Source organism: uncultured Bacteroides sp. (assembly GCF_910578895.1).
Taxonomy (GTDB): Bacteria; Bacteroidota; Bacteroidia; order Bacteroidales; family Bacteroidaceae; genus Bacteroides.
In genome coordinates, this window is record NZ_CAJTSC010000002.1 from 57,932 (window position 1) to 173,274 (window position 115,343).

Below are 115,343 nucleotides of genomic sequence, written 5' to 3' on the forward strand. Positions count from 1 at the left end.
TACGGAAGAAGCATCACGCCACGTTTCATTTTCTATACTCATTGTTTTATTCGAATAAAATTAAACCTACTGGCCTCCCGGCCATTCTTCTTTATCTCTTAGCTTAAAAACAAATTCCAAATTAAAAAGTTGAATTCTCCCGGACTCTCCTGTCTTTGCTTAAACTCCCGTATATGTATGGGGAGTAATTACACGCAATTCTTTCTTTATATCCTCGCTTACGTTCAACCCTTCTATGAATTCCTTGATAGAAGCCTCTGTAATAGCCTGATTCGTACGGGTCAACGCTTTCAGCGCTTCATACGGATGTGGATATGCCTCGCGACGCAGAATTGTCTGGATGGCTTCGGCCACCACACTCCAGCAATCATCCAAATCACGGCAGATAGCCGGCTCGTTCAGCAACAACTTACGCAATCCTTTCAATGAACTCTGGATAGCAATAACAATATGCCCGAACGGAACACCCACGTTACGCAACACGGTAGAATCCGTCAAGTCGCGTTGCAGACGCGATACCGGCAACTTTACAGCCAAATGCTCCAAGATAGCGTTCGCTATGCCCAAATTGCCTTCGGCATTCTCAAAATCAATCGGGTTGACCTTATGCGGCATTGCGCTGGAGCCTACCTCACCCGCTTTAATCTTCTGTTTAAAATACTCCATAGAGATATATTGCCAGAAATCGCGGTTCATATCAATCATCACCGTATTAATGCGCTTCATCGCATCGAAGATGGCAGACAAGTTATCGTAATTGGAAATCTGCGTAGTGTACTCCTCACGCTCCAATCCCAACTTCTCCGCAACAAATTTATTACCGAAATCCTTCCAATCATATTCAGGATACGCCACATGATGCGCATTGTAATTTCCCGTAGCCCCACCGAACTTGGCAGTTATCGGGCAAACTTTCAATGCCGCCAGCTGACGTTCCAAGCGATATACAAACACCATCACTTCTTTCCCCAAACGAGTGGGAGAAGCCGGTTGTCCGTGCGTCTTGGCAAGCATAGGAATATCCGCCCACTCTTCTGCGTATGTACGGAGTTGCGCTATTAATTCTTCTATTTGGGGATAATATACCTGTTCCAAAGCCTCCTTTACCGATAAAGGAATAGAAGTATTATTTATATCTTGCGAAGTCAATCCGAAATGAATAAACTCTTTATAGTCATCCATTCCACCCAATTTATCAAATTCTTCCTTCAGGAAATATTCAACAGCCTTTACATCATGGTTAGTCACGCTCTCAATATCCTTGATGCGCACGGCATCGGCTTCGGAAAAATTACGGTAAATATTTCTCAAGGTTTCGAACACGCCCTTATCCGCCCCTTTCAACTGGGGCAAAGGCAATTCACACAAGGTTATGAAGTATTCCACTTCAACCTGTACACGGTATTTTATCAGTGCAAATTCTGAAAAATAGGCAGCTAAAGCATTTGTCTTGCCCCTATAGCGCCCATCAATCGGAGAGATTGCGGTAAGTAAATCAAGTTCCATACGTCGTATTTATGATAATTATCGGGCGGCAAAATTACTGCTTTTTTCCGAGTAATCAGGTATAAAGAAGAAATAAATTAAAGAAATGAAGCCTACAAAACGAAAATAGCTTCACATGTAGAATGTGAAGCTACCTAAACCATCGTGGGCGTTGACGGATTCGAACCGCCGACCCTCTGCTTGTAAGGCAGATGCTCTGAACCAGCTGAGCTAAACGCCCGTACACTTCCGTTTCAAAAGCGATGCAAAGGTACAGCTTATTTTGAGATTACCAAAACTTTTACCATTTATTTTTGAGTATTTTTTTCAACAAGCACAAACAACCACTGAATTTCAACCATTTAGCATCAAAACTTTTTTACGCCATTTTTTGGGAACAACAACGAAGTTCATCCGCAAACCCGCTCCAAGCTGTTGCATGTATCCAGCAATACAGTCAATTTTTCCATCCAGTCTTCACCAGAAGTCACATGTAGTCCATGTATGCCGAGTGTTTCCGCCGCTTTAACGTTTTTCAGGCTGTCGTCCACAAATACCGTCTCTTCCGCTTTCATTCCATCAGCGGCAAGTGCCTTGAGATAGATATCCGGATTAGGTTTATAGGCTTGCATCTCATAACTGCAAAACAACGTATCAAAATAATCGTCAATCGGTCTGCACTCGCCACTAAACGCGCTACTGCGGGTAAAAGCCATAATAAACGGATTGGTATTGCTAAGCAAGCATACATGATACTTTTTCCTTAGTTCCAACAGATCATGAAGCCGGTCTACCGGAACATCACGTATAAAGCCCAACCAGCAATATTGCGCCTCTTCCCAACTGACAGCCTCGCGTCCGACAGCCTCAGCCATTTTCCGGCAAAATCCGTTGGCATCAATTTTTCCCGTTTCCACATCCAAGAAGAAACCTCTCTGACCGTATTCGCCCATGTATTCGTCCGTATTCACCCCCATCGCTCGAAAACGGCGAAAAGCCTCTTCCGAATTTTGACGGAATATCACACCACCCATATCAAATAATATATTCTTTATCATACTGCAATGTTACGGTTTTTCGTTCTTATGCATAAAAAAAGTGTACCAAAACTTTTCCCACCACAGATTACACAGATTACCGGTATTGATAACCGATTATTCCAAATCCAACCTGTGTCAATTTGTATAATCTACGGTGAGTTTTGGTACACCTTAATTTATTATATATAAATACAGCCAATCAGCTTATTTATATTCCTGCCAACTCTTAATCTGTATATCCTCCATTTTCATCTCGCAGAACGCCTCTATGAAAGCACTTGCCAGACGGGCATTCGTAATCAACGGAATGTTATGGTCGATAGCACCACGACGGATTTTATAACCATTGGTCAGTTCGCGCTTAGAGTGGTTCTTCGGAATGTTCACAATCAGGTCGAACTTATGTTCGGCAATCATTGTCATCACATTGTTCTCCGCATCGGCACGCTCATCGGGCCAGAACACAGCTTCGGTGCTCACACCGTGCGCATTAAGGAATGCAGCAGTACCCGCCGTTGCATAGATTTTGTATCCTTTGGCAAAAAGCATGCGGCTCGCATCCAACAAATCCACTTTCGACTTCATGGCACCGGAAGAGAACATCACACCCTTCTCAGGAGACGGTATCTTGAAGCCGGTAGCAATCATGGAGTTCAGCAACGCTTCGGAGAAGTCATCACCAATACAGCCCACCTCACCGGTAGAAGACATATCCACACCCAACACCGGGTCTGCATTGTGCAGACGGGAGAATGAGAACTGAGAAGCTTTTACACCAATCCAGTCAATATCAAACGCCGACTTGTCCGGACGGGAGTAAGGAGCATCCAGCATAATCTTCGTGGCAGTTTCGATGAAGTTACGCTTCAACACCTTAGACACAAACGGGAAGCTGCGTGAAGCGCGCAGGTTACATTCGATAACCTTCACTTCGTTGTTGCGTGCCAGGAACTGGATGTTGAAAGGACCGGAGATATTGAGTTCCTTCGCAATCTGACGGCTGATTTTCTTGATACGGCGTGCCGTAGCGAAATAGATTTTCTGCGCCGGGAACACCAGCGTAGCGTCACCGGAGTGTACACCGGCAAACTCAACGTGCTCGGAGATGGCATATTCCACCACCTCACCGTTCTGTGCCACCGCATCGAATTCAATTTCTTTCGTATTCTGCAAGAACTGGGAAACCACAACCGGATACTCCTTAGAAACCTCAGCAGCCATTTTCAGGAAGTTCTCCAGTTCTTCTTCATCGTAGCATACGTTCATCGCGGCACCGGAGAGCACATACGATGGACGAACCAATACGGGATAACCCACCTTCTCAACAAATCCCTTTACGTCCTCCAGGCTGGTAAGCTCCTGCCAAGCCGGCTGGTCGATACCAAGCTGGTCAAGCATGGCGGAAAACTTATTACGGTTCTCTGCGCGGTCGATAGAGATAGGAGAAGTACCCAGCACCGGAACAGACTGGCGATGCAGCTTCATAGCCAGATTGTTAGGTATTTGTCCGCCTACGGATACGATTACACCGCGCGGCTGTTCGAGGTCGATAACATCGAGCACGCGCTCAAAGGAGAGCTCGTCGAAGTACAGGCGGTCGCACATATCGTAGTCGGTAGACACCGTTTCGGGGTTGTAGTTAATCATGATAGACTTGTAACCCAGCTTGCGTGCAGTCTGGATGGCATTCACCGAGCACCAGTCAAATTCTACCGAAGAACCGATACGGTAAGCGCCCGAGCCCAGCACCACCACCGATTTCTCGTTCTTATAATAGTTCACATCATACCCTTGCACGGCATACGTCATATAGAGGTAGTTTGTCAACTCCGGATGTTCGGAAGCAATGGTATTGATGCGTTTCACAGCCGGAAGAATGCCCAGTTCCTTACGGCGGGCACGCACCATAAGGTTCTCTTTCTCCATATTGCCTTCCGGAGTCAGCACGAAACGTGCAATTTGGAAGTCGGAGAAGCCGAGCACCTTTGCTTCGCGCAACACGTCAGCCGGAATGTCTTCCACCTTATTATATTGTGAAAGTTTATTTTTATAATCCACAATGTTCTTCAGCTTGCCGAGGAACCAGGGATCGATTTTTGTCAATTCAAAGATACGATCAATAGTGTATCCCTGCTCCAAAGCCTGAGCAATAGCAAACACACGCAAATCTGTAGGATGCGACAGTTCATGGTCCAGATTATCAAATTCCACACCATCGTTACCCACAAAGCCGTGCATACCTTGCCCTATCATACGCAATCCTTTCTGAATAATCTCCTCGAAAGAACGACCGATAGACATGATTTCGCCCACCGACTTCATGCTCGAACCGATTTCGCGAGACACACCCGCAAACTTCGTCAAGTCCCAACGCGGGATTTTGCAGATAAGATAATCCAACTGCGGAGCTTCGTAAGCGGAATTGGGAGTACCCATTTCGCCAATCTGATCAAGCGTATAACCCAGCGCAATCTTGGCCGCAACGAAAGCAAGCGGATAACCGGTGGCCTTGGATGCCAACGCAGAAGAACGCGACAGACGGGCATTCACCTCGATAACGCGGTAGTCGTTGGTTTCGGCATTGAACGCATATTGGATGTTACATTCACCCACGATGCCGAGGTGGCGGATACATTTGGTAGAAAGCTCCTGCAACATCTTCACCTGTTCGTCGGTAAGCGAGCAGGTCGGTGCAACCACGATAGATTCACCGGTATGGATGCCCAGCGGGTCGAAGTTCTCCATGCTTGCCACAGTGAAGCAGTGGTCGTTGGCATCGCGGATTACCTCGAATTCAATCTCCTTCCAGCCTTTCAGCGACTCCTCCACCAAAATTTGTTTGGAAAAAGCGAAAGAACTTTCGGCAAGCGTCAGGAATTCCTCTTCGTTGGTACAGATACCACTACCCAATCCGCCCAGCGCATACGCCGAACGTACCATTACCGGATAACCAATCTTGCGGGCAGCAGCAAGGGCATCTTCCATGCTCTCCACAGCTTGACTGACGGGAGTCTTCATCGCTATCTCGTCCAGCTTCTTCACAAAAAGATCGCGGTCTTCGGTGTACATGATAGCCTCTACCGAGGTACCCAGCACGCGTACGCCATACTTTTCCAGAATGCCGTTGGTATAGAGTTCCGCACCGCAGTTCAGTGCAGTCTGTCCGCCAAAAGCCAGCAAAATGCCGTCCGGTTGTTCTTTCTTGATAATCTCTTCCACAAAATAAGGAGTCACCGGCAAGAAATACACCTGATCGGCGATACCTTCCGATGTCTGGATTGTAGCAATGTTGGGGTTTACCAATACCGAACTTATTCCTTCTTCACGCAAAGCCTTCAACGCCTGCGAACCGGAATAATCAAACTCTCCGGCCTGACCGATCTTGAGCGCACCTGAGCCCAAAACAAGCACTTTCTTCAAATTCTTTTCCATATTCTATTATAAGTTACGAATTACAAGTTACGAACCACTCAGCTCTTTCACAAAAAAAATGCGTTACCCCGATTAAGGATTAACGCATTAACAAAGAACTAAAAATATCGTTTTCGGAAAAAAAGAAACCGACTACCAGCGAATGAAATTCATTCGAACGTAGGTTGTATGTACTTCTTTCCTGCGATTGCATAGTTATCTCTAAAATTTGTGCAAAGTAACGACTTATTTACGATTTGAGCAAATTAATCAAAGAAATAAATTTCTTATTCGAAAAGAGAGGGTCATTCATTTACAGGAGCCAAAGGAGTTGTCGCCCTTCTTCCTCTGACTCCTGATAAATCCCGTAAATAAAAGCCCCGTAGCTGACAGTTTCTTTTTCTCCCGGTGTTCCCACTTAATTGGGAACGTGTTCCCTGCATGGTGGGAACATATTCCCAATGAGGTGGGAACACATTCCCGGCAAGCTGGGAATAAAGTTCCACCCCGCAGGAAATGGCTGGCACTCGTATATCACTGACAATAAAACCCTTGCGGGGACATTTCGCCGACTCGTTCTTATCCGTTTGTTCTTCACCGGTCCGTTTCCGTTTCTCCGCTTCCGCCTGTCTGTTTGCGCTTGTCTGTTTGCGCGGTCTCCCCGGTCGTGATCCCCGGTATAGCTGCCGGCTTATAACTTTGAACGCCCTATATCAAAGGTGAAGCGTTCTATCATCTCCATACACATGCGTCCGTTATGATAGGGGCATTTCCAAAATCCGGCTTTGTCATCGATGGTATTTATCGTTCCGTCGGAACGAACGCTCCAATACCACTCTCCGTTTTCATAATCTATCAAGTGTTTCTTGATATACTCCCAACAACAGAAAGCTTTCCGCAAAGCTACCTCATCACCAAAATACTGATAGAGATTGATGTGTCCCACCACGTTTTCGGCCTGTACCCACCAATGGCAATCTCTGTCCGTCATGCCTTTGTCAGAAAAAGTCTCGTAAACCATGCTGCCTTCGGCTGTCGCCCCTTCATCTGCCGCAGCTGCGATATACTCAACCCAAGGCTCCACTTTTTCCAACAGCGCTTTGTCTCCCAAAACCAAAGCCGCCTCATGAAGCAACCAAGAAGTCTCAATATCATGTCCGTAAGATATGGTACGGCATTTACTCACCCAGTCGTCATCAAAAAAGAGTTCCAAATGCCCGGTGCGATGATTCAGTATTCTATCCATGAAAAGTTCAATCAAGTTACGTAGTTGCCCCTCAAGGCAAGCATCTTTCCATACCCGATAAAGATTTGTGTAAGATTCCAGAATATGCAAATGGGTATTCATGGTCTTGCGTTCATTCTCATCCTTGTCGCTAAGACGCATATCGGAGATTTCATCCCAATCGCGGGTGAAGGCTTCGCGATAGCCGTTCTTTACGGAATCGAAGCTATATTGTTCAATGCTTTTGAAGAGACGGATAGCATAATTCAACGCTTCCTCATTTCCGGTAGCACGGTAATACTCACTCAGACCGTAAATGGCAAAACCTAAAGCATAAATTTGCTTTTTGGTATCCAAGGGACGACCTGTATAATCAAGTGACCAATATATCCCATCCTGTTCTTTATCGTAAAACCGGTCTATAATGAAACGTTTGGCACGGGTAGCCATTTCCAAGTATTCGGGTTTCTTCAACAGACGGTAAGCCGACGAGAAAGTCCACAATATGCGGGCATTGAGTACGCCCCCTTTCACAGCCTGCGGCTCCAGTTTATCTGTTCCGGTGATACGGCCATAAAAACCTCCATATACTGAATCTGGCATCTTATTCGCCCAAAACGGAAGGATATTATCTTCCAGCACAGTACGCATTTCCTGCTGCATTCTGTTTAGTATATTCATACACATCATTGCCTTATAATTGTCTTTTACGTTCCAGCTCTGCTATTATATCTTTCATCTTCTTCTCGGTAAGCGGATACATACTAACGAAGATCACACTCAGTATTGTACCTATGGCCGGCAGGAAACTCAAAAACATCTTGATACCGCTAATCGCTTCTTCGCTTTGCACAGCATTTGCCTGGAAACCAAAGAACCCGAGCAACCAGCCGGTTACCGCCGTACCGATAGCCCAACCGAATTTCTGACTCATGGAAGAAGAGGAGAATATCAACCCTGTGGCTCGATTGCCGGTTTTCAGTTCCGAATAGTCGGCACAATCGGCATACATTGACCAAAGCAATGGAAAGATACTACCTGCACAGATACTGATTAATGCTTGAAACACAAATATCCATATCAAGTCTTCCTTGTCAAACCAATAGAAGATAACGCTAAGCACTGTAGCGATAACCATTGCCCACATATAAGTATTGCGTTTGCCGATGCGGTTACTGACGGGAGCGGCAGCTATCACGCCTATAATATTCGCAGCCTGCCCCAAAGCAAGGTATAGTCCGCTCAACACGAATGACATCCCGAAGAAAGAGACAGTTGCATAATCTTCCTCTACGACAAAATACTTAAAGTAATAGACAGTAGCACCATCACGAATAGAATTGAATACCAAAGCAGCCACACCCGCACCTAATAAAATCCACCAGGGCTTGTTTTTTAACAAATCTTCCAGGTCTTCTTTCAACGGATTTTGCACTTTTTTGATTGGCTTTACCCATTCTTTAGTCCAAGCAAAACAACCGAGGAATAGAACGACACATACTATGGCTATAACAACGACCGCCATGGTCCAACCGGTTTGTTGGTCGCCCAACTCTTTACTGTTACCACTAAAAAAGTTCACTAACGGCATAAACAGCAGCAAGGCTATGAAACTGCCAATGTAAGCAAAAACCATCCTATAGGCAGAAAGCGTATTGCGTTCTTTGGGGTTAGGGCTCATTACACCCAATAGGGAGGCGTAAGGCACGTTAATGGCAGAATATACCATCATCATCAAGGAGTAAGTGACGTAAGCATAGACCAGTTTACCCACCGGGTTCCAGTCCGGAGTGATAAAAGTCAGAATGCCGATAATGCCGAACGGAACAGCCAGCCATAGGAGATAAGGTCGGAACTTTCCCCAACGGGAACGGGTGCGGTCGGCTATTACTCCGACTATAGGGTCAAAAGCCGAATCCCAGATTCTTGTTATCAGGAACATGGTTCCCACCGCCGCTGCCGACAAGCCGAAGACGTCCGTGTAGAATATCATCAGATAGGTCCCAAACAGTTTCCAAAACATGGATGATGCCATATCTCCCAACCCGTAGCCTATTTTCTCCGTAAGTTTTGCCATACTATGTTTATTTAGAAACAGATTGTTGTTTCAATAGTTTTAGATTTCTGTCTATCAATCTCCTTAAAACACCTGCCGAAGCGGAAGAACTCAAGCCGTCGGCAGGAGTATTTATGCAGTAATCCACCAACTTATCGATGGTAGATGTTGCCACATGCATCCGTGTATCGGAAGAAGCATAATAGATAAATACCGTCCCGTCATCATCGACAATCCAACCGTTGGAGAAAAGTACATTGCTTACATCGCCTATGCGCTCCTCGCCTTCGGGTGCCATGAAGTAACCACCGGGAGCAGCTATCACCTTCGTGGGGTCTTCCAGTGCTGTCATATACATATAAAGCACATAACGCAATCCGGCGGCACAAGCCCGTACACCGTGTGCCAGGTGCAACCAACCTTTGGCGGTTTTGACAGGATGCGGTCCTTCGCCGTTCTTCACTTCCTTGATAGTATGATAATAGCGCCGGTCGATAATCTTTTCTTCTTTTATTTCTGCATGTGTCATATCATCTACCAATGCCCAGCCGATACCACCACCGCTTCCAGTATCAATAAAACCGTCTTGCGGACGGGTGTAAAGGGCGTATTTGCCATCAACAAATTCCGGATGAAGCACCACATTGCGTTGTTGGCTTCCGGTTTTCAAATCCGGCAAGCGCTCCCAACTTTTTAAATCTTTGGTACGGGCAATCGCTGCCGTAGCCGTAGCAGCGGACAAATCCCCCTCGGGAGCCGTATTATCATGGCGTTCGGCGCAGAAAATGCCGTATATCCATCCGTCCTCATGGGCAGTGACACGCATGTCGTAAATATTGGTTGCTGGAATAATGTCTTCGGGCATCGTTACCGGATAATCCCAAAAACGGAAATTATCAATACCGTTCGGACTCTCGGCTATGGCAAAGAATGATTTACGGTCAGCTCCCTCCACCCGGACCACTAATAAGTATTTATCGTTCCATTTTATGGCACCGGAATTCATTGTGGCGTTAATCCCGATACGTTCCATCAGATAGAGATTGCTTTTTTCATCCAAATCGTACCGCCAGAAAACAGGTGTATGTGCGGCTGTGAGCACAGGATGCTTATAGCGGGTGAAGATGCCGTTACCGTTCTCTACCGGCTCATTCTTTCTTGTAATCAGCTCTTCGTGTTCCTGAAAGAGTCTCTTTACCTTATCACTAAAAGTTTCCATATTGATAGTTTTTCTTATTTATATAAAGAGTTTACATCTGCCGCAAACAAGGTTTTAGGATGCTTATAGAATTCTACAAAATCATCAGCAGAAATCTGTCCCGGATAAGGGGCATAGAAATGAGTAACACGCTCACGGGCATTGCGCCATACCAATACATAAGCTATCGGATATTTCTCAATGGCAGGCAGCAAAGTTCCGGTCCACCATTTCGAATCGGAAATACCCTCATATCCGGTTTCAGTGATAGCAATTACTTTATTGTGTGCTTTACCGATACTATCTATAATGGCAAGCGATTTTTCAAGATTAGCAATATAACTATCACGATCGAATTGATAAGTATCGAAGCCGATTACATCAACCAGGTCATCTCCCGGATAACGATTCAGGTATTGTACAGTATCTTGTGGCTCGGAACCGGGGGAGTAAGCATAAAGAGCATTATTCACACCATCTTCACGAAGAATATCCACCGTCATTTGCCAAAGTGCTTTATATTCTTCGGGAGTACAAAGCTTCTCACCCCACCAGAACCAGCTACCTGTATGCTCGTGCCACGGTCGGAAAAGTACGGGGACTTTTACTCCATCCTCTGTCTGCAGAGAATTAATAAAGGCAGATACTTTACTTACCCAGCCGGTGAATTTCTCATGATTGCTTCCTCCAGGAAGAACAGACTTCACCACTGTTGTATCTGATACATCCCATGAATCCCCACCTGTCAGAGGATTACGCAAGTGCCAGCTCAAAGAAGACATTCCTCCTCTTTTATATTGGTTCAGTATTTCTTGACGAATCTTACTGAACGGAACATTATCCAGACTCACTGTATCACCCAGTTCTATATGTCCCAGATCGAAACTGATAACAGCGGGATAATCTCCGCACACGCTTTTTACGTCGGAGCGTCCCTCTTCGCCATCCCAACCTATACCATAGTTAGTATCATCATGATGTCCGAACATAATCCCTTTAGATGATACTTTTTTAAGGTTAGCAAGTAAATTCTCCGTTTCTGTTGTACGCATAGAAGACGAACTAAAATTTGACTGTTTCTGACCCGGTCCACATGCTACAAGAGCAGTAGTGACCAATGTTAACGCAATCCCTTTAAGTTTATTCATTTTTATACTATTTAGGTTCCCATTATTTTACACGACAAAGATAGCTGACCGTAAACGGATAAACTGATACAATTTTATCTCTTTTTTGTCTTTATCTGCCACACTCATTATTATATCTCTCCACTGCCTGATAAAAAGCTTCAATATTGGCAAATGGAACTTCCGGAGGGGTATCACAACCACTTGAAATTACAAAATTCGGATATGAAGATGTGCGATTCAGAAGTTCCTCTGTCTGACGGGTAACTACTCCCTGCGAGGCCATCTTGAAAATACCAACCGGATCCAGATTACCCATAACCAGTACATCTGCTGGACAAACTTTCAGCGCTTCTACCATATCAGCCTTATTTCCAAAATGATATCCTTTAGCAGCGGTTTTCAACATGGCAGGAGTACAATGTCCTGTATTACCACAGTTATGAAGAATCACTGCAAACGAATCATCTTGTACCTCTTCAAATGAGATCAACAAACGGCCTGTAACCGTAGGAACCTCATGTTCACTCATACAGAGTTAGCTCCCGAAAACTTCAGCTTCTACAGTCAGGTCCATAATGGCAGTACATGCCATAGCCTGGGGAAAGCGCTCATTCAAAGCATGAATAGCTTGGAAATAAACTTCACCATCGGTCACTGCATCCAGTACTTTCTTACCTAATAATTCAATACCCGGATGGATCATGATATTTACATTTTAAAAGTATATCTTTTGGTTATCTCAATTTCTTTTTGCTGATAAATTTGTTCAGAAGAACCACCAAGCATCAATGTAAAACGACCGGGTTCTACAGCCCACTCTTCATTTTGCATATAGAGTGCCAGTGATTTCTTATCTAACCGGAATGTTATTTCCTTTGTCTCACCAACTTTCAAATGTATCCGTTGAAATCCACATAACTGCTTAAAAGGAGTAGTAAAGCTGGCCACTTCATCACGAAGATAAAGTTGAACGACCTCATCTCCATCCCGTGAACCTTCATTCCGTACCTTCACTGAAATATTTACCAGGCAGCTATCTTCTGCTTCTACAACCTCCGCCCTCAAATCCGAATAATTGAAAGATGTATAGCTGAGTCCATAACCAAAAGGATAGCGAGGTATACCCTCTTCTTCTATGTATTTACTACGATTTCCTTTCCGTTTTGTATTATAATATACCGGAAGCTGTCCCACAGAGCGTGGTACTGAAATAGTCAAGCGTCCGGCTGGATTATAATCACCGAACAATACATCGGCAACTGCATTTCCTCCTTGCATCCCCGGATACCAGGCGTCAACGATAGCATCGACTTCTGCTTCAATACCTTCCAGTAATAAGGGGCGCCCTTTAATCAATACCAATACAATAGGTTTATTTAATTTTCCCACTTCTCGTATCAGTTCCCGTTGTCTTCCCAGCAACTCAAGAGTAGAACGGTCATAGCCCTCTCCACTCTCCATATCACTGATATGACTATCAGAGACTTTTGCTGCACCCGTTTCTTCATACTTTGAAGAAAAATCACGGGCACTGGAACCACCCATCACCATTACAACCACATCCGACTGCCGGACTGCTTCTATTGCTTCCTGAAAACCCGATTTAGAAGAATCACGCACAGCACACCCTTTAGCATATATAATATGTGTATCATTGGAAACTTTCTGACGGATACCATCCAATACCGTAACTACCGAAGACTCACTTTGAGGTGCCGTATAATCTCCCAGCATATTGTATATATTATCAGCATTCGGACCAATAACCGCAATAGTCTTCATCTTTTTATTCAAAGGGAGCAACTCATTCTTATTCTTTAATAAAATGATGGATTGACGAGCTACTTCACGAGCCAATTCCAGATGTTCTGTTGATGCCACGACTTGTTCCGGTTCCCGCTCATCAACAAAAGGATGATCAAATAAACCCATATGGAACTTTAGAGCAAGTATCCGGCTGACAGCTTTATTAATCACAACCTCCTGCACATCTCCCCTTTTTACGGCATTTACCAATTGTCCGGCATAAACATTTGTTCCTAAATCACTATCCACACCCGCATTTACAGCTTTCACTGCAGCCTCATAATCCGTATCTGCAACTCCATGTTCCCGAAGCCCTCCGATTGCATAAAGATCAGAAACGACAAAACCTTTAAACTGCCAACGTTCTTTCAATAATCCGGTTAATAAATTAGAATTAGCAGTACAAGGAATACCATCGATTTCATTATAGGAACTCATCACAGACAATGCTCCGGCAGCAACAGCTTCCCGGAAAGGGGGATAAATAGCTTCTTCCATTTCCCGATTACCAACATGGGCACTTCCTCCATTATGTCCGCCTTCTGTCCAGCCATAAGCAGCAAAATGTTTTAAAGTAGCGATTACTTTACCTTTAGTCCTTGGAAACTCACCTTGGAAACCTTTTACTAAAGCAGCCCCCATCACGCCATTGAGATAAGCATCCTCACCATACGTTTCTTCTACCCTGGACCAGCGGGGATCACGGGCCAAATCAAGTACCGGACCATAACCGATATGCGCTCCCTGTGCACTTGCCTCAGTAGCAATAGCACGCCCCATTCTTCTGATTAACTCAGGATTCCAGGTACTGGCCTGCCCAATAGACGTCGGAAATACAGTTGTTCCGATAGCCATGTGTCCATGCGGACACTCTTCTGCCAAAAACAGGGGAATTCCTAAACGCCCATGTTCAATTGCATATTTTTGAAGCATATTTGAAGCCTTGGCTGCCAATGCAGGAGTTAACCCGGTAGTCAACGTACGTTGTGTCCACGGATCAGCACGCATAAATCCCCAAAGCGAACCAGTGTGATACTCTTCAATCTCCCGAACCAATTGCTCAGTCAGACGAATTGTATTCCCTTGGCGCTCATACATCGGCCATCCTAAAGAAGTAAGCATCTGGCCGACTTTCTCTTCTATAGTCATCTGAGAGAGTAAAGCACGGACACGTTCTTCTACTACAAGAGTAGGATTCTCATAGATATCAAGATAACCGTTCTTATTCAAATCATAGTAGGATATTCCTGTTTTTTTATCTTTCTTCGGCTTAATATCATCTGCTCCTATTAACTGTCCAGATACCATCAAGCCTAACAAAACTAAGCATATGACTTTCTTTTTCATTTCATCTGAGTGATTTGGTTTATTTCATTCACAATATCCGCAACAAGCTTCACTGTAGTGTCGGTATCATATACAGAATTCAACCCCTGCTCTTCTTGTCCCGGGTCCCCCATATAGTCATCTCCCTTTTGCCAGAAAAGATGTTGTGGTTGTGCAAATCCTCCCCAAGCCCAGAAGTTGCATCCTTGAAATACACTTTTTTGCATAGCATGCTCTTTTACTATTTCAAAAATTTCTTCATAGTACCGGTCTCTCAGAACTGTAGAACTCTTCCTATCAAACATCACGCTATCTCTCGGCAGTCCAAATTCTTCAAGTACTAACGGTTTATTCATTTTTTGTGCTTCCGCAACATGCACATCGATATATTCACGAGTATTTGCAATGGCTTTATCTAAGGTTCCCGGAATATCAGTCTTATCTATCCACCCCCAATTATTCGGCCAGATGTGGATCGTTGAATAATCTATATTGATATCCTGATGGAGTTTCACCCACAAACCCAAATCTCCTTCACAACCTGCCATACCTTCCGAACCAACGGAGATCAAGTGATTAGGGTCAATAGACTTAATAAGTGCAGCACATTCAGCTATCCATTTAGCAAAACTCTCCTTATTTCCCTCACCAAACGGACGGGGCTCATTACCTATCTGCCATGCCATGATAGCCGGATCATCACTGTATTTCAGCTTAGTATAGCGGTTGACACGACTCACCACCTGACGTACATGATTCTCAAATAATTTATGGGCTTTCTCTGATTTTGCATACTGGGCAACATAGTTTGAAAAAGTATTCCATCCTGCCACTTTAGGCATAGGTACTTCACCATGACCACTCCAATAGAGGTATTGTGAATATCCTCCGGACCACTCCCAACTGTTATTTAAGAACAGTACGGCGTGCATACCTCTTTTGCCCAACTCCGACAGGAAGAAATCTAAGCCATCAAAAATAGTATCATTATACACACCGGGAGCCGTTTGAAGCGCCGGTTCTGCTTTTGTCATAATTCCATCTATCCCATCTGCGCCAACTAATACACGCAAATTAGTAATACCATTGGCTTTCATGAAATCAAGTTCTTTAAGCAGGCGTTCCCGATTACCGCCTTGCCCCTGTGATCCTAATATAGCGGCATACCAGAAATTAGTGCCGATATAATAATACGGTTTATCATTGATAGAGAAACGTCCATCAACAATCTTCACAAAATTATCTGTTTGCGTAGGTGCTTTCACACATGCTCCCAACAACAGAAGAGTGAAAAAGAGAATACTTATCTGTTTCATGGCTATTTGTTTTTTCTATAATATTATTTCATTTTGTCAGAACATAAAAATCCGGTGCTTCATCAGCAAATAAAATCAAAGAGACTTCTTTAAACTGATAAAAATCCGATGCAGCAGGATGTCCTTTATAAGGAGCAAAACCTGACCAGGTACACAAATAATTCAACTCTACTCCTTCAAAATATAAAATATTCAGTAGTTGTGAATACCATAAAGAGTCTCTAGTCTGCGTTCCAGTCTCAGTAATAGCAGACAGCTTATTATGTTCCTTGGCATATTTAGTCAGAATGCGAGATTTTAATACGACTAAACTTGTATCTCCACCATCCGGTCTAAAATCCCAATAATTATCCATACCTACTACATCCACATACTCATCTCCCGGATAGCACTCCAAAAACTCCTTTTCAGTCGTAAATCCACAATCAGGAGAAAATGCATATAAAAAGTTATGTACTTGCAGAGAATCCCTTAAATAGGTGACAGTAAAACGGTAGAGTTCTTTGAACTCTTCTACTGTACAATGGTTCCTTCCCCACCAAAACCAATTTCCATCAAACTCATGCCAAGGCCGAAAAATAATAGGAATCAGTTCACCGGCATGATTCTTAGCATTATGGGCAAAGTCTGCAATAATCTTCAAATCGCTTTTAAATGTTTCATGACGTGATCCGCCAGGAAGAATATGTTTCACCACCTGCGTAGTATCATAGAAATTATTCCCCGTAACCGGATTATAGTAATGCCAGCAAAAAGTGAGCACATTTCCACGCTCATAAGCAGCATAAAATTTACTCTTGATATAATCCAGATTTTTCGTCTCCCAACTGACCGGATTCGTGAAATGCAGAAAATCAAAACTGGCCATGGCCGGATAAGCCCCTGTCACATCATAAGCATCACAACGATTCTGTTCATCACGCCAACGGCTGGTATCTGAATCAAATCCATCCATTTCATAATTGTGTTGTCCATATACTACATACTTTCCGGTCATTTGCTTCAGATTATGAAACAGAATAGCAGTTAAGTCGGTAGCGTGTTTATCCACTAAGCCTAATCTGGTATCTTCCAAAATACGCTGACGAGAAGAGGTACATGCAGAAACTCCACATAGAGCAATCACTATATAAAAATATACTCTTTTCATTTATAATCTATTTTAATGATTTCAGAAGCATTACTTTCCATATCATCACTGCTAACGGCCGTCACACGATAAAAGTAAGTTCCTTTCAAAGAAGTGCCGTCCAAATCTATCCCATTATCATAAAAAGAAGTTGTCTGTCCTCCTACAAATGTTATAAAGGAAGAAGCATCCGTTGCAAAATCAGAAGATTTACTACGATAAATCCGATACATATCCACATCAGGATTTTTTTCCCACTTTAACCGATTACCGGCAGTGAGTCTTACAACCGGAGAAGGTGATTTATTACTTCCACTGCCCGTCACAATAATTGTATGGAGTCGTGCAGGTGCGTCTGCCGGATACATAGCCACATTACGGGAATCAGAGGCAGTAATATAATATTCCATTCCTTGAATAGAAAACTCTTCAGCAGGAACAGTTACCGCAAAAGCAGCTCTTATTCTATGTTTAAACGGTATCTGCTTCCACTCTTTACAACCTATAGTACGATAATGAAGCACAGCAGAAAGATCTTCAACAGAACGATTATCAACCATAGACAGTTTTATGTTAACATCATGTCCCTGAGCAACCGAAGTCACTGGAGAAGGATTTACAATCACAGGAGCCTCATTATCGGCATCACCAGCTAAGCAATAATACGGAATACTAGCAAGACTTCTATTTCCATCCGTATCAATCACATATACTGTATAAGAGGCTTTTCCATTAAATGCATCGACATATTGATTAGCACTGACAGGTAGTGATGCAATTTCCTTACCATCCCGGCACACAACAAAAATGTCTGCCCCCGGTTCTTCATTACGCCATGTCACCAACGCTCCATTTTGCGTTCCTTTAGCAGTAACATGGGAAGGAGCTTTCACTCTTTGGTATTTACGTAATTTATTTATCTTCTCTACGTAATTCTGCTGTACAAAACGGTTCTGTGTACTCATAATATTTCCAAAAGATGAAATGTCATCAATACGGTACAAGAAACTACGAGCCCAACTATCCATTTGACCCGGCAAATCAGTCCATTGGTATTTCTCAAACTCAGAATTTAGTGCAATATGGTGTTTAGCACCTGCAATACGTGCACGTAAATAAGACAAACGTTTCTTCTGCCCTAAATTAGTAACCACAGCCATGCAACTATCAATCGTATTCAATTGCCTTTCAGCCAATTTATTAGCCTGTATTATATCGTTGAAAGGATGAAAACTAACATATAGAGAATAAATTCCTTTATCTATTTTAACTGGAACAGTCAAGCTTTTCCATGCCTGCCACCCTTCTGTGTTTTTCACATCAATCGAAGCAATAATAGGTCCATCAAGCTTCCCTATCGAAATAGTAATAGTACCTCCATTTGAGGCAGAAGCAACTCTGAGGGATATGAAAGAAACATCATCTTTAAAATGAACTTGATCATATTTCAACCAATCACCAGCCATTATATAACCTACACATTCCCCTCCCTCATCGCTTGGCGCATTTTTTGTTCCTTTCTTTTCCTGAAAGTTTACTGCATCTATCTTCATAAGTTCACCATGTTTTCCGGCAAAGGATAACGACTGAATATTCATTAAAGGATAAGTATTTACAACTTCATTAAAACCCGGTGTCGCCTGACACTCTGCAAAATCTGTAGCAAATGGTTCATTTTGATTTATAATGGCAGTAATCGGTTTGGCAACAGACTCTCCATAATTTGTTTTAGCATAGTCTCCATAAACTTTTTCCGAAGAGTTCAATTCTTCAGCTTCATACCAAGGTGCTTTACTTATATACCACATTTTAGGAGAAACCGCATCCGTTAAACGCCAAGTTAAAGCATAAAATCCTTTCATATTCTCCGAAGCTTTCTCATAAGCATGAATTGTTTCTGATAAATCCACATTGTAAGGATAATAATATTGTGAACTACTCCAATCTCTCTCTAACCATGGACATCCCCAATATTCACGCTCTCCATATATATTCCCCGATTCAAACGCTGCGGAATAATAAGATATCGGAGCACAAATAACATCTTTCGGTAGGCGAGCAACAGATTCCGCCGTTATTCCCCAACCTGATACAACAATGTGAGTTGACGGTGAAAGCCGCTTCATATCTTCATAAAAACCATCAAAAACCCTCTGCCATTTAGCATAGAAAACGGAATCTTTGCTCCCCTCTGATTGAAAACAGAACAAATAGTCCAAATATGGATATTGCTTGGCCAACTGTGCCGTTTGCGCGGCAATTACACCGCGTTCATCGGCAGATACTTGATATTCAGGAAGAATCACATCAATGTCAAGTCCTAATCCAATCTTTACTCCGCGCTGATGTGCATAATCTATCACCTTACGAAAAACGGTTTCACCTTTTTCTTTTATCTGACTATTAGTCAATGTCTCATTATGAAGTCCATAATCTGCTCCAAAATCATAATCATCATAAATGTCAGAAGCCCCAAAACGGTATTCATCAATATCCCATCCCGGACACAACCAACCATGTCCTGTTTTTATAGTCGGCATCCACCCTCTGGATAAATAACCATTATATTCAAAATTATGAAAAGTTTCATTATGCCCGCAAAAACCATTATAATTATGAATCATAATAAAATTCATACGCATTTTTGCCGCTTGATCAATAACATACCTCCAATCATTCCAGGAATAAATAGTAGCTGATTGCGGGAAATTGGTCCATGGAAGAAATCCTCTAATACGCATTTGAGGAGTACGTACATCGTTTATCACAGGAAGGTGACCTCTCATTCTTTTTTCAGGCAAGATATCACCACTCATATAAAAACGCACTCCCAAATGATCCTCGAGTAAGCCATATACTCCATAAAGTAACCCACAAGGATCTGTTCCGGCAATCAATAAAATACGACGACCTGCATTCTTTACTGTTTGAAGTATATACCCTTGTTCTCCTGGCTTCTCTTTTAACTTAAGTATACCTTTCTTTTGCCAATCATCCACTAATGGATTATCTAATGTGGTTAATATAAAATCTGATTTTAGATTTGCCAAGGCTGTCCTCTCGATATTCAAAAGTTTACCGGATAGCTGATAATAGTATCTCTGCAGTTCCGATGCTGCATAGTTTTCTAATGAGGCTCCACTACCTATTTGTAAAATTTGTGCTTGAACAGGTAGCACTAAAACAGCTATCAGACAATATCCTAATAAATATTTCTTCCAATCTTTCATCATCTCTTCAATTTTGTTTCAAGATAAGACTTCAAATCATTGTATTCTCTCCATAAACGCTGGTTTAAAGAGCTTAACACACCTAATTCTCCACGAGAATGAACTCTTTGCATATAAGTCTCAAACATATCTTTCACCGGAGCCGCCATAAGGCTACGATAAGCCTCTTCATATTCTTCGAACGAACTGGCCGCAACGCCCTGTCTGTCATTCTTCTTAAGAATAAATGCAGGCATCATAGCTTTATCAACCTCTCCCAATAGCAATTCAAAACGGAACATTACCATGAAACGTTGCAAATTATCTCGCTGGCTGCCCTCTGTTTTTTTCAGTACCTGTTCAGCAGTCCGAATCAAACTTTCCCGCAGTTTCACATTTTGATCATCCAATAATCCCCATTCAGGAGTGAAGGCATAAAATTCTGGCGAGGGAACATTCCATTGTATTTGTTTAATATCCATTTGTGCCAACAGAGGAGCCAATAGTTTTGCAGCCTTATTACCCATATCCTCAGTCAGATATTCTTCATATAACTGTTCTACAGTCTTGTTGTCTGTCTTATTTGAGGCAAAATGAGCAAATGTTCTAAAATTAAAACGAGGCTCTTCCGTACGCCAGTGAATAGCAATCACCCCATCCAGATTCTGCTTTGCAGCAAGTTTCACATGGTCACGCATCATTTCTACACGTGGTTGAAAATGCCAAAGCTGATGATCTCCCTCCAACCAAGGTACTGCCCACACAGTTCTGTTCTTAGCTATATCAGACAAGAATTCAGGTTGTGGACTTTTTCCTAAATCAGGATTTAAACAACTGAATATAATATCCTTTGGCAGAGCTCTGTCCAGTCCTTTCAATAAGGAAGGTAATTGATGACCACCTCCCCATCCTCCAAGAATTACTTTTGCATTCGAACCCTTAGATTTCAAATAGTCCGATGTCAATTTCATATATTCAAGTGCCCAAACTCCGACAAAACGGGCTGCACTATCAGCTGCCTCTTTAAAATAACCTTGTCCGGCGTTATATGCTTCAGCAAAAGAAGCATTCTCTAAAGCTTTCTCTATATTCACTCCCATAAATGAGTGTTCATTCAACCATAACCAGACATAATCAATATCAGGATAAGTTTCCAAAACATTATCAAGTGCTGCATAATGTATCTCTATCGTTATCCGGCTTTTTGGATTCGGAATCATGTTAGACTCCCCAGGCCAGTAAAAACAGTCGCCCGCTACATTCAAAGAAAAATATTCAGGAGGAATTACTCCAAATTCAAATCCCATTGCCATACGTATACCACGTTCATGAGCCATGCTCAAAACATCACGCATCAACGTCTGCGACTTCTCATAATGCTCTCGTGGAGTAGAAGAAGTTACAGAAGCATCACTACCAAAAGCCTCCGCACCTTCCGGCAAAGAAAATACACGGTCAGTACCGAAAGCATAATCTTTCACTTTCATGGGTAAATACCCCCAACGTGCAGTAAGAGAATTATCAAAACAAGCTTGAGGAAGAATATCCTTATATTCTATCTTGATCATCGGTTCCACATAAGTGGCATAACGTTCACCCCCACCGGTATAATTATGAAATCCAATAAAATTAATACCATATTGCTGACATTCGTCCAGATAATCCCGATAGTCTTCCAAATTCCAGCCCGTAGGACCTGAAAGAAAGTTATGCCAAGGAAGCACTCCTCTAATATTAAATTTCTCTTGTGGCAACAAACTGACAGGTAAACATAATAGGATAAATATATATTGGATTTTTCGTATCATCATTCAAGCTTTTTTAAAGGATAAAAGAGAGGTAGCTCGTTTTTCATAACTGCCTCTCTTTTGAAATTATACTCTCATCTGAAAAACTGTTCTTTTAACCTTATAAAAGGATATAGCCAGTACTTAGTCTTTAGGCACAATACGGAAATTGTCAAAACAAATATCGGTATCTTCCGCAAGGCTGTTACCCATTATCTGTAACATACCATCAGCAGGAACATCCCCTTTCCAAACTTCACTCAAATCAATACTAATTGTCTGCCATTCACCATTTGTTTTAAAAGCAAGTCCTGAAGCAAAAGGTTCCCAATCATAGTTTATTTGTGAAAAATAGAAACGAATCTTCCGTTTACTTAATGCAGTCAAAGTATTTACTTCAAACTTTAATTGATAATTGTCTTGGTTTGCCTTCACATCATCCCAATAATTAACTCCTACTTGAGCTATCGCAACGGTCCCACTCCACTCTAAATCCCCAGCATCTTCTTTGGATATCTTAAAATGAGAATAATTTTTTGTAATTGGCGCAGGGATTGGTCCATCACTCACATAGGCATTACCTCCCCAACCTGTAAATGGGTCATAATCACATAACATATTTCCTCTCTCATAATATCTACCAGGAACCACTCTTTCACCAGCTATCGGACTAACAATTTTAATTTTCATACCAGCTATAGCATCCCCCGGCAAGTTAAAATAAAGAGTATCTTGTACAGCTCGTATAATCTCCATTTCTTCATCACCAAAAAAAAGCTGTCCTCTTTCCGTTGTTATCTCATACAAATCAAAAAAGTCACCCACAATTTTCATGACTCCCCCAGCAGGAGCAAATTCATTGTACATACCATCGACTTTCAAATCTGGGATAAAAACAGAAAGAGGTGTAGTTACCGTTTCACTATCTGTTGATAATGTTATCACATTATTCACCTTTTGAGGTATTACCCTAGGAATCGAAAACGTAATTTCATTAGATGTTATATAGGCTTCTAACATATTTACTGGAACATCATTCACCGAAATAGATGTAACAGCATTCAACCCAGTACCTTGCACAATAATATATTGTGCAAGATTAGCTTTATCAATAGCTTCCTTACGGTCAGTCACCGTAGACACCTTTGCTACACTTAAGGGAGCAATCGCTTCATCATCATCAGAGCAGGATGAGAATGCACCACACCCTAATATCGCCAAAACTAATAAAGTATATTTTAATGTTTTCATTGTTTCTTCATTTAAGTTTATACAGAATACTCATTACCAACCCGGATTATTAGAGTCAATCTTATCATTGGCATTGACTTCACTAATAGGCAGCGGATAAAGCAAATTACGTTCCAAACGACGTTTAGTAACATTATGCTCATCCATATCAATAGCATTCATTACTCCCAAATAAATACCCCAGCGGAATAAATCGTACCGACGATCTGCTTCATACGCCAACTCGCGGGCACGTTCTTCAAGTACAGCAGAACGGAACTCATTCTGATTCATGCCAGAGAACGGAGTCGCATTTGCACGTGTACGGATTCTATTAACCTGATTATAAGCCTCAGCATCCGGTCCACCATTCAATTCATTCACAGCTTCCGCATAAATCAGCATAATATCCGGCAAACGAAGCAGTGGAAAATGGAAATCACTGTTCTTTTGTTTACGATCTGTCACAAATGTAAATTTAGTCAACTTTGCTAATGTCCAACCTTCGCCTTCCTGATATACTTCCGTACCATCAAATGCATTGCCTTCACTATCATAAACCTCTTTATTGGCTACTTTATCAGCATACCAACGTGGATAATAATTATAAACCACCTTTCCATTAGAAATATCACCAGAAGCATACCGGTGTATAACTCCGTCTACAACACGCTTATCTTTCTCTTCAAAAAGTAAATACCAGTGGTCACGCATTCCATACCAGTTACCTTCCATCGTACCGTCTTCCTTAAAGATACCTACATAGTCCTGGCAAATCGTATTACCAAAATCTGCATCAGCACTTTTAGCCTGAGCCATCCAGATATGTTCCCCCTTATTACGGTTAGCAATGGACCACACATCCATATATTTATCAAACAAGGTATACTCCTGTATTACTTCCCATGCCTTATCACGTGCCAGCTCATAATACTTTTTCGAATCAAAACTTTCATATCCGGCCACAGTTTGTGCAGTATGCGTAATTGCTTGTGGTTCCGGATTAGAAGGTTTTCCACCTTTAACTACAATGGGTACTCCGGACATTGCTCCTGATGCCATTGTTGCATAAACTTTTGCTAATAGTGCTTTTGCCGCACCACTTGAAGCATGTCCTTCGATGAAACCTGCATCATTTTTAGAATACATATTCTCTGCCTGATCCAATAGTTCAATAATATGTGCATAAACATCAGCTACGGAAGAACGAGCCTGATGCATATCTTCACCTTCTGATATAGATTTTCTGAAAATAGGTACCGGACCGTAATTTCTGACCAGATTAAAATAAGCCCATGCTTTCAGGAAACATAATTGTCCTAAAGCATCTTCCTTACTTTCAAGGGTTAGATTGTTCATTGCAGTAATCTTAGAAGTGGCCAAATTAGCACGATGAATCAAAGTATAACACCCTTGCCACATGTGGTCTATTCCCCAAAATCCCTGCGGATTACCAGCTCCCACATTACCAAATGCCCATGAAGCACCAGAAGCATAGTCACAATCCAGGTTCGTGAGATACAGATAAGAACCCGGAGCAATAAAATTGGTAATAATGGCATTGTAAGCTCCTGTTACAAGTTGTGAAGCAGCACTTTCACTGTCTCCCAACTGCTCAGGAGAAACAAAATCGTATGCTTTCTCTTCCAACAGGTTGTCGCAAGAGCATGCAGCCACAGCCGTCCACAACAATATGACTGATTTTAATATAATCTTTTTCATAAACCTTCTTTAAATTGAATTAAACGTTAGAATGTACATTGCAAACCGAATGAGAAAGTACGGCTACTTGGATAGGAGAACATATCCACTCCACGACGTGAAGCATCGCTACCGAAAGAGTTTACATCCGGATCAAACCAACTATAACCGGAGATTGTAAATACATTGCTTACAGAAACATATAGATTCACTGATTCTATCCCTTTAAATGAAGGTATCCATTTATAACCCAAATTAATATTTTTCATTCTGAGGTAAGATCCGTCTTCTACATAACGATCAGACAATTTCATAGTTCTACCATAACCGGCATAAGCTTTCGGCCATTTCGCAATCGCTCTGTTTTCCGGAGTCCACCGGGTATTATACATTTCTTGTGGAATATTACCGATACCGCTCATTGTTACTTCCATTAAGTTAGCATTGAAAATATCACCTCCCACACATCCTTGCAGGAAGAAACTCAAAGAGAAGTTCTTATAAGAGAAATTATGCGTCATACCAAATGTAAAATCAGGATTGGCATCTCCAATAATCTGGCGATCAGCGTTTGTAATACCGGCTACACCATCAAGGTCCTTATATTTCACTTCACCAATCATAGCTTTACATACAGCATCCGATTCATTGGCATAGAAAGGATCTGATCTCACCTCTGCAATGTTATCATAGAATCCGTCTTCTACAAAACCATAAATTGTACCGATTGGCAGACCATTACGTTGCAAGAAAACATTATCAGCCTTGCTCCATCCTTGTGCAAACTGATCACCGGGAAGTCCGTTAATCTTGTTACGGTTGAAAGAGATATTTGCATCGAAATCCCAATTAAAATCCTTTGTTGCCACTGCATAGAACTTACCGGAGATTTCAAGCCCCTTATTGGTTACATTACCAAAGTTCGTAGTCATGTTAGAAAAGCCTGTACTTTGAGGGATCTGTATATTCTGCAATAAGTCTGATGTCTTTTTATAATAAAGATCAACTGTTAAGTTTACTCTATTCTTAAAGAATCCCATATCCACACCCACATTATATTGACTGGTTGTTTCCCATTTTAAATCCGGATTTGCCGGACCTCTCCAAGTTAGGTTGGCAAAACCACTGGCAAGCGCACCATTAATAGGATAATTGGCCACAGTCAAATAGTCGCGTGTAGCATAAGCACCAATAGCCTGATTACCTGTCTGACCATAACTTGCACGTACTTTCAGGTTACTGAAGATATTCAGTCTCTTAATAAATTCTTCTTCCGAGGCACGCCATGCAATAGCACCTGATGCAAAGTTCGACCATTTATTACCAGGAGCAAACTTACTGGAACCATCGCGACGGAAAGAAGCTGTGAACAGATATTTGTTCATTAAACTATAATTGGCACGTCCCAGAAAAGAAACCAAAGAAGTCATGCCGCGTCCACTGGTCGGCTTACCCGGATTAACGGCTGCACTCATATCATAATCTTCTGTTATATCTTGCGGAAAACCGGTAGCAGTCATGGCTTTATTACCATAATCCCCTTTTTCATAAGAAAAAGCAACCACTGCATTCAAAGAGTGATTCTTATTAAACTCTTTATTATAAGTAGCCATTGTTTCGAGTACCAGATTCTTTGCCCAGTTATCAGCTTTAGAAGCATAACCGTTCACCGGATCCTTACCCTCCACTGTCTCACGGTTATAATACACATTACGTTCGTTTCCATTATAAGAGAAACCTACATTCTGACGGAGTTTTAAATCTTTTATCGGAGTTATCTCCAGATAAGAAGAAGAGAAGAATGTATTAGTAGTCAATTCATCTTTTGCTGCACGCGTATAAACATATGGATTGGAAGAGAACCAGTTCAACTGAGCATTATTCGTTTCATCATCCAAAGGAGCAGTAGCAGGATAAAACAAAGTTCCACGAATAATACCATCACTTACAGAGTTTGTCTTTGCCAACTTATTCAATGAATTGGTAAAACTCATATTAGTTCCGATTTCAATCCACTCATATACTTTACGAGCTACATTTGCACGGAATGTATAACGCTTATAACCAGAGTTATTTATAATGCCCTCCTGATCCAATATGTTACCGGAAATTGCGTAATACCCTTTATCATTGGAGCCACTGACACTCAAATTATATTCTTGAGAAAGAGCTGTTTCAAACACTTCATCCTGCCAATTCACACTTGGATACTTACCGGTTCTGTAATCGTCCGGTCCCGGAGAGTATATCGCTTCTCCTGTGGCCGGATCAACTGTGGATGTTCCCGGATAAGGTATTTTTTCATTTGCCCCGTCATACCTATTAAACATCTCCGTAGCCTCATTACGATATTTAGCATACGTATAGCCATCCAGCATATCCATCTTCTTCACCACTTTTGAAATTCCGAAATTAGCACTGAAGCTAATATTATCTTTGCCTTTGGCACCACGTTTTGTCGTAATCAGTACAACACCGTTGGCACCACGTGAACCATAGATAGCAGTAGCAGAAGCATCTTTCAGGATTTCAATAGATTCAATATCTGCCGGATTGATGGCAGAAAGCGGATTGGTCGTTTGAAGCATACCATCTTTACCTGTTCCCGGAGTACCACTGGTTGTGAAAGGAATACCATCCACAATATAAAGCGGTTCCGTAGATGTAGAGAATGAGTTTGCACCACGGATCTGAATACTTACACCTGCTCCCGGAGCACCATCATTCTGATTAACCTGTACACCAGCAATACGCCCTTGCAAGCTTTGATTGATACTAATCGGATTGGTTTTCATCAACTCATCACTCTTAATACTGGTGACCGATCCCGTTAAATCACTCTTCTTCATCGTACCGTAACCAACTACCACGACTTCATCAAGCAATTCCGTATCCTCTGCCATTCTTATATTCAGAGTTCTCTGTCCAGGTTTCAAGGTTATCATTTGTTCCTTATAACCTATACATGAGAAGACCAGCACATTTTTCCCTTTAGGAACATTCACGCTATATCGACCTTCCGTATCAGCAATGGAACCTATCCCGGCATCCTTAACCAACACATTGGCTCCAATCAATGGAGAACCATCGTTAGCATCGGTAATAGTACCGGTAACGATAGACTCCTGAGCCATCACATGACCACTCATTAAGAGCGCCATCAGAAACAACATAATGTTTTTCATATATAACACTGATTTAAAATAATAAATTCTTCAACACTACAAATATAGCTGCCGCCTCTATGATAAACAAGTACAATTTTATCATTAACTAATACTATTCCAACGCCATGTGATAAGTATCCAATTAGAAGACATCCCCCATTCAAACACGTTATATAAAACGAGTTGAAGAGTTTTTTCACCTAATATCGTTAAAAGTTAAATTAATACATTTCAAGAAAAGTATTCCTATATTATATTATCCTAACATAAGAATAAAAAAGCATCATGCCGCAGACTATAAATTACCCATTAAAACAATCTTTTTCTCCTAAAAAAGCACCTATATCCTGACTCAACCAACCTTATTCTACCCTTATTTCAAAATTCCTATTTATTCCTTTAGAAAGTCCTTCCTGACCACTTCCCACAAACAAGGAATATTTCCCCGGAAGCATCTTCCATATTCCTTCCTGCCATATAGAAAGCTGGCGGGGAGCAATCGTAAAAGTAACCGTTTTACTTTCACCCGGTTTCAGGTCCACTCTCGCAAAAGCCACCAATTTCTTTAACGGGAAAGTATATACCGGAGTATTTTCACGGGAAATATATACCTGAATAACTTCTTCTCCTGCTACATCACTTATATTTTTAATTTCAACAGAACATTGCAAAGTACCATCCGGACGAACCACATCATCACTTTGCAAATGTGTATACTCAAAGCTCGAATAACTTAAACCGTGCCCGAATCCGTAAAGAGGTTTACTTGACAAATATTGATAAGTACGCCCTTTCCAAATATCATAATCCAAAATATCCGGCAACTGCTCTTCCGATTCATAAATAGTCATCGGTAACTTACCCGACGGATTTTCTGAACCAAACAAAATGCCAGCCAAAGCCTTACCTCCCTCTTGTCCCGGATACCAAGCTTGAAGAATAGCAGGGACATTTTCTGCAGCCCATTTTGAAGTTAACGGATTTCCCGTGTGGAGTATCAAGGCTGTATGAGGATTCACTTTATAGATTTCTTTTAGCAGCAATTCCTGTGTCATAGGTAAATAAATGGAAGGCAGGTCACGATTTTCACGAGCCAACTTTTCATCATTCCCCAAAGCAACCAATACTAAATCTGCCCCGGATACAAATTCTTTCACCTTATCTATTTGATCTGAATTTCCAAAATCAGAAACCAACATACAAGCAGCCGCACCCGCCTTATTTATATATTCTATTTTAACCGGCATTTTTCTGTCTGTCTCAAACGGAACCTCTACAGAATAAAACTGCAAACCACGAGCATTCCATTTATCCAAAACCAAACGTTCATTCAACCAAATACGCACTCCACCATCCGCATACATACCAATAGTATGTTTACCACTTACCGGAGCTTTCAGATATCCACTCCATCTGACAGAATAATTGTTTTTAGTTAAGCGTTCATCCGGCGTACCATCTCCCCAGTCAAAGCCCACAGACTTATCAATTCTTGAAAACAAAGGGATATCACTCAGATTGTGCCCACTTATATACTCAGCAGTAAGTCCCCGGCTCACCCCATCAGAAGCTACCAAATACTCCGAGCCAACCGGAGAAATCACGGAAATGCCTTCCATGTATGAAACCTTCACTTTTTTACCTACTAAATCTTTAACACCCTGAAGCAAAGAAACGTTATGAACAGGTTTCCCACTATATCCGCCCAGATAATTATTATCAGCAAATGGACCGACGATAGCTACAGAACGTATCTTCTTCTTATCTACAGGCAAGAAATCATTGTCATTCTTTAAAAGTACGATGGATTTAACCGCAGCTTCATAAGCCAGTTTCCCAAATTTTTCTCCTGCAAGTAATTTTTTATCATAATGATTATAGGGAACAAGTTCAATAGGGTCGAATTCACCTAATTTAAAACGTGCTGTTAATACGCGAGTCAAAGCCTTATCAATAGCTTGTTCTGAAACCAATCCCATCTTTACCGCTGCTACCAGTTTCTCGCGATAGGTTCCCCCACATTCCAAATCACAACCACTATTGATGCCCAAAGCAGCAGCTTCCTCCAATGAGTTTACAACCCGGTGCTGCCAGTTCATGACTCCAATAGCTCCACAATCAGAAACAACAAATCCGTCAAATCCCCACTCTTTTCTCAGAACCTCTCCTAAAAGCCAGGTTGAGCCACTCGGAGCCACTCCGTTAAAGGCATTATAAGCAGTCATTACAGATTGCGCATCCGCTTCCTTTACACATGCCTCATAAGCCGGAAAGTAATATTCATATAACTGCTTGGTGGGTATCTGTGAAGAACTGGAGAAACGGTCATTTTCTTGGTTATTGGCAACAAAATGTTTTATTGTAGCGACCGTCTTCAGATAATCGGGATGATCTCCCTGTAATCCCTTCACAAAAGCCACTCCCAAGCGGGAAGTTAAATAAGGGTCCTCACCATAAGTTTCCTCATTTCGTCCCCAGCGGGGATCACGAGCCATATTAATGGTGGGAGACCAATAAGTAAGCCCCTTTCCTATTTCCAAATATTTCAGGCGAGCCTCTGTAGAGATGGCAGAAGCTACTTTATTAATTAATAATGTATCCCAGGTAGAAGCCAGATTAATGGCTTGTGGAAACACAGTCACTTCACCCGCACGAGCCACTCCATGCAGGCATTCATTCCAATAATTATATGAGGGGAGATTCAGGCGCGGTATGCTGTCTGTTTCATTAGAAAGCTGAGCCACCTTTTCTTCAAGTGTCATCTTGCTGATGAGATTCTCTACACGTGCAGATATGGTTTGAGATAAATCGCCAATGATTCGCTCCTTCACTCCACGCACTTCCACTTTTCCACTTGCATTGAAAGCCGGACAGTCATCACATCCACCATTGTCCTGGGCCTTCAATGAAATACTTGCTAATATAAACGCTCCAACTAATAAAGACTTTCTCGCTTGCATATTTTCCAATAGATTAGAATATGTTTTTCCATTTGCAAATGTAACGATATCCTAATACTACAACTGATATTATTTTATCCTTTCATTGTACAATTCTTCGTAGGATGAGAAAAAACTTTTTATTTAAGGATAAAACAGATTATATGCTAAACAGCAAGAATATAAAATCAAATCACAATCTTCTTCTTTTTATAATTCTCCCGAAACTCTTTCGGAGAACAATCTTTCTTACGCTTAAATATTCGGTTGAAATTGGATAAATTATTAAACCCGCAATCATAACAAATCTCAGCTATTGTCTGGCTCGAGTCGACTAACAGCCGCGTAGCAAATCCTAAACGGATATCAATAATATAATCGGAAAGCGTCTTACCCGTACGTAAATGAAAAAAACGGCTGAACGACACAGGTGTCATTCCTACCATAGCAGCCATAGCTGCCAAACGAATGTCCTCTTGATAATGGTCGGCAATATACTTCTGGACTTTTTGCACACGACGACTGTCCGAGAAATTTTCTATTTTAGCAAATGAAGAGCTGGAAAGCACTTTTGCGTCGTCATACAGAGACAGTTCATAAAGTATTCGAAGAAAATTCATCACCGCATAGAAACCTTGTTCCTCAGAAGCTAATTTATCCAACCAGTTATAGACCTTCATTATAGCCTGCATTGGAAAACTAATGCCACATTGTGCCTTTTCCAGCATCCGGCGGATACTACTGAACTGGTTTTTATTAATAAAATCTTTAAAGAAAAAATCGGAAGAAAACTGGATTGTGATTTCCCGGATATCTTTCGAAGTACATTCATTTTGTTCCCAAACATGTTCAAGTTCCTTACCGGTAATCAATACCAAATCATAATCTCCGATGATTTCCGAAGAGTCACCGACAATTCGCCGCACACCGGAAGCATGCTCCGTGAAGTTCAACTCATATTCGGCATGACAATGAATAGGATAAGTAAATTCCGTCTTATGACGATCTGCGATATAAAAGCAATCACGTTCGGATAAAGGGGTTATCTCCCTCATTATATAGTTTGAGTTTTCCATTTTTGATTAGACAAAAAAGTATCATACGCCACAAATATAACTATTATTTTTATTCCTGTATCATCCAGAGCATTTTTAACGACTAAAAAGCTACGGCTTTTTCATTTACAGGAATTAAAGGGAGTTGGAAGGAGTTATCTCCTTTCGGAACAGGAGTTGAAAGCCGACAGCCACACCGAAGGACACGACCGGGGAAACCGCGCAAACAGACAGGCGGGAGCGGACAAACGGGAACGGACCGATGAAGAACAAACGGATAAGAACAGGCCGGCGAAAAATCCCCATTAGGCACTTATTGTCAGCAACATACGAGTGCCACTCGTTTTCTGCGTGGTGGAACTTTATTCCCAGCACGTTGGGAATGTGTTCCCAGCGTACAGGGAATATGTTCCCAACTTGCAGGGAACACGTTCCCAATTAAGTGGGAACATCGGAAGAAAAAGAAGCTGTCAGTCACGGAGCTTTCATTTACGGAAATTATCAGGAGCCAGAGGAAGAAGGGCGACACCCCTTCCGACTCCTGTAAATGAAAGGGCCGTACTAAAAAGCCAACATATTATTTCAAAAGAGCCTGAACTATCTCGAATAATTTATCTATTTTTGCTTCCACTGTTTTTATTACCTTTAAGAACCTGTTTAAATTTTGTTCAGCATTATATTGAGCGTTCTTTTCGAGGATGTTTTTCTACTTTTATGAGGAGCATAGCGGGCTATGTGACGAGTAAAAAGAGGAAAACAGACCGGGAAGAAAATCAAAAGAAGCTGAAGAAAAACTTTTTGAAGAAAATTTAAACAGGCTCTAAATATATAAATTCCAATTAAAGACCGACAGACATGACAAACACTATTTATTCTGCATCTTCAGACAGATACAACAGCGGCATGAAGTATCGCCGTTGCGGTAAGAGCGGCATCCTATTGCCTGAAATATCCTTAGGGCTATGGCACAATTTCGGCGATGCCAATACATTCGCCAACTCCCAAGCAATGGCTCATTACGCGTTTAACCAAGGCATTACCCACTTCGACCTTGCCAACAACTACGGTCCCCCGTGCGGCTCCGCGGAAGAAACTTTCGGCATGATCATGAAGAAATCGTTCATGCCTTACAGAGACGAACTATTCATTTCCACCAAAGCCGGACATGAAATGTGGGCAGGGCCCTATGGTGATTGGGGGTCCCGGAAGTCTCTGATAAGCAGCCTCAACCAAAGCCTGAAACGGATGCACCTAGATTATGTGGACATCTTCTATACTCATCGCTACGACCCTAACACTCCTCTTGAAGAAACACTTCAAACATTGGTCGACATCGTGCGGCAAGGGAAAGCACTCTACATCGGTATCTCCAAATATCCTAAAGACAAAGCGGAATTTGCTTATAAATATTTAGAAGAGAGAGACGTACACTGTCTCCTCTATCAAGGCAGGTACAACCTGTTCAGTCGCGAACCGGAAAACGAAGGCATCTTGCAGCAGGCCAAGGAGAACGGTACAGGTTTCATCGCCTTCTCTCCGCTGGCACAAGGGCTGCTTACCAACCGCTACCTGAACGGCATTCCCGAAGGCTCTCGCATCGCCCAAGGCGGTTTCCTGAAAAAAGAGGCATTGACAGATGAAACACTGGGGAAGATAAAAGCACTGAATGAAATTGCCTTGCAACGCGGGCAGACACTTGCCGAAATGGCTTTGGCATGGTTGCTGAAAGATGACATGATTACTTCGGTCATTATCGGGGCAAGTTCCGTTGCGCAGTTGAATAACAATCTGCAAAGTCTCGGAAACACGGTTTTCACTGTAGAAGAGTTGGAAAAAATCAACCGGATTTGCAATCCGGAATAGGCAAGTTTAGTCCCACGGCTTTTGCATTTAAACGCAAAAGCCGTGACTTAATCCTTTTCACTGAATGAGCACGGGTCGAAACAACTTCAATTCCCAAACGAACAGCCCTCTTTTCCTACTTTTTCTCCCCTAATACGTTTTTAACATCCTCTTTTCCGAACTTTTTATTTTCTATCTTGTTTTTTCTCCAAAAGCCTAAGGTACCAAACAGGGCAGGAATTTATATTTAACCTAAACAACGATAGAAGTATGAAGAAATTTATTCCTTTATTATTAGCGGCCTTCGCAATAACATTCGCGTCTTGCGAGAAGGATCCCGATATGGATAAACTGGACAACAAGTATCTGGTTTATACCAATTATGACACGAAGGCCGACTTCAAAGCTTTCGAAACCTACTACTTGCCGGACAGCATCCTTGTTATCGGCAACAGTAAAGACGCCGAATATTGGAAAGACGAAAGTGCGCAAGAAATCCTCGGTACTTACGTCACCAACATGAACAACCGCGGTTATCTCCGCGTGGAAAATCGTGAAGATGCCGATCTTGGCTTGCAAGTAAGCTATGTGAAGAGTACCTACTACTTTACAGATTACGGACGCCCCGAATGGTGGTGGAACTACCCGGGCTATTGGGATGCACCTTACTGGGGCGACTGGGGCGGATGGTACTATCCGTATGCCGTGAACTATGCTTATAGTACCGGCTCCTTCATCACCGAACTATTAAATCTCAATGCCCCCCAAGGGGAAAAAGAGAAACTGCCTATTTTGTGGACCAGCTACATGAGCGGATTATTAAGCGGCTCGGCATCTTTCAACACTAAAAAGGCTGTAGAAGGCGTGAACCAATCCTTTACGCAATCCGCCTATCTTAACAGAATGAGTGTCCAACCCAACTAAAAACAAGAACAAGTATGAAAACATTGAAACAGATAACTTTGAGGGCATTCGCCATTGCCGCCCTCACCCTCGTCTTCGTCTTACCGACAAAGGCACAGATGACCGATAACGGTTATGCCAACATTGATTGGCAGTACAACTTCCCCTTAAACAACCACTTTGCCGACAAAGGCAGCGGATGGGGGATGAACTTTGAAGGCGGTTACTTCCTGACATCCAATTTTGCACTGGGAGGCTTCCTGGCTTATCACAGCAATCATGAATATTTCGGCCGCCAGACTCTTCCGATTGGCGAAAGCGGCAGTTTGAATACCGATCAACAGCATACTGTGTTCCAGTTGCCTTTCGGTCTTGCAACACGTTACGCATGGAACCGCGGCGGAGCGTTCCAACCCTATATAGGTGTAAAACTCGGCGCGCAATATGCACAGTTGAAGTCCACTTTCAACGCATTCAAAGCCGATACGGATACATGGGGTTTCTATGTATCTCCGGAAGTCGGGTTCAACGTTTATCCGTGGGCTTACGGTCCGGGAGTGCACTTTGCAGCCTACTATAGTTACGGAACAAACAAAGGTAATATCTTCACCTATAGCGTGGACGGAATGGACAACTTAGGTTTACGTGTCGGCATTGCATTCTAATATACACACCTAAAACTTAACAGAATACATTAAGAGCCTGTTTAAACTTTCCTCAGAAAGATGCTGAGTAAAATTTAAACAGGCTCCATTTGTTTCAGAAAAACAGAAACCGGTCAACTTCAATCGGTCGGTCACCGAGTTTCATTATCCATTTATAGTTAAAGAGACATGCCGATACTTTCTTTTCGACACATGCTCTCAATTCCCGATGCCGGACATCAGGGCGCTCATGCAGGACATGGGATTGCCAAAGTTGACCTTTACGTTCCTAAAGTTAACCTTTACATTTCTAACGTTGACCTTCACGCCGCCAAACTTGACCTTCACGCTCCAAAAACTTACGCTATTTCAATATTGCCCGATGCATTGCTTCTTGTATCCTTCCCCGGATATCCAGTTTCGACAGTTTCGCATTCCATGCGTCCGGATAGATGCGGTTACTAAGGAATATGTAAACCAGCCCATTGTCAGGGTCCACCCACGCGCAAGTACCGGTAAAGCCGATATGACCGTATACCGATGCCGGAGCAGAAGGTGCACAAGGGCTTTTCTCCGGATTCTGCATATCCGGCTTGTCAAATCCCAAACCACGGCGACAACTCTTGGCAACCGTAGTGGTAAAAAGCCTGCAAGTCTCTTTACTCAAATAGCGTTTTCCGTTCAACTCCCCGTCATTCAGCAACATTTGATAAATCCAAGCTACTTCCTCTGCCGTTGAGAACAATCCCGCATTACCGGAAACGCCTCCCTGAAAAGCGGCAGACTCATCGTGCACAAATCCCTGCAACGTTGTTTTCCGCAAGAAAGGGTCGACGGACGAAGGCACGATTTCCTCTTTCGACAAGAATCCCAACGGAAGATATCCGGTGCGCTTCAACCCCATCGGGGCATAAAACTCCCGGGCAAGGAATTCATTCATAGGCATTCCCGCACGCGACTCAACCAATTGCTGCAACAAAATAAAACCCACACAACTATAACGGTATCTCTTGTCCCTCAAAGGGGTATCAACTATCTTTTGAAGATACTCCTTTTTGAAAGACTCATGCAGCCAAAGACTATCACAGACCTGCAAAGTGCATTCGGAAGTACGCACCTTCGAGGTCAGTCCGGAACGGAAACGAAACTTCGGATTCGCCCATGTCTGCCGCCCGATACGTATGGGATGCTGCTGGTCTTGCCGTGCCTTGAACAACGTACCGTCATAACTGTCTTTGTCGATAGCATCCTGATAGAACAACAAGGTAGAGGGCAACCCCGACTGGTGGAACAACAATTCCCTGACCGTGATGGCACGTTTATCCGTATCTTGCAGATATGGAAGATAATCGGACACACGGTCCGTCAGGCTCAGGCGCCCCTTGTCGTAAAGTTTCATAACAGCCAGCAAGGTAGCCGTAGTTTTCGTCAAAGATGCGATATCATATACGGACGAGGATGTCACCGGAACAGCCTTCTCGCTTCCGGAACTATTCCATGTATAAGTACCGAAAGCTTTATTATACATCTGTTTCCCATCCTTCAAAATCACCACCTGACATCCCGGATAAGCGCCTTCCCGTATACCTTCCCGGGCAATTGTATCAATCTGCGCCAATATACGGGAATCCAATCCATGCTCTTCGGGGACTAAACGGGAGGCTGTCCGCGGACTTAACGTCACTCCTTCTCCGGCAGCGAATAAACTGCCGATACTTGCCGAAAGCCTGCCGTCTGCCACCGCATCCGCATAAAGCGTTCTTGCCACATGACGTTGTATTTCATCATCCGCAGCATGCGCCAACACTACCGCTTGGGCGGCAGCTATATTCCGATGTATCTGTAACAGTTGCTTACCGGGAACAAAGCACACATATACCACCGGAATTTCCGGAGCAAACTCCGCAAAAAAAGACTGATAAGCAGCCAAGCGATTCTCAGTGACACACACCAAAACACGTTTATAGTCAGCCAACTTCTCCCTCAAAGCCTTACGTGCCGCTACCGGCAAATCTTTTCCCAATTGAAACTCTACCGGATGCGCATATCCGGAAAGTTGTTTGATAAAAGGCTGTATCCTTGTAGCGGCACCGACATTCAATACGGCAACCTCCTTAATTGCCGGATCCAACGGTAACACTTCCGTAGCATTGCCAAGCACGGTAACCGCTGCTGTTTTCAAACGGCAAATCAAATCTTGCGCATAAGGCGTATTTATCCGCGTATCCAAACCGGAGAGGCGGATTGTCGGTTTCTTATTCAACCCCAAGGCATATTTATAAGTCAATACTTTCCGGCACTTCTCCTCTATCGCCTGTTCCGCCAACTCACCACGTTTTACAGCAGCCAATACGGCATCCACCTCCTCTTTGATACGTCGGGGCACAAGCAGCAAATCATGACCGGCTTTCAATGCTTTCAAACAAAGCGACTCATTGTTCGACACCCCCTTCATTGCCAAGGCATCCGTAAAAACGAGTCCCCGGAAGTTCAATTCGCATGTCAACAAGTCATAAACAACACTGCGGGAAAGTGAAGAAGGCACTCCGCTTTTCTTTTCAAGGGCAGGCACTTCCAAATGCCCCACCATAACACCGCCCAAACCAGACCGGATAACCTTCTTAAAAGGATACAACTCCACACTGTCCAAACGCTCACGCGTGAAAGGCAATACGGGAAGCGACTTATGCGAATCCACATCCGTATCTCCATGACCGGGAAAATGTTTGGATACAGAAAGCACTCCGCCATCCTCCAACCCTTTGGCATAAGCAACAACCTTATCGGCAACATTCGCCGGACTTTCACCGAAAGATCGGGTGTTAATAACCGGATTCTTAGGATTGATGTTGACATCCGCCACGGGAGCGAAATTCACCTGTACACCAAGTTCCCGGCACTGTCTTGCCATTTCCCTGCCATACTCATATAGCAGACTGTCGTTCCGTATACAACCCAGCACCATATTTTTCGGAAAAACGGGCGTTCCCCGCAGACGCATGGAAAGCCCCCATTCTCCGTCAAACGTAATCATCAGGGGAATATCCGCCATGCGTTGCGCCTCGTTTGTCAACACGGCTTGGTTCTGCATTAACCCACCCGAAAACAGCAGCCCGCCGACTTTATACTCCTTAACCACCCTGCTCAACAACTCTTTGTTCGCTTTATCCTGCTGAGGAGCAATTGTATAAATAAAAAGTTGCCCGATACGTTCTTTCAGGGTCAGTTTACCCAATATGGAATCTACCCATTGCCTGCATCGCATATCATCCAGTACGGGTCTCACCAATAACGGTTCTGCGGAATCTACAACAGCAGGTGCCGCCGGACACCGTTTCGCATCCGAAGCAAAACGTCCGCAGCATCCCATCATAATCAGTACAAACAATAACAGCCTTTTCATCTACTACTCCTTAATCAACGTCAAATTCAATTCTCCCACTAAAATACCACTCTTACCGGAATGCAATATCGGAACGCTCTTACCTTCGGCATTTAAGTAAACAGCCGGTTTCTCCATAAAGGTATGGGTATGACCACCCAAAATCACATCAATACCTTTAGTTGCAGCCACCAATTTCTCATCACAAACCGCATTCTTAAGACGAAGTCCGAGATGGGAAAGGCAGATAACCACATCACACTCCTCTTTGGCGCGCAAATGGTCAGTCACTTCCTGTGCCGCGGCAATCGGATCGTTATAGACGATACCCTCACACTTATCCGCCTGCACCAGCCCTTCCATTTGAGGACTCAGTCCGAATACACCGATTTTCACTCCACCGCGATTTATCACGACATAAGGTTTCACCAATCCCTCAAGGACAGTGCCGGCTACGTCATAATTGGCACATACCACCGGGAAATCCGCCATACGAAACAGACGGGCCATATTATCCAACCCGAAGTCGAACTCATGATTACCGATAGCCATGGCGTCGTAGCCCATAAGATTCATCATCTTCACTTCCACCTCGCCCCGGAAAAGATTGTAATATGGAGTGCCTTGTGAAATGTCACCGCAATCAAAGAGCAAGACCTCCGGATTCTTGCTACGAAAATCTTTCAGAAAAGTGGCACGGCGCACCACACCACCCATACCGGCATATCGGTCGGCAGCATGCGCGTCGATAGATTCGATACGGCTATGGGTATCACTTGTATGAAGGATAACCAATTGTTTGGTCTCCTGTGCCGATGCTGCCAACAATACACAGCATATCAACAGGCAATATATAGATATACGTTTCATCAAATACTCTTTTTTAGTTTTCCATTCTCAATTTTCTACAGTAATTCGTCCTTCCATACGTGCGGCAACCTTCTTTCCTGCCGCAGTCTGTCGCTCTACATACTCCATAAACAAACTACGTAGAGTCGCACCTGGAGGACACTCTCTCTTTTCCGCCTGAATCAGGGCAGTCATGCCGTCATTGCCGTCCGCCAGATAGTCAATCGTGGCAACCGTGTACAGTTTATCATCAACAACCGGTTTACCCGCCACCGTAGCCCGGAGCAATTTCCCGTCTCCTGTTATCCGTAACTGCACACCGCTGACCCCTTCGCCACCACACGCCGCTATATTTTCAAACAGACGGTTCAAATCAGCACCTTTCAAAGTCACCACACAAAGCGAGTTCTCGAACGGTAATATTTCATAGATGTTACCACAGGTAATGGGACCTTCCGTCAATACATTGCGCAATCCTCCCATATTCACAAGCCCCATATCGGCAGGTTTTCCAAGCACCTGCGTAGCCGCCCCGCGCAGCACATCCGCCACCAGATTGGAAAGAAGACTTTCGGGAGCCCCCTTATCCATGGACATTTCGGCAGTGCCCACCACCCGGCACATCATACTGTCTATTTTTGCCTTGTAAGGAGCAAGCAACGCCACGGCTTCCGCATCAGGATTCACATCATACGTAGAATCTATCAATTGCATACGTCCTTCAACTTTCGTCACTTCGCAGACGGAACGGCAGGATGCAAACAAAAACATCGCCGCCGACACTAAGCCAAAGACGAACTTCAAATAATTTCTCTTCATAGTTGTCCGTTTTTAAATCGCTACAAATATAAAAAGAAAAACGCACATCCCTTTGTCAATCAAAAGAAAAACTCTACCTTTGCACCGCTTTCGCGCAATCGCTGTCAGGACACCGAGTGAGAAGCCTGGTATGTTGCGTTGTAACGATCAAACAATTTAATAATAAAAACAATGGATTTAATTAAAATTGCAGAAGAAGCATTTGCTACCGGCAAACAACACCCGAGCTTCAAGGCAGGTGACACAATCACAGTAGCATATCGTATCATCGAAGGTAACAAAGAACGTGTACAGTTGTATCGCGGTGTTGTTATCAAGATTGCCGGACATGGCGACAAGAAGCGTTTTACCGTACGTAAAATGTCTGGTACTGTAGGTGTAGAACGTATTTTCCCGATTGAATCACCGGCTATCGACAGCATCGAAGTGAACAAAGTGGGTAAAGTTCGTCGCGCTAAATTGTACTATCTGCGTGCTCTTACCGGTAAGAAAGCAAGAATTAAAGAAAAAAGAGTTAACGGTTAATACCGGACTTTTATTTCGAAATAAAAAAGGGAAGCCGAATCAATCGGCTTCCCTTTTTTACGTTTATCCTCAATATCTTATTCCAAGCTTCTCAATTCCCATCCCAATGCACTGGCACCCAATACGGCAGCATCCGCATCTTTCAGTTCGGACATCATCAATTTCGCCTTACCTTTATAAATAGTCAGGACATTGGCATCAATTGCTTTTTGGATAGGTTGGAAAATATAATCTCCGGACTTGGCCAATCCGCCGAACAAGACAATTGCTTCGGGGCTGGAGAAAGCAATAAAGTCTGCAATAGCTTCACCCAGGATAGTACCGGTGAATTCGAAAATATCCAAAGCCAATTTGTCACCTTGCACGGCAGCGTCATATACATCCTTAGACGTGATATTCTCCGCCGGAATAGAACGTAACAAACTCGGCTCGGTACGTGCGGCAAGGAACTCACGTGCCGTACGCGCTACCCCTGTAGCAGAGCAGTAAGTCTCCAGACAGCCATGGCGCCCGCATCCGCAAAGACGACCATTCTCGCGACGTATAATGGTATGCCCCAATTCTCCGGCAAAACCATCGTGACCATATACCATCTGTCCGTTGATAACGATACCGCTACCTACGCCCGTACCCAAAGTTATCATGATAAAATTCTTCATACCGCGCGCCGCACCATAAGTCATTTCACCGATAGCAGCGGCATTAGCATCATTGGTAAGCGCAGTAGGAATGCCCAGGCGCTCTTCAAACATGGCAGCCAAAGGAACTACACCTTTCCACGGAAGATTCGGAGCAAATTCGATTGTACCGTTATAATAGTTACCGTTAGGAGCACCGATACCGATACCTTTTATTTTATCAACACCGCCATTTTCAATAATCAACGGAAGAAGATTCTTACATACTTCATTTACATAATCGTCTGCCTGTTCATAAGTTCCCGTTTTAATGGAACTGCTCGCAATAATAGTACCACGTGCGTCAACGATACCAAAGACAGTATTCGTACCGCCTATGTCAATCCCCACTACATAGGGTTTTTCCATGTTTGAATTCATGATATTTACTTTTTGTTTAAAGGGTTAGTTATAATATTGATGGTTACAAATTACACAAAGAAAAACGACACTGCAAAATCTTTCTGAAAAAAACTTTACTTCGTTTGCAACTTTTCGTGACATTGATGCGTCCAATAGTAAAAATCAACAAAACAATAAACAAAGGAAACCGTGATACAACTAAAAAACATCAACAAAACCTACAATAACGGTGCGCCGCTACACGTTCTCAAAGGAATTAATCTTGATATCCGACAGGGAGAATTCGTATCTATTATGGGAGCGTCAGGCTCCGGAAAATCTACCTTACTTAATATATTAGGGATTTTAGACAACTACGACACCGGAGAATATTACTTAAACGGCACGCTCATCAAAAACCTGAGCGAATCCAAAGCCGCCGAATACCGTAACCGCATGATTGGCTTTATCTTCCAGTCGTTCAATCTGATATCTTTCAAGAATGCAATGGAGAACGTGGCGCTCCCGCTTTTCTATCAGGGGATAGGGCGCCGGAAACGAAATGCACTGGCACTGGAATATTTGGATCGCCTGGGACTGAAAGAATGGGCGCACCACATGCCCAACGAAATGTCCGGCGGACAGAAGCAACGTGTAGCCATTGCCCGCGCACTGATTACCCGGCCTCAAATAATCCTTGCCGACGAGCCGACCGGCGCCCTTGACAGCAAGACTTCCGTAGAAGTCATGCAGATTTTGAAAGACTTGCACGAAACGGGAATGACTATCGTAGTCGTAACTCACGAAAGCGGTGTCGCCAATCAGACGGATAAGATTATCCACATCAAAGACGGCATAATTGGCAGCATCGAAGAGAACTTAAATCACGATGCATCGCCATTCGGCAAAAACGGTTTCATGAAATAAGGAAAAACCCATAAAATCATTTACTTACAAAATCACGAGCTCACATGATTGACCTTTGGCAAGAAATATACGGTACAATCAAGCGCAACAAGTTACGCACGTTCCTCACCGGCTTTGCAGTGGCATGGGGCATCTTTATGCTTATCGTACTATTGGGAGCAGGCAACGGTATCATCCATGCTTTCGAACAAAACACATCGGAACGTGCACTGAACTCTATCCGCTTGGGCGGTGGCTGGACCACCAAGTCGTATGAAGGACTAAAAGAAGGACGACGTATCCGATTGGACAACAAAGACCTCATCGCAACCGGGAAATACTTCCCCGACAATATTGTCACTGCCGGTGCCACCCTATCGCAAGGCAGTATGAATATCAACTTCGGACAGGAATATATCAATATCTCAGTAATGGGCGTACACCCGAACTATGTACAATCCGAAGCGATAAAAACCGCAAGCGGGCGCTTCATCAACCAGAACGACATCAGAGAACAGCGGAAAGTAATCATCCTTCATAAGAAATCGGCTGAAATCCTTTTCGGAAAATCACACACGGAACCAATCGGCAAATTCGTCAACGCAAGCGGTGTAGCCTATCGGGTGGTAGGACTGTATGAAGACCAGGGCGACCAAAGCAGCATGGCTTTTATCCCTTTTTCTACCCTGCAAACCATCTACAACAAAGGTGATAAGCTCAACAACATCATCTTCACCACCCAAAACCTGACGAACGAAGAAGCCAATACAGCCTTCGAAAAAGAGTACCGTAAGGTCATTGCATCCAATCACCGCTTTGATCCGGAAGACGAAAGTGCAATCTGGATATGGAACCGCTTCACACAATACCTGCAGACGCAAAACGTGGCAAGCCTGCTCCGTACCGCCATTTGGGTAATCGGCATCTTTACGTTGTTGAGCGGCATTGTAGGCGTATCGAATATCATGCTGATTACGGTCAAGGAACGCACGCGAGAGTTCGGCATACGTAAGGCATTAGGTGCAAAACCGTTCTCTATCCTTTGGCTTATCATCGTGGAGAGTGTCACGATTACTACTTTCTTCGGCTACATCGGCATGGTGGCGGGCATTGGAGCAACGGAATGGATGAATGCCGCTTTCGGCACCCAAACGGCAGATGCCGGTATGTTCCAAGCCAGGATGTTCTCCGACCCCACAGTAGACATCGGCATTGCCATACAAGCTACGCTGACGTTGATTGTCGCAGGTACGCTTGCCGGTTTCTTTCCAGCGAAAAAGGCAGTAAGCATCAGTCCTATCGAAGCACTTAGAGCAGACTAAACGATTATGAAAATAGACATAGATACATGCGAGGAAATCCTCGTCACGATTACAAGAAACAAGACACGCAGCCTGCTGACGGCATTCGGCGTTTTTTGGGGCATCTTTATGCTGGTGGCGCTCATCGGAGGCGGACAAGGGATGCAGGAGAAAATGGAAGCGCAATTTGAAGGTTTTGCCACAAACTCCGGATTTATCGCGGCACAAAAGACAAGCGAAGCCTACAAGGGATTTCGCAAAGGACGCCGGTGGGACCTGGAAATGGAAGACGTGGAACGGGTACGCAGCATCAACGGAATAAAGACAGCCACTCCGTCATTCGCTCTTTGGGGACAAACAGCCGTTTACGGCGAAAGTAAATACGAATGCAGCGTCAAAGGCTTATACCCCGAGTACGAACAGGTAGAACATCAGGAAATGACCTACGGCCGCTTCATTAATGATGTGGATATACGCGAAGCGCGAAAAGTATGCGTCATAGGCAAGCGCGTGTACGAAAGTCTCTTCAGACAGGGTGAAAACCCCTGCGGGAAACATATTAGGGTAAATGGAATTTATTACCGTGTCATTGGCATGTGCTCTTCCGAAGGTAATGTCAACATACAGGGACAGGCTTCGGAAGCCGTCACCCTGCCTTTCACAACAATGCAGCAAACGTACAACCTGGGACAAAGAATAGATGTCGTATGCTTTATCATGAAATCGGGAGTGAAGGTCACGGATGTAGAACCGGAAATAGAGCATAGAATCAAAGCCGCCCATTCCATCGCACCCGATGACAAACAGGCTATCATGTTCCTGAATGCAGAAGCAATGTTCTCCATGATGGACACCCTGATGACAGGTACAAATATCCTTATCTGGATGGTAGGACTGGGCACGCTGTTTGCCGGCGCTATCGGTGTATCCAACATCATGATGGTTACAGTAAGGGAGCGCACTACGGAAATAGGCATACGACGTGCTATCGGTGCCCGTCCCCAAGATATCCTGCAACAAATCCTTTCGGAGAGTATGGTACTGACCACCGTAGCAGGCATGGCGGGTATCTCTTTTGCCGTACTTATATTACACATCTTAGAAAGTGCGGCAAACGATCCGGGAGTCATCAAGACTCATTTTCAAGTCTCATTCGGACTTGCCATCGGCACGTGTGCCCTTCTCATTGCCTTAGGAGTGTTGGCAGGACTGGCACCCGCCTATCGTGCAATGGCAATCAAGCCGATTGAAGCGATAAGGGACGAATGAGAGAAACGGCAAGAAGACAAAGCAATTGATAAACAACAGTATAATAAATGAAAAACAAAACAATAATACAATAAACAAGATGAAAACAAAGAAGTATCTGAAAATCGCATCGCTGGTAGTAATAGCCGGCATATTTATCTGGACATTCGTGTTTCTATATCAGAAATCCCAGCCTACGGCAAAGGTGTACGAAACCATCGTTCCGGAAATAGCTGATTTGGAAAAGACCACCGTAGCTACCGGAAGAGTGGAACCGAGAGATGAGGTACTCATCAAGCCACAAATTTCCGGTATCATTTCCGAAGTATATAAAGAAGCCGGGCAGAGCATCAAGCAAGGCGAAGTGATTGCCAAAGTAAAGGTTATACCCGAACTGGGAACACTGAACTCAGCCGAAAGCCGTGTCCGTCTGGCAGAAATCAATGCCCGGCAAGCCGAAACGGACTTTGCACGCATAAAAAAGTTGTTTAACGACAAGCTCATCAGCAACGAAGAATACGAGAAAGGGGAAGTTAGTGTAAAACAGGCACGCGAAGAACTGCAAACGGCAAAAGACAACCTGGAAATCGTAAAGGAGGGTATTACCAAGAGCAATGCTTCATTCAGCAGTACACTAATCCGCTCTACCATTACCGGGCTGATTTTGGATGTACCTATCAAAGTCGGCAATTCCGTTATCATGAGCAACACCTTCAACGACGGAACAACGATAGCCACCGTTGCCAATATGAACGACCTCATCTTCCGGGGTAACCTGGACGAAACCGAAGTAGGACGCGTACACGAAGGCATGCCGGTAAAACTGACTATCGGCGCACTGCGAAACCTCTCTTTCAATGCCGTGCTGGAATACATTTCTCCGAAAGGAGTGGAAGAAAACGGAGCCAACCAATTTGAAATCAAAGCCGCCATTCAGGCGCCGGACAGCGTACAAATACGCTCCGGATATTCCGCCAATGCGGAGATTGTGCTGGAACGCGCCCAAAAGACACTTACCTTGCCGGAAAGCACCGTTGAGTTCAGCGGAGACAGTACCTTTGTGTACGTACTGACTGACAGTGTGCCTCAACAGACCTTCAAACGCCAGCCAATAGAGGTAGGCATGAGCGATGGTATCAAGATTGCCGTCAAGAGCGGCTTGACCGCCAAAGACAAAGTACGTGGTGCTGAGAAAAAAGAGAAATAATTATCATTGTCAGAAATAACAGGAACACCATGAAGAAGAATATACTTATCAGCCTGGCTATGCTGGCATGCCTGCAACTCCAGGCACAAGAGCGCTGGTCGTTGCGCCAATGTATAGACTATGCCATCGAACATAACATTGATATCCGCCGTACAGCCAATGCAGCCGAACAAAGCAACATCGAAGTGAATACCGCCAAATGGGCACGGTTGCCGAACCTCAATGCCAATGCCGGACAAAGCTGGAACTGGGGACGTACGCAGACCGCAATCAAGGACGAAAATACCGGCGACTACTCCACCGTGTATGTCAATACAGGCAGCCACGGGACAAATATGTCCGTTTCTACCAACATTCCGTTATTTACCGGACTTGAAATCCCCAACCGATACGCCCTTGCCAAACTCAACTTAAAAGCCGCACTTGCCGATCTGGAGAAAGCGAAAGAAGATATCTCTATCAACATTGCTTCAGCCTACTTGCAGGTATTGTTCAATGAAGAACTGCATCGGGTGTCTTTAGGGCAAGTAGAATTGAGCAAAGCACAGTACAACCGCATAGAACGCCTGGCAGAAGTGGGAAAAGCTTCTCCGGCAGAAGTTGCCGAAGCCAAAGCACGTGTGGCACAGGATGAGATGAATGCAGTGCAAACGAAGAACAACCACCGGTTAGCGCTACTCGCCCTCAGCCAGCTTATCGAATTGGAAACGCCGGAAGGGTTCCTCTTGGAAACCCCTGCCACAATGACAGAACTCATCCCGCTCACTCCGCCGGATGAAATCTTCCAGACAGCATTAGCCGGCAAAGCAGCCATACAAGCCGCACAGTACCGCCTGGAGGGGAGCAAACACAGCATCCGAATTGCTCAAAGCGGCTACTATCCGCAACTCAGCCTCAACGGAAGTCTCGGTACTAACTACTATTCAACAATCAACCGCACTTTCAGCCAACAGATGAATGATAACTTCAATAAATACATAGGTTTCAACTTAAGCGTACCCATCTTCAACAGATTAGCAACACGCAACCGGGTACGTACAGCCCGCCTGCAACGCGACAACTACTCCTTGCAACTGGACAATGCCAAAAAGAATCTCTACAAAGAGATACAACAGGCATGGTACAATGCCGTAGCATCCGAAAGCAAGTACACAAGCAGCCACACGGCGACAACGGCAAGCGAAGCATCCTTTAAACTGATGAACGAAAAGTACGAAAACGGGAAAGCAAATGCCGTAGAATACAACGAAGCAAAACAGAATTTAATGAAAGCACAATCCGATGAACTCCAGGCGAAATACGAATATCTGTTCCGTACCAAGATACTGGACTTTTACAAAGGAGAACCTATCGAATAAATATAATTTTAGTTGTGTGTGTAAAGAAAGGGGTGTCGAAATGCTACATCAATCGTAGTTTCGACACCCCTTCATTGATTATTAAACAAGCATAGGCAAGAACTTAATTGCGTCTTGATACTCCATTTCCCTTTTCGGACGAACGGGAAGAAGCACGAGTCTCACGCGTAGAAGACGAGGAACCGCTACGCCTTACACTTTCCTTTTGGGTACTTTGCCCGCGTTTTGGCACATTGACTTCTTTCTTGGCATCGGAACGATGTGCCGGAGTGCCGGTAGCCGGACGACGTTTGGGTTGCTCCTTGTCAGGGCGTATACCGGGATTATTGGGACGTTGGTTGGTGTTAGGGCGTTCACCGGCATTAGGGCGCGTACCGGAGTTAGGACGAATCTTGACCGAACCAAAATCAGACCGTCGGCTCGTATGGTATGATTTATTATCACGAATACGGAAAGAGCCGTTATAAACAGGATGATTATGCCTTCCCCGATAGTAGCTTGCATTATGATAATGGGTACGATAATGCCCACCGGAATAGGTACGGTAGTGATAAGGACGCGGATAGTAGAAATGATTCGGATTGGTATAAGTAATATAAATCCGGAAGGCCCAGCGCCCGCCACTCACATAAATCGGACGGAAGAAATAAGCAGCCTGCATAAAACGGGAATACTGCCTGTTGCTCAACACCCAACGCAAATCGTCATTACGTACATCCAGATAATCATAATAACGGTTCAACGCCCATTCTTCCCCCCTCAGCACATCGTCCATCAAATAGCGCACACCCGCAATGAAATCATAATTGATTTCATACACATCATTATACTGCTCCGTATTCAGTTGCAGTTCGTAGGCCATTTTGTCCGTAAGAAAACGTGTTTCTTTACGTACTTTGCTGTTACTCATAGCCGCATGGCAGACAGCGGAACTCATCATTGCGGCAAATAATATAAACAATATTCGTTTCATAATAGTTTTTTTTAGAAGTTTATACTCTGTCAACTTTCTTCGAGCTTGTTTAATTTCTTTTCCAAAAGAAGGCTGAACAAAATTTAAACAGGCTCTTAGTAATAACAAAAATAGGGGAATATTTCCCCCTATCCTTTTGTTTCTCTCTAATATATTATAGGGAAAACCCTATTATGATTAGGGGTTAACGGCATTTGCCAATCCGATACCGTTCTCCTGCAACAATACCAGATGTCTTTTATATAAGTCACCAACTGCCTTTTTAAAGGTTTTCTTGCTGACACCGAATGTATCGTAAATCTCCTCGGCAGGGCTCTTGTCGTGCAGTGCGATTTGCCCGCCCTGTTCACGAATATAGTTCAACAGGACAGTAGAGAAATCTTCCACTTTACCTTGTCCCGGTTTCTGAAGCATCAGGTCAATCTTGCCATCTTCACGCACCTGTTTCACGTAGGCTTTCAACACCATACCCGTATGCAAAGGCTGGAATATCTCACTTTCGTATAACAAACCGCTATACCTGTTCTCAATAATAGCCTTGAAACCTAAATCCGTTTTCTGCCAAATAAGTATACTGACTTCCTGTCCGGTCCCATAAGGCGCTTTCTCTTTCGAAAGATAGCGGTCTACCTTTGCCGATGCTACAATCCGGTAGCTTTCATCATCCAAATGCGCATGGATTACATATCGTTTTCCCACCTGCATCTTCATCTTCTGTTCGCGAAAAGGAACAAACAAGTCTTTCATCAACCCCCAATTCAGGAAAGCGCCATATTGATTTATCCATGCCACTTCCAGGCAAGCAAACTGCCCGACCTGCACCAATGGAGTCAACGTAGTAGCTACCAACCGTTCCTCGTTATCCAAGTAGATAAATACAGTCAATTCTTCTCCCGGTTTGCACCCTTCGGGCACATAACGTGAGGGGAGCAGTATTTCTCCTTCTTCACCACCATCCAAGTACATACCGAAATCAACCTCTTTCACCACCTTCAAGGTATTGAACTTTCCTAACTCTATACTCATATAAATTATATTTCGTGACGTTTATCGTTCATGATTAAAGACAATCATACACAGAAGTGCGGAATTTATCTTGTCCTCCTGCGCAAAGATAAAGATAAGGAATAACTTTTCACTCTAAAAGATAACTTTTTTATATGAACAATTCCACCGGAAAGCGGTTATCTTTGTAGCGAAGCAATCAACAAAAACGCTCGTTATTCACCATTAAATAATATAATTATGGAATTTCTTACAAACGAAAAACTGACCATTGTAGGTGCCGCCGGTATGATTGGCTCCAACATGGCACAAACTTCAATCATGATGCGCCTCACTCCGAACATTTGTTTATACGACCCTTATGCTCCCGGCCTGGAAGGTGTGGCAGAGGAAATGTTCCACTGCGGTTTCGAAGGCTTGAACCTGACGTTCACATCCGATATCAAAGAAGCCCTGACCGATGCAAAATATGTAGTATCATCGGGTGGTGCCGCCCGTAAGGCAGGCATGACCCGCGAAGATTTATTAAAAGGAAATGCCGCCATTGCCGAAGAATTCGGAAAAAACATAAAAGCCTATTGTCCGGACGTGAAGCACGTGGTTGTAGTCTTTAATCCTGCGGATATCACGGGGCTGATTACATTGTTGTATTCAGGGCTAAAACCGTCCCAAGTTACGACACTGGCAGCACTCGACAGTACCCGCCTGCGTAGCGAACTTTCCAAGCATTTCGGAATAGCTCCCGATAAAATAGAGAATTGCCGTACTTACGGCGGACATGGCGAACAGATGGCGGTATATGCCTCTACAGCCAAGGTAGACGGAAAACCGTTGTTGGACATCATCGGCACTCCCGCCTTGAGCAAGGAACAATGGACAGAGATACAAACCAAAGTAACGAAAGGCGGCGCCAACATCATCGCCTTACGCGGCCGCTCCTCTTTCCAAAGCCCTTCCTATATTTCCATTGAAATGATTGCCGCCGCTATGGGAGGAAAACCATTCCGCTGGCCTGCAGGCACGTATGTACACAGTCACGGTTTCGACCACATCATGATGGCTATGGAAACCGAAATCAACAAAGGCGGCGTACATTACAAGGAGTTGAAAGGTACTCCCGAAGAAGAGTCCAAGTTGAAAGAAAGCTATGCACATCTTTGCAAACTTCGTGACGAAGTCATCGGAATGGGCGTATTGCCTCCTATTAAGGATTGGCATAGCATTAACCCGAATATAGCTTAAGCCACCACACCGAAATCCGGTCCGATAAATGGCAACAATATCCCCTTTGTCTTTAATCAAAAAGGTACAAAGGGGATTTTTCTAATATTTTTCATCAAAAATCCTTGTAGTATAAAAAAAACTCTTTATCTTTGCACCCGCAAACGAAAAAGGTGCCATAGCTCAGTTGGTAGAGCAAAGGACTGAAAATCCTTGTGTCCCCGGTTCGATTCCTGGTGGCACCACTTTTCGAAAAAGGCATCGGAATGTAGCGCAGTTGGTAGCGCACTACGTTCGGGACGTAGGGGTCGGGCGTTCGAGTCGCCTCATTCCGACAATAAAAAAACGACAAACAATAAAAAATTGTTTGTCGTTTTTTTATTTCCCATACACATATTTCCCGACAGCCACCAAAAACCAGGCAACGATTATGCCGAACGCCCAACCGCCGAATTCTATTTTAATTCGCTGCCACTTCGTCAAATCTTTTTCTACCGGATAAGGTTTGGGAACTTCGACTCTCCGTATCTTCTCCATGAAATAAGGGACTTTTACCACTACAGAAGCAAAAGGATAAATACCGAGCGAATGATGCAACATTCCATCGCTCCATTCCGCATAACTGTAAGCATAGGGATTGGACAAGACCGACATCGTATCGGAAACAGCTACGCTATCCTTATACGGCACCAATTTCTCCCGGAATACCGTATCATGATATACGATACTATCCAATATCCTCGTTTCCATAGGCAGGTATACTGTTCCCGTCTTACAAGAGCAAACCGCCACCACCAGTAGCACCGACAACACCAATTTTCTCATAGTTTCAATACCTGTTTTCTATTTTTACCATCCGCCCGGTAGCTGACATGCACCCAGGCAAAGTTGCTCTCATCAATAAGCTGGTCAAAAGGCAAATGCTTACGGATATACTCAAACAGCAATTTATTCTGTCCTCTATCCCCCGTATCAATATCCGCCGCCTGTCCGATTAAATGCTGACTGACAGCCGAGCCTTTCACCACCGCATTCAGTTCGGGACAACGATAACCACTGCTCACCCTGACAGGCTTGCCATACCATTCGCGCAACGGATCCAGCACATTATCCACCAAAGCGACCAGATTTGCCGCATATTCACTTCCACACCGGTTGGCGATACCCAAGCGGTCAGCCGTACGCGAACGGCAGAGTTCCGTAATTGTAAAATATTTCATTTCTTCTTCTCCTTTAGTCCGTTATTACAGCCTACGGTCGTCGGGGTTCGGTTCGTTCAGTTTCAGACTGAATTTCCCGATACCCCTCATAAACTGGCTGAACTGCCCGCACGAGAGGTAGATGGTTTTATACACCACATCAGGCTGATACTTCGTCTTTATATTGAGTACACCGGTTGCCAATTCCTTGCAGAAATCATTATATCGCGCAAAGAACTGGGCTTCCGTGGCGGCAGTCAGGTTGATTTGAAGCGTCAGGTTACGCTGATCCAGTTTCAAACCAGACATCACTACCCGCTTGCCATGCTGCAGGCGGCTTTCATTCTCTATAACCGCCTTGTTGGCAGGCGGTGTCATCAGTTCGGACAGTGAGGTATCGTCCATACTGACACCCCATGCCAAGTAAGCATCCTTACCATTGATAAATAATTCTCCTTTCATAATACTACCACTGTTTGATCTTTTTCTATTTCCACTTCACAATCACCCATGTTCACCAGCAAAATCACGGCATAATGAGAAGCCTTGATTTTCGCCTTTGCCCCATGCATCAAAACCACCTTATGCACCACCGTATTGTCATCATACACCAGCTCCGCCAATGTATCTCCAACCACGCCTATATCCGCATCATTCTGCCGTTTCACAACACCGGCGTCCACAAAAACGCCATACTTGGCGACATTATCCTTTACCTCCCGAAACATTTCGAGAGACGGGAAATTGTGTTTTTCACAAAACTCACGTCCTTGCGGAGTGAAGAACAGCCAAGCGAGGCTCTTCCAGTCACTCACTCCCTTCGACTTGGCACAAGCCCCCATGAGGGTTGCCGATTGCATGATTTCATTTACTGTTTTCATAAATTTGCTGTATTTCGTTCTATTTTATCAAGTTTTTCCCCGAACCCTAAAATAGGCTTGGTATATCTCGCGATATCTTCCAGATGGCTGTTGGACATCAACGCCAGGTTCCGTACCTCGGACAAAAGGATATTTCCGTCGGATGCAGTGGTACACAAGACGGACAGGTTGCCCAAAGCCAGCAGCATGGAATTTCGGATTTCCTCATTCGACACCTGCAAGGCAGTGAAACGCCCGTTAAGTTCCGAACCGGTTTCTTGCGACATGGTTTCAAATCCGCCGCTTGTAGCAGCCTGCGAAGCAGACTCCTTTTCTTCCCCTTTCATATACTCGTCCGCCCAGCCATACTTCCTGTCGAGTTCCTTCGTAATGGCTTCCGCATTTTTCTCAATCTGCTCACGCTCCCAGCTATCGATGATGCCATCCGAGAAGAAACCCGCCAACTTATTGCGCAACGCCTCCATCTTATCGGACGTGGTGGCTTTCATTGCTTCCATAACCATCTGCTTGATCATCTGCTTCACCAAGTCTTTGGAAGACTTCGCCCTGTCGTTTCCCGCCGACCATGCGTCCGCATAAGCCTGCGCAAAATCATCGATGGCAGATTTCACATCACTGCCCAGAATGGCATCTATCTGCTTCTCCTTGTTTTCACCAATCAGTTTGTCGATATCCTTTATCCGGTTCTCCCACTCTTTAATTCTGCCCGCATCGGCATTCTTTTTACTTCTCTCTTCGGCTATCTGGTTTTGGATAAGCACCTTTTGTTGTCCCAACAAAGTATTCTGCTGCTCTATAAGCTGCGAAGCATCCGAGGAGTATGCCTTTTCAAGCGAGTCGCTCATGTCGCTATAAGACTTTTCGAGCACCTCTATCTGTTCCTGAATTTTTTTAATGCTTTTCTCATGCCGGCCGTCATGCAGTTTTGTCAACGAGCTTGCCAACGAAGAGACAAGCCCCACCGCCGCTCCGGCAGCCGCTCCCCACGGACCGAACATCGCTCCCGCTTTGGCTCCGGACATCGCGTTGCCGGCAGCATCCATAGCCACGTTGATGCCTTCGGCGGCTTTTCCCAAAGCATCGCTGCCGAAAGCGGCACCCAAATTCGAAAGTGCGCCCGAAAGAAATTTACCGGCTTGCATCGCCCGATTCAGACCGGTTTCTATCAAAGAGAGGGATTCCGTAAGTTTCTTGGAATCGGAACCTGCTTTAAAGAGTTTGTCAAAACCGATAGCCATTTGGTTGAAAGCGGTATCGCATTGGTTGGTTTGGTCTTCAACCTCTTTAATCTTATCCTTAATGTCCTCAAGCTCTTTCGACGAGTTACGCAACTCATTAAAAGTAATCTCACTAATCCCTAATTTTTCACCTGTCTGTTCATCCCAGTTCCCACTCTCTACAAAATGCAATTCTTTTTGAGCTGATTTAACAATATCACGCATCTCTTTGACACTCTTGTTCTTCATATTCAAGAACAATTTATCGAAAGCGGATTTCTCTTTATTGGCTTCCTTGTCCAAATTGGAAAGGGCCTTATTGGTTTCCTTGTCAATGGTATCTTGCTCACCCTTGCTCTTCCCTTTCTTTTTGCTTTCGCCCAAGGCTATGATAGCCTGCCGTTTCTGTTCATAATTGCCCAAAGCAGCCAGTTGTTCATTCATAGCTTGTTTCTCTGCATCAAAAGCCGCTTGAATTTCCCGATTTTGTTTTTTTATGATATTGCTTTCCCGGTTGCCGAATGCCTCTACTTCTTCCTTCGTCAGTTCAACTTGCGTCGGATCGAAGGTCCGCCTTTCCCGTTTCGGGTCTTTCGCCATTTCCACATCTTCGGCAGCATTAAACATTTCTTCAGCCGCTTTAACCCTTTGCTCCAAAAGAGTCTTCTTTTCACGTTCCAGTTCTTCCAGTTCCAAGTCATGATTAAACAACATTTGAGCTATTTTCTTATCAAACCCCTCATCCCTTGCATTAATTTCCGCCTGGCAATTTGCTTGTTCCAATTCAACAGCTTGCTGTCGCCGTTTGTTAGCCTCACTTTCGGATATACCCTTGATCCGGTTTTGCAATTGCTCAAGCCGGTTTTCCCTGCCAGCGGCTCCATCGTCTTTCGTCTCTGCGGGCATCAATTTGAAAAACTGTTCCAAGTATGAATTTGCCGATTCTATCCCATACTGCATATTTGCTTTATGCTTTTCTACAAGCCTTTCAAAGTGTTCCGCCTGAACTTGATCCGGGTCGAGAATTTCTGCCTTCTCAAATTTCCGAACACTCAAATTGTCTGTTTCTGAAGTAAAATTATCATTTTGCAAGACGAAGTTCCTATCAACATTGTCTTCGTTATTCTTTTTTTCTCCAAATTTTTCCTGTTTTGCATCAACTTTATTTTGCCAGAAATCATGTTCTCTTTTGGCATCAATAAATTTCTTTGCCTCCTCTTCTACAAAATTCCCATAAGCAAGTGAAGTAGCCTTAGCTATTTGCGCATTAATAAAATTATCCTTATTTTCAATAAGCAACTGTTGAGCATCCTTTACATTCAAAATAGAAAGCCCCAATTCGTCAAAAGCTCTTTTATTATCATACACAAACTTCTTCTGCGCTTCGATATTATTTCCAAGCGCCTTAAATTTATAAGAAAGCAATTCTATCGATGCCACAGGCTTAGCGGCATAATTGTGAATGCTGCTATTAAATTCATCCATTCCCTTAGCCAACTTCTCCTGTTTCTTTGCCTGCTTGTCCGTACTTGAAGACCATAAAGAATAAATTCCTATCAGTGCAGAAATTCCCGCAGCAATCCACCCGAACACAGGAATCGATTTAATAGCCAAACCTACCGCCCTAAACGCCCCGGCAAGTCCTAAATTAACCACTGTCCCCGCAGATGCGGCGGCAGTCTCCACTCCTTGTGCCGCAGCGGCCTGCATCGTAATATTCCGCCACCACAACTTCATTCTGCCCAATACATTCAATTGGAAAGCTGAATCCTTGTTCAACGCCGCACTTACAGCTTGCAGGCCATTTGTTATTTCAGTTGCAACCTGCACTTTCTGCATAATCCTTTGAAGGTTCTCATTTTCCACCCCAAACATCGACATCGTTTCCATTACAACAGACAGGGCACCGGATACTCCATCCAATCCCTCTTTAGCACCTTTCAACCTAGAAGTAAAAGAAGTCTGAACCTCTTGAGTTCGCCTCACCTCCTGTTCATATTCCAACAGTTTGTTCTTCAATTCATCCATTTCATTCAACTGCTGCTGAATTTCCACAGTAAGTTCTTTTCGAACAGACAGTTCCGATTGAATGTTTCCGGAGTCTGCATCAGCCACCGTAGCAGTGTCCCCCATATTAGTTTGCAAACTCCACACCTGAGATTGATTTTCCGAGTTTACTTTCTGCAATGTTCCGATAACAGTGTCTATTTGAGCCTTCAAAACATCGATAAACTCTTTCATGTTTTTAGTACCGATTTCAGTCTGAGTTGACAGAGTTACAAACTCTGTACCCAAATCGCCAATCGCCCCACGTATGCGGGCTGCTTTTTGTACAAAATCGGCATCGTTATTCAAAATGTCAAAATTTAATTCACTCATGTTTCATTTTTTTAGTTGGTTAGTAAATAAATTATCTTCTGTTTGCAAACGATAGATTTTATAGTACCTTTGCAAAGGACATTAAACACATCGTTTATCTTTCACTTCAAAAGTTTTTCTTATAATATGAAAAGGACATTAATCTGCATAGCATTATCATTCGTATGCGCTCTCGCTTTCAGTCAAGAAAGAATCAATAAACCCAAAGACTATATCCTATTTGAGAAAACCACAAAAGCGCTAAAAAAAGTCATCGGATATTGCGGTGTTGGCGGAGAATGGGAAAGTAGGAAAAATTACATATATAATGCCCAACTTGGAGATACCCAAAAGTTCAATAAACTAACGATTAAAACAACAACATACAATGATACATTATATTATGTTTTAATCAGGAATTATACAGGCTCCTTATCGACAGACTACGTTAGAAAGGTAGGAGACGTATATAAATATTCTGCCGGCGGGCATAGTTACAATAGCGATATATTATACTTCTTCACAGCCAATGAGTTTGAGCAAATATTTCACCTGAATAAACAAGCGAAAACCATTTATTCGTTCAAGACACACATACAATACGCTGATTTTAGGGATAGGTCCACTTTATACAAAACTTCAGGCTATACACTTCGAAGCGCAGACAAAAACGAAAAGTTCGATTTCATGCAAATCAGAATTGCAGATGACGGAAAAATGGTACGATTCCTATTGCCACATCACAAAGACCAAACATGGAAAATAGTGAAAGATTGGTTTCCATATTGTTATTTCGAAATGCCCCTTAAAAGTTTTAACAAATGGTTAGAACCGGTCCAACCGTAATGCAGACAAACAAGCCAGAGCACTAAACTCTGGCTTGTTTGCGCGTTGTAAAGTTCTACTTTAGCATCGTAAAGTGTTACATTGTGAACGCAAAGTTCAACTTTCTGTAAAAGTACCACCACAATATAAAAATGAAGTAAAAACTCCCCTAACCGCTAATCATTTCCCTTATCAAATCCCGATTTGCCGGATCGTCCGCATTAATTACCGGTCCGAAGCCCATGCCCAACTGTTTGCGTTCGTCATCAGTGAGATAAACCGTAGTAATGGCATCGGCAAACAGCATGTTCAGATTGACATAACTGATGCCCCAAAGAACATAGTCCATAGTCCAACCATAACGCTGGCAGGCAAAGTCAATCAGAAGCCCATAGATGCTCTTACCGCCAAAAGTGATGCCGTTGCTTTCTCCTTTGACTCTGCCGAGGCGTTCCCTGAGTTCTTTTTCCCGGTCTATGCTGAAATATCTTATAAACTCTTCCGTTTTGTCGTTCATAAGAATAACTGACAGCAGCGTTGCCATTTCTTCGGTTGTCAGTCTATCCTTAAACATATCCGCCCTTTGAAAGACTTTCTCGGTATTCATGATGCTTCCCTTGTCGCCGAACGTAGAATAAGCTATAATCCGGCAAACAATATCCGGACTTGCCCGGCTAATCCGCATCGCCTCCGCCAAAGGGTTTATTGCCAACAGCCGGGCATCCAAATCCAAGCCGAGATAGAGATTTTTCAGTATCTGAGCCTTACCCAAAGTGGGCGGATAAATGCCGTATCTTCGTTTTCCGACACCAAACCACACCGGTTTTTCAATAATGGCATCGGAGAGTTCCATTTCAATTTGCTTGTCCATTGTTGTTTGTCATTTAGATTAAGAGCCTGTTTAAATTTTCTTCAAAAAGTTTTTTCTTCAGCTTCTTTTGAGTTTCTTTTCGGTCTGTTTTCCTCTTTTTATTCGTCACATTTTAAACAGGCTCTAAACGCCTCAATATCATCAATAGCCGAGGCTGTATATGTAAGTATCATCATGCTGCGGAGCAATAGAACCATCTATTATTATATCACTACCCGGTCTATCATACCTACCTTCGGTCTCGCCTTTGCGTATATTCAGATTGTCATACCAGATATCACCACTGCCGTCAGGATTATCCCATGTCGTTATCTCAAGCCCGATTAAAATATCCGATGCCACCGGCTTATCGCTAACAGCATAGACATTGTCTCCACCCGCCCAGGCTCTAATTCTACATACGGGAACATGCCCTTGTACAAAATCCAGGCTCAGCACCTTGCCGCTATCGGCCTGGACCAAATCAATCCTTGTGGCAATAGGACCATCGGTATAATTATACTCCCACCTAATCGTAACCCAGTCTCCTTTTATTTCAGAATAAAAGATACTGTTTTTTGCAACGGTAAATCCTAACGGTTCTTCTTTAACAAATACCCCATTGATGTAGGTTTTTCGATAGGAAGTTACCTTGAAATCGTCATGACCGGGAATGGCGACAGCTTCGATTGCATTCCGGCTGGCCGCAAACTCATATTCATACGAAATGACATCCGGTCTTTTCCATATCAAAGCAGGTCCCTTGCGTATCTCACGGACAGTTGCAAGTCCAAGATACGCATCGCTCGTTGTATTCTGGCTTATCGGTTCCATAGTTATGCAGGAATTATATACAGTGTGTTATGGTCTTTGGAAGGCAGGGCATCGTATTCCGCTTTAGACAGCTCGATTATCCTTGATACGGACGATCCGCCTACCAAATTGGTGGTGGAACGCATCAGCCTTGCCCTGCCATTGGTAAGGTATATGCCATACTCAATATACAGGTATCTATTATCCTTGACCCTGATGACCGCCACGTTGATGACAAAATTATTGTCGTCCGTATATCTGCTTCGGTTCGATACCGCCGTATTCGAAGGCAGGCTTTCGTCCGAGTTTTTCAGTATCACCACGCTGTTTCTGTCGGCAGCTTGCCTGGCGGCTCTTCTGAAGTTGTCCACTCCCCGCCAGGCAGCCAGCAACTCTTCCGAAGATATGGAGTCATTGGCCCCATATACCTCGGCAGGAATAATGACTACCGGAGCCGTCCTGTAAATAACGGCAGGCGCTTCAACCGTAGGCGATACGGATTGCTGGCCATTGGAATAAGTAGTTGTGTGCAGCACAGGAATAACATTGTGCGAGGTATAGAAAAAGTACCTGCCACCGCCACGGACATATACATACTCATCCGAATGGTTCGTCAGTTGCCCCATTCCTCTTACCGGATCGACATCGGCAAAACCGTAATCAGACACTAATATATCCCGATTCACGGAAGATGAACCCCAACCGGAGCCGTTGACTTCCCATATTTTCCTTACGGAGAACCCTTGCTCATGCGTACTCCAACTTGGCACCGACCGGCTGTTCAGCCCTACCGTCACCTCTATCCTGACGGTATGTTCGTTGCCAAGACGCATCACTACCGGATACCAGGTATTCCCGTCAAGACCGGTTGCATCAATCGTTGTCAAAGACATCGTATATCCGGCGCTCCTGCCATTGTCTACAGCTGCCACCGCTGCCGCTTCCGCATATTTCTTCGTAGCAGGATGATAGTCGGCAGTAGGTGTATAAGCAGTTGTATTGGTCTTGGTAAGAACATCGGAATTTTCGATAATCTGCCCTTGATCCACCCAACCACCATTAACCCACACATAGTAATTATAAGGCACTTTCGTACCTACAGCCATGAAACCGTCAACATCCGAACCATCGGGAATGGCAGCCTGCAAGGCTTCGAGGGTTTCGTATGCGCCTGCTATACGTAACGGGCTGCCCGGTTCGCCCTTACAATAGACATCTGTCTTGTCATACACCTTGGTCGTTTTATTCCACTTATAGGCGTAGTGATCTTTTCCGATATAGGTGGGATGGTTTGCAGTGTCAGCAGCATTATCGGCAGCTTCCTGTGCCGTTTGTGCTTTTTCATCCGCATTGCCTGCCGACCGGTTCGCATCCGTGGTCGCCTGATTGGCAGAGGCAGTAGCAGCATTAGCAGCCTCAGCGGCAACAGTGGCATTGCGCACCGCTTCTTCTACCCTATCGGCAGCATAGTTGACTTTCTGTGCCGCTTCATTGGCGGCACCTGCTTTTTCGTCCGCATTGGCGGCCGCCGCATTCGCTTTGCCTGCGGCTTCCAAAGCAGGAGCTGCAAGCAGCGTGAGGGGTGCCTTTACTATTTCGGGCATACCCTGGTTTCCGACCGACTGATATGCAGGTAACGATGTGATGCCGTCCAGCTTTTCCGCATCCGGCACATCGCATACGCCTTGCGATTCCACCTGCAAGCGCGCTTTTAATTCCTGAAAATCTTGTTCTGTATATGCCATAATGTTATTCTTGTCTATAGGTTGTTTCTTCCGGTTTGATTTCAACGGCACGGTTGATTGCATCGATAAAGAAAGGTTTGCAAAAAGCATTGGCATGCTCCTTTATCAAGTTTACTTCTTCATCGGTATATTCCGTATTCTCATCGGAGTTGTATATTTTCAAGGCAAGCGCATGAAGCGCGATACCATTGCCGTTCTGGTATAATACATTCGCAAAACTTTCACGGCAATCTTTATTTTCGCAATATTTGCGAGCCACATCTGCAGCAATCAGTAACTGTTTAAAATTTATATTCTTCATTAGTTTTATTTTTATTACCAACGTCCAAAATGATTTGCCAACCAGACATTGTTCACCACATCATATATAAAAGTTCCCATATATCCACCGGGAATATGTACGTTAGTATTTCCAGAGGTAGGATATCCCAAAGGACTTATCTTACCATGTACAAAGACATCCCCATCCGAATGGTTTCTTATAAAATACATTTGTCCGTCTTCAACCGCCCCCGTAGGAAGAGTTAACGTTATCCCTTTCCTTATTGTAAGTATAATACTATCCATAAGACCAAGAGTTGTACTTGTTGTTATTCTCCTTGTCCTTAAACGAAACCCACATATTCCCCCCTTTTCTATGTATAACGCATGATTTCCAGTTATGATAATATCATCATCGCTCTTAGCGCCTTCCACAGAGAGTACCAAGCAAGTATTAATGAAAGAATCATAAATCGATGCATTCCTTTTTACATTAATATGCAAAGGTGCTATAAGATGTCCGCCCGAAGAACTTGGTATAGTATTCGCACCGATACATGTAGATACATATTCATTAGTAAAACGGATCAAAGAAGGAGACAGCAGCATCTTATCATTTTCGGATGTAGCTACAAGCCGTGAATCCTCTATTTTAAATCCACCGACATTTCCATTACCTGCCTTAACCGTACCCGAAAAAGTACCATCAATGGCATTTATGTTCTTTAATGTCAAATTACCTTTCTCATCTACAATAAAATTTCCATTTATGATAGTTTTTCCAACAAAGTTTATTTTATGGGCTTCTATATTTACGGACTCTGCCGTCTGATTAATAACTGATACAATATTTTCTCCATTCTCCATATCTTTACAGGCCCATAGTGCATTTCCTTCAGACGTTGTAATCCACCCACTACTTGCTTCTTCAAGTTCGGTTGTCCTTTTAACAACCGCTTCAATGCTTTCATCAGTCTGTTTCAAAGCAGTCTCGAACTTCGTTACCATATCCTCAAAAGCATTATCCGTCAATGCCAATGAGTGAATGTACATATCACCCGTAAAGTTCAATTCGAAATCGCCCGTTCCGTCCCATGTACCGGAATACTCTTTCATTGCGTACTCCTCATTTGGTTCAAGACGTTCGGTGAAGTATAAATTCTGCCTCGGGAAACCGATTGCAAGCATTCCGGCAGTAGAAACTTTATACCGGAAAGATATAAAGAACTTTCCCTGTTTGTCTTTTTCCCCGTATGCAGGTTTGTTTGCCAAATCCGCATTCAGTTGTTTAATACCTGTATCAATGATACGCAACACATTACGATTGTCATAGCGCACAATAGCTGCCATAGCATCCTTACGGGAATAGAAATTGTCATTGAAGCGCAAGAACATCCCGTTCAGCGTGAAAAAACGTATGTTACCGGTTGTTTCCCAACCATCCGTATTGGACGCAAAGGCAGCGTTAGCCAGATAATTATCCTTCGCCTGCACTTCATCGCGCACTGAAGAGACTGCCGAATACACCAAGTTCTCCAATAACCGGAACTGAGTCAGAATATCCGTTCCGGTCTTCAAAACGAAGTCCCCCCGGAATTTGTTACCTTTCGGACCGATAGCGGTAACCTCTTTACCAACCAACGAGTACGAGTCTACCTCGGCATACTGTTTGATGTTGGGCGCATCCATCCCCACAGTCGAAAGAATAATGACGTGCTGACGTGCGGGATTGGTCTTGTTACCAACTGTCACAATCGTATCGCCCACCGCCGGAGGCATGCTTCCTGCATCGCAATCGCTACCGGAAAGTTCGATATAATCCTCGCCAATGCCTACCACCCTACGCCAATAATATTGATTCTTCACACCCTGATGCGCGCCCTCCTTGATATTGAATTCCCGGCTTTGTACCAAATCATCCACGGCAAACTCATTAACTACCGTCTTCTCTCCGTCAGCCGACTTAAAATAGCAGCGATATACATCATCTTCGTCACGATATTCAACTTTCGCACAAACCATACCGGCAGGTGAAAGGACAATTTGTCCGCCGACGTGCGATGTATGCTTTATTTCCAAAGTATCGAAATAAGCCTTCAAACGGACATATAGTTCATCTACCTCAAGATAAGACTTACCGGTTTTCCGGTCAGTTTTAAGAAGATGCCCGCTACCGAAAGCCCCGGACGTATAATCTTGCGACCGGACATCATCGGTCACCAAACCTCCCAAAAACTTGACGAGATAGCTGGTCACATCCGGTTTCACTTTACTGATGCTCTCCTTTATGGAACGTAATGCAGAGAAAACATTCCTGTTTGTTGCCGGTGTACTGTCATTAGTCCCTACGACATAAACACCTTTTCCCTTATCTTCCGTAGAATTTTGTTTAGCAACAAGAGAGTCTATCTTGCCTTCCATCTCTCCGATGCGGGAATAGGAAGCCGTTTCGCCCACTGTATATACCGGTGAATCGTAGGGCATGTCAAGATTATACTCAAATCCGATGATACGGGACACCCTGCTGCCGGTATCAAAATAAGCCGAACTGAAGAGCCTGACTTTATCACCAAGTTCCAATAACCGTAAAGAACCATCCTCGGCAACCATCCGGTCCGAATTCATCTTGACTGTATAAGTGGAGGGATCCACCTTCATTTTCGCCACATACTGCTCGGCTTTTTGCTTCAATTCGATTTCGGCATCAGCAAGCATGGAACCGGAAATAAATTTCGTATCAAAACCCGAAAGTACATAGGTATCCCCTTCTTTGGGTGCAAACACATTGTCGGGCAACGGACGACCGCACTCCTCATTCCGGCATATCTCCCAGACCTGAGCGGCAGGATTCAAGGAACCGTCCGGCAATCTGTCCGGTACAGGTGTCTCACCACCCTCTTTGTCACAAGGATTGAAAATGACAGAAAATTCCATTCCGTTCAGCGCACCGGATTGGAAAATTATTTTCAGCTCTTGCCCCGGTAAAACATATTTCTCTGAAAATGCAATGCCCGGATCTCTGAAACGATAAGCATTCCACTTGGTAAAGACAGGCTCTTTGCCCTCTTCCTCCGTCTTATCGGTATATTCATGAAGAGTTATGCCGGACATCGTGCCTGTCCGGCGCGGATAGATGTCTTCAAACACTACCACATCTTCAATGGCTTCCTCCATACTCATATTGGGATAGGCATCGATACAGGGAGTATCAACCGGAAGCATCAACCGTTTTTGTACTATCCCATTAACGATTGTGTTTTCATCGACAGGACGATAGTCCGCCGGCAAATTCCTTGTCGAACCAAAAGCATAAATACGGGTGGCATAGCTGTTTTGGCTCTCCGACCGTGTCATCTCATTGACATTATCCCCTAACTTAAGATCAACCGGCGTACCATACTCACAGCGTCCGAAATGAATAATATTGTCCGTCACCCACCATTCACACTCCCATACTTCCGCCATCTGCGACAAGGCGTCAATCATGTTCGTGTTACTATAACTCATTAATTTGGCAGAACTATCTACCGTTGGCTCTATGACATATTCAAAAGGAGTTCCTCTATATGTATATCCCAAATTTTCCAAATTCCGGAGAAACACATCCATCTGAGTCGCCAAAGAAGCCGTAAGATTCCACGCTGCTTCTTGCCCTCCCGCTTCCGGAATAAACTTGAACACCTTGTTTCTCCACTTCCAATAATAAGCATCCAGGCGAAGTTCGTAATCATATCCTCCTGTCTCTCCATTATATGAGGGTTTGCAGAGTTCCATCAGTTCGAATAAACCAAATGTACAGTCTACATTATCACCTAATTTGAAATTGAGAGGAGTATCAAGCGAAAATTTCAAAGTTATGCAGTCTTCCTTCATCAACATGAATTTCCGTTTGCCGCCCTTGTTTATCGGAGTGGAAAAACGAATGTTACCGTTTGTATCTTTAATATCTATCATTCTGTTTTATTATTTGGTTTACTGATTTGTACGAACTTTTGATATTAAAATTGCATGGAGTACCGGACAAAGGCACTCCATGCAATCCTGAAAACAATCTTGAACGCCGTATCAATCTTCGGAAGAGGCAGGAGCCATATACGGTTTTACCTGATTACCTTCTGCCGGCTTCAATACATCGAAAGTGTATTTCCACTTTTTCCCCTCAGCCGTATCGAAGGTCTCTTCAACCGATACCGTAGCCTTGTCAATAAGAATACCTTCCACCGTAGCATCTTCGGGAGTAAGACGTACTGCATACTCTCCTTCAACCACTCCGTCGGCATCTTCGATAGGTTTCACACGACCTTTAGCTGCACGGACTTCAAACTCGAACACATAAGTGTTCTTTGCATATTTCACTGCTTCATTCTCACCACCTTCAACCTTGGCCTCTTTCTTTTCACCCTTGGTAGGTGTCAGTTTGGTTGAATTTTCCACCGGATCAAAAGCCAATTTTGTCCAAGTAGTAGGTGCGGCACCGTTTGCGCCGCATTTGCCAAATTCAATTGTGGGTTTTCCCCAAGATAATTGTGCCATAATTCTAAATGTTTAAAAGTTAATTATAAATTGTTTTTAAAGCCGTCTGTCCTCATTGTACACCTAAGAACAGAACGATTATAAATACCGGGAACAGTACAGACGCCCAACCTGTATGCTTACTGCTTAAGGACGTTTCTTTGCGGTGTTTCCGGTCAAGTGTCATTCATTATACAATAGGCAAGCCCCGACTTGCCTATTTATATTCATTCACATTGTCAGCCATTCTCATAATCCGTATGGCAATGAGAGACTTTCACATCATTTCAAAGAACTTTTTTTGTTTTTTATCCTCAATCGGTTACCTTTGTAATTGATTGACGATGCAAATATACTAACTTTATCAGTATAAACAATGAAATATACTAAAATAGTTAGTATATTTGCAACGTTTAACGATAACATCAACATATACCTTATTATAATATTAGAAAATGATTTTGCAAAGAATAGAATGTATACACAACATATATACGATATTCGGGAGAGAAAAATATACTAATTTTTGCAGTACAAATTAAACTTATATAGTCATGATACTAAAAAATGAGTTAGAAAAGGCAAAGGAACAAATAGTCCAAGAAAGGCTTGCCAGGCTCAACAAAGCCGTTTCATACCTGACTTCCAAAGAGAAAGTTTCTCAAACATCCACTCAGAAGGATATTGCAAGAATTATGGGCTATAACAACAGCACTAACGTAAACTATGCCTTTAAAGGCAACGTAAGGTATCTGACAGAGGGATTTCTAAAAAGATTCAATAATGCTTTCGGAGAGATATTCTCCGAAGAATGGCTATCCAACGGCGAAGGTAAAATGCTCAAGGATCCGGCACTTGCACATAATGAGGCTGTTCCGATTATGCAGGATGTGGTATATGTACCTCTCGTCAACCAATATGCGTATGCCGGATATTTAGATGGATATAATGATACTACTTATATGGAGCAACTACCTCAGATTCCGTTCATGGTAGACCGGGAAGGTCATGGAAATTACATCGCATTCGAAGTAAAAGGAGACAGCATGAATGACGGAACAGAAGAAAGTTATTTGGAAGGAGACAGGCTGTATTGCCGGGAAATCGCACCTTATCTTTGGGCTACTTCAAAATTACACCTGCGTAAATGGGATTTTGTCATTGTACATAGCGATGGAATAATTGTAAAACGGATTATCGACCATGATGTGGAAAACCACACGATTACCATACACTCGTTGAACGACATGTATCCGGATAAAGTGCTTGACTTGTGCCAAGTAAGGCAGATATTCAATGTGATAGAATCAGTCAGACCACGCAGAAGATAATAAATAAGCGATTCTCAATTCTGTTTGGTTTTCAGTTCATCCGGCGCATCCTTGGCATACGACTTTACATCCCCTGCCACTTTTGTAAACAATGCCTGTACCTGTTCAAGGGAAACATTGGCAGCAGGGCGGAAATCGTCGGAATTCATATAGTCTAAGATAGCTTTACGCATCTGGCGGGCAACGACACGTTTTTCCGGTTGCGTGGTGACGTCCATACTTGTCATCATCAACTTTCCATTCAATACGTTCGCTTCGAACAGTACCCCTATCTTGCGACTGATGAACCAAGTGTCTATACTTTGGACTATCGGTTGGAAATCATCCGGGAAACCGGTGAACTGCATTACCTGCGCCCTGTTCAGCAACTCCCACCATTGCAAATTGCTATGATATTCGGTAGGAAACCTCTTGAAAAGCGGATGATGGTCATTCAGAAAAATACCGGTAGTATGCGGGGGACGCATTTTAAACCAGGATGTATTCCAAAACACAGGGGTAAAATGCTGTACCACCTCTTTCCCATAACTTACCTTACCGGCTGCCGTCACCAGTACGTTGCCGCCCTGTTTCAATACCGATACGGCTTTCGCATCCAATGTATCCGTCACATATACCTCACCTTCCTCCAACTCCGTACGCGCCGGATACACCCAAAAATCCCAGTCATTGACGGCACCCGTGTTCCCCATGCGTATTTCCAAGTTCAATTTCTGCGGAGTGTCAATGGCAGCCAACTTTAAATCCACACTGCCCAAAGAGAAAAGGTTTCCTATAGGAACGTCACCGATGCCGACTGTGCCGTGAGCATATACCTTTCCATAGTTGTCCCTGACCGTATAAACTGTTTTTACTTCCGGCAACGGTGCCGCCCCGAAATGAGCAACTTCTATGTCCGCATGAAAAGTTTCATCGTTGGTGTACACAAACTTGGGAATACGCGCCAACGGAACGGTAGGACTGCAAAAACGCCTGAACTTTTCCGCATCAATATAGCCTTTCTCCTCGAAAAACACATTAAGCACTCCCACCAATGCCGTTCCCTGACCGGAATAATCATTCAACGCCAATAATTGGAAACCTGCATAATCGGGTGTACGCAATGTTTTCTCTATCTCGTGCTTATAGCAAATCGCCTGCAACTTACCCGATGCCATCATAAAATCATGCGACAGCCCACCCATCGCATTATCTTCCAATATGTCCCGGAATATTTCAAAGTTCCGGGCTTTGTTCACTCCCGTATATTTGCGGATTTCATTAAAATCGGGGAAAGCACACCATTGCCCTGTTTCATGCGACACATAAGGTTGCCTTACCGTATCAATCTTAGCCCGATAGTCCGACATGCTTTCCGGTTGTCGGTCTGCCCAGGTCAGTCCGCGCGCACCTGCCTTCACATGATACTGGTTACGCGGTTGCCACTTCCAGCTTCCACCGACCGATGCTCCCGTATATACACGGCGGGCATCCTTCGCTTTCCAATAGTCTACGAACTTACTTACCCAATTCACCCAACGCCCGGAAGGCTCGTTTCCGCAGGCAAGCATGCAGTAGGAAGCATAATTACCGTATACCTTTGTCAGTGCAACGGTTTCATCCATAAGATATTTGTCGATAGGCTGTCCGTTGCCCAACTTCGGACCATGATTAGGCCAACTCGGTCCCTCGGGTTGCAGGTAAAAGCCCACAAGGTCGGCTGCTATAAAAGCGGCTTCGGGCGGGCAAAAAGAGTGGAAGCGCATGTGGTTCAATCCGTAACTGCGGCAGATACGGAACACCCGCTCCCAGGAAGCGACATCCATAGGAGCATATCCTGTATGCGGAAAGTCGCAATTCTCCACAGTACCCCTCAACATTGTCTTGCGCCCGTTTACATAAAACCATTTGCCGTCTATCGTAAATTCGCGCATGCCGAACTGCACTTGTCTCTCCTCAACTTGCTTCCCGCTCTTCAATGTTGCCGTCAGCCGGTAGAGAGCAGGAACAAATTCATCCCACGTCAGGAAACCCTCTCCCATCGGGAGTTCCATTTCAACCGGATTATCGCCTTTTCGTATGGCAACGGTCCGGCATACCGGAGCAACCTCATGATTGATATCCGTATTAAAGCTCTTTGCCGAAAGGACAATCTCTCCTTTGACAGCAGCAGAGGCACACACATTCATACGTACCACGGCTTTCTTCTCCGACAGGTCGGGATACACCTGAATATCCTCAAAGAACACTCTCGGCATGGCTTGCAGTTCTATCTTGCCGACAATGCCATTCCAATTGCCTTGTGTCTGGTCGGTAACGCTATGCGAATCGGGTCCTACATTAATCTCCTTTATCCGGTTATCCACGCGAATAGTCACCAAGCAGCTTTTCCCCGGTGCGACATACGGAGTAAGATCGTACACATGAGGCACGCAAAGACTGTTCCGCATGCCGGCTTCCTGCCTGTCAACCCACACGGTTGTCTCTATATGAGGGCGTTCCAGAAAGAGCACTACCCGTTCTCCTTTCCAATCGCCCGGCACCGTCACCCTCTTCTGATACCATGCCACGCCAACATAATGCTTGTCCGGCGTAAGGAAGAAAGGAAGTTTCACCTTGCCGTCTATACGGTACTTTTCCATATAAGGGTTGAAATAGTACGAACTGTCGTAAAGGCTTCCCGTCCATTTGGTACGGACTGTCACATCATCCCCTTTCAGTTTTTCGGGCATGGACCCGGGCAGGCTTATCCGGTCGTTCAAAGTCCGGTCGAACCACTCCTCACGTACACCCTTATCTTCACGGTCCATCTGAAAAGCCCATTCACCGGACAGGCTGATTGAACGGTTTTGCCCCGCCGCTACGGCAAACGAACCGGCAAAGACAATAAGTAAACTTGCTATGATATGTTTCATAAAAAAACTATTCTCCTAAAATCTTTTATTTAAACTCCTCCCTCATCGTTGCAGCGTAACCCCCATTATCCCTATCACTACCTCATTGGACAATGTTTCAAGCACCAGGTGCGAAAGTTTTTTGCGGGCATCGAGCGGCATTTCCAGCAATATGGCGGCACCGCCGTCCACTTCGCGGGACACTCCGGCAAAACCGAGTTCCTTGCCGAAATCATTGCTCAACTCGCCCGTTTTCAGACGCAGGCGATAGAGGGAGGGGGCATGACGGTTGAAGGCATTTCCATCCTCAAAGAATATCTGCTCGACAGGTGCCCAGTTGTCCGGATTCACCAACGGCAAAACATCGCAGGTGCCGTCTTTGTAATATACACGGACAATGCCGTTGTCTATATGGCACTGCATGTGGTTGGTACTGCCTGCCATCAGCAGATAGGCACGGGACGCCTTTCCCTTCAGAGGTATCCGCAGGCTATCCGGATAATTATCCCAAAGAGAGGTGAAAGCGATGTTATATCCCTCGGCGGGAGTACGGAAAGGTATGCCGAGTTTGGTCTCTAACAGTCCGTTGCGCACAGCGGCACGCAAGCCCGTGTCATCAATGACGGCGCTCTTCAGCGGATGACACCACTCGCCTATGCCCTGTTTGGGCAACTGCAATGTGGTATATGGGGAACGTGGAGACAGGTACTCATTGCGGAAAATATCCGTTACATTTGCATTGAACACCTTCCGCATATCGACAGGCATACACCTGGCGGCATCTACCGCCTTGAAGTCGCCTGCCGGGACGGACTTCTTGCCGTCATCGGGCAACGGTTGTTCCACCGATGCCCACCACTTCATCTGTCCCTGTTCCATGGCAACAAAACAGACAGGACCCGCCTTACGAATGCGTGCGGCAGGGTAAGCGTCAACAGCAACCGGGACAGCCAACAATTCCCCTTCCCAATTGATGTTGATTACCACCTCCTTGCCGGAAGCAGCGGGAACGGAAACGGAAAGCATAGGCTTGCCAACCGAATTTTCCACAAGCCGCCACGCGGCAGGCTGTCCGTTCACCGTCAGACGGGCTACAGCGGAACGGCGGGCAGGGAATTGCAGTTCCAAATTCCGCACGGCGGGCAGACGGTGCGTAACGGTATAGAGCGAGCAATCGCGGGCAGAATACTTGCCGCCTGCCGCCTCGCCAGCCTTGAAATCGAAGTCGATGTCCGGCGTATGCAGCGAAGCATATTCCCACGCTTCGGGAAAACCGGGTTTTATCAACAGGCGGTGGTTCAAGGCATCGGGCAATATGCCGTATAGCCCCTGTACCAATGCACGGGAAGCCACTCCGATAGGGTCGCCGAAGTCACGGTAACATTCGCCGCGGGCGGCATCGTAGAAACTGATCTGACCGAAATTGCCCGGGCTTTCGCCCAAGTACATGCCATCCAGCACAGAACTTTTCAGCAACTTGAAGCCCGCCTCCCTGCGTCCCGCCTGAAAATAGGCAAGCGCCGTGTGCATCACCTCGGCAAAGGCTACATTGTTGATACTCCACGAATAGGGCATCCAGTCGGTAGTAGCCACCGTGGCATACGCTCCGGCATTAATGGCAGCACCCGCCTCCTGCAACCGCTTTTGCCAACAGGTATAGGAAGCCGCATTGACCGGCAAGGCGGCAGCACCGGCGGCAATCACCTCATCCGAAGTAACGACGGGGATATGAGGAATTTCACGGTCCACATAACTTGTGGCAAGGTACGCCTGGAACGGGTCTGCCACATCACTGTCAAGGGCATGATAAATAGTCCATACGGCGGCATGTTCATGCAGGCGGCGATGTCCCATGAAGTCTTGGAACTCCGCCCAATGTCCCTTCTCCGGCATCCAGAGACGGGCGTTGAGTGCTTTCAGTATCTTGTCGGCTTCTTCTTGATAGGGCGTAGGATCTTCACCGATTTTCCCGGCAATCAGCGCCGCCAGCCTGTTGCCGCGATAGTTATAGGCAGAACTGTGCGTTACGGCTCCACTGTTATAGTACAACGCATCGCTTGCCCAGATACAGGCGTAGGCATCGTAAAGCCCGTCGTTATCGGGGTCGAAATTACGCTTTTCCCAAGCAAGGTGCAGCGTCAGCAACGGCCACATACGGCGGGCATACTCAAGGTCGCCCGTCCAGTTGAAATGCCACAGCAGTTCGTCGATGTAGCAGAGGTTCATGTCATAATGGTGCATCTGGTTGTTGCGGCGGGGATTGCGGCAGATGTATCCGTTGCTGTAGTGCGGCGTTCCCCACACCTTTGCCGAACGTGCCAGCGCCAGGGCGGAGTCTTGTGCCGGATGCGGGATTGTATCGGGCACCCCGGTCACCTGGCTGGCGGCATAGTTGTCGAAATGGGTACGTGCGCGGTCGTGCCAGCCCAGCACATCGCCCACGTATGCGGCACGCCAGCCGCTCAACGGCATGCGCCAGCCGATGGCACCGTGCATCCAGACGCCCTCTTCCCCCCAAATGCCATCGGCGGCAACGGCAAGCGCGCCGCCCAGCGTATTGAAATAAGGATCGGGCGTAGTGATTTTGACGCGTCCAGCAAGTTCGCGGCAAGCGTCCCGAAGGGCGGAATACCGTACACTGCCATCTGCCGTTTCCTTCAGTTCATTGCGGGAGATACTGATGTACAGACACCCATCGGAAGGGAAACTGCATTTCAGCGTTTGCAATACCGTGCCGTCTTCCGCAGGTTCAAAACATCCCGGCGGGTCTGCCCCCATATCTCCGTTGCGCGAAAGCCTTTTCAGGCGGATAGGCGCGTTCAATGCTTCCAGTTCGCAACCGGCAGGCAAATTGCCCGAAAACTCCCACATCGCCGTCTCCTCCGTAAGGCTTGCCAATACGGAGACTTGCAACGTACAGTCCTCGCCCCACGCCTTGTCTTTCAACTGATAGACGCGGCTGCCGGGAGTGTAGCGCGCCTCGCACCAGCCGGTTTCTTCCAGCGGCGTCACCGTGCCGTCCGACAGATGCAGGCGGAAGCGGATATTACGGCTGTCGTTCTTGACGTAAGTGGCAAATATGGGGCGGTCGCTGGTCTCCAGGCGCCATGCCGTATGCCCGCCATAGAGAGCACGCGTGTAACGGTTCTTGCCGTTGACACAAACAAAATCCTCGCCCGAAGGCAGGTATTGCAACGCACGGGGAGTCCCTCGCTTATGGTCGTTGTAGGAGGTGGATTCTATCAGGTCGCCCGCTTTCTTCGACACATTCGAGGAAGAGGCATATTGCGCGCAGGCACCTAAAGGGACAAGAAAAGTAAAAATTATTGCTAAAATAAAGTTGCGGTTCATAGCGTCGATAATTTCAAAAAGTTGATGATAAAACCGAAACACATTCAGTATACGACTGAAAGGCATTCAGTCGTATACTGAATGTGTTTCGGTCGTATACTGAATCCTCCCCCTTCCACAGGCCGTTCCGGGAAGGGGGCATGATAAAAAAGCACGGCTTAACGTTTGGAGTAACATTTATATACATCCAATGCAGATTACGGCATCGGTTTCAAACCTTCCCAACGCACGTTCCATGTGCCGTCTTGCGGGAAGCCGGGGTTCTTCACCTCGCAGCCGTCCCAGCCGGCACACATCAACGCCACGGCTGTCAGCAACCCGCCGTTGCCCGGCAGGTAGCAACGCAAACGACCGTCCTGATAGTTGTGTCCGTTCAGCAAGTACGTATTGGTGCGCTTGTCCATCAGCAATGCGCCCACAGCCTTTTCGGGCTCGCCCAACCGGGTGGCATTCATGGCTGTCATCGGATAGTCCCAACCCCAGGTCTTGCCCCAGTTCCAGTTGTCCCACACCCAATGGAGCGTGTTCTTCATATAGTCGGCACGTATCAGTTTGTTCATGGGCAGGATGCCTACGGAACCGAGTACTGCCATGTGGTCGCTGGTAAAGCGGATGTCTTTATAAGTGTCCACCGCATCTTCGGCGGCAAGATAGAGACACTCTTCGTTATAGGCGAGCGGAGAGAGCTTGTCTATCAGTTCGTCCCACTCGAGATTGCGCTTTTCGCCGGCGCGTTCACGCCACTGTTGAGCCACGTTCATGGCATAGTGCCAATAAGATAGTTCGAACGGCGGGTTGATGGTGGTGGCGGCGCGCAGTGTCTCCTGTGCAGGAATGGCACCTTTCAGGATAAAGCGTCCGTGAAACTCGTCGTATGTGGCAAAGGAGTACATGAACTTGGCAGTCTCCTGCACCAGGCGGTTATATTTCCTGATAATCTCGTCCGAAGGGTTGGCACGATAAACGAGTTCTGCCAGATAAATGAAATGAGGTTGCTGCCAAATCAGGAAACTGCCCACGTTGGACGGGGATTCCGTGCCGCTGGGGTCGGTCATCTTCATCCAGCGTACTCCGTCGAAACCCTGGCGGCGGGCTATCTCGCGGGCAATAGGCTCTACCGTCTCGTACCAGCCGAGTGTGCGGTCCAGCAGTTCGGAGTGTCCCCAAAGTGCCAGCCAGGACTGGTGCCACCAAATCATTTCAAGGTGGGGCTTGCCGAACCATGAGTTGTAGGTCAACCCTGTCTCCTGCGGCGGCACGCTGCCTGCCGACTGGATGGCGAGCAGGTATTGGCTCAATACGACACGACGTTCCAGCTCTGCTGCGCGCGGGTCGGTGCAATGCGAGAAGTCTACGGCAGCACCGTTTTTCCAGAAGCCGTTCCAATATCCGTTGCCGGCAGCCAGCGTTTCGGCAAAGGCGGGCAGAACATCGGCTACGTATGAAGCGGGTTCGCCCTCGCCTACGGTTCCGGGAAAACCGGATGTGAACTTACAGGAAAAAGCAAGCGTGTCTTCTTCCGGTGTCAGCACGAAGTAGTTTGCCGATTTCTCCTTAAGGGATGCTTTTCCCTCCCAACGCAGAGACACGTAGTAGACCGTAGCATCGAGCGTACGCTTGAGAACGGCGCTTTGTGCATCTGCACAGACTATGCTTGTGGTATGTTTGTCGTTGGCATCCCAGTTGCAGGCATCATCGGCATGGGCGCCCGTGGGATACGGAAAGTGAAGCTTCACTCCCGCACGTGCCGGACTGGTGATGCTGGCGGAAACCATATCCATTTGCGGATGGCATACGGTCTGTACATCGAAAGCGTTGCCCTGCAATGTGAAATGGCTGTTGATAACCCCGTTCCACATATCCAGTGTCTGGGCAATGCCGGTGATATCGGCGGGGGTTACATCATCGCCCAGTTCCAGCCCCACAACACCCAAATGCAGGCGGTGAGGATTTACACGAAACCAGTTGGAGGCTTCTTTCTGCCGTCCGTCTTCCTTGAACTGGCAGGCGTACAGTTCCTTATGTCCGCGACCAAAGTCATATTCCTTCAAGTATTCTTCCGGCTTATATTGGTCGGGATTGTCAAAGCTATGCCAGCCCCATTGGCTCTGCGTGCCCAATGGCACACCTTTCCTATATAGTGCGGGGAAAGTCTGAAGACCGGTAGCATCTACCGTAAAGGCGAACTCGCCGTTACCGACCGAGAGCGATGCCAGCGAATCGAACGAAGATACCTGAGGATTGTTGCGGGCAACCAACGCCTCACGGTCTATCGGCGCCTGCTTTCCTTCCGAACCGCAAGCTGCCAAGACAAATGCCAATAGAGAATAAAATAGCTTTTTCATGGTATTTTTAGTATAAGTAATAAATCTCGTAGTTGTGAACGGAACAAAGATAGCGCTTCTCTGCCAAACGGTTTCTGTTCGGTTTGGCAGAAATGCTACGAAAAATGATTATCGGCATTTATATCAGCCTTACCTCAAAAGTCCGTTAAGATAAACCTCGACATTGGTATATGCCTTGTCCAGCGTATAAGCAGAGGCATCGGAAGCATCTTTCGGATTCAGTCCGTGCCGAATTTCCCAAGCATCCGGCATGCCGTCGGCATCACTGTCTGCCGGAGCTTTGCCGGCCTTCAAGGCAGGCCATCCGCCTACATCTGCCGGAGAATTGATAATGCCGTTTTTTCCGAACGTGCCTATCCCCTTTTCTACCTGGCGCAACACCTCTTTATCATAAGCATCACGCGAGAAGCTGCACCCCACATCTTTCAGAATGCGTTGGTAAGCCACCCCGGGGGTATCCTCGTCTATAGGCTCGTAGGGGAACGGCGCATCTACCAGGCAAGAAGCGGACTCCTCGCCCGGCGTGGGAACAGCCCCGGGAGCGATGCCGGAGTCGGGCGCGGCACTCTTCCGGTGGCGGATGTAACGCTTTCCTGCACGGTCGGTTACCGCACCTCGGTTGTTGCGCGTCACGGCATCATCGCCTTCCATTACATTGCCGGCTACATAATAACGCCCCGTACCATCCTCCGCCACATCAAGCAGGCGATGATGCTGCGAGGCAGGTCCCGGTTTATAATAGTTGTTTACCATATTTATCTCACCATGATGACCGCCGCCGTATGCGGTCTTGAAGCCCCAGTTGTACACCGCATTGTTACGATAGTCCACCCATTTCGTACCGTCTACCGAAGAGAACCGGGGATTACGGCTGGCGTGGTTTGCCAGCAGATTGTGGTGGAAAGTCGCTTTATAGCCGCCCCAAATACCTCCAAAACCATGGCTTCCTTTGGTATGTACGGACGTGTTCAGGCTGTGCGCCACCAGGCACCACTGCACCGTAAGGTTCTCCGTCTTATAAATGGAAAGGCATTCGTCAATGCTCCAACTGACGGACAAGTGATCGAGCACCACATTTTTCTGCCCGTAACGCCCGCCGCCCAATCCGTCGCTATCCAGTTTATGGCGGTCTCCCACCCGGACACGGATATAACGGACAATCACATTGCCGGCATTCACCACCAACGGGTAATCTTTCAAGCAAATGCCGTCTCCCGGAGCAGACTGCCCGGCAATGGTAATGCTGTCGTTGTTTATACGGAGCGGAGATTTCAACTCAATGGTACCGTCTACGGCAAAGACCACAATGCGGGGACCTTTCTGCTCCACCGCATCACGGAAGCTGCCCGCACCGCTGTCATTGAGGTTGGTAACCGTAAGAACACGACCGCCACGTCCGCCGGTGGTGTATTTGCCATAGCCTTCGGCGCCGGGGAAGGCAAGGGGTTGTGCTTTGCCACCAACAGATACAAGAAAAAAGCAAATGGCAAAAAAATGATTTATTATAACCTTCATCATCTTACTACATTTACCAGAAAAAGGCGAAGTGCCCAATCAGAAGCCTTCGCCTTTTCCTGTTTAACTAATTTAATATCCAATCATTAATAACAAGGATGTTGTTGCCCGATCAATCCCGGATTCACATCAATAATGTTTGTCGTATTGAACGGAAGAATCTCAACCATATTCTTCTTCAAGCCATAATATACACCGGTCTTACCCGTAATCCACGCATTATCGGAAGCGAGTCCTTCCACATCTTCCACACTCAAATTCCCTTTCTGCTTGATGGTATTGATACTAAACATATTCAATATAGTATATTTCACCTCTTCCACCTTAGCAGCATCAGCAGGAACATCTTCTCTCTTAAAATAAACATTGCCATCCGCTTCGTAGAAGACTACTTCCAAAGCACCCTTAGAACCGTTATTCAGAACATGTAAAGTATTCAGATTTTCTTCAGTCAATCCCATTTCTACCAAATCCTGCTCGGTCATGGCAATATACGGCAGTGCAATAGTGGGATCTGTAAAGCCCGGTACAGAGGTTAACTTATAGGCACGATATACATCTACATCGGCATACTCGCCTTCGCGTTTTGCCAAACGAACCAATTTTTCCTTTTCTGCTGTCAAATAATCTACCAAGATGCCCCAACGAGCCAAATCACTTTTACGTAAGCCTTCATTAGAAAGTTCCAATTTGCGTTCTTCGATAATAAAATCCTTGAACTCCTGATAATCGGTAGGAATCGTACCTATCAAAGAAGCATCACCACGGAAAGCACGTGTACGTACTTCCTTCACTGCATTCACAGCATCGGGTGTAGCACCATTATTCAACTCATTCAATGCCTCAGCATACATCAACAACACATCCGAATAGCGCAGTAGCGGCCAATTGATGTCACGCTTACTGTCCGAAGATCCTCTGGTACTTTTCCAATTGATACGGTACTTACCCACACCCATTCCTGCAAAAGTATTCATCTGATAAGCATTTCCTTTGTCAGAAAGTTTAAGACCATAGTTACAAACCGAAACATCACGGCGTTGATCACCCTCCTCAAATTCAAAATAGAAAGTAGGCATTGCCATTATCTGGCTGCCGCCTTTACCCAATCCTTCCTTGTCCGTACCGGTGGTAGGAATACCATTGGTGTAACCGGTACGCACATCTTGTGCATTCACGCTGAACATACCATATTCCAACATGGTCTCCTTGTTATAGCGCTGGTTTGCCAAGTCACGGAAGATTTGGTCATAATCATCCATCAAACCGTTCTCGTTCTTGTTGATAACTGCCTTACAGGCATCTACGGCAATTTGATACAATTCTTTTATGCGAGCGGCGTCACTGCGTTGGGCAATCTTCACTGTACTAGCGTTGTAAGGTATCGTATTCAGGTCCCAACGCAGGGAGTATCCGGCAGCATACAATGCCACGCGTGCCAAAATGCCATAAGCCGAATTCTTCGTAAAGCGTTCAGGTGTCTCCACATACCCTTCACTCTGCCAAGGCAGTAACTCTACGGCACGCTTTAAGTCATCAATGCAATGGTCATAGATTACATCGCGGCTTACACGCGAAGAAGAAAAAGTGGTCAGTTGCGAAGTCGGGATGTCGGTATAAGGCACATCACCGTAGAAACGTACCAAATTCCAATAAGCATATGCCCGAATCGCCAACGCTTCACCCAACAAAGCATCTATTTTTTTCTGGTCGCTTTCCTTTTCCGCTTGCATGTTCGGCAAATTACTGATACAAACATTGGAATACTCAATAGCTTGATACATCCAAGTATAGGTTTTACTCAGCATACCGGTTAAGTTGGTATAGTCATAATTGGACACATTGTATTTCGAGTTACTTTCAGTAGAAGCCGATTCGTCCGTTCCCATCAGTAACTGATAACCTAATTCCTGGGAATGCAAGAACGTATAAGCTCCAGCAGTTGTCATTTCTGCCCGTCCAATTGTATTAAAGATGGAAGAACTGTCCGCTTTTGACTCGGAAGGCATGTCCAACCAATCTTCACAAGAAGTCGAAAACAGTGTTAATGCAGACAATGCCACTATATTGAATATCTTTTTCATGTTTTTGTTAATTTAGAATGTTAAGTTTAAACCTACTACCCAGCTCTTTGCACGAGGATAAGAAGAGTTGTCAACACCCGGAGTCAACGCACTGCCTGTAGCAGATACTTCAGGGTCATAACCTTCGTAACCAGTGAAAGTATGGATATTGTTCAACGTACAATAAATACGGGCATTGCTGATATGCGCTTGTTTCAACAAATGCTTCGGCAGTGTATAACCCAGCGTAATCGTATTCAATCGAAGATAGGAACCATCTTCCACAAAACGACTGCTACGGTCGGTAATGGCAGTTTTATTATTGCCTGAAATGTTCCACATAATATCCTTGCTATATTGTCCAGGATTCAAAGCCGCCAGACGTGCCAAATCGGTTGTTTCCTTTCCGGTCTGAGGATCGATTAATGTAAAACGGTTAGCCATCCCGGCTATGGTATTCTGGTTGGCAAGATATGGACCTACAAAGCGCTGTGTACTCATATTGAACACGTCATTACCCACCACAAAGTTCATAAATACAGTCAAGTCAAAACCTTTGTATGTAAACGTATTGTTCCATCCACCCGTAAACTTGGGAGCTGCATTGCCTATCACAGTACGGTCGTTCACGCTCCATACCGGATTTCCATCCGTATCTGTCTCGCCAACCGTTGGTTTGTATTTGGCATCTCCGGGTTTTACAGCATCACGATTAAAACCTTTCAAAGAAGGCACACCCGGCTTCAAAGTATACTCGCCATCGTCAGTCTGCACAAAATCGTCTGTAGTATAGATACCATCGTAAAGAAGACCGAAGAATTGTCCAAGCGGCTTACCTTTCTGAACTTTAAAGCCAATCTGCTCATACTCCTGAATAAAGTTATCAGTCTCGCTGTCTCCATAGATATCCATCACCTTAGAGCGGTTGAAAGCTATATTAAAGTCCATAGACCAAGTAAAATCTTTCGTGCGAATATTAGTTGAATTAAGCACAATCTCAACACCCCTGTTACGTATGGAACCTACATTCTGAATTTGCGTCGAATAACCGGTAGATGTCGGAATTTTATTCTTAATCAACAAGTTGGCAGACTCATTATTATACCAATCCACCGAAAGGTTTACGCGGCTGTTCAATACCGAGACATCCAATCCTACATTGACGGTCTTGGTTTTTTCCCATTTCAAATCCTTGTTTCCAAGGGTAGTACCCGGCACATACGTAATATAATCCTTACCGTTGTATCCATAATGTCCCGAACCATAGGAAGTGGCATACATATTGTTGTCGATCTTATTGTTACCGGCTACACCATAACCTGCACGCAATTTCAAGTTTTGAACAACCTCTTTTGCACCTTCCATAAAGGGTTCTTCCGAAATACGCCATGCTGCAGAAGCGGAAGGGAAATAATCCCACTGGTTTCCTTTGGCAAACTTGGAAGAGCCATCAGCACGCAAAGTCGCATTCAGCAAATAGCGATCTTTCAAGTTATATGAAAGACGGCCGAAGAAAGAAACCAATCCCACTTTACTTTTACCCGACTTCCATGTAGTAGGAGTACCCATAGATACATCGTTTAGTCCGAAATTTCCATCAGAGAATTGGCGATATTCATTATCCAAGTTCATTGATTCCCAATAAGCCGTTTCTTGCCCCAACAAAACATTGAAATGGTGATCCGATTTAACATCAAAGGCATAGTTCAACGTATTGGTTATCTGCCACTGGAATGCCTCGTCATTGTTGCGGTATCCATAACCATAGGGACTCAGATTAGACGAAGCCGTCTTCGTACTACCATCATCCCAATAATCATGGCGTATCTGCTTCCACTGGTAGTTTCCGGCAGTACGGAAAGTCAGGTTCTTGATAATATCTATCTCAAGACCCGCATTCACAGTCGCCATACGGGTATATTTTGTATTCGTAATGGCATTGTTATTGAGAATGGGGTTATTGGAGTCGTAATTATTACTACCCGGAATCTCATCAAAGTAGCTACCCAAATCCGTGCCAAGCAACTGCTCGTTGGTCCACAACTGACCGCCGGTCACCGGCTGCAAAATAGTCTGCTTCAATGTACCACCCAATGAACCGCCACCATCAACTTTCGTCATCTGCAAACTGGTAGAGAAATCAAAACGTATACCCTTCCACAACTCATGATTGATTTTGGCACGGATACTGTTCTTTTCATAGCCATGCTTAGCCATAATACCATCCTCACCAGTATAGTTGTAACTCAACATATACCTGGTCTTGTCACTACCGCCATTAATGTTTACGTTGTGATTTTGCATGACACCTGTGTTTCCAAACACCTCATCCTGCCAATCCACTCCCGCACGATTACCGTATTCACTGGCAATACGTTCATAGACACTGCTATAGAAATCAGCAGAATTAATATCACCACCAAAGATTCCGGTCCAATTGTTTTCGTTACCACGCAACAACTGAAATTCGTATTGGTACTTCACATAGTCTTCCACACCCAGTAAATCCAATTTCTTTCCAAGCTTGGAAAAGCTGACAAAGCCATTATAATTGACTTCCGTCTTACCGGATTTACCCGACTTTGTCGTAATCAGGATAACGCCGTTAGCACCTGCCGAACCATAAATAGCAGTGGCAGAAGCATCTTTCATCACGTCAATGGTTTCAATATCATTGATATCTACATTCTGAAGACCGTTGTCCATCTGAAAGCCGTCTACAATGTAAAGCGGTTCGCACCCCTGTGTAATAGAAGTACCACCACGAACCGTAATCTGGATGTCAGCACCCGGAGCACCGCTCTGCTGAATTATATTAACGCCGGCAGCCTTACCTGAAAGTGCCTGTGCAGCAGTGGTCACAGGAACCTTTGCCAATTCCGCACCACCCACTGAAGCCGTAGCAGCTGTCAAGTCCTTACGTTTCACCTTTGCATACCCAATAGCAACCACCTCTTCCAACATCACTGAAGATTCCTTCAACGTAATGTCAAAATGAGTCTTATTACCAATAACTACCGTTTGGTTATCATAGCCGATAAACGAAACAACCAGTTCCTTGGCGGAAGTCGGCAACGAGAGAGTAAATTTACCATCCATATCGGTAATGGTACCGACAGAGTTGTTCCCTTTCACCGTTACAGAAGCACCGATTACTACATCTATCGCATCGCGAACCGTACCTGTAATCGTCTTGTTCTGAGCAAAAAGTCCGAAAGGACAGCTTATCAACAGAAGCATCAATAAGCAGAGTTTTTTGTGTAAGATTCTCATAGACTATTAATATATATATTTGATTAATAAATAAATTCAAGATTAATCAGACAGAATCCATTATCAGACATCGCCTTTACGGATGCAAAAATAGAGAAGCCACCAACTACTTAGCATGTCTGTTTTGATGATTGATATTAATTTTTTGACACTATTCCAACTAAATTAGTCATAAAAAACGTAAGTTCGATATAATATCTCCAAGATAGAAGTGTCACTAAGATTTCAATCCCCCGTTTGTTGAGATTATACAGATAATTAATGGAAAGTTATAAAAGAGTAAATGGCGGCTGACTTATAAAAGTCAGTCGCCATTTACTTGCTCGCCAATTATAATATCCCCTATCAACTACAAGGAGACAATATGGCTCATTATCACTCGCCCGGCAACGGCCAATTAGGTGTAGGAACCCGCATTGTTTTCATTTCTTTTTCAAACTGCGCCACCATTTCAGGATATCGGTTTGCCAGATTGACAGATTCAGTCATGTCCTCTTTAATGTTATACAGTTCTAACGGGGCATCTTTCTTTATGGTCACCACCTTCCAGTCTCCACGTCTTGCCGCACGCTGTTTTCCGGGAAACTCCCAATATAGCAAACGATTGTCCGTGTCAATCTGTTGCCCATAGAATAAGGGAAGAATATTAATGCCGTTAAGTTTCTGCGGCAATTTATCTGTCGCCCCTGCCAAGGCAGCCAAAGTGGGCATCACATCCGGAAAATAGATAATATTGTCCAACTTCTGTACCGGAACCTTCCCCCGCTGGTTTACGATAAAAGGCACACGGATCCCTCCTTCATAAAGCTGGCCTTTCATTCCTTTCAGGGAACCTTTACATCCTAATTCTTCCAAAGGAGCTTGCTTGGCGACACCATTGTCCGATGCAAAGATAATCAATGTATTCTCACGCAGTCCCAGCCTGTCAAGTTCTGCCAACAAACGCCCGATAGCCCGGTCCATATGAGTAATGAGCGAAGCATAACACTTGGTATTCATGTCCCAAGCCTCGTCGTCATACCAAGTGGTCTCGTCTATATTATAAGGCTCGTGTGGTGCATCATAAGCCAAGTACAAAAAAAACGGATTATTTTTATTACGATTGATGAACTTTATCGCATCTTCCGTCGACAGGTCTGTATTGTGCTTAATATGCTTATCTCCTTCGTTCTCTTTTACGTTCTCCAATTTTGTGTTGTTGAAACGCCAATAAGGATAATAGTACGGATCATTGGAATATGCAGTACTGATAAGCCAACCGTAAAACTCATCAAACCCTCGGTTCAAAGGAGTAGCTTCCGGATTAAATCCATCCAAATGCCATTTATTTACCAAACAAGTCTTGTAACCGGCAGCACCAAGCACTGTAGCAATGGTGGTGTCATTCGGCTGAAGATGCATACGGCGGATGGGCTTTGTCCCTTTCAGTCCTTCAATGCCACCGGCAATGCAGAAATTGTCACGTATAGTCGTATTTCCCGTATTCTTACCTGTCATCAAAGAACAGCGGGAAGGTGAACTGATGCCAGAACCGGCATAACATTGGGTAAAAGTAGTCCCCGTAGCCGCCAGGCGGTCTATATTAGGTGTTTCTATATGCTTGTTTCCGTAACATGCCAGGTCGCAATACCCCATGTCATCGGCTAAGATGAAAATGATATTGGGTTTATTATCCTGCACTGTAACGGTTTGCTGCGCCTGTACAGCCAACTGAGGTGCGGCAATCATCCCCAAAGTACACATTCTATTTAATGCTGTTTTCATGTTTTTCCAAATGAATCAATACAAAGATGAAAAGAGGTCGTCCCCCGCACAAGACTTAAGTCGCAGGAGTCTGCCATAACCTCTTTTCTCTTTTACAATAACCTTAAACTTTATTTATCTCAAACCACGAATACTTACTCTCGATATCCTTCATTTTGCTCATACAGACCGGGAGTAACATTCAATTGGTTTCTCGGTATAGGATAGTAATGACGTCCGTCTTGTAAGTTGGATTTTAGCTCGGAATAGTTATAACGGTCAAACTGCGCTTCAGCGTCCGACTTCCACGAACCATAACGAACTTGGTCAAACCAACGGATACCTTCACCCATCAACTCAAGCTTACGCTCAAGTTTGATGTAATTCATGGCATCATTCACATCAACAGCAGCCTCGTCCCTCGGGTCACAATTGACTCTTGTACGTATCTTATTGACTATCTTCATAGCATCTGCAATGTTTCCTTCACCCGCCAAAAGTTCGGCATACATAAGTTGCATATCTTCAATGCGTATAATCGGAAGATTTACCCCCCAGTCATCATAATTCTTCATGCTTGTTTCATCATAAACCGTATTCATCATCTGAAGTTTGGGCTTGGAAGGCAGGAATTTATAAAGCATGGCTTCCGTATACACCATATCCGAAGAACCGTCTTCAAATGTCATCATCTCCTGCTTGCTCTGATAAGCATTGACACTCCCCTCTGCCGGAATGGATGCCAAAACCCCGAAATCATATCCACGTCCGTCTTTCTTGCCACTGACAGAATAAGTCCTATCGAACTCATGCATCAATGTCTTGTCTATAAATATTTTATTGGCAGAGCATACCCATTTAGTCCATGTTTGCGGCAAGTCCTTAACCGCAATTGTATTAAACACCGCCGGATTTCCGGAACCGCCACTACGGTATTGTATGGCAAATATGGAATACTTGTTATAATAATCTTCAGACGGCATCCATTGCATTCTCCATTTTTCCAGGTCCGGTGCCCAATAGCCAGCTGCATGCGAGTCATTAAGCACACTCTCAAGCTGTGTTTTGGCAAGACTCTTTGCAGCAACATCATTATACGGATACCCCGCCAAAGTCATGTATACACGCGCCAACATAGCCTTTGCAGCCATCTTGTCCGCACGTCCTTGCTTTTCAATACCTTTTTTGCCCTTTGCATCCTGCATATCTTCCTTATACGGAAGATTCTCCGCATTCTTTAAATCAGGAATGACAATATTGTTAATTACATCTATTGCAGATGACTGCTTGACCGACTTTATTTCTGCAGGCGACATCGGTTTATCCACAACCGGAATATTACCGAACAGACGTGCCAGCTCAAAATAGGCCCAACCCCTTAAAAAATAAGCTTCATTCAAGAACTGGGCTCTGATTTCTTCCGAGTCGAAAGAACCGCCCGGAATTTTCGAAATGGCAATATTGGCATCATAGATGATTTTATACCAAGTATTCCAAGTAGTATTGAACATGGTGGTATTCTCCAAAGCACGAAATGTCCCGATCTCGGAGTACTCGCGATAGGCATCCGGATTAGGCTCCACCCACATGATATCGGAACGGCATTCGGACATAAACCAATAAGAACAGTTGGCTATCTGACGTAAATCGGCATAAACACCTATAATGCCTTGTTCCGATTGTTCCTGAGTCTGATAGAATCCGTCCGAAGTAAGCCTGTCCACAGGAGGAGTATCCAAAAAGCCATCACAGGAAAGGACGGTGAGTGCCAATGCACTCGTCCAAAGTATATTTTAGATTTTCAATGGTTTGATACAACCGCTTGAGAAATAAACATTTAACTGCGTATTCGATAGATAGTGGTAACGAGTTGGCAACCGTGCGAATTTCAGTGATTTACGGTGCTATGCTGTCAAATAACTCTTCCATGTACAAAAGTATGATAATTCTCTGAAAGGACAATGTATTTGACTGATTTATCACGACAGTGTATGTTGATTGTCATTCTCACAAAAGCAATAATGAAATGGGAACAAACACTTCTGCCATGTATCAGAGTGTTTGTTCCCAATTTTTACTTTGCATTATAATTCTGCATGTATCTTCCTCCAATATTATTTTCCACAACTTTGGAAATGGGAAATTTATCAAATAGAATCATATAACAATGATGCAAACTAAGAATAGCATCTTGTAAATCAGAGTTTGTCTCTAAGTCCACAATATTCAACCCTGCATTTTTGCAATCCTGTTTAGATAAATGTCTGCTGTGTGAATAGCTCTTATTATGATTCAAAAATACATTCTTGATTTTATCAAAATCTATCTGAGGATTAACTTCTTTCAGCCATTGCTCTGCCAATTGAGCAGACCATGCAACTGCATTTTCACACGCTGTTAAAAATGTAGGATGATACTTAGAAATAATAGTTTGCCATAATCCTAATGAAGCTTGATTAGCAGATACCTCATTAACAGCTCGGTTGAATTCATCTATAACAGCTTGACACGCTATTCCACCCATTTGAGGGTCTATGGGACCTAAAGAAGATTGTTCCCCCATTATAATCTCTCTGCAAGACATGGCAATCATAGTACCTGCCGACATAGAAATTTGAGGGATAAAAGCTCTCACATCGCCATTAAAAAGACTTTTTAGATATGTAACGATACTTTCTGTTGCAGCAATATCCCCCCCTGGTGTATGAAGAATTAAATCAAGTCCTCTTGCTTTATCTAACTTATATACTGTTGTCATAAAAGCATTTTTGTCTTGTTCATCAATTGACACATGAGGAGCATCAGGCGTTTTCAGCCAACCAGAATAGTATGCTATCACATTTCGTCCTGTAATAGAATGTATTTGGGTTAAATACTGTTCACGTTTTTTATCCAACTCTATCCCTACATTAGAATACAAGTTTACATCTGTTATTATTTCACTCCAACTTGGCATATTCTCTTTATTTATTAATTATAGTACTTGAGGACAATATAGTTTCATATTTAGAGGTATCATAAATAGAAAACTGCTTGTATACATCTCCGGTCTTTTCCCATTTTGAAAAGTCATAATTTACAGAGGATTGCGTATGCATCATTTTGTTATACATATCCTCTAAAGAAACTCTTTTGTTATTCTTATCATTATTCATTTCTTATAAATATTTATCAAGTATAACTTGTTTCTTACTCGCTGCATTCTCTATCAAATTGCGGGCTTTTATAATTTCTGATTCTAATGCCTCAATCTGAGTTACTATGCGCTTCTGCTCATCAATTGATGGCATCGGGATTTTAAAATTATCAATGTCATCCTTGTTGATGCTTGGATATGCAGCTTTAGGCATGGCAACCTCCATCTGTTTCATTAAGTCGTCAGAAAACATAAATAAGAAATATAATAGCTTCGTTATATATGATTCCTCTTTTTGAGACTTAATAAGGGCAAAACCTGTTGAAAATATCGTCTTGTCAGGAACACTTTCTATATAGGCAAAACCTTTAAGATATGGCCGGACAGTAGAAACAATTGTTGTCTTATCCAAAGCAACTCTTCTTGCTCGTGACGGTGCATCTTTACCCAATATTTGTTTATCATAAGATATGATACCGTTACCTTTGCCTATAGAGTCAATATCAATATAAGTAAAGTATCCGTTTCCAAAACTATTTACAGGATTAAGGGAATTAGTATTTATGTCAAAGTAATCTTTAATACATACCGTAGAATCCAAGTTGTTTATTATGGTTCTTATTTCGGAAGTCTTAGCATCAATCAACAGTTTCGCATCAATGACAACTTTATCAATCTTATCAATCTCCTCTACAATCAGTTTTTGAACATCAATAGGAGGAACGGGAATACGTATGCTCTTAATATTTGAGATATTAACACTTGCTTGATTTGCTGCTTTTATTGCATACTTTTGAACTTCAGCCATAAAAACAGGCAATTTAAAAATAGCATAGGCATATTTCGGGATAATGAGATTGTTAGCTCTAAATCTAAGCAGATTTATCCCATGCACAACTTTCTCGTCCGACTCAAAAATGCCTGTTTTACCTAAATACTTAACACTATTAATATGACTAAAGAGAATATCCCCATTTTGTAAAAAGTCTTGCTCTTCAACTTTATCCGTAGTCCACTTTGTCGCATTAATATCAAATTCGGCGTTTGCTATGGATTCTATACGAGAAACACGATATCCACCAATAGAATCAGACTGTTTTACATTTTTACCATTCTTTATAGTGATAAATAGATCTGCAATTTTTAATTGTGGATATAGACTATCAACTATTACTTTTTTTTTTACGGTTAAAGAAATACCTTTGTCATAGGTGTCTCTGTCAAAAGTAAGCATATCAATTAATGCAGAGCGAGAGACATGAGGCTTCATATTCTCTGCAATGATAGAGTGGTAATTTCCTCCAAAAGCTTGCTGAATGTAAGTACTTGCCTTCTCTGGATTATTCTTACTATTTATATCAAAGAGTTGGGTACATTCGTCAATATTTTTGCCTCTTTGCATAGCATGAATTCCCTCATTACCTCGACGATTCGAGAACTCATAGCCTAAGAATCGTTTTTCTACATCTTTCTCTCCACTTCTGACAATAACAACTTTTTGAGGATATGCCAGAACAAAGTACAATAGTTTTTCTGCTTCTATGCTTAGTATAGTTTCCAACAACTTAGCATCATTTTTTGCAGAAATCTTCTTTCTATACTCTGAATATATTTCGTGTGCCTTAACCTTGTCATTTGGAGATTTCTGTAGCAATGTAACATAATCAACATAATCGAGTCCCTCCCAAACATGAGCCACATATTTTGAAGCAGGGGTTTCTATACCATTTATGGTAACATCATTTAGGGTACGGAAATAAGCATCAACAGCTACCTTTGTATTAGTTGCAAAATAATTATCTCTACGGCGTAGGAATAGGACAATAGTATTTATTGGGGTTGCCATAAACGTATTGCTACCCAACTCTGCAATAGCTACAATATCGAAGTATTGCAAAATAATCTCACGCGCCTTAGTGTAAACACCCGAATTGCTTAGCATGGAACTGGGCAGAACTATTCCTGCTATACCACCGTCTTTAAGTAACTGCTTCGTACGCTCAACAAATAAACACTCTATTTCAGAACTATTATCTGTTAGTGAATTATACAACTCAAAATCTTGTTCTGTATAGTAGTCACGAGTAGTTTGACGGAATGAAGATACGGAATACGGAGGGTTACTCAATACTATATCGAATTGTTGGTTATCCTTTTGTCCATCATTTACCAATTTGCGCAACTTACCCTTGTACTCTTTGTTATTACAGAAATTGGCGAGTCCATCACTGAGGATAACATTGGCTAAACCATCACCATGTAAATAACAACCAACTTTACCAACTTTTACAAGTCGGTAATCCTTTTCGATGCCATATACATAATCAGTAGCCCAATCGAAATGGCAATTCTGCCAATTGACAAGGTGCTTTCTAGTCTCCTCAATATACTTAGAGGTATCGCAATCGTTTATGATGTCTTGTATTTCGTGCATAAACTCTGTGATAAAGTGACCGCTACCAGCTGCATAGTCAATCATATATGGCAAAATTTCACCATCCTTACGAGATAGTTTTTCTGCCATAATAGAATCCAGAGGAAGACTCTTTATGATGAATTGTGCGATAGGCACAGGTGTGAAATACTGTCCAGCCTCTTGTTTGAGGCCTGTAGTAAGTAGTAGTTCGAAGAAGTCAGACAAATACTGCTGTCTCTTGTTGTATCGAATTCTATATCCCTGAATCAATTCTACAACCTCTTTTACAACCTTTGCATTTTCTTCAAATGAAGCATTGTCATACACCTCCTTGATTGCAAACTCATTATTCTTTTCAAGACGAAGTTTGTTTACCTCTCTTAAAAGGTACTGTTTAGTATCTTCATTTAGGTTAGCACAACGCTTATCAAAGTCCTCATTATTGAAATCGCTAACAGTTCTGTCCAAAAATTTTTTCATTCCTTTGCTATAAAGGTCTGTCAAGCGAAGTTGGAAATCAACATGATTGTCTCGTCCTTCAAGCCATTGGAACTTTAATTCTTCACCCTCACCTGTAGTTGTTTCATCATAAACCTTACACAAGAAGAGCGTAAATATCTTATTGAAAGCATTTCCCTTGTCAGATACCACATTGTGGCGCAGTATTTCCAGGAAACGGTTGAAGATAAAGCTCGAATCTTCGGCTTTTATCTCTTTCAATTGTTCCTTTGTTAATGCTTTGCTTTGAAAATTATATGGTTGTACCCATAAATCAAAGATACCATTATCTTTGGTTAGTTTGTTCCATTTCTCATAAATGTCTTTCACATCACCATTACGATAATCGTCTTCAATCTTGACAATCTCATTCACATATACAAATTTATTACCTTTCAATTCTGATGCGTATAACATTAGTACATCAGCCTTGCCACCAGATAATTGGAAATACGTGAATAATTGTCCACCATCCTTATGAATTCTTGCTAATTCCTTATTGTATTCTTTGCCAAATGTCTTACATTCGATAAGCATATATGGCGTACCATCTTCTCGATTAACACAAATATCCAATCGTCCTGATGTACCATGTCCAGATGGCCAAGTCTTTTCAAGAACTATATTTTGAGGTTTATATCCTTTGATAAGTAATCTATCAACACATTCAAGCACTACAAAATTTTCGGGCTGTGAAAAATTTTGAGTAGTCTTACTTTCAGCGATAATTTTATCACCATATTCAATATGCCCAGTATTAAAATCAATGGATATGACATAATTATTATGCTTTGCATATACCTTATGGTATATGCCATTTGTTCCATCTTTAGGAACAAACTCCAATTGTGCTATGTATTTCTTTATGTCCATAATAATCCATTTTATAATGCAAAGGTACAAAAAATCCGTGATATGCCATTAAACAATCACGGATTTTATTTTGATTTACAGTTGCATACCTCGGCTTTGTCTTGACTTCGGTATTCCGATTGCTTCCCTAAGCTCACTCATCTTCTTTCTGAACCAGCTTACGTGTGATACTCCGTCAATCTTGAAATCGAACTTTCCGTTATCATCCTCTTTGATGGAGCAGACGGCATGTTGGGTTTCAAAATCTCGGTTGAACTCGGAAGAATGGAGCTTGCCTTTTATGGGAACATCCTTGAATGTGCATAGTCTTCGGATAATATCATCATTGAAGCCCAAACGCTCACGCAGGAAATTTATTGTCGGTATCAGTTTCTCCACATACGGGAAGTAGCGTTTCACAAAGTCCGTGAATTCTGACAGCTTGCGGTGTCGCTGCTCGTAAGCGTCCGTTATCTCCTGTATGTGCTTCGCCTGTTGCCGTTCCCTTTGTCGGGCTTCTTCTTCAAGTTCAGATACACGCTCCTGTAAATCCCTGTTCTCCCTCTCCAATGTCTTGACCTTGTTACTACCGAAAAGAGAACCGACGCTCGCGGCTATGTTGGTCGCTGCGGTCGTGGCTGCACCTTTCAGTTTCTCGGTCTGTACCTCTTTCTTGGCTCGTTTTAGTTCTTCCTGCACCGTCTCTTTACGGTCTTGGAGTTGCCCTATATCAGTCTGCAACTGTTTCGTCTGCTGTACCAAATCACGGTAATACTGCCGTGTGGTGATATGCCTTGCTTCCGAACCGTCAATGCCACGCTGTAATCCATAACCGCTCATAGATTGGGCATAGGTGTCCTGATAGGATTTGAGTTTGGTACGTGTCATAATATCATCGGTACACAGTCGGGCTATGTCAGTCGGCTTCTTGCGATACCGTTTCTTTACCTGTTCCTCTTTCTTCCTGCGCTTACGCTCTCCTTTGACTATCGGAACAAGAGTGGCGTGTATGTGCGGTGTCTGCTCATCCATATGCAAGACTGCTGACACGATATTCTCCTTGCCGAATGTGTCGGCAAGGTATTTCAGATTGTCGTTGCACCACTCATCAAGTCTGCCCTCGTTGGTGATGCGTTCCATATCCTCGTGGGTTCCCGTAAGCAAGATGCGGATAGCCCTCACTTGATTGTTCCCGATTTTGCGTGTCAGCCCTGCGGTGTCCAATCGGTGCTGTATGGCTTGTGTCCTGTTCTCCACTCCGTCAGGAAACTTTATCAGTTCCCGATTGAGGTGCGTCCTGCTCTCATCGGCATTTTTCGGTTTGATGGTGCGTTCTATGTGCGCTGACATGGCGGAATCCGTTCCGCTTGTCTTTTCCATGTGTAATACTGCATAACCCATATAATAAATCTTTCTTTTTACCTTGTGAAACAATGGTTGGTTATTCTCCTGCACGGCTCTTGCCGTTGGTCTCGGGAGAGTCCGGAGAGGTGCAACCTCTTTGGCTTATTGGGGAATTTTCAGCGTTGCTTGCAATGCGGCCCGGAAAATTCCCTAATAAGCTATGGTATTTTCCGTTGGCAAATATCCGCACGGCTGCAAGCGTTCCCACTCCCTACATCTTCAGCCCTCGCTTTTTCGGTGGCTGCACCATTCGTTTTACGGATTGGACTTGTCTCTCCTGCTTCATCGGCTCTGCCGATTGGGACAAGGGCTTATCGCACAGATAGTCGTTCAAATCCTTGTACTCACGGTAGTATATGGATTGTCGGAAAGGCGTTCCCCGAACTTTGCTTGCAGATACTTACAGGCTGTCCGCCCTGCCGTGTCATTGTCAAGGAAACAACCGATTTCGGAATAGGCAGCCAATATGCCCTCCGCCTTTGATAGATTGGAAACGGAGTTCAAGATGATGTAGTCATGTGTGGTCAGTCGGGGGTATTGCGGATTGTTCCTCACACGGATGGTAAGGAACGAGAGGTAATCCATGAAGCCCTCGAAAAGATAATACATACTTCGTGGGTTCCCACTCTGTCGGATATGGGTAATGTTCTTTGGAGTGACACAACCTTTGAAATATCGGTTGCGTACCTCATAGCCACCTGTCATGTTCGGGAAGCCGATGGCGAAGTATGGTCTGCCCTTGTTCTCAAAACGGAGTTCCCTACATTCCCTCTTGGCGAGTTCGGCGTTTATCCCACGCTCCTGCAAATAGGACAGCAGCGCAGGAGAGGACAGTTCCGTAATTTGCAGGTGTCGATACATCAGTTTTGAAACGGATTGCCGACCAAAAGAGAATGGTGTATGATTGGCGGTGTGTAGGTGCAGTGTATGCTTGGCAATGCACTCCAACAGATACGGCACATTGTAGGAACGGTAAAGTTCCGAAGCCAGTGCGATGATATTGCCGCACTTGCTGATGCCGAAGTCGTACCATTGGTTGAGTTCGGTGTTCACCTTGAACGAGGCTTCGGCTTCCTCTCTCAGCGGTGACTTGTACCAAAGGCTGTTGCCCTGTTGCTTTACGGGCTTATAGCCCAGACTTTGCAGATAGTCTGCTATTCTGATTTGTTTTGCTTCCTGTATTGTCATAATGTATATTCCTACGGATTTGATGATGGTTAATAAAGCGATGATTTGATGAATGGGTGGTTTAATGCATTGATTTATACTTATATATCCTCTCATCATTTATTCATCAAACTACTTACGAAAAGAGAAATTCATCGTTTACGGTGTCGGGCATGGTCTGTCCGTCCTGTTTTCTCTTTTCATCAGTAAGATACTTTTGCTGAATGTTTGATGAGAATGTAAATGTCTATATTTCAATATATTTATAGACTTATTCATCATTTCATCAAAATAATTATAGTGTTTCTAAAAACGCTTTTGTCACGGTGTATAACCGTCCTGTCTTCCGCTTGGGCGAATAGTGGCAGTCACGGGTATAGTCCACTTGGTAGGTGGTATAGGTAAGCGTATTGGGGGCAGGATTAAGTTGCCAGCACTCTTTCAATACCTTGCGAACTTGGTGTTTCTCCACTTTTGCCTGTGAATACCGCAACAAAAGAAAAATATCATTGCTGTCAAAAGAGAAAGTGTCCGTGCCTACACTCTCCATAATGTCAAGTATAAGCTCGTGCATCTCTATCTCCAATCTGTTGCGGTTGCTGCGGATAATACGCTGCAAGGCTTCGGTATGCAGCAGCGAGGGGGCGAACCACATACGGCTCTTCTTTTCGGTGGAGAGGCTTCTATGTTGTAGATGGTAAAGAAACGCAGGTATCTCGGCTTTCAGTTTTTGCAAGAAGTCGGTATCATCCGACTGCAAGCGGTCTATCCTGCGCACCCAATAACGAGTTTCACCTGCATCAATGATTACAGGCAGATACTCGTTGTTTGAACACAACACGAACTTGGCGAAGAATGCTATCTCGTTACGGTCTTTGCCTTTGGCTTCCACCTTGTAGGATAGTGCCGTGCTTAGGTTCTTTAACCGCTCGCTATCCTCCCTGCGGCTAAGCAATACCTCGTCCACTACGATAAGGAGCTTCCCAGCCCAGTCGGAATTGAACTGGCTGCGGAAATCCTCATTGGTGTTAAACGTCACATTGTTCTGAAACAAGGCTTTCAGAAAATTGAGGAATGTACTCTTGCCTGTGTTCCGTTCTTCCGATACCAGCAGCAGGATGGGCAGCTTCTGTATGGGTTGCATGTAGAGCAGTTGCAGATAATCCATCCCCAACTCGTATTGCTCCCCGAAGATGTGTTCCACCAAAGAGCGGATAGAGGGGAAATCGCCCTCTTTCGGTTGGTGGTCTATCGGCTCGTAGAGATTGAGAAACTTGCCGATTACAGGCTGATAGCTGACGTGTTCGGGTACGGTGCAGAAGCCGTCATACTTGGGTACGCTGCCGATATAGTCCTTGCCATAGTCTTGGCGCAGGGTCTCGTTGTTCCATGCGATGCGTTTCCTTACATACCCTCCGTTCAGTCTCGGTTGTTCCACAATCTTGTAGAGGGTCGTGCCGACACGGATAAACTCTTCCTTAGCCATGCCGCTATCCGTAGGCGGTCGATGGTTGTCTTTCACTTTGTTTGCTTCCATATTCCAATGATTTTAGTTTGAAAAAATGTCAGCTGCAAAAGTATAATCAACTGTCGGATAACTTGATACGCAAATCATAGCAGAACGCAGCAAAAAATACCTTGCTACAGAAAAGTGTGCGGTTCGGGGCTGTAAAAACAGAAAATCCCGAAGAAACAGAGCTGAAAACAGGAGCTTCTTCGGGTGTGTGAGTATGTGTGAATGGTAATACGCCTATGCGAAGTATTTCGGGCTTGACGTATCGGAAATGTTCAGCGAAAAGAAGATGCTCTGTTTTTCTTTTCGCAAGTACAGTCTTGCAAGGACGGTTCTGCGAACCTGCTCCGCTCCGAATGTATTGATACGGAAAGCAAGGGCGATGACGGCTGCAAGATTGTAAACCTCCATACAGCGTTTATCCGACAGTCGGATGGTACGTCTTATCTCGTATTCCCTCAAAACTCCGCTTTTGCAGAGTGCCTTTATCCCTGCTCGGATTGTAGGGGCGACAACCCCGAACAGTTCACAGAGTTCCCACTCGGTCATGGTAATGGAGCCTGTATCGGTCGGCAGGGTGATGTTGCCCTGTCCGTCCATCGTGATGATGTTTCGTTTCTCTTTCATCTGTATTCTATTTTATGGGGTTATCAAATTGCACTGCAAATGCTCTTCTCCATATCCCCCAGCTTGTCGGACAACTGTTTCAAGTCCTGACTTATCTTTTGGGCGGTTATCTTTGCATAGATTTGAGTGGTCTTTATGTTGGTATGCCCCAACAGACGACTGACTGTTTCAATGGGTACTCCGTTGGATAACAATATGGTAGTCGCTGCAGAATGTCTTGCAACGTGATAGGTCAAATGTGTCTTTATACCGCACAATTCTGCTATGGCTTTCAGCTTTTTGTTGCAGGTCGTGTTGCTTGGCATTGGAAACACCTTGTTGTCCTTTGTCATACCTTTATACTTATCAATAATCCTTCGGGGAACGTCCAACAGACGGATGTTCGATTCCGTGTTGGTCTTCTTTCTTCGGGTGATTATCCAAAGGTTGCCGTCAAAGAAAGTTTGCAGGTTGTCGGTGGTGAGGTTCTTGACATCGGAATACGCCAGACCTGTGAACACCGAAAACAGAAACAAGTCCCTCACAAGCTCGTGGGTCTTGTCGGGCATCTCGGTGTTCATAAGAGTGTGTATCTCCTCTTTTGTTACATATCCCCTGTCCACGCTTTCGGGAGAGTTGATATACCCTGCAAAGGGATTGAACGGCAGACGACCGTCATTCCTCGCTATGGAAATGATGTGCTTCAACACAATCATGTAGCCCCACACGGTATTGGTGCGGCAATTCTTCACGGTTCGCAGGAAATACTCGAAATCATTGATGAACGTGAGGTTCAACTCTTTGAGGGGAATATCCTCACGTTTGTAGGTATGGGGCAGGAACTCCCGGATATGCTTGCAGACGGTTATGTACCGTTGGAAAGTTCCTTTGGCACGGCTGTGTCCGACCTTCTTCGCAAACTCGGCATTGTGCTGTTCAAAGAGTTTCAGCAAGGTTTCCTGCTTGATACCGATGCCGAGATAGGCATCTTTCAGTTTGGCGGCTGTCACATACCCATCCGTCTGCATCAGTTCTTGGTATCGGCGGTTTACCTCCACCCGAATCTTGTCAACCGCACGGTTGATTCTCTGCGCTTCGGCACTCTTGCCCAAGGCACGGTTGTTCTTCACGTCCCACAAGTGTGGGGAAACGTCCATCTTGCAGCTGAACTGCTTAATCTCTCCGTCCACCGTAAGGCGGCACATCAAAGGCAGGTTGCCGTTGGGCTTTGCACTGCCTTTCTTCACGTAGAATAATACCTTGAATGTACTTCGCATAACTCACATTTTTTTTGGTTACAAAATTAGTTTACTGTGAGTTACCGACAGCTACGCAGAATTACGCAAATCGCAGAAAAATAACATCTTAGCGAAAAAACTTTTTCAATCATTCGGTAATGATGTGGTAACTGAACTCTTACGCTGTATGGCTATATTATGGCTTTCTTTGGCTTCTTACCAAGAGAAAAATATAGCGTAACGAGCACTTTTTTAGCCTATTCGCTACGCTATTCTCAAATTTACTCTTTGGTTATGTGTTTATTTTTAAATTTAAACATAATTCTTCGCATTAAATTAGAAATTAAGATTTATACCAAACGTAAACGTACGTGAATTAGGATAACCACCATAGTCCAAACCTAAAGCTGTTGCACCGCCAGGACCGGAACCTATATTCGCAGCTTCCGGAGAATAACCGCCATAGTAATTATCCCATTTTGCCAAGTTTTCGATAGACATGTATACACGTGCGTATGATATGAACTTCGAACTAACAGGCAGTTTATAGCCGAAAGTCAAATTTTTAATACGCAAATAGTTGGAGGAATATAACCAACGGGAATCTATGGCCGATGCAGTCGTAGAACTGAAAATAGACGGTATGTTTCCATTGCCCGGCTCATCTTCAGACCACCACGCATTCCGCCAATGTCCCAACACATTGGATCTGGCACCCATACTGGGGCGGTCAATGGCACGTCCCAAAAAGCTATAAATCTTTCCTCCTGTTTGTGCCGTCAGCAAAACGGACAGGTCAAAATTTTTATAAGAGAAACGGTTTGTCAAACCAAATACGAACTTTGGTGTCGGAGTGCCCAGATAATCCCTGTCGTTGTCTTTGTCGAACTTGCCATCGTTATTGACATCCCGATAACGAACATCGCCCGGATGTATATTCTTACCCTCGAAAGTCACAGGATTTCCACCATGAGCAGCACTGTACGCATCTATTTCCGCCTGGCTTTTCCATACCCCGATAGCTTCATACATATAGTAAGAGTTTACCGGTTTGCCAACAATCAGCACATTCGTTTCATTACCACTCCATCCGGAATAAACAGGCGTATCATCCGTACCTATTTTCTTTACTTTGTTTTTATTGTAAGACATATTGAATGAAGTATCCCAAGTGAATTCACCGGTCAAGTTATGCGTGTTCAATTCCACTTCAAAACCCTGATTGTGAATATCACCCAGATTATCCCAAATAGTACTAAAACCGGAAGCCCCTTCTACCGGAACCTGATACAGCAAGTCTGTCGTATTTTTAGTGTACCAATCCAAAGACAGCTGAATACGATTATTCAAGAAACCGAAATCAACAGCAATATCAGTACTGTGTGTTTTTTCCCAACTCAAATCAGCATTTGCCAAACTGTTGGTATAATAACCTGCAACACCGCCGTAAACAGCAGATGTCAATGTGGCATACGCTGCCGTATTACTGATAGAATTATTACCGGTTACGCCATAACTGGCTCTAAGTTTCAATGTATTCCACCACTTCCGATTCCAATTCTTGAAAAACTTTTCATTAGAGATTAACCATCCACCGGATACAGCCGGAAATATGCCCCATTTATTGTTAGCACCAAAAACAGACCCGCCATCAAAACGTAAACTACCGGACAACATATAACGTTCATCATAATTATACTGCAAACGTCCGAATGTAGAAAGCAATTTATTAGGAGTCTGTTCGGTCACCGTATTAGTCTTGGCTTTCAGCTTCGAACCATCAAACGTACCTGTTATGGCATCATTCGGGAAAGGTGCGCTGAAAGACTGTTCCGTCTTATACCCCAACGAAGATTGTTCGGACGAGAAACCAAGCATAGCGCTCACACCATGCTTGTCAAAAGTATGGTCATAATTGGCTACCGCCTGCAACAACGTACTCCATGTCCGGCTCGTGGTATGACCGCCACCGGAATTTTGCCCTTCACCGGCAGGCCATTTCGAACTGGCGCTTGAAAAGGTATAAGTATTTCCGTCCAAATCGAAATAATTGGCAGCAGCCGATAATTCCACACGGAAATCCTGAAACGGGGTGATACGTAAAAAAGCATTGCCTACCATACGCAAAGTGCGATCCTGACGAATCATACTCTCCAACGTATAAACAGGGCTTGAATTCGTATCTGCCCATCCGTAACGCGCATTCGGTTGCACATTTGTCATGTAGCCAACACCCTGTTCCGATACCGGTGTAGAAGCCAAAGCCTTATGTGTCTGTGAATCTTTGCCATTGGCTTTACCCGCCCCATCGGATACCGTATAAGTAGGAGCCAGATTAATGCCGACAGCAATATACTTATTAATTTTAGATTCCACATTAGCACGGAAAGAAAAACGTTTGTAGCCCGTGCCGGTAGCCAATCCTTCCTGATTCAGATAGCCTCCTGAAAACATATAATTTACATTGTCAGTAGCACCGGAAACACTCAGTCCATAGTCTTGCACCATAGCCGTACGATAAAACTCATCCTGCCAATCCAGAATGCTAAGCCCTTCGGTGGTTGCCGCATAAGTATGCGTATCCCTCATATCCTGGTTCATGTAGTTAAACCAACGGTCATCCAAAATATATTCATAGGCTTTATCAGTACCGGCAACCACACCAAGATTTGCAAGACGAGTAGCATTATCATCACGAATACTTGCATTGGTTATTCCTGCTTTTGCCGCATCAGCCAGGTATTTGGCATCGTTCCACTTTGTTCTGAACTCCATCCATTCCGTCGCACTCAGCATATCAAGTTTCTTCTCTAATGTCTGGAAGCCCACACTGGCGTTAAACGAAACTTTGGGTTTCCCTGTCTTTCCTTTCGAAGTGGAAACAATCACAACGCCGTTTGAACCGCGAGAACCGTAAATAGCAGCAGAAGCAGCATCCTTCAACACTTCTATAGAAGCAATATCCGCAGGGTTTATACCACTCAAAGTGGTCATCGGCACACCGTCTACAACGTACAACGGATCAGAATCCGCATTAACGGAAGCTGCACCACGCACACGAATTTGCATATCCGACCCCGGTTCACCGGTAATGGACCGCACCGATACACCTGCAAGTTGTCCTTGCAAAGCGGTTTCAGGACGTGCCAACGTACGGTCTTGGATGCCTTTCGCATCCATCTTTGCCACAGCTCCTGTCAAAGTGCTTTTCTTCACAGAACCATAACCGATAACAACGACTTCGTCAAGAACCTCCGTATCTTCTTCCAAAACCACCTTTATATTACTTTGTCCTTTCAAAGCAATATCCTGGGCTTTATAACCTACAAAACTAACTTGCAGGATGGCATTATCCTGAACATTTTTAAGTGTAAAATTACCATCAACATCCGTGATAGTACCATTAGAAGTTCCTTTAACCAGTACACTCGCACCAATAACCGTTTCACCAACTTTGTCCAATACAACCCCTGTAATGATTCTGCCCTGGGCAAAAACATACAGATGACAACTTATCAACAGAAGCATCAATAAGCAGAGTTTTTTGTGTAAAATTCTCATAGACTATTAATATATTTGATTAATAAATAAATTCAAGATTAACAGAATCGGATACCGACTATCAGCGAATGTTTTCGAATGCAAATATAAACTCGCACATTAACTTAGACATCTATGTTTTTGATAGTAAAACTCTCTCTTTTGATTTTTTCAAGTTGCCTTTCGAGTGGCGGCAACAAGGAAACGCTGCCGTTGTTTTACCTCACCTGTCCGGACGGAATTGGATAATGCGGTTGCTGCCATTTAACAGGCAAAGTCTTGCCACACTATTGGCAACAAACACGGCATGTATATACGGCAGAAACCGCCCAATCATGGCATATCACGATTGAGCGGCTTCTGCTATACGGTATACATATCCTTTGGCGCTACTCCGACTCTTCTATCTCAGTCTCCCGACCGAAAGAGCGGTATTCCAACGGAGTAAACCCAGTACGTTTCTTGAAGAGTGAAAAGAAATGTTCGGTAGATTTATAATCGAGCATAAAGGAGATTTCCTTGACGGAGTGTGAAGTGCCGACCAGCAATTGTTTGGCTTTGCGTAACTTCAGTTCCTGAAAGTATTTTGCCGGCGCATAGCCCGTATAGTCCTTGAACACTTTCCGGAACCAAGAGTAGCTGATATTCAGCTTCATTGCCAGTTCTTCAGGATCAATATCCTTAAACACATTCTCATTCATGATAATCTTCGCCTGCTCTATTTTCTGGTCGACATCGCCCAACTCGAAAATCTTATTCTTGGATATGGAGAGTATCATGCCCACCATGTGCAGCACGATACCTGCAAGGTATTGCTGGGAAGATATCTTATCTCCCTCCGTCACTTCCAAAGCCCGGGAAAAGAGTGATACCAGCTCCTCGTTCAAACCGACCTCGAGCACCTGATTGTCTTTCGACAGAAATCCTTCTTTCACCAGGTTATCCATGACAGGACCTTCAAAACCGATGTAATATTCATTCCATCCCGTCTGACGGTAAGGATGATAAGTGTGCCACTGCCCGGGGAACAGCACCATCAAGCGCCCTTTGCAGACCTGCTTTTCCGGAGTTGTCTCTGAAGAGAACAATCCGCGCCCTTTTGTTATATAAACCAATTGGTACTCACGCAAGACACGCCCTTTCTGGGCATTGAAATAGTAGCCGGAAGGATGGTCTTTCAAAGGATACGGAGAGTCCGGCTGAATGGACTGGAAGCCGACGGTATTCACCCACAGACCATACCTCTGGTCCATGTCGTTTACAATAAGATACTTAAATTCTACTCCTAAATCATTGTAGTTCTTAGTCATAACGCGTATCCTTCATGATGGGTTCGAGACAAAAATAGGAAATATTTATGAAATAAAGGTCAGTTATGAAAGATTTAATAGAAAAAATCCCGATTGGGAGTACGAACCGTATTCCAACCGGGATTATATATTTCCAAAAAGGATTATTATTTCCTGACTACTATCTTATCGTATTGTTGCTCAGCCTTAATCTCCGTATATTTCGGCGCATCTATCATTTCAACCAGTGCACGGAGGACAGGACCTTCGCCCATCGGGTCGTTCTCTTGGGTGGGACGGTTGTAGTAATACTCCGGCGACGGCATGATGCCTGTGCCGACACAGATTTTAGTGACATCGCCTTTGTCGGACATCAATGTCATCATCCCCTTCAGCCCTCGCTCGGCAGCATATATGAAATCGGGATGCAGCCAACCCTGCTTCACACCACGTGCTATGCCGAAAACAAACATGGCTGTACCTGTAATCTCTTCGTATGAATCTTCTTTGTCAAGAAGCTGGTGCCATAGCCCATGTTTACCCTGGTAACGTACCACACCGCTACACTGACGGCGGAAACATTCCAATACTTCAGGGCGCATGGGATGATTCTGCGGCATCACTGCAAGCAAATCGGCAGTTGCCATGAAGACCCAGCCATTGGCGCGGCTCCAATGGGCAACGCCATGTTCGTCCGTATCCGTGTGATAGCAATGGTAGAAAATCCGCTTTTCGGGGCACCACAGATATTTATGATATTTGATTACCTGATTGGCGGCATCATTGACGTAACTCATGTCGCCGGTCATCTTCGCCATGCGGGCAAGGAAAGAGATGGCCATAAAGGCATCATCTGCCCAGATTGTGTTTTCATGGGGCCAAATACGGGCAATGGTACCGTCTGCCAAACGGGGTTCTCCATAGTTCAGGTGCTCCGCCGTCTCATTGATATAATTCAAGAAAGAGGCATTCGGATGCTTCATCTGCAAATCAATCAGGCTGGCACCCATAGGACCGTTATCGTCCAAACGCTTTCCGCGGAATATCATGTGCCAGCTCAATTTGCGGACACCATACCAGCCTTCGTTTTTCATTGCCTGGTCATATTGCTTCCTGAAGAAGTCCAGGTTGCCCTCGTTAAATACGAAATTCATGTTCTTAAGGACATAATCATCGTACTTCCCGGCACCCGTTTTATCGGCGAGTTCCATTAAAGCGATGTGGGTCACCCCGTTGGTATAATGCCAGTTATTGTACTTACAGCCGACTTTGACATTCATATCCAAAGGCAAGTTCCTGACGGATTTATACGTTTTGCCGGTCTTGGTGTTCTTAAACTCGTAAGTGGTCGTTGCCAAAATGCGGTCCGCTATTTTCACGGCAAGGTCGGAAGCCGAAAGCTTAGCCTCGGCCGCCGTCTTCACGGGTGTTTGCGCGAGAGCCGACACGACTGTCAAAGACAGCAGGCACGAAATAATGGTTCTCTTCATGGAATTATCTTAAATTATATATGATTACACTTCATATTATTTGGGCAAATTAAAAGCCACGGTCATCTCTGTCATCTGTTCCTGGCTCATGCCGTCCGGTTCAAAGCCCATATTCTTGGCGGCAATGTAAATCAAAGCGGATTTGTTCAGCACATCTACCTGGTCAAAAGCGGACATGATGTCCACATCTACGGCAAAGACCCCATGCTTTTCCCACATCGCCACATCGTAATCTTCCAAAGCTTCGATAGTGGCGTCGGCCAGTTTTACGGAGCTCGGCAGTTCGTAAGGGATGATGCCCAAACCACGAGGACAGAAGGCTTTTGTTTCGGGAATCATACTCCAAAGCAGATTGGTAGCCACATCTTTCTGCAAGAACTTCTTGTTATGGGTCATGGCAATCAGTTCGATGGGATGCGTATGCAAGGATGCCCGGCAAGGGGAACCTTTCTCAAGCAGGTAATTATGGACGGCAAGATGAGAAGGCAATTCCGATGTCGGCATGACAGGACGGTCTGCTATAATCACATAGCTGGCACAGTCGTCGAGAATGCGGATTATCGAACCGTTCTCCATAGGCCAACGCGCCAAATCGCGCATGCGCATCTGAGTGCCTTTGCAATAGAAATAGCAGCCTTTCAGATAAGGAAGGCGTTTGCCTATCTGCTTAACTTCGCTAATAGCAGGCAAAGCCCTGATTTCATCATCCACATATTCGGTGATGTTTAAAGTTATGTTGCCGCCATTACGTTCCGCCCAACTTTTTTGCCAAAGATATCCGGCTACTTCTGCCGCCTGACCGACTTCATACGCCAGTTTGGGACGATTTTCAAGAATTGATTTCATGTGTCTATTTTATTATAATTTATTTTAATAAGTAAATGTTGAAAATCAAAATATATCATTGACCCTCTGTCATTCATGCCTGTGCCATTGCCACTACTATGATAGAGGCGATGAGAACTGCCAAGCCCGATATCAGCACGCTTATGGTGCGGGCACCGCATCCTTTCCACTCTTTCAGCAGAATTCCCCAGACATTGCTGAATGTCACATTGAGCGACATCAGTATGCTCCAGGAGAATGCAAGCAATACCGGACTACCGCCCAAGAAGCTCTTGCCCATTTCCAAACCGAAGAATTGCGAATACCACAATCCTCCGGCAAGTGCGCAGAACAGGAGATTATTCACAAAAGCATTGCCCCGGACCGACAAATATTCCTTGCCTGTCTTATTCTTTATATTCTGCTGGATGCAATAAGCCGCATTCGTACAGAAACCGCCCAAAGTCACCAGAAAGATAACAGGAAGTCCGGCATACAAAGGCGCCACCCCGCCTGCCAACGCCGCTTCCTTGATGGGTGTTCCGGCATCCAGCCCGAGAGCGAAACAAGCGCTCATCACACCTGCCAGCAAAGCGACCAGCAGCCCTTTCGTCAAGGCAAAATCCTTTACGGCCGCTTTCTTTTCCTCCTCGCTCATGTTTTTGGAACGCAAACCGCCCGCATAACCGATAACGGCAATCCCCGCCAAAGTAATGCAAACACCGATAAGAAGCATCAAACCATCGCCATGCAACAAGTCCTTACCTGCAAACAACGCCGGAAACAGCGTGCCGAAGCCGGCACAAGTACCCAAAGCGATACTCTGTCCCAAAGCAACTCCCAAATAGCGCATACTCAATCCGAACGTCAAGCCGCCGATGCCCCAAAGGACACCGTAAACAACAGCCGGCAATGCGCCGCCGGCCTTCCAAAGTTCCGGCAGGCTGCCGTGCGCCGGAATGGCAAGCAAAGCGCCCAGCAACGGAAAGACAAGCCAGGCGAAAATGCCCTGCACAAGCCAGAAGTTTTCCCAAGACCAGCCTTTGACTTTATTGATAGGCACATACGAACTGCTCTGTCCGAAACTGCCCACAGCGATAATTAATAATCCTATTAGTGTATTCATGATAATCAACGGTTAATATCCGACAAATAACGAATAATGAAAGCAGCGGGCAAAGATACGCTTTCCCCGCTAAACGCTATTACCGGCTTCGACTTAACTTACTTACGTTTTGATGTAACCTCAACTTCGTATTTCTCTATTTCCGCAATGAACTCCTCGCCTACCGGCACATTGTTCTTCAGGCAGAACATATCCCAAACCGCATTCCAAGGCAAGGCTTTGGCCTCTTCCAGCAAGGCAAGGCGTTGGAAACCCTGACCGGCAGCCTCATACTCACGGAGTTTTGCCAACGGTTCCAACAATGCGCGCAACATACATTTCTGTGCGGCACGGGTACCGATGACATAAGCGCCTATACGGTTGATGGAAGCATCGAAATAGTCAAGACCGATGTGTACGCGATCCAAGGCATTGCAACGGACAATTTCCTGGAAGAGTTCAAGCGTAGGATCGTCCATGATAGTCACGTGGTCGGAATCCCAACGTATCGGGCGGCTTACGTGAAGCATCAGTTCGGGCACAAACAGCAGCATGGACGAAACCTTGTCGGCAGCGCTTTCCGTAGGATGGAAGTGTCCCGTATCGATTGTTATCAGTTTCTGATGTTGTACGCTATAACCCACACAGAATTCATTAGAGCCTACGGTATAGCTTTCCAAGCCGATACCGAATACTTTAGACTCCAAGCAGTCCTTCATATTCTTATATTCCGTAGCAAAAATCCGGTCGAGAGAGTCTTTGAACAACTCACGATATTTCATGCGGTTTACCGTCACATCCTTGCTACCGTCGTGCACCCAAAGGTTCATGATACAAGGATCACCCTGGCGACGTCCCATCTCTTCCGCAATGGCACGGCAACGTCGGGTATGTTCAACCCAAAAATCACGGATGCCCTTATCGGGATTGGCAAGAGACAGGTTGCCGCTTTTGGGGTGCGAGAAAGAAGTCGAGTTGAAATCCAGCTTCATGCCGTTTTCCGCCGCCCACTGCATCCAGCTCTCAAAGTGCTTCACTTCCACTTGGTCACGGTCTACAAACGTGCCGCCGAAATCGCCATAAATCTCATGCAGGTTCAAACGGTGCTTGCCGGGGATATAGGAAACGGCTTTCAAAATATCGCCACGCAGTTCCTCGATGTTACGAGCCTTGCCGGGATAGTTTCCGGTAGTCTGGATGCCGCCCGTCAGCGAACTGCCCGACTCAAAACCGATAACGTCATCAGCCTGCCAGCAGTGCATGGAGATTGCCACTTTCCGGAGTTGCTCCATTACCTTTTCCACATCTATTCCAAGAGCGGCATAACGTTCCTTAGCCACTTCATAAGCCTTTGTGATTAGTTCTTCTTTCATAATACTGAAGTATTTCTTTATTAATTATTAAACATCAAATATCCATTGTCACTTGTTTGAAGTGCAGATACGCGGCATCCCACACTTCCACATCCACCGGTTGGAAAGTTTCCAAAGGCACAGAGCGGTTAATCAACCGGCGCATGGAAGCAATATCCTCTGCCGTTCCGGCTGCCAGCGCCTGAAGTATAACGTTACCGATTGCCGTAGCCTCGGACGGACCTGCCACCACAGGAATGCCGACAGCATTGGCAGTCCACCGGTTCAACAATTCATTGCGGCTTCCGCCACCGATAACATGAAGCGTTTCTATCGGATGAGGAGAGAGCGTGCGAAGATTGTCCAATACCTGGCGATAGCGCAAAGCAAGGCTCTCAAAGATGCAACGCACCACTTGTCCACGCGTCTGCGGAACCGGCTGGTTACGTTCCGCGCAATAGGTCCGTATAGCCTGCTCCATATCTGCCGGATTGGCAAACGACACATCATCGGGATTGATCAGGCTGCGGAACGGTTCGCTCGCATTTGCCTCGGCTATCAGTTCAGGATAAGAGGTTTCCCCCCACGCAATCCGGCAACGCTCCAGCAACCACATCCCGCAAATGTTTTTCAGCAACCGGATGGTGCCGTTCACGCCGCCTTCGTTAGTGAAGTTCAAGTTTTCGGTCTCTTCCGTAATGACCGGTCCTTCGGTTTCCACTCCCATCAACGACCAGGTGCCGCTGCTCAGGTATGCAAAGTCCGGGTTCATGGCGGGAACGGAAGCCACGGCAGAAGCCGTGTCATGTCCTGCCACGGCTATTACAGGAATCTCGCCAAGCCCGGTCATACGCTGCACCTCTTTTGTCAACGTTCCTATTCTCTCGCCGGGATAGACAAAACGTCCGAAATTATTTTCCGAAAGTCCAAGTTCTTGCAGCAAGGCATTTTCCAGTTTACGGGTTTCCGCATTGACCAGCTGCGCCGTACTGGCAATGGTATATTCCGTAACCATTTCTCCGGTCAGCATATAACTCAAAGCATCCGGCATGAAAAGCAACCTGTCGGCAGCAGCCAACGCGCTGTCGTCGTTGCGTCTCAATGTATCGAGTTGGAACAAAGAGTTGAAATTCATCACCTGGATACCCGTCCACTCATAGACCTGCTTGCGGGCAATCTTTTTAAAGAAAGCATCGGGCGCCCCGACAGTATGCGGATCACGATATGAATAAGGCTGACGCAGGAAACTTCCGTCTTTGCCCACACAGACAAAATCCACGCCCCACGTATCAATGCCGATGGAAGTAATCTCCACATCCCCCTTTCGGGCAACTATTTTCAGTCCTTCGATTATATGGCGGTAAAGTTCATGGATATCCCAGTAAAAATGCCCGCCGGTTTCAATCAGATGATTCGGGAAACGGTTTACATCTTCCATTTCCAATCCTTCCGGCGTGAAAGTCCCCAAGATGGTACGGCCGCTGGTAGCACCCAAATCGACCGCAAAAAAACATTGTCTCATGGTAATTGGTTTTAGTCGCTGTTTCACGATACAAAAATAGGGGAAACCTCCCCTACCCTTTGTACTTATTTTGACTGAAAGGATGTCAGATTTGACAATCCGTTTCACCATCACCACATCCGTATTCTTACTCCATATCCTCACAAAAGCGGGTGACAACCTGCTCGCCTTCCGCATTGCGGATAGTGACATTCTTCATTGTAACAGCCTTGCTGTAAACAAACTCCGCCCCCAATCGCGAAGTGATGTCGATATCTTCCAAAACCACATTCTCAATCGGCATTTCCGGAATGCCGTTAAAGAACAACGCACGGCGTGCTCCGGCACATACCAGATTCTTGACATGGATATTGCGGAAGCAGGGAGTCGTCTCGTCCACAGGAAGCGGTTCAACCTTAACCGGTACTTTTTCACCGCTTTCCAATACTTCAACGGCAGATTTGCCTCCATAGTAAAGATTGAAAGTGACCGGTTCGGTGGGAATATCCATCATGGAGACATTCGTTATCCATATATTCTCTACGATGCCGCCGCGTCCGCGCTTACTCTTGAAACGCAACCCTACATCCGTTCCCAAGAACTGGCAATTGCTGACGGACACGTTGCGTACGCCACCGCTCATCTCACTGCCGACAACAAAGCCGCCATGTCCTTTAAACACCGTGCAGCCGTCTACCACCACATTCTCACAAGGGCGTGCACGACGGCGGCCGTCCTCATCCTTGCCGCTTTTCAGGCAGATGCCGTCATCGCCCACATCAAACGTGGAGTTTACAATCAGCGCGTTCTTACAAGATTCCAAGTCCAGCCCGTCACCATTCTGCGCATAGCTCGGATTGCGCACCTGCACATCCTCTATCAGCACATTCTCGCACATCAGCGGATGCAAGTTCCATGCCGGAGAGTTCTGGAATATCACCCCTTGCAACCATACATTCTTACACCCGGCAAGGCTCACCATGACCGGACGAAGGAAATGGCGGACACTTTGCCACTCTTCTTCCGTTTGCAGATTCTGAGGGACGTTCATATTGCTGATGGTATCTCCTTTCAATGTTTCAGGATACGGAAACCAGTAAGTAGGGCGTTTATATACGCCGCCACGGGCTGTGGCCTGCCTCCAAACACTCTCCGTAACCTTCTCACGCTTCAACGGCCGCCAGTAATGCCCGTTTCCGTCAATCGCTCCCTCGCCCGTTATAGCCACGTTTTCCAAGTTACGACCGGAAATAGGAGACTGGCAGCGGCGGGTATCCAGTCCTTCAAACACGGTTTCCACCAACGGATAGAGGTCTACATCCGGCGAGAAAAGGATTACGGCTCCCTTCTCCAGATGCAAATCAATGTTGCTTTTCAACACGATAGGACCTGTAAACCAGACACCGGCAGGAACGACAAGATGTCCGCCGCCCCGTTCGGCAAGGGCATTGATTGCATCTGCAAACGCTGCCGTGCAGAGGGTTTCCCCATTGCCTACAGCATCAAACTCTTTCAAGTTGACCGTACGGTCGGGAAATTTCGGCGCTTCCACGCGAGGCATGTCAAAAGGCAAGTTGCGATAGACCGCCTCATACTTATAACTTTCAGATTGGCAAGAGCTAAGCATCCATACACAAACGGCTGCGATTGCATACAGTTGTTTCTTCATTCTTAACAGCATATATTTTTAATTAGTATAGTAAATCAAGACAGTTCGGTTATTGTCCCAGATAATAAGACGGCACGGGGGCTTGGGGATATCCCATGCTGCGATGAGCCACGTAGCTACGATACAGGGGATCTTGCATCAATGTCACACGGCGGTCGCAGGCGGGAATGTTGGTATGATAGATACGCAATTCACCCGGCAAGGCGGTAATCAGCTCCTCACGCCAGTCGCCTTCCATATCCGCCATCAGCAGGATATCCCCCTCAATGCCTTCCGTCAGTACTTCGCCTTTCCATTTCCAGATGCTCTGCCTGCGGCCACCGGAAGAGGAGCCTGCTCCCCAACGGTTGTCATCGCCCTTGAAAGTCTCGCGCAACAAATCCGCATCCCACCATATCCAGTTGCGGCATCCCGGTATATCCTCCTTAGCCACATCCAGTTTCCTGCCGTCCGCTGTCAGCAGGTATCTGTCGGTACTTCCGCCCTTGCGGTCTTCGCTGGCAAAACATTCCAGTCCGGGATGTGCAGGGTCGAAATCAGTTACCATGCCGTCTGCTACATGATACGTCGTATGACCGATGCCCCATATCAGTTTTCCCGTAGCGGCATCAACCACGGAAACGCCGCGACCGTCTTCTTTCTTCGGTTCACTGACCATGAACACCTGCATGCCTTCCATATCGGGACGCAACTTGCAGATATATGCCTTGTCGCTATGTCCCAAACCGGAAGACCATAACATCGTGCCATTATCATCGAGCATGCAAGAGCCCAACAGGATTTCATCCCTTCCGTCACCGTCCACATCGGCAGCGACCATGCTATGCGCTCCCATGCTCCGGACAATCGGGTTTTCCTCGTCGCCGTCCCAACGCCATACGCGCTCCAACTTACCGTTTTTCAACATCCAGGCATCTACCACCATCAACTTATACGTGCCGCGCGCCGCCAATATGAACGGAGTCTTTCCGTCCAGGTAAGCCACTCCCATCTGGTTGCGGTTCTGGCGGATCAAGTTTCCATAGCGGTCGTTACGTTCCGGCCAGTCCACGCGGTCGATGACCTTGCCGGTCATGCCGTCAAGTACGGAAAGGTATTCACTGCCACCACAGACACGCCCCTTTTCATTCTTTACATAATCGGTTCCCGCTGTCTTGACAGCCACCTCCGCCTTGCCGTCGCCATTGAAATCATAAACGATGAAAGGCGAATACCAGATGCCCGGCTCGATACCCGGTCCCATGTCATACGTCCATAAGTAAGTGCCGTCACTTAAATAGGCGGAAATCTTGTAAGTCTTTCCGGTCGTATCGCCCGGCATGCCCGGGTCTACATTCGTCTCAGGGGTACGGATGACGTAATCGAAAGTACCGTCACCGTTCAGGTCGGCAAGAGCTATCTTTCCCGCCTTTTCATTGTCTTTCAGGCGGATGGAAGTGTAAGGCTTCAAATCGGCAAGCACCACCTCCCGCTTTTCCGAAGCAGAAGGTCTCTTTCCTTTCACAATGGCTTCCACCCAATAAGAAGCCTGCTTGCAAGGAGCCGCATCTACAAAATCGCAAGTCCCGGCAACGGGCTTCTTCGTCAGGCGGCGTACTTTGCCGTCCGATTGCCGGTACACATGGAAAGTAACGGCAGCATCGTCCGAGTTGAGCAAACGCCAACTCAGATAGACCGACCCGGCATCTTCGGCAGGAACCGCCACCAAGCCACGGTTCATTTGTTCGGCAACCCGTTCGCGGGCAAACCCCTCTACCAACGGCTTCGGTTCATGCCGAGGGTCAAGGTTCTCATAAAAATAATGGCGCTCACGCGGGTCTTGAGCATGCAACGCACCTGCCATACAGGCAAGCAACGTACACAAGGAGAAGTATCTTTTCATCATATTCATTTATTTGTCGGTTTTAACGGTATAATACGTACGGGTCCCAGCAGCCCGCTCGGAACGGGTTGCCAGCCGGCATACGTTCCTTTCTTATAGCCAAGCGCCGCTATATTGATATCCTTGAAGATGCGCCACTTCACGCCACGGCGGTCCATATCGGCTATGCGGTTGGCAGGCAGATTGGTTACTTCGATTTCCAGCGTATTCTTCCCCGGACGCAGATATTGCCCGACGGGGCAGACATAAGGCACAGCCCACAGCGTGGCGACTTCCCTGCCATTGATACGTACACGGGCACTCTCACGGACATCACCGAGCGAAAGCAGCCAGTCTTGTGCCGAAGCAGGGTTTTCAATCACGAAAGCAGTGGTGTAGCAAGCTGTTCCCATTGTCGTAGCGGCACCCTCAAAGGATAAATCCGTCCATGAACCCAAAGAGACGGAGTCCGGCACATGCCACACCGCAGGAGCGCTTTCCACAAATCGCAGGCCCCATAAGCCGGACAATTCGACGGCTCCTTGCGAAGCAGTCCGATAGTTCCATTCCGGAGCCTGCACATCGGCTTCCGTAAATGTTTTCAGGATGACAGACTCTCCGGAAGCCAGTTGTACATAGACCTCCGTCTTTCCGTCTTTCTGACGCAAACAAGCCTTACCGGATGTACCGTCCATCGGATTGTAGAGCATAGCCGAACGTGCAGGCACGGCAAGCGGTATCCAGCCGTCCGTATCCCTATCCGTCAACGCCGAAATAAAATAATGGTACCCCTCCGGATTCTTACGGCGGATGCAACTTAAACCGAAGGCGGTCTTCATGCTTTCCGGCACGGCAGCGGTCTGTGCCAGCGTACGGGCATAATCCGTACCGAAACAGATTGTCTTATCGGTGCCGCGCGCATCGCCCAGTTCCTTCACCGACTTCAGCACACGTGCAAATTCCTTGCGGCGGCGTGCCAGCCCGGCATACCCCGGAACGTCTTCCGGATATCGGTCCAGAAAGACAACGGTGGCCCCCGCCTTTGCCAAATCGAGCAGGCGGGCAAGGACATCGGCTGGCATCAGGCGCGCACCGGGAACGACCAGTGCCTTATAAGCGGCTCCGCCCGATGTCACAATCTTCCTGTCACGGCAAACAGCCGTGCGGATGAAATTATCGGAGACATAATCCATGTCATAACCGGCATCGTTGATGCGGTGCACCGCTTCTATAAAACGGGGAGCACGCTTCGCCATCTTGTGAATGTCGAACATCAGCAGGCGTCCGTCCTGTTCCTGCCACATATCATATACGGGCAGGTAGACAAGGAAGTCGTTATCCGGCTGCCCCATTTGCAAAAAGCTCTGGCAACGGGATATATATTGGAAGAACGCAGGCGCATCCCGCCAGATGCTGTTTGTCGGACTCATGTCCACCGTGGCATAGAACTTCCACCCGGGCCATGCAGCCTCGGCAGGCGAGTAAGTCGTGCCGTGGAAGAAGGTATGGTTGACACCGGACACAAACATCAGGTCTATATCGGGTTTGCATTGCGACAACGAGGTGCGGAAATGCTCCGTCAGCCAAGTGAATGTCTCCGAAGAGGTATAAGGCTTGCCTGCGATATGGGCACCCGAGGAAGCATACTTCAGCATGGAGAGGTCGGAGTCGTTGGGACGTGTCAAGGAGTCCTTGCGCAACCCACGGATACCGAAATCAGACAGGCCGAAACCTTCGCACTCGGGAATGTCCACCGTGGCATAGAGGTCTATCAGGTTTCCCGGTGAGCCATGCGCCTGGTTTCTTGTCCGGGAACCGTGCCGATGTGCCCATTCCGTCCATTGACGGGTGAAATTCTCCTGCAACAACTCGCCGAGCGTCTCCCGATAATCGGAAATGATACGCCGGGCATCGTCCGAACGTTCTCCTGCCGCAAGAAATTCCGGCAGATGCTCCTCCAGCCTGTAGCCGCGGCGTGCACGGAATTCATCGAAAAGCCCTTCCGACCAATCTGCCCCGTAGACTTCGTAGGAGTCGTTGAAGAAGTTGTGGGGATAGGCAGTGGCAGTGCCGGCGGCATCCTTGAAGTTGCCGTCAAAAGCACGTTCAAAGCGCCCGAGATAGTTTTTCACGGCACGGGCGGAGAAGTGGTTCATCACATAACCCTCGCCACCGGGGGCGGCACGCTTCACTTTCTGCAAGGTCTTTCCGCAAAAGGCTGCAATCAGGCGCCAACTGCCTTCCGGTGCTTTCCAGCGCAGCACCCCGTCTTTCACCTTAGCCGTCAGGTCCAGGCATTTCCCCGCATCGGAGAAAGCCATGAGACGTTCCAGCACGGCGTATGGCTGTTGCCTCTTGTCGGCAACTTCTATCCTTTCATCAAGCGTATTTCCGCCCTCCAGCCGGTACTCCGTAACAAACAGCTTGCATGCCGCATCTTCTATTCCCACTTCAGGACCGCCGAAAGGCCAGCCCGTGCCGGTATTCATGTCAATCTGCATGCCCAGACGGGCAGCTTCGCTCTCCGTATATTGCAGCATCCGCATCCACCGGGGAGAGAGAAACGGGATATCGTTCGCATCATTTCCCTGCACGCCGTAAATGGGGGTGATTTCCATACTGCCCATTCCCGCCGCGGCATACGCCTCCAAATTGCGGGTCAGGTTTGCCTTATCCACCGCACTGCCCATCCACCACCAGCGGGCGGCGGGCTTGGCGTCCAGACCAATTTCCGGCCACGCGGCGTTTTGTGCGGATAAAGCACCCGCACAAAACGCCAACACGGCAATACCAAACAACCGTTTCATACCTAATCCAATCTTTCCAGTTCCAGGCATCCCATAATGAACGGACCTGTCGCCTTCGCATCGTTATCCCTCATCTTCTCGCCTATATAATATTCAAAACTCCCGTCACGATAGGGATGACCGCCCAAGCCACCCACCTGGCAGCAACGTGTCAAAACCAGTGTGCCGTCCTGCTTCTCTACCAGCAGCTTGTCTTTCAGTCCCTGCAGGGCTTTTTCCGCCACCGCACGATATTTCGCATCGATATATCCTTTGTTCACAGCCTTTGCGTAGGCATACATGCACTGGGTGGTTACGGAAGCTTCGGGAAAGTTGCCCTTGCGTTTGGGCTGGTCGATGACCTGATACCACAGCCCCGCCCTGTCCTGATATTTGGGCAACGCCTCTGCCAACCCGCGGATATACCCAATCATATCGGCACGTCCCGGATGCGCTTCCGGTATAAAGTCCAGCGCATCCACCAGCGCCATGAACCACCAGCCTATGCTGCGTCCCCAGAAATTGGGC

General features: G+C 45.0%; 72 protein-coding genes, 3 tRNA genes and 2 pseudogenes (2 of these 77 running past the window's edge). 14 read left to right on the plus strand and 63 right to left on the minus strand.

From position 1 onward, the window contains the following. The 20 genes and pseudogenes from QZ327_RS01035 to QZ327_RS01130 form a co-directional block, all read right to left on the minus strand. On the minus strand, positions 1 to 42 hold the start of the coding sequence (locus QZ327_RS01035; protein ID WP_294616380.1) for a pseudouridine synthase. The gene continues 1,425 nt to the left of window position 1, outside the view; the window shows 42 of its 1,467 coding nt (coding positions 1-42); the start codon lies at positions 40 to 42; its stop codon lies beyond the left edge, outside the window. Positions 43 to 159: 117 nt separating this feature from the next. Further along, positions 160 to 1,506, minus strand: a complete 1,347-nt coding sequence (gene purB, locus QZ327_RS01040; protein WP_294616381.1) for an adenylosuccinate lyase — start codon at positions 1,504 to 1,506, stop codon at positions 160 to 162. Between the two features lie 145 nt (positions 1,507 to 1,651). Further along, positions 1,652 to 1,726, minus strand: a tRNA-Val gene (locus QZ327_RS01045). Positions 1,727 to 1,895: 169 nt separating this feature from the next. Continuing rightward, complete coding sequence (locus tag QZ327_RS01050) at positions 1,896 to 2,543, minus strand: HAD family phosphatase (RefSeq protein ID WP_294616382.1); 648 nt, start codon at positions 2,541 to 2,543, stop codon at positions 1,896 to 1,898. 186 nt (positions 2,544 to 2,729) lie between these two features. Then, a complete protein-coding gene (carB, locus tag QZ327_RS01055) occupies positions 2,730 to 5,957 on the minus strand; it encodes a carbamoyl-phosphate synthase (glutamine-hydrolyzing) large subunit (RefSeq protein WP_294616384.1) in 3,228 nt (1,075 codons plus the stop codon). Between the two features lie 670 nt (positions 5,958 to 6,627). Then, entirely contained in the window at positions 6,628 to 7,842 is a 1,215-nt protein-coding gene (locus tag QZ327_RS01060) for an AGE family epimerase/isomerase (protein ID WP_294616386.1), read from the minus strand. A 13-nt stretch (positions 7,843 to 7,855) separates the two neighbouring features. Beyond that, positions 7,856 to 9,238, minus strand: coding sequence for an MFS transporter (locus tag QZ327_RS01065; protein WP_294616388.1), 1,383 nt, complete (start codon positions 9,236 to 9,238; stop codon positions 7,856 to 7,858). A gap of 7 nt (positions 9,239 to 9,245) precedes the next feature. Further along, on the minus strand, positions 9,246 to 10,436 hold the full coding sequence (locus QZ327_RS01070) for a glycosidase (protein ID WP_294616390.1): 1,191 nt from the start codon (positions 10,434 to 10,436) through the stop codon (positions 9,246 to 9,248). 14 nt (positions 10,437 to 10,450) lie between these two features. Continuing rightward, a complete protein-coding gene (locus tag QZ327_RS01075; RefSeq protein ID WP_294616392.1) occupies positions 10,451 to 11,563 on the minus strand; it encodes a glycoside hydrolase family 26 protein in 1,113 nt (370 codons plus the stop codon). Between the two features lie 91 nt (positions 11,564 to 11,654). Then, positions 11,655 to 12,248, minus strand: a pseudogene (locus tag QZ327_RS01080) (uroporphyrinogen decarboxylase family protein). A gap of 5 nt (positions 12,249 to 12,253) precedes the next feature. Then, positions 12,254 to 14,698 carry a glycoside hydrolase family 3 N-terminal domain-containing protein gene (locus tag QZ327_RS01085; RefSeq protein WP_294616394.1) on the minus strand — a complete coding sequence of 815 codons (2,445 nt, stop codon included), beginning with the start codon at positions 14,696 to 14,698 and terminating at the stop codon, positions 12,254 to 12,256. Beyond that, positions 14,695 to 15,993 carry a cellulase family glycosylhydrolase gene (locus QZ327_RS01090; protein WP_294616396.1) on the minus strand — a complete coding sequence of 433 codons (1,299 nt, stop codon included), beginning with the start codon at positions 15,991 to 15,993 and terminating at the stop codon, positions 14,695 to 14,697. Before QZ327_RS01090 ends, QZ327_RS01085 begins: the two co-directional genes overlap by 4 nt. 28 nt (positions 15,994 to 16,021) lie before the next feature. Continuing rightward, positions 16,022 to 17,143 (minus strand): glycoside hydrolase family 26 protein, encoded by a 1,122-nt coding sequence (locus tag QZ327_RS01095; RefSeq protein ID WP_294616398.1) that lies wholly within the window; start codon positions 17,141 to 17,143, stop codon positions 16,022 to 16,024. Then, a complete protein-coding gene (locus tag QZ327_RS01100; protein ID WP_366143335.1) occupies positions 17,140 to 20,352 on the minus strand; it encodes a carbohydrate-binding protein in 3,213 nt (1,070 codons plus the stop codon). Before QZ327_RS01100 ends, QZ327_RS01095 begins: the two co-directional genes overlap by 4 nt. Next, a complete protein-coding gene (locus QZ327_RS01105) occupies positions 20,352 to 22,142 on the minus strand; it encodes a hypothetical protein (RefSeq protein ID WP_294616402.1) in 1,791 nt (596 codons plus the stop codon). Before QZ327_RS01105 ends, QZ327_RS01100 begins: the two co-directional genes overlap by 1 nt. A gap of 120 nt (positions 22,143 to 22,262) precedes the next feature. Beyond that, complete coding sequence (locus tag QZ327_RS01110; protein ID WP_294616403.1) at positions 22,263 to 23,369, minus strand: glycan-binding surface protein; 1,107 nt, start codon at positions 23,367 to 23,369, stop codon at positions 22,263 to 22,265. A 33-nt stretch (positions 23,370 to 23,402) separates the two neighbouring features. After that, positions 23,403 to 25,070 (minus strand): RagB/SusD family nutrient uptake outer membrane protein, encoded by a 1,668-nt coding sequence (locus QZ327_RS01115; RefSeq protein WP_294616404.1) that lies wholly within the window; start codon positions 25,068 to 25,070, stop codon positions 23,403 to 23,405. A 26-nt stretch (positions 25,071 to 25,096) separates the two neighbouring features. Next, positions 25,097 to 28,234, minus strand: a complete 3,138-nt coding sequence (locus QZ327_RS01120) for a TonB-dependent receptor (RefSeq protein ID WP_294616405.1) — start codon at positions 28,232 to 28,234, stop codon at positions 25,097 to 25,099. 344 nt (positions 28,235 to 28,578) lie between these two features. Next, positions 28,579 to 31,185: a glycoside hydrolase family 3 protein gene (locus tag QZ327_RS01125; RefSeq protein ID WP_294616407.1), complete on the minus strand. Its 2,607-nt coding sequence runs from the start codon at positions 31,183 to 31,185 to the stop codon at positions 28,579 to 28,581. Between the two features lie 158 nt (positions 31,186 to 31,343). Beyond that, the gene (locus QZ327_RS01130) at positions 31,344 to 32,231 is read right to left on the minus strand and encodes an AraC family transcriptional regulator (RefSeq protein ID WP_294616408.1); all 888 of its coding nucleotides are present in this window, start codon (positions 32,229 to 32,231) and stop codon (positions 31,344 to 31,346) included. Positions 32,232 to 33,065: 834 nt separating this feature from the next. Here QZ327_RS01130 and QZ327_RS01135 point away from each other — a divergent pair. The 3 genes from QZ327_RS01135 (at position 33,066) to QZ327_RS01145 (ending at position 35,620) form a co-directional block, all read left to right on the plus strand. After that, a complete protein-coding gene (locus QZ327_RS01135) occupies positions 33,066 to 34,073 on the plus strand; it encodes an aldo/keto reductase (RefSeq protein ID WP_294616410.1) in 1,008 nt (335 codons plus the stop codon). 249 nt (positions 34,074 to 34,322) lie between these two features. Then, a complete protein-coding gene (locus tag QZ327_RS01140; protein ID WP_294616412.1) occupies positions 34,323 to 34,976 on the plus strand; it encodes a DUF4136 domain-containing protein in 654 nt (217 codons plus the stop codon). 14 nt (positions 34,977 to 34,990) lie between these two features. Next, positions 34,991 to 35,620, plus strand: coding sequence for an outer membrane beta-barrel protein (locus QZ327_RS01145; RefSeq protein ID WP_294616414.1), 630 nt, complete (start codon positions 34,991 to 34,993; stop codon positions 35,618 to 35,620). Positions 35,621 to 35,963: 343 nt separating this feature from the next. On the opposite strand, the gene QZ327_RS01150 is transcribed toward QZ327_RS01145, so the two are convergent. From QZ327_RS01150 to QZ327_RS01160, 3 genes are read right to left on the minus strand one after another with little or no spacing between them, the layout of a single operon-like run. After that, positions 35,964 to 39,002: a glycoside hydrolase family 3 N-terminal domain-containing protein gene (locus tag QZ327_RS01150; protein ID WP_294616415.1), complete on the minus strand. Its 3,039-nt coding sequence runs from the start codon at positions 39,000 to 39,002 to the stop codon at positions 35,964 to 35,966. Between the two features lie 3 nt (positions 39,003 to 39,005). Further along, on the minus strand, positions 39,006 to 39,851 hold the full coding sequence (locus tag QZ327_RS01155) for a bifunctional UDP-sugar hydrolase/5'-nucleotidase (RefSeq protein WP_294616418.1): 846 nt from the start codon (positions 39,849 to 39,851) through the stop codon (positions 39,006 to 39,008). Positions 39,852 to 39,878: 27 nt separating this feature from the next. Continuing rightward, positions 39,879 to 40,649 carry a 5'-nucleotidase C-terminal domain-containing protein gene (locus QZ327_RS01160; RefSeq protein ID WP_294616420.1) on the minus strand — a complete coding sequence of 257 codons (771 nt, stop codon included), beginning with the start codon at positions 40,647 to 40,649 and terminating at the stop codon, positions 39,879 to 39,881. Positions 40,650 to 40,820: 171 nt separating this feature from the next. Between QZ327_RS01160 and rplS the strand changes: the two genes are divergently transcribed. After that, complete coding sequence (gene rplS, locus QZ327_RS01165; RefSeq protein ID WP_294616422.1) at positions 40,821 to 41,174, plus strand: 50S ribosomal protein L19; 354 nt, start codon at positions 40,821 to 40,823, stop codon at positions 41,172 to 41,174. A gap of 77 nt (positions 41,175 to 41,251) precedes the next feature. Here the strand turns inward: rplS and QZ327_RS01170 are convergent, their stop codons facing one another. Continuing rightward, a complete protein-coding gene (locus QZ327_RS01170; protein ID WP_294616424.1) occupies positions 41,252 to 42,232 on the minus strand; it encodes an ROK family protein in 981 nt (326 codons plus the stop codon). 171 nt (positions 42,233 to 42,403) lie between these two features. On the opposite strand from QZ327_RS01170, the gene QZ327_RS01175 reads away from it, so the two are divergent. The 5 genes from QZ327_RS01175 to QZ327_RS01195 all read left to right on the plus strand — a co-directional run bounded on the left by QZ327_RS01175 (position 42,404) and on the right by QZ327_RS01195 (position 48,213). Then, positions 42,404 to 43,120 (plus strand): ABC transporter ATP-binding protein, encoded by a 717-nt coding sequence (locus QZ327_RS01175; protein WP_294616425.1) that lies wholly within the window; start codon positions 42,404 to 42,406, stop codon positions 43,118 to 43,120. A gap of 44 nt (positions 43,121 to 43,164) precedes the next feature. After that, a complete protein-coding gene (locus QZ327_RS01180) occupies positions 43,165 to 44,421 on the plus strand; it encodes an ABC transporter permease (RefSeq protein ID WP_294616427.1) in 1,257 nt (418 codons plus the stop codon). Positions 44,422 to 44,427: 6 nt separating this feature from the next. Beyond that, positions 44,428 to 45,669, plus strand: coding sequence for an ABC transporter permease (locus QZ327_RS01185; protein WP_294616429.1), 1,242 nt, complete (start codon positions 44,428 to 44,430; stop codon positions 45,667 to 45,669). A 79-nt stretch (positions 45,670 to 45,748) separates the two neighbouring features. Next, positions 45,749 to 46,855: an efflux RND transporter periplasmic adaptor subunit gene (locus tag QZ327_RS01190; RefSeq protein ID WP_294616431.1), complete on the plus strand. Its 1,107-nt coding sequence runs from the start codon at positions 45,749 to 45,751 to the stop codon at positions 46,853 to 46,855. Positions 46,856 to 46,884: 29 nt separating this feature from the next. Continuing rightward, complete coding sequence (locus QZ327_RS01195; protein ID WP_294616432.1) at positions 46,885 to 48,213, plus strand: TolC family protein; 1,329 nt, start codon at positions 46,885 to 46,887, stop codon at positions 48,211 to 48,213. Positions 48,214 to 48,316: 103 nt separating this feature from the next. Here QZ327_RS01195 and QZ327_RS01200 read toward each other — a convergent pair whose 3' ends face one another. Both QZ327_RS01200 and QZ327_RS01205 read right to left on the minus strand, forming a co-directional pair. After that, a complete protein-coding gene (locus QZ327_RS01200; RefSeq protein ID WP_294616435.1) occupies positions 48,317 to 49,186 on the minus strand; it encodes a hypothetical protein in 870 nt (289 codons plus the stop codon). Between the two features lie 177 nt (positions 49,187 to 49,363). Then, positions 49,364 to 50,212 carry a S1-like domain-containing RNA-binding protein gene (locus QZ327_RS01205; protein WP_294616437.1) on the minus strand — a complete coding sequence of 283 codons (849 nt, stop codon included), beginning with the start codon at positions 50,210 to 50,212 and terminating at the stop codon, positions 49,364 to 49,366. Positions 50,213 to 50,431: 219 nt separating this feature from the next. Here QZ327_RS01205 and QZ327_RS01210 point away from each other — a divergent pair, with 219 nt between their 5' ends. From QZ327_RS01210 to QZ327_RS01220, 3 genes are all read left to right on the plus strand, one after another. Next, complete coding sequence (locus tag QZ327_RS01210) at positions 50,432 to 51,433, plus strand: malate dehydrogenase (RefSeq protein ID WP_294616439.1); 1,002 nt, start codon at positions 50,432 to 50,434, stop codon at positions 51,431 to 51,433. Positions 51,434 to 51,584: 151 nt separating this feature from the next. After that, positions 51,585 to 51,657: transfer RNA gene (locus QZ327_RS01215), tRNA-Phe, on the plus strand. A gap of 17 nt (positions 51,658 to 51,674) precedes the next feature. Then, positions 51,675 to 51,747 (plus strand) — tRNA-Pro (locus tag QZ327_RS01220). 43 nt (positions 51,748 to 51,790) lie between these two features. Here QZ327_RS01220 and QZ327_RS01225 read toward each other — a convergent pair. From QZ327_RS01225 to QZ327_RS01245, 5 genes are read right to left on the minus strand one after another with little or no spacing between them, the layout of a single operon-like run. After that, positions 51,791 to 52,237 (minus strand): hypothetical protein, encoded by a 447-nt coding sequence (locus QZ327_RS01225; RefSeq protein WP_294616440.1) that lies wholly within the window; start codon positions 52,235 to 52,237, stop codon positions 51,791 to 51,793. Next, on the minus strand, positions 52,234 to 52,632 hold the full coding sequence (locus QZ327_RS01230; RefSeq protein WP_294616442.1) for a D-Ala-D-Ala carboxypeptidase family metallohydrolase: 399 nt from the start codon (positions 52,630 to 52,632) through the stop codon (positions 52,234 to 52,236). Before QZ327_RS01230 ends, QZ327_RS01225 begins: the two co-directional genes overlap by 4 nt. Positions 52,633 to 52,656: 24 nt before the next feature. After that, a complete protein-coding gene (locus tag QZ327_RS01235; RefSeq protein ID WP_294616443.1) occupies positions 52,657 to 53,073 on the minus strand; it encodes a hypothetical protein in 417 nt (138 codons plus the stop codon). Further along, on the minus strand, positions 53,070 to 53,492 hold the full coding sequence (locus tag QZ327_RS01240; protein ID WP_294616445.1) for a hypothetical protein: 423 nt from the start codon (positions 53,490 to 53,492) through the stop codon (positions 53,070 to 53,072). The genes QZ327_RS01235 and QZ327_RS01240 overlap by 4 nt, the downstream gene beginning before the upstream one ends. Continuing rightward, positions 53,489 to 57,088 carry a hypothetical protein gene (locus tag QZ327_RS01245; RefSeq protein WP_294616446.1) on the minus strand — a complete coding sequence of 1,200 codons (3,600 nt, stop codon included), beginning with the start codon at positions 57,086 to 57,088 and terminating at the stop codon, positions 53,489 to 53,491. The genes QZ327_RS01240 and QZ327_RS01245 overlap by 4 nt, the downstream gene beginning before the upstream one ends. A gap of 126 nt (positions 57,089 to 57,214) precedes the next feature. Between QZ327_RS01245 and QZ327_RS01250 the strand changes: the two genes are divergently transcribed. Next, complete coding sequence (locus QZ327_RS01250) at positions 57,215 to 57,913, plus strand: hypothetical protein (RefSeq protein WP_294616447.1); 699 nt, start codon at positions 57,215 to 57,217, stop codon at positions 57,911 to 57,913. A gap of 148 nt (positions 57,914 to 58,061) precedes the next feature. Here QZ327_RS01250 and QZ327_RS01255 read toward each other — a convergent pair whose 3' ends face one another. From QZ327_RS01255 to QZ327_RS01280, 6 genes are all read right to left on the minus strand, one after another. Next, complete coding sequence (locus tag QZ327_RS01255) at positions 58,062 to 58,763, minus strand: hypothetical protein (protein WP_294616448.1); 702 nt, start codon at positions 58,761 to 58,763, stop codon at positions 58,062 to 58,064. Between the two features lie 141 nt (positions 58,764 to 58,904). After that, positions 58,905 to 59,576, minus strand: coding sequence for a hypothetical protein (locus tag QZ327_RS01260; protein ID WP_294616449.1), 672 nt, complete (start codon positions 59,574 to 59,576; stop codon positions 58,905 to 58,907). A gap of 2 nt (positions 59,577 to 59,578) precedes the next feature. Further along, positions 59,579 to 61,300, minus strand: coding sequence for a hypothetical protein (locus QZ327_RS01265; RefSeq protein WP_294616450.1), 1,722 nt, complete (start codon positions 61,298 to 61,300; stop codon positions 59,579 to 59,581). 4 nt (positions 61,301 to 61,304) lie between these two features. After that, positions 61,305 to 61,601: a hypothetical protein gene (locus QZ327_RS01270; protein WP_294616451.1), complete on the minus strand. Its 297-nt coding sequence runs from the start codon at positions 61,599 to 61,601 to the stop codon at positions 61,305 to 61,307. 14 nt (positions 61,602 to 61,615) lie between these two features. Beyond that, positions 61,616 to 65,515, minus strand: coding sequence for a phage tail protein (locus tag QZ327_RS01275; RefSeq protein WP_294616452.1), 3,900 nt, complete (start codon positions 65,513 to 65,515; stop codon positions 61,616 to 61,618). 111 nt (positions 65,516 to 65,626) lie between these two features. Next, positions 65,627 to 66,094, minus strand: coding sequence for a hypothetical protein (locus QZ327_RS01280; RefSeq protein WP_294616454.1), 468 nt, complete (start codon positions 66,092 to 66,094; stop codon positions 65,627 to 65,629). Between the two features lie 533 nt (positions 66,095 to 66,627). Between QZ327_RS01280 and QZ327_RS01285 the strand changes: the two genes are divergently transcribed. Next, the gene (locus QZ327_RS01285) at positions 66,628 to 67,404 is read left to right on the plus strand and encodes a S24 family peptidase (protein ID WP_294616456.1); all 777 of its coding nucleotides are present in this window, start codon (positions 66,628 to 66,630) and stop codon (positions 67,402 to 67,404) included. 14 nt (positions 67,405 to 67,418) lie between these two features. Here the strand turns inward: QZ327_RS01285 and QZ327_RS01290 are convergent, their stop codons facing one another. The 26 genes and pseudogenes from QZ327_RS01290 to QZ327_RS01415 form a co-directional block, all read right to left on the minus strand. After that, positions 67,419 to 70,298, minus strand: coding sequence for a sugar-binding domain-containing protein (locus tag QZ327_RS01290; protein WP_294616457.1), 2,880 nt, complete (start codon positions 70,296 to 70,298; stop codon positions 67,419 to 67,421). Positions 70,299 to 70,340: 42 nt separating this feature from the next. Beyond that, positions 70,341 to 73,628 carry a DUF4450 domain-containing protein gene (locus tag QZ327_RS01295; protein WP_294616459.1) on the minus strand — a complete coding sequence of 1,096 codons (3,288 nt, stop codon included), beginning with the start codon at positions 73,626 to 73,628 and terminating at the stop codon, positions 70,341 to 70,343. A gap of 197 nt (positions 73,629 to 73,825) precedes the next feature. After that, entirely contained in the window at positions 73,826 to 75,973 is a 2,148-nt protein-coding gene (locus QZ327_RS01300) for a hypothetical protein (protein ID WP_294616461.1), read from the minus strand. Between the two features lie 129 nt (positions 75,974 to 76,102). Next, positions 76,103 to 77,488, minus strand: a complete 1,386-nt coding sequence (locus QZ327_RS01305) for a pectate lyase (RefSeq protein WP_294616492.1) — start codon at positions 77,486 to 77,488, stop codon at positions 76,103 to 76,105. Between the two features lie 86 nt (positions 77,489 to 77,574). Then, positions 77,575 to 79,572: a RagB/SusD family nutrient uptake outer membrane protein gene (locus tag QZ327_RS01310; protein WP_294616463.1), complete on the minus strand. Its 1,998-nt coding sequence runs from the start codon at positions 79,570 to 79,572 to the stop codon at positions 77,575 to 77,577. A gap of 12 nt (positions 79,573 to 79,584) precedes the next feature. Next, entirely contained in the window at positions 79,585 to 82,791 is a 3,207-nt protein-coding gene (locus tag QZ327_RS01315) for a TonB-dependent receptor (RefSeq protein WP_294616465.1), read from the minus strand. Between the two features lie 408 nt (positions 82,792 to 83,199). Further along, entirely contained in the window at positions 83,200 to 84,552 is a 1,353-nt protein-coding gene (locus tag QZ327_RS01320) for a sulfatase-like hydrolase/transferase (protein ID WP_294616494.1), read from the minus strand. A gap of 170 nt (positions 84,553 to 84,722) precedes the next feature. Continuing rightward, on the minus strand, positions 84,723 to 86,306 hold the full coding sequence (locus QZ327_RS01325) for a RagB/SusD family nutrient uptake outer membrane protein (RefSeq protein WP_294616467.1): 1,584 nt from the start codon (positions 86,304 to 86,306) through the stop codon (positions 84,723 to 84,725). A 335-nt stretch (positions 86,307 to 86,641) separates the two neighbouring features. Next, a complete protein-coding gene (locus QZ327_RS01330) occupies positions 86,642 to 87,523 on the minus strand; it encodes a S49 family peptidase (protein WP_121768578.1) in 882 nt (293 codons plus the stop codon). A gap of 202 nt (positions 87,524 to 87,725) precedes the next feature. Further along, positions 87,726 to 91,490: an N-6 DNA methylase gene (locus QZ327_RS01335; RefSeq protein WP_121768580.1), complete on the minus strand. Its 3,765-nt coding sequence runs from the start codon at positions 91,488 to 91,490 to the stop codon at positions 87,726 to 87,728. 75 nt (positions 91,491 to 91,565) lie between these two features. Continuing rightward, positions 91,566 to 92,870 (minus strand): MobV family relaxase, encoded by a 1,305-nt coding sequence (mobV, locus tag QZ327_RS01340; RefSeq protein ID WP_121768581.1) that lies wholly within the window; start codon positions 92,868 to 92,870, stop codon positions 91,566 to 91,568. A 214-nt stretch (positions 92,871 to 93,084) separates the two neighbouring features. Continuing rightward, positions 93,085 to 94,061, minus strand: a pseudogene (locus QZ327_RS01345) (toprim domain-containing protein). A gap of 274 nt (positions 94,062 to 94,335) precedes the next feature. Beyond that, positions 94,336 to 95,577: a primase-helicase family protein gene (locus QZ327_RS01350; RefSeq protein WP_121768583.1), complete on the minus strand. Its 1,242-nt coding sequence runs from the start codon at positions 95,575 to 95,577 to the stop codon at positions 94,336 to 94,338. Positions 95,578 to 95,790: 213 nt separating this feature from the next. Next, on the minus strand, positions 95,791 to 96,180 hold the full coding sequence (locus tag QZ327_RS01355; protein WP_121768584.1) for a hypothetical protein: 390 nt from the start codon (positions 96,178 to 96,180) through the stop codon (positions 95,791 to 95,793). Positions 96,181 to 96,203: 23 nt separating this feature from the next. Further along, on the minus strand, positions 96,204 to 97,436 hold the full coding sequence (locus tag QZ327_RS01360; protein WP_121768585.1) for a site-specific integrase: 1,233 nt from the start codon (positions 97,434 to 97,436) through the stop codon (positions 96,204 to 96,206). 297 nt (positions 97,437 to 97,733) lie between these two features. Next, positions 97,734 to 100,925, minus strand: coding sequence for a TonB-dependent receptor (locus QZ327_RS01365; RefSeq protein WP_294616471.1), 3,192 nt, complete (start codon positions 100,923 to 100,925; stop codon positions 97,734 to 97,736). Positions 100,926 to 101,326: 401 nt separating this feature from the next. After that, positions 101,327 to 102,247 (minus strand): AraC family transcriptional regulator, encoded by a 921-nt coding sequence (locus QZ327_RS01370; protein WP_294616473.1) that lies wholly within the window; start codon positions 102,245 to 102,247, stop codon positions 101,327 to 101,329. Between the two features lie 146 nt (positions 102,248 to 102,393). Continuing rightward, positions 102,394 to 103,716, minus strand: a complete 1,323-nt coding sequence (locus QZ327_RS01375) for a glycoside hydrolase family 88 protein (protein ID WP_294616475.1) — start codon at positions 103,714 to 103,716, stop codon at positions 102,394 to 102,396. Between the two features lie 36 nt (positions 103,717 to 103,752). After that, positions 103,753 to 104,562: a rhamnulose-1-phosphate aldolase gene (rhaD, locus tag QZ327_RS01380; RefSeq protein WP_294616477.1), complete on the minus strand. Its 810-nt coding sequence runs from the start codon at positions 104,560 to 104,562 to the stop codon at positions 103,753 to 103,755. Between the two features lie 73 nt (positions 104,563 to 104,635). Then, a complete protein-coding gene (gene rhaT, locus QZ327_RS01385; RefSeq protein WP_294616479.1) occupies positions 104,636 to 105,667 on the minus strand; it encodes an L-rhamnose/proton symporter RhaT in 1,032 nt (343 codons plus the stop codon). Positions 105,668 to 105,765: 98 nt separating this feature from the next. Further along, positions 105,766 to 107,019 (minus strand): L-rhamnose isomerase, encoded by a 1,254-nt coding sequence (locus tag QZ327_RS01390; protein WP_294616481.1) that lies wholly within the window; start codon positions 107,017 to 107,019, stop codon positions 105,766 to 105,768. 34 nt (positions 107,020 to 107,053) lie between these two features. Continuing rightward, on the minus strand, positions 107,054 to 108,520 hold the full coding sequence (gene rhaB, locus QZ327_RS01395) for a rhamnulokinase (RefSeq protein ID WP_294616482.1): 1,467 nt from the start codon (positions 108,518 to 108,520) through the stop codon (positions 107,054 to 107,056). Between the two features lie 127 nt (positions 108,521 to 108,647). Continuing rightward, positions 108,648 to 110,168: a glycoside hydrolase family 28 protein gene (locus tag QZ327_RS01400; protein WP_294616483.1), complete on the minus strand. Its 1,521-nt coding sequence runs from the start codon at positions 110,166 to 110,168 to the stop codon at positions 108,648 to 108,650. Between the two features lie 49 nt (positions 110,169 to 110,217). Next, complete coding sequence (locus QZ327_RS01405) at positions 110,218 to 112,050, minus strand: silent information regulator protein Sir2 (RefSeq protein ID WP_294616496.1); 1,833 nt, start codon at positions 112,048 to 112,050, stop codon at positions 110,218 to 110,220. A gap of 5 nt (positions 112,051 to 112,055) precedes the next feature. After that, positions 112,056 to 114,836, minus strand: coding sequence for a glycosyl hydrolase (locus QZ327_RS01410; RefSeq protein WP_294616484.1), 2,781 nt, complete (start codon positions 114,834 to 114,836; stop codon positions 112,056 to 112,058). 2 nt (positions 114,837 to 114,838) lie between these two features. Next, a protein-coding gene (locus QZ327_RS01415; protein WP_294616485.1) for a glycoside hydrolase family 88 protein crosses the window boundary here: on the minus strand, positions 114,839 to 115,343 show its end. It continues 2,024 nt past the right edge of the window; 505 of the gene's 2,529 nt are visible here — the last part of the coding sequence; the start codon falls outside the window, past its right edge — the gene reads right to left on this strand; the stop codon is at positions 114,839 to 114,841.

Coding starts and splice junctions, on each gene's coding strand:
- purB (WP_294616381.1), bottom strand. CDS start 1,506: ATGGAACTTGATTTACTTACCGCAATCTCTCCGATTGATGGGCGCTAT.
- QZ327_RS01050 (WP_294616382.1), bottom strand. CDS start 2,543: ATGATAAAGAATATATTATTTGATATGGGTGGTGTGATATTCCGTCAA.
- carB (WP_294616384.1), bottom strand. CDS start 5,957: ATGGAAAAGAATTTGAAGAAAGTGCTTGTTTTGGGCTCAGGTGCGCTC.
- QZ327_RS01060 (WP_294616386.1), bottom strand. CDS start 7,842: ATGAATATACTAAACAGAATGCAGCAGGAAATGCGTACTGTGCTGGAA.
- QZ327_RS01065 (WP_294616388.1), bottom strand. CDS start 9,238: ATGGCAAAACTTACGGAGAAAATAGGCTACGGGTTGGGAGATATGGCA.
- QZ327_RS01070 (WP_294616390.1), bottom strand. CDS start 10,436: ATGGAAACTTTTAGTGATAAGGTAAAGAGACTCTTTCAGGAACACGAA.
- QZ327_RS01075 (WP_294616392.1), bottom strand. CDS start 11,563: ATGAATAAACTTAAAGGGATTGCGTTAACATTGGTCACTACTGCTCTT.
- QZ327_RS01085 (WP_294616394.1), bottom strand. CDS start 14,698: ATGAAAAAGAAAGTCATATGCTTAGTTTTGTTAGGCTTGATGGTATCT.
- QZ327_RS01090 (WP_294616396.1), bottom strand. CDS start 15,993: ATGAAACAGATAAGTATTCTCTTTTTCACTCTTCTGTTGTTGGGAGCA.
- QZ327_RS01095 (WP_294616398.1), bottom strand. CDS start 17,143: ATGAAAAGAGTATATTTTTATATAGTGATTGCTCTATGTGGAGTTTCT.
- QZ327_RS01100 (WP_366143335.1), bottom strand. CDS start 20,352: ATGAAAGATTGGAAGAAATATTTATTAGGATATTGTCTGATAGCTGTT.
- QZ327_RS01105 (WP_294616402.1), bottom strand. CDS start 22,142: ATGATGATACGAAAAATCCAATATATATTTATCCTATTATGTTTACCT.
- QZ327_RS01110 (WP_294616403.1), bottom strand. CDS start 23,369: ATGAAAACATTAAAATATACTTTATTAGTTTTGGCGATATTAGGGTGT.
- QZ327_RS01115 (WP_294616404.1), bottom strand. CDS start 25,070: ATGAAAAAGATTATATTAAAATCAGTCATATTGTTGTGGACGGCTGTG.
- QZ327_RS01120 (WP_294616405.1), bottom strand. CDS start 28,234: ATGAAAAACATTATGTTGTTTCTGATGGCGCTCTTAATGAGTGGTCAT.
- QZ327_RS01130 (WP_294616408.1), bottom strand. CDS start 32,231: ATGGAAAACTCAAACTATATAATGAGGGAGATAACCCCTTTATCCGAA.
- QZ327_RS01135 (WP_294616410.1), top strand. CDS start 33,066: ATGACAAACACTATTTATTCTGCATCTTCAGACAGATACAACAGCGGC.
- QZ327_RS01140 (WP_294616412.1), top strand. CDS start 34,323: ATGAAGAAATTTATTCCTTTATTATTAGCGGCCTTCGCAATAACATTC.
- QZ327_RS01145 (WP_294616414.1), top strand. CDS start 34,991: ATGAAAACATTGAAACAGATAACTTTGAGGGCATTCGCCATTGCCGCC.
- QZ327_RS01150 (WP_294616415.1), bottom strand. CDS start 39,002: ATGAAAAGGCTGTTATTGTTTGTACTGATTATGATGGGATGCTGCGGA.
- QZ327_RS01155 (WP_294616418.1), bottom strand. CDS start 39,851: ATGAAACGTATATCTATATATTGCCTGTTGATATGCTGTGTATTGTTG.
- QZ327_RS01160 (WP_294616420.1), bottom strand. CDS start 40,649: ATGAAGAGAAATTATTTGAAGTTCGTCTTTGGCTTAGTGTCGGCGGCG.
- rplS (WP_294616422.1), top strand. CDS start 40,821: ATGGATTTAATTAAAATTGCAGAAGAAGCATTTGCTACCGGCAAACAA.
- QZ327_RS01170 (WP_294616424.1), bottom strand. CDS start 42,232: ATGAATTCAAACATGGAAAAACCCTATGTAGTGGGGATTGACATAGGC.
- QZ327_RS01180 (WP_294616427.1), top strand. CDS start 43,165: ATGATTGACCTTTGGCAAGAAATATACGGTACAATCAAGCGCAACAAG.
- QZ327_RS01185 (WP_294616429.1), top strand. CDS start 44,428: ATGAAAATAGACATAGATACATGCGAGGAAATCCTCGTCACGATTACA.
- QZ327_RS01190 (WP_294616431.1), top strand. CDS start 45,749: ATGAAAACAAAGAAGTATCTGAAAATCGCATCGCTGGTAGTAATAGCC.
- QZ327_RS01195 (WP_294616432.1), top strand. CDS start 46,885: ATGAAGAAGAATATACTTATCAGCCTGGCTATGCTGGCATGCCTGCAA.
- QZ327_RS01200 (WP_294616435.1), bottom strand. CDS start 49,186: ATGAAACGAATATTGTTTATATTATTTGCCGCAATGATGAGTTCCGCT.
- QZ327_RS01205 (WP_294616437.1), bottom strand. CDS start 50,212: ATGAGTATAGAGTTAGGAAAGTTCAATACCTTGAAGGTGGTGAAAGAG.
- QZ327_RS01210 (WP_294616439.1), top strand. CDS start 50,432: ATGGAATTTCTTACAAACGAAAAACTGACCATTGTAGGTGCCGCCGGT.
- QZ327_RS01225 (WP_294616440.1), bottom strand. CDS start 52,237: ATGAGAAAATTGGTGTTGTCGGTGCTACTGGTGGTGGCGGTTTGCTCT.
- QZ327_RS01230 (WP_294616442.1), bottom strand. CDS start 52,632: ATGAAATATTTTACAATTACGGAACTCTGCCGTTCGCGTACGGCTGAC.
- QZ327_RS01235 (WP_294616443.1), bottom strand. CDS start 53,073: ATGAAAGGAGAATTATTTATCAATGGTAAGGATGCTTACTTGGCATGG.
- QZ327_RS01240 (WP_294616445.1), bottom strand. CDS start 53,492: ATGAAAACAGTAAATGAAATCATGCAATCGGCAACCCTCATGGGGGCT.
- QZ327_RS01245 (WP_294616446.1), bottom strand. CDS start 57,088: ATGAGTGAATTAAATTTTGACATTTTGAATAACGATGCCGATTTTGTA.
- QZ327_RS01250 (WP_294616447.1), top strand. CDS start 57,215: ATGAAAAGGACATTAATCTGCATAGCATTATCATTCGTATGCGCTCTC.
- QZ327_RS01255 (WP_294616448.1), bottom strand. CDS start 58,763: ATGGACAAGCAAATTGAAATGGAACTCTCCGATGCCATTATTGAAAAA.
- QZ327_RS01260 (WP_294616449.1), bottom strand. CDS start 59,576: ATGGAACCGATAAGCCAGAATACAACGAGCGATGCGTATCTTGGACTT.
- QZ327_RS01265 (WP_294616450.1), bottom strand. CDS start 61,300: ATGGCATATACAGAACAAGATTTTCAGGAATTAAAAGCGCGCTTGCAG.
- QZ327_RS01270 (WP_294616451.1), bottom strand. CDS start 61,601: ATGAAGAATATAAATTTTAAACAGTTACTGATTGCTGCAGATGTGGCT.
- QZ327_RS01275 (WP_294616452.1), bottom strand. CDS start 65,515: ATGATAGATATTAAAGATACAAACGGTAACATTCGTTTTTCCACTCCG.
- QZ327_RS01280 (WP_294616454.1), bottom strand. CDS start 66,094: ATGGCACAATTATCTTGGGGAAAACCCACAATTGAATTTGGCAAATGC.
- QZ327_RS01285 (WP_294616456.1), top strand. CDS start 66,628: ATGATACTAAAAAATGAGTTAGAAAAGGCAAAGGAACAAATAGTCCAA.
- QZ327_RS01290 (WP_294616457.1), bottom strand. CDS start 70,298: ATGAAACATATCATAGCAAGTTTACTTATTGTCTTTGCCGGTTCGTTT.
- QZ327_RS01295 (WP_294616459.1), bottom strand. CDS start 73,628: ATGAACCGCAACTTTATTTTAGCAATAATTTTTACTTTTCTTGTCCCT.
- QZ327_RS01300 (WP_294616461.1), bottom strand. CDS start 75,973: ATGAAAAAGCTATTTTATTCTCTATTGGCATTTGTCTTGGCAGCTTGC.
- QZ327_RS01305 (WP_294616492.1), bottom strand. CDS start 77,488: ATGAAGGTTATAATAAATCATTTTTTTGCCATTTGCTTTTTTCTTGTA.
- QZ327_RS01310 (WP_294616463.1), bottom strand. CDS start 79,572: ATGAAAAAGATATTCAATATAGTGGCATTGTCTGCATTAACACTGTTT.
- QZ327_RS01315 (WP_294616465.1), bottom strand. CDS start 82,791: ATGCTTCTGTTGATAAGCTGTCCTTTCGGACTTTTTGCTCAGAACAAG.
- QZ327_RS01320 (WP_294616494.1), bottom strand. CDS start 84,552: ATGATTGCCGCACCTCAGTTGGCTGTACAGGCGCAGCAAACCGTTACA.
- QZ327_RS01330 (WP_121768578.1), bottom strand. CDS start 87,523: ATGCCAAGTTGGAGTGAAATAATAACAGATGTAAACTTGTATTCTAAT.
- QZ327_RS01335 (WP_121768580.1), bottom strand. CDS start 91,490: ATGGACATAAAGAAATACATAGCACAATTGGAGTTTGTTCCTAAAGAT.
- mobV (WP_121768581.1), bottom strand. CDS start 92,870: ATGGGTTATGCAGTATTACACATGGAAAAGACAAGCGGAACGGATTCC.
- QZ327_RS01350 (WP_121768583.1), bottom strand. CDS start 95,577: ATGGAAGCAAACAAAGTGAAAGACAACCATCGACCGCCTACGGATAGC.
- QZ327_RS01355 (WP_121768584.1), bottom strand. CDS start 96,180: ATGAAAGAGAAACGAAACATCATCACGATGGACGGACAGGGCAACATC.
- QZ327_RS01360 (WP_121768585.1), bottom strand. CDS start 97,436: ATGCGAAGTACATTCAAGGTATTATTCTACGTGAAGAAAGGCAGTGCA.
- QZ327_RS01365 (WP_294616471.1), bottom strand. CDS start 100,925: ATGCTTCTGTTGATAAGTTGTCATCTGTATGTTTTTGCCCAGGGCAGA.
- QZ327_RS01370 (WP_294616473.1), bottom strand. CDS start 102,247: ATGACTAAGAACTACAATGATTTAGGAGTAGAATTTAAGTATCTTATT.
- QZ327_RS01375 (WP_294616475.1), bottom strand. CDS start 103,716: ATGAAGAGAACCATTATTTCGTGCCTGCTGTCTTTGACAGTCGTGTCG.
- rhaD (WP_294616477.1), bottom strand. CDS start 104,562: ATGAAATCAATTCTTGAAAATCGTCCCAAACTGGCGTATGAAGTCGGT.
- rhaT (WP_294616479.1), bottom strand. CDS start 105,667: ATGAATACACTAATAGGATTATTAATTATCGCTGTGGGCAGTTTCGGA.
- QZ327_RS01390 (WP_294616481.1), bottom strand. CDS start 107,019: ATGAAAGAAGAACTAATCACAAAGGCTTATGAAGTGGCTAAGGAACGT.
- rhaB (WP_294616482.1), bottom strand. CDS start 108,520: ATGAGACAATGTTTTTTTGCGGTCGATTTGGGTGCTACCAGCGGCCGT.
- QZ327_RS01400 (WP_294616483.1), bottom strand. CDS start 110,168: ATGAAGAAACAACTGTATGCAATCGCAGCCGTTTGTGTATGGATGCTT.
- QZ327_RS01405 (WP_294616496.1), bottom strand. CDS start 112,050: ATGAAAAGATACTTCTCCTTGTGTACGTTGCTTGCCTGTATGGCAGGT.
- QZ327_RS01410 (WP_294616484.1), bottom strand. CDS start 114,836: ATGAAACGGTTGTTTGGTATTGCCGTGTTGGCGTTTTGTGCGGGTGCT.